Raw genomic sequence first — 95376 nt, forward strand, 5'->3', positions numbered from 1 at the left:
CCAGAAGCGAACCATCGACGACACCTGGCGACACATCGGACACCTCGTCGCCACCATAGAACCCGACGAATGCTCAAACTACTTCAACAACGCCGGATACGCTTCCGTCAAAACCTGAAGCGCTCTAAGGTCTGCTGATATTCAGGTCCGGCGCAGGCCGGTGCTCACCCACTTCAAGGACGCTCCGCCCCACCGTTCCCGGCTCGGCCCGACCTGACTCTCAACAGGCCTTCGAGCGGTCGAGCCTTTCCGGAACCCGCCCCACACTTTCCGAGAGCGTTTCAGCGATTCATAGAATCGCCGAACCGCTCTAAGCATTTGTTTTTACGCAACTCCGGACGGAAACCGTTCCACGCTTTTCCTGGAATTGCTCTAGCAATTTGCCGCAGTCGCTCAGACCGGAGCAGGGATGCGGTTCGCGTGCCTTTCATCGTCGATCGGGAGGTGAGCCGTCCGCCGCCGTCGCGCCACCGGCATCGGGCTCAGCTTGAACAGGCCGTAATAGACGATGAAGGACGCCATGAAGTAGGGGCCGAGAATCTCGACCTCGAAGAAGGAGCGGATCAGCATCAGCCCGACAGCGCCGGCGAGCACCACCGAATCGGCGTTCCATGCCCCGAACACCACCTTCGATATATGCCCGTAGAAGGCGCGCAGGATGATCAATGCCAGCATGGTGACGCCGATGAAGCCGATCTCGACCAGGGTCTCGACATAGGTGTTGTGGAAGTGGAAGCCGGTGCGGGTCGAGATGTAGAACTCCGCCCACAAGCGTTCCGGATCGGCGAAGCCCTGCACCCAGTAGGCGGCATAGCCGTAGCCGAGCAGCGGATGCAATTGCGCCGCCTCCCAGCCCTGCTGCCACAGATAGGTGCGGCCGGTCAGCGTCGAATCCTTGCCGAAGACGCCGAGCACGACATCCAGCAGACCAAGGTTGAGCGCCGCCACCACCCCTCCCACCAGCGCGCCGCCGCCGACCACGAACAGCACCCGGCGGTAGCGGCGCGACAGGACCCTGCTCATGGTGAGCAGGATGACGACGCCGAACACCGCCGGCAGCGAGGCGACGGATGTCGCCGAATGGGCGATCGCCAGCATGTATGCCGACATCAGGATGATCGGCGCTGTCCAGAAGAAGCTCAGCCAGTTACGCCGGTAGAACATCAGGAAGACGAGGGACAAAAAGATGCCGAAGGAGGAGAAGAAACCGACCTGGTTCTTGGAAGCGAAAGCGCCGACGAAATTGAAGGTGCCGTCGACCGTGTCGAGCGCGTAAGCGTTGACCTTCAGGGAATAGAGCAGGACGAAGAAGATGCCGATCAACGAGCCCAGCACCAGCGTCCGGACGCTGATGGTGCGGGCCGCGACATAGGCACAGACAATGTGCGAGGAGTATTGCACCGCCGCACGCGCGCTGATGCCGGCGGCCTGCGACCAGAAGACCGACAGGCAGACATAGGCCGCGAAGAGTAGCGGCAGCCAGGCGCTCGAGAGCTTCCAAGTGAAGCGCCTGTAGTCGACGAAGAGCAGCGGCAGCCAGACCGCGTAGTAGGCAAGGATCAGGATCTGGCCGAAATTGCTCGAATAGGCGAAGGCAAAGACGGAAACCACAACGGCAAAGGCGCCATAGGCCTTGTTTGCCTCCGGATCGAGCAGAATGGATTTCGGGATCTTCATGCCGGATTTTTGTCCGTTAGCCTTGGAGCGTTCAGCGCGCGGTAGCCGGCGCAAAGCCAATGTTCGGCCTGGCCGGGATGCATTGTGCACTGCAGCATAACCTATCGCCCAACGGCCGGCGGCTCAACCGCAAATGTTGTCACGGGCAAAAGGGGCGACCGTCGGAGGCTTGTTGCATAGCGAAAAGGCCGGAATGGGGCGGCGGCGCAGCCTGGACGCATCACCCGAGCAGCGAATTGTTCCTGCATTTCGGCAGCGGATGGAAATCTGGAGCATTCCAGGAAAAGTGTGTAAACGGTTCTCCGCCCGGAATTGCATAGAAACAAATAGTTAGAGCAGCCCGCCGTTTCCGTGAGACGGTGAACTGCTCCAGACTTCGGACCATCTATGGATGGCGGCGTGCGGCCGGGCGACCAGTTTGCTGGAGGGGATCAGATAGGCTTGCAACGAACACTGATAGTCTGCCACGAACCGCCCTTTCCGCCGACATCCGGCGGTGATCTGAGGAATTTCGGCAATGCCACGGCGGCCGCCGCGTTCGGCCCGGTTTGCCTTGCCTCGGTCGTGCCACAGACCGGCGAAGCGCAACCTGTCGGCCTGGACATCCGCCTGGTTCAGCTGACCAATGAGACCGAACGGCGCGCGCCGTCGCTTGGCTGGCGAAGGATCCGGGGCGAGAGCCGGATACCGCTTCCGGCGCTGGCGCGCCTCAAGGGGCTGGTGCGGGACTTCCGCCCGGACACGATCGTCGTCGAAGGCATTGCGCTGTTCAAACTTCTCGCTCCGTTGCGACCGGCGGTCCGGCAACTGATTCTCGACATGCACAATGTCGAATCGGACCTCGCCGATCAGTTGCCGCGCAAGAAGTTCTGGCCACTGTTTTCCTCCGGCGTCAGACCACTCGAAAGAAGGGCGGCCGCCATCGTCGACCGGATCTGGGTCTGCTCGCAGTTGGATCGCGAGCGGCTGGAGACATTTGTCCAGCCCGCAATACCCATAGACATCGTGCCGAACGGCATCCCGCGCGCCGATCGGATGCCGCAGACGCTGCCTCTGCAACCAGCCGCCTCCGATCGCTTTCCGCTTATCTTTTTTGTTGGCCATCTGGGCTACGAGCCGAACATCGACGCCGCCGAGCGGTTGGCCCGCATTATCTTGCCCCGCATCCACCGGACGCTGCCGGCCGCGACGCTCGTTCTCGCGGGCCGTTCGCCGGGGCCGCCCGTTCGCGCCCTTGCAGGGCTGGATGGGGTCAGTCTGGTCGAGGACCCGGAGGACACCGGGCCGCTGTTGTCCGCTGCCCATCTCACCATCGTGCCGCTTGCCATCGGCGGCGGCACGCGCATCAAGATCCTCGAGGCGACAGCCGCGGGTGTTCCGGTGATCGCGACGCCGCTGGCGGCGGAAGGCCTGGATCTTGTCGAAAACGAAGACATCCTGCTGTCCGACAGCGACGAGGGCTTGGCCGACCTGGCGGTCGGGCTCTGTTCCGACCAGGCGGGCATGACCCGCTTGCGGGCGCGAGCCCATGACTCCGCCTGGTCCCGTTTCGGGCCGCAAGCGATCCGTGACGCGGTTCGCCAGGGATTGGGGCTGGACGCCACGCCCCGCTGACTCCCGTCGTGGCCGCCTTCAAATCATGATCGGACCACCCGGGCCGGATCGAATGCGAGCCGGGTGAGCGCCTGCCTCAGAACGGCCGGCCGCGACGGGCTGCCTTCCAGCGCCGCAAGCGGGTCCGCAGGAATGCTTCAGCGCCAAACGGCAGGGATGGCCTTGCCCGTCACCCGGCCCGTGCCGCGCTGCAGGCGTTGATTGACGAGTTGAGCGAGCCAGCAGCGCGGATGCATGCCGAGTTCACCAATTCGCCCAGCCAGGCGCTCGGGCAGAGGCTTTGATCGCCAGGCAAGAAATGCGCCGGTCAGTCATGCAAGTGCCTGGAAATCGGCGGACCGACTATGAAATCGGAGAAAGTGGCCTCGAAGCCCTCGCGCTGCGGCGAGCAGCACATCATGCCTACATCGACGCTTCGCGAGACCGGGAAATGGGCCAGCCGTACCGGCTTCCAACGGCCGTCCGCAGCATCCCGATACTGGATGCGGATTGCCTCGGCATGTCGGGTCAGGCGTATCCGGACACCGTTCGGGTCCGCGGGAATGGCGACCAGCGACCAGTCGGATCTGTCGTTGGTGACGACGACGGAAAAGTAGGCAAGGCCGTCGGTGTATTCGATGCCCGCCTTGATCCAGTGCGTTTCGCTCAAGCGCAGCATCAGCCCGGCCTGGTCGTAAAGCGCGCTATAGTCGCCGTTCACGGTGACCTCGGCGCTGAAGTCGCCGGCTATCGGCCGGTAGAAGAAATGGCCATTGTCGCGCCGGAAGCCATAGAAGGTCTCACGCCAGAAATCGGTCTCCATGCCGGTGCGAACACGGAGCGTCCCGTCGCCGAACGCGTGGTGCGGCGGCGGGTTGAGCCAGGTCATTCCGGCAAAGCCCGACATTTTTGGGCCTTCCGCCTAGCCGGCAAATGTATAGGCCGTCTTCACGGTGGTGTAGAACTCCATGGCGTAGCGGCCTTGCTCGCGCGGGCCGTAGCTCGAGCCCTTGCGGCCGCCGAAAGGCACATGGAAGTCGACGCCCGCGGTCGGCAGGTTGACCATCACCATCCCCGCTTCGGAATTGCGCTTGAAATGCGTCGCGTGCTTGAGGCTCGTCGTGCAGATGCCGGACGTCAGGCCGAACGGGGTGTCGTTGGCGACGGCCAGCGCCTCGTCATAGTCCTTGACGCGGATGACGTTGGCGACAGGGCCAAAAATCTCCTCGCGCGAGATGCGCATGGCATTGGTGGCGCCGGTGAACAGCGCCGGCCGCAGATAGAAACCGGGCGTCTCGCGCTCCAGCCGCTCGCCGCCGAAGGCGAGCTCGGCGCCTTCCTGGCGGCCGATCGCTATATAGTCCTCGTCCTGCTTCAGCTGGGTCTGGTCGACCACCGGACCGATCTGCGTCTTGGCATCCAGCGCGTCGCCGATGACAAGCTTGTCCAGGCGCTCCCTCATCGCGTCGACGAAGCGGTCGTGGATGCCTTCGGTGACGATCAGGCGCGAGGACGCCGTGCAGCGCTGGCCGGTCGAGAAATAGGCGCCGTTGATCGCGCAGTCGACAGCGACCGCCAGGTCTGCGTCATCGAGCACGACGAGCGGGTTCTTGCCGCCCATCTCGAGCTGGAACTTGCGCATATGCTCCACACCTGCCGCGGCGACGCGCTTTCCCGTGCCGACCGAGCCGGTGAAGGAGATGGCGTTGACGTCGGGGCTGTCGAGCATGGCCTGGCCGACCACCGAGCCCTTGCCCATGACGAGGTTGAGCACGCCCTTGGGCAGGCCGGCGCGATGCAGGATGTCGACGATGGTCCAGGCGCTTTCGGGGACCAGTTCCGCCGGTTTGAAGACGATCGTGTTGCCGTAGGCGAGCGCAGGCGCAATTTTCCAGGCGGGAATGGCGATCGGGAAATTCCACGGCGTGATGATGCCGACGACGCCAACGCCTTCGCGTGTCATCTCGACGCCGACGCCCGGCCGCACACTGGGCACCATCTCGCCCGACAGGCGCAGCGTCTCGCCGGCGAAGAAGTCGAAGATCTGCGCCGCCCGGATGGTTTCGCCGATGCCTTCGGCCAGCGTCTTGCCCTCCTCGCGCGCCAGCGACCGCCCGATCTCGTCCTTGCGCGCCATGATCTCGTCGGACGTCTTCTTCAGCACGGCATGGCGTGCCAGCGGCCCAGAGCGCGACCAGGCCGGAAAGGCGGCCTTGGCTGCGGCGATGGCCTGTTTGGCCTCTTCCGGCCCGGCCGAGGCGTATTCGCCAACGACATCGTTGGTGTTCGAGGGGTTGATGTTGCGCGAGCCGGCCTCGCCCAGCCACTCGCCGTCGATCAGGTTCTTGCGGAGCACGGTCATCTTCATTCCTTCGAGATTGGCTTATTTCTTCGAGATTGCTGGGGCGGCAAGGCGCCGGTCATTTGTCAGACAAATGATATACGCATTGTCCGCTGAAAGGTCTACCCGAGCGCTTTCGATAAAGGTAGGCGCGCGACGGTGGAAGTCCATCGCGCTGCCCGCGACGACCTGTCACGACGTGGAGCTTGAGGCCTCAGACGGAAAACGACCAGAACAGGCAGGCAAGCGTAGCGGCCGCGAAGATGACGAAGAACAGGCTTCTGAGCAGGATGTTGCGACGAAGCTCGTTCATGGTGAGATGCGCCGCCACGATCGCCACTGCGAACAGGAAGCGCCAGTTCAGGAGCGCCGAAAGCACGCCACTTTGGCCGAAGGCCCATCTGGCGAGAAGCGAGCCGACAATGGTGGCGAACAGCACGATCGTCGCCCAGAAGATGGCGTCGGCGGCATGGGTGAGCACGACGCCGGCGGCACGGATAGGCAGGATCATCATCAACAGCGCGCTGAAGAAATAGATGGCGGCGATGGGGAGGAACGAACCCGCTTCGGCAATGCCGTCCAGCCGCTTCATGCCGAAAGCGCCGTAAGGGTAGCCATGCCTTGCGACCGCCAGCGAAAGCGCCATCAGCAAGGCGCTCAGGAGCGTGACCAATGCGAATGTGCCGAGAGCCTTGCTCATGCCGTTCCTTGCCCGAGACGAATCAACGGGAACGATTCTAGCTCAGGGGCACCACACCCGCACCGATTGGCTGACCTAACCTATGCGATTACCGGTTGCCGGATCGAACAGATGCAGCGAGGCCGGATCGGCTGACAGCCGAACCGTGTCGCCCGGCTTCACATCGCTGCGGCCCATGACGAAGACGCAGATCTGCTGGTTGGCGAGCCTGACATAGAATTGCGTCGACAGGCCGAGCGGCTCGACGACCTCGACCTCACCTTTCAGCGCGCCGTCGTCGACCAGCCTGATGTGCTCGGGCCGCAGCCCGACGGTGAGCGCGTCGCCGTCCTTCAGCGGCAGGCCGTCCGGCAGCCTCAGCTTCTGGCCATCGGCGAGCACGGCGTCCACCTTGCCGCCCTTGGTGACCTTCGCCGGCAGGAAATTCATGCCGGGGGAGCCGATGAAGCCGGCGACGAAGGTGTTGACCGGCCGGTCGTAAAGCTCCAGCGGATGGCCGACCTGCTGGACATAGCCGTCATGCATGACGACGATGCGGTCGGCCATGGTCATGGCTTCCACCTGATCATGCGTGACATAGACCGAGGTGGTCTTGAGCTGCTGGTGCAGCGCCTTGATCTCGGCGCGCATATGGACGCGCAGCTTGGCGTCGAGGTTCGACAGCGGCTCGTCGAACAGGAACACCTTCGGGTCGCGCACGATGGCGCGGCCCATGGCGACGCGCTGGCGCTGACCGCCGGAGAGCTGGCGCGGCAAGCGGCCGAGGAAAGTTTCCAGGCCGAGCCGTTTGGCGGCGGCGCCGACCCTGCCGTCGATCGTCGTCTTCTCGGCCTTCTTCAGCATCAGGCTGAAGCCCATGTTGGAGGAGACGTCCATATGCGGGTAGAGCGCATAGGACTGGAACACCATGGCGATGTCGCGGTCCTTCGGCGCCACGTCGTTGACCAGGCGCTCGCCGATGCGTATCTCGCCGCCGGAGACCTCCTCCAGTCCGGCGATCATGCGCAGCAGCGTGGACTTGCCGCAGCCCGACGGACCGACCAGCACGACGAACTCACCGTCGACGATCTCGAGGTCGACGCCGTGCAGGATGCGCAGCGAGCCGTAGTCCTTCTCGACATGTTGCAGGGTGACGGAAGCCATCTTTTATCCTTTGACCGCGCCGGCGGTGAGGCCGGTGACGAGATAGCGTTGCAGGAAGGCGAAGAAGATGCAGACCGGGATCAGCGCCAGGATGGACGCCGCCATCATCTGCCCCCAGTCGACCGCGAACTTGCCGATGAAGGTGAGCAGGCCGACCGCGAACGTCTTCTGCTCGTCGCTGGAGATCAGCATCAGCGCGAACAGCAGTTCGCTCCAGGCGGCGGTGAAGACGAAGCCGAGCGTGGCGCCCATGCCCGGCAGGGTGAGCGGCACGATCACCCGGCGCATCGCCTGAGCGCGCGTGCAGCCGTCGATCATCGCCGCCTCCTCCAGGTCCTTCGGAATGCCGTCGAAGAAGGACTGCATCAGGAAGGTGGCGAAGGCGGTGTTGAAGGCGGTGTAGATGATGATCAGCCCGGTCAGGCTGTTGGTCAGGCCGATGTCGCCCATGATGCGGTAGATCGGCGGGATGACCATGACCAGCGGGAAGGTCTGGGTGAGCAGCAGCAGGATGGCCAAAGTCGCCTTGCCGCGGAAAGTGAAGCGCGACATGGCGTAGCCGGCCAGCGTTGCGATGACGGTGACAAACCCCGCCGTCGACACCGAGACGATGACGCTGTTCAGGAAATAGCGCGGGAAGTCGGAGGCCTCCAGCACGGTGGCGAAATTCTTGAGCGTCATCTCGGACGGCCAGAAGGTGATGCCTTCGGAATAGAGCAGCCGCTCGGGCGTCACCGAGATCTTCAGCGTCCAGAAGATCGGGAACAGCGCGAAGATCACATAGGCTGCGATTGCCGCGTAAAGGCCGACGCCGCCGGCGATGCGCGAGGAGGTGGAGCGACCGGCGATCATCAGACGTGCCTCACCAAAGTGCGGCGGATGGCGATCAGCCCGACCGCATAGGCAATGAGCAGCACCAGAAGCAGCACCGCGACCGCCGAGGCATAGCCCTTGTCCAGCGACTTGAAGGCGCTGACATAGATGTAGACCGGGACGGTGCTGGTCGAGCCTGCCGGCCCGCCCTCCGTCATGACGAAGATCAGGTCGGCGAAGGTGGCGATCCAGATGGTGCGCAGCATGACGGTGATGACGATGGTCGGCGCCAGGAACGGCAGCGTCACCTTGGTGAAGCGCTGCCAGGGCGAGGCGCCATCGATTGCCGCGGCCTCATGCAGCTCGGACGGGATCGACTTCAGCGCGGCGAGCAACGTGATGGCGAAGAAAGGGATGCCGAACCAGATGTTGGCGACGATCGGCCCCCACATGGCGGTGGCCGGATCGGACAGCACATTGGTCGGTTCCGCCTTCAGGCCGAGAGCATAGAGCCAGTGCGGCAGCGGCCCGATGATCGGGTTGAACAGCCAGGCCCAGGTGAGGCCCGAGAGGAAGGACGGCACCGCCCAGGGCAGGAACACCACCGCCTGAACCACCTTGCGGCCATAGAACGGCTTGTCGAGCAGCAGTGCCAGGCCCAGCCCAAGGAAGAACTGGAAGAACAGGCTGGCGACGGTCCACCACAGCGTGTTGACCAGAGCTTGCCCAAGCACGGCGTCGGAGAGCATCGCCTGATACTGGCCGAGGCCGACATACTCCGACTTGAAGGCCGAGAATTTGCGGAAGGAATAGCTGATGCCGATGATCAACGGCACCAGCAGCACCACGACCAGCAGGACGATAGCCGGCGAAAGATAGAGCCATGGCTCGATCGCGGCCCTGCTCAGCCCTTTCTTTCGCGGCCGGGCGGCGGATCGGATTTCGGACACTGCGTAGGTCATACGGTGCTCGCGGTGGTGGGTGGGTGGCGTTGGCGACAGCGTCCTTCTCCCCGTTCACGGGGAGTTGAGGAGCGGTCCGCGCAGCGGACGAAAAGCCAATTGCTTGGCTTTTCGATCCGAAAGCCGGCAGGCAGACAAGGGGCGGCGCCAGCCTGGCAGAACTCGACGCTGCCCCTCATCCGGTCCTTCGGACCACCTTCTCCCCGTGAAACGGGGCGAAGGAAAAGCCTGCGCCTACTTCTTGTTCTTGGCCAGCCAGGCCTGCTGCTCCTTCGTCAGGAACGCCGCCCATTCGTCGGCAACCTGCTTGGCCGGCTTCTGGCCGAGCAGCACTTCCTGGAAGTTCTTGATCGCCACCTGGTCGACGAAGTTGCCGAGGTTCTCCAGATGGGTCGGCGGCGTCACCATTTCATATTTGGAGCTGTCGCTGAGCTCAGTGAACCAGCCCTTGAACTGCTCGGTCTTGAAATGGGCGTCCTGGTCGGCGCCGTTGTGGATCGGGACGACACCGACTTCCTTGGCCCATTCCAGATTGTCCTTGGGCGACAGCAGCGTCGCCATCAGCTTCCAGGCTTCGTCCTTGTGCTGGGAGTTGGCGAACATCGCCCAGCCGGCATAGCCCAGCGTCGGGTAGGACTTGCCGCTCGGGCCGACCGGCAACGGCGCCACGGCGAAGTCGTCGGCGCTCATCTTGTCGGCGATGCCGAGCAACGCATCCGGATCCTGGTTGAGCATGGCGCAGGTGCCGGAATAGAAGCCGGTCACCGTTTCGTTGAAGCCCCAGCTCACGGCGTCCTTCGGCGCCAGACCTTTCTTGTACATGTCGGCCAGCATCTGCAGGCCCTTGACCGAGCCCTCGTCGTTGATGGTCGAGGTGCCGTCCTCGGTGAAGTAGCCGCCCTTGCCGTCGGCGATGTTCATGAACATGTGCATGCCGTTGAAGGCACCGGGGCCGCCGCGAAGGCAGTAGCCGTATTTGCCGGGAATGGCCGAGATCTTCTTGGAGAATTCCACGAACTCGTCGAGGGTTGCCGGCGGACGGTCGAGGCCGGCTTCCTTGAACAGCTTCTTGTTCCAGAACAGCGCGTTCACATAGTAGCCGTAGGGGATCATGAACTGAGTGTTGTTGACGGTCGAGCCGAACTGCTTGGCGCGGTCGCCAAGCGTCTTGGCGTCGTCCCACTTGGCCATGTACGGCCCGAGATCCTCGAGCTGGCCGTTGTTGGCATAGAGGCCCATCCAGCGCTCCGGCATCTCGACGACGTCGGGCGTGTCGCCAGCCTGGACCATGGTGAGGAATTTCTCGAATGCCTGGCCCCAGGGCAGCGAGACGAGCTCGACCTTGATGCCGGGATTGGCCTGCTCGAACTCGGCGATCTGCTTCTTCAGGAATTCGGTGCGCGGCGGGCTGGTGATGACCTCGACCATCTTGACGGTGGTGTCGGCCAGCGCGGCCCCGGCGGAGATCGCCAGACCGGCAACGGCGGCGAGCATGAATGTCAGTCTCTTCATGTTCAGGACTCCCATTTTTTGAACGTTATTTTTTTGACTTGTCGAAGGCCTGGACGACGTCCGCCCAGAGATCCTCGACGTTTTCCAACCCGACATTGAAGCGGATGGTTCGGGGGCTGACGCCGAAGCGCGCCATCGAATTGAGACCCGGCGTCTGCTCGAGCGAGGCCTTTGCCGGCACGACCAGGCTTTCGTGGCCGCCCCAGCTGACGCCGATGCGGAACAGCTTCAGCGCATCGACGAATGCCGGGATGTCGACATCCTCCGTGACCTCGAAGGAGAACAGCCCGGCATAGCCGGCAAGCGTCTTCTTGCCGGGATGGTTGGAATAGGCGGGGTGGTTGACCCGCTCGACCTTGCCGTGCGCCTTGAGGCGCTCGGCAAGGGTGAGACCGCTTTTCATGTGGTGCGGCAGCCTGAGCGGCAGCGTGCGCAGCCCGCGCAGGAGCAACCAGCCCTCGAAAGGCGACAGCTTGCCGCCGAGCGAGGAATAGGTCTGCTCGTTGATGTGCTTGATGTGCGCGGCCGAGCCCGCCACCACGCCGGCGACCGTGTCGCTGTGGCCGCCGAGATATTTCGAGGCCGAATGCAGCACCAGGTCGACGCCGTGCGAGATCGGCTTCTGGAACACAGGCGTCGCCCAGGAATTGTCGATGGTGGTGACGATGCCCTGCTCCTTCGCCAGCCGCGTCAGGTGGGCGATGTCCTGCAGCTCGAACATCATCGATGTCGGGCTTTCGAGGTAAAGCAGCCTGGCGCCGGGAAGGGCCGCGGCAACCGCGTCCGGGTCGGAGCCGTCGACATAGTCGACCTTGATTTGCAAGCGCGGGAACAGCCGCTCGAACAGGCGGTAGGCGTCGCCATAGCAGTTGCGCACGGCAACGATGCGCTCGCCGGCGCCGACGAAGGCAAGCACCGTGGCGCTGATCGCCGCCATGCCGCTGGAGAAGCCGCGTGCGGCCTCGGCACCCTCCAAAGCCGCGACGCGCGCCTCGAACTCCATCACCGTCGGATTGTCGCCGCGTGAATAGATCGGCTGGCGGCGGCGGCCGGCAAAAGTGTCGGCCATGTCGGCATAGCTGTCGAAGGTGAACAGCGATGTCTGGTAGATCGGCGGCACCACGGCGCCGCCCGGGAACGGATCGTCATGGGCGAGAAGCGTCGCCGCCTCGCCGAGATAGTCGCTCGCCAAGGGAGCCGGGTCGAAGTTTGCGGGATGCTCGTTCATTTGCGGTCCGAAAGTTTGAGGTTGGCGGCGCCGCGCTTCAAATCGTCCTCGACGGTGGCGATGAGCTTGAGCGCCTCGGCGCGGGCTCCTTCGGGGTCGCGCGCGACGATGCGGTCGAAGATGGTGCGGTGGTAGGGGAAGCTGGCATGGCCGAAATCGCGTACGCCCAGAGGATGCTCCCAGAAGCGGTGGAACAACTCGTACATGGCGGCGATGATCTGCTCGAACAGCGGATTGCCGGAGGCGCGGAAGATCGCCTGGTGGAATTCCCAGTCCTCGTCCGACGACATGCCGTCACGGGTGCGGAAGGCCTCTTCCATCACGTTGAGCTTATGTTCGATCTCGGCGAGTTCGGCCTTCCCGGCACGAACAGCGCACAGGGCGGCCGCCTCGGCCTCCAGCGCACGACGGATTTCCAGCGTGCACATCAGGCCGGCGAAATCGTTGCCGCCTGCCAATGTCAGCGGCATGTGCAGCATGTCGGGAGAGACGGCCGCCTTGAGATAGGTGCCTGAGCCCTGCCGACGCTCGACGAGGCCAAGCCCCTCCCAGCGCGTCAGCGCCTCGCGCACCGTGTTGCGGCTGACCTTGAGGCGTTCGGCCAGTATGCGCTCGGTCGGCAGCTTCTGGCCGGGGCCCAGCGCCTCCTGCCTGACGAAGCCCGCCAACGCCTTCAGCACCGCGTCATCGCGGGCCGTCGTCTGAATGGGCGGGAGGCTGTCTGTCACGCCGGCGGAGCCTAAAGTGGTTCAATGGTCCAACCAATTTCTGCACAGACCGGATGGGGAGTCAACAGCCGAAATCGAGGCAGGACCGGATGGCGCTTAAGATGCGCCATCCCGGTCGGATCGGGCTCAGCCGCGGATCCGTACCGGCGTGGCGGCCGCGCGAGCCTCGCGCCAGCGAGCGAACATTTCCTCGCGAACCCGCCTCGAGGCCGAGAGCCGCTCTTTTGCCTCCGCAAGGACAGCCGGCGAAGCCTCGGCCGGTGTGCCGGAGCGGAAGGGAGGAGCCGGCGCATATTCGAGCGAGAGCTGCACGATCTCCGCTTCGGCCTGTCCGAGGAGCCTTGCGACCAGCGCAAGACCGAAATCGATGCCCGAGGTGACGCCACCGGCAGTGATCAGTTTGCCGTCCTCGACGATACGCGCATCGACAGGGATTGCGCCGAACTCTTCAAGGAAATCATGTGCATACCAGTGCGTGGTCGCCCGCTTGCCCTTGAGCAGCCCGGCCGCGCCGAGCACCAGGGCGCCGCTGCACACCGAGGTGATGTAGCGCGCCTGCGCCGCGCGCTCCCACACGAAATCGAGAACTGCCTGTCCTCGAGCAGGGCGTTGACGCCGCCTCCGCCCGGAATGCACAGCACGTCGAGAGGCGGGCAGTCGTCGAAGGTCGCCGTCGGTGTGAGGGAAAGACGCGTCGACGACATCACCGGATTGCGATCCTTCCAGATCAATTCCACCTCGGCGCCCTTCGCCGATGACAGGACTTCGTAAGGTCCGGTGAGGTCGAGCTGCTGGACATTGGGGAACACGAGGATGCCGAAACGAAGGGTCATGGAAATCTCCGCAGGTTGACTCCCGGCAATCTAAGGCATCATGCTTTGGCGCGATCGCCAATCACCCCTCGTTTCAGGCCAAATCGAAATGCGCCGCATCGAAGTCCTTGCCTATCCCGACGTCCAGCTCCTCGATGTCAGCGGACCGCTCCAGGTTTTCGCCAGCGCCAACGACTTCAAGACGCAGGCCGGCGAGCCGGCGGCCTATCAAGCCGTGGTTGTTGCCGCTTCCCCCAGGATCAGGACGTCGGCCGGTCTCGCGCTGGAAACCGTGGCGCTGCCGACGCGCGGGCTTGAGATCGACACGCTGATCGTGCCTGGCGGATGGGGCGTCAACGCGGCCTGCGAGACCCCCAACTGATCCAGTGGATCATCGGCCGCTCGCGCGAAGCCAGGCGAACAGCTTCCGTCTGCAGCGGCGCCATGCTGCTGGCGACGGCTGGCCTGCTCGACGGCCGTCGCGCGGTCACCCATTGGGGGCGCTGCGCGGAATTCGCCCGGCGCTTTCCGGCGGTCCGCCTCGAGCCCGACCCGATCTTCATACGCGACGGCAATGTCTGGACGTCTGCCGGCGTAACGGCGGGCATCGATCTCGCCCTTTCCTTCGTCGAGGCCGACCTTGGCCGGCGCATGGCGCTCGCCGTGGCGCGCGAGTTGGTCGTCTTCCTGAAACGCCCTGGCGGCCAGGCGCAGTTCAGCCAGACCCTCAAGCTGCAGGGTGGCGACGGGCGCTTCGACAAGCTGCATGGCTGGATCCTCGAAAATCTGGCCGCCGACCTGTCGCTGGCGCAGTTGGCTGACCACGCCAATATGAGCCGCCGCAGTTTCTCGCGGCGCTATCGCGAGGCCACGGTCGCACACCCGCCCGCGCGATCGAAGAAATCCGCATCGAGGCGGCGCGGCGGATGCTGGAGCGGGGCCAGCCCGTCAACCAGACGGCCCGGCGCTGCGGCTTCGGCTCGGAAGAAACGATGCGGCGTGGATTTCTACGCGTCCTCGGCACCAACCCGCGCGACTATCGCGAGCGTTTCTGACGAGCCTTCTCGCGCCAGCCGGCAGGACTGAACACGCTAACGCGCTGGGACTGCGAGGCCAGCAGCAGCCCTCACGCGCCGAGCTGGTCGGCCTGATACGCAACGACCTGCATCGTGTCCTCCGCAGGCTCATGTGGCTGGACAGCGGCGTAGCCGGCTTCGGTGAGCGCGTAGATGCCGCGCTCGGCCCGGGCGAACCAGCCATAGTAATTGTGCAGCAGGATGCTGGCCGCGCGCGGTGCGACGGCTTTCAAATCGCGCGGCCGCTTCGGGCCATCGGCCATGGCGGCGGCGCAGGCGATCGCTTCCTGCCGGTAGGCGGTCATGATCGGCTTTCGTCGCGTGCTGCCGCCGATCGACGGATCGCCCCTGCGACGGTGATGCTCCTCGACCAGGCGCGAACGCCGCCTCGGATCGCGCCGCGGCGGCACGGCGGCCGGGCTGAGCAGCAGCTCGACCTTGCCCTTTCCGTCGACCGCCAGCAGGCCGAAGCCAAGCCTGCGGCAGAGCGCGCGAAACCGGCGGTCGTGCTCGCGACCCTTGCCGCGTGCCGACATCCTGGCGGCGAGCCAGACTTCGTCGCAGACCGCCGCGCGATCGACGCCCTGCAGGACGAGCTCGAGATTGAACTGCAGCTTCAGCTCGCAGATGACGACCACGGGCGGCTCGCCGTCGCGCAGCCCGACGATGTCGCAGCCGCTGACTTCGCCCTTGACGGTGAAATCCAGGCTCTCGAGGAACCGCTTCACCGGTGCATAGAGGGACGTTTCCTGCATGGGAGAGGCATAGCCGATTCGTGGCCGACCGGCATGTCTTCAGGAGGCGATCCTGCCGTGGCCGCCCTCGTCTTCGACAACCGCAATTCCAGCAGCGGATGGAGCCGCTGCGCCGGATCGTTCTGCGGACTATTGCCTGGCGAACTGGCCCTTATAGGTCTGGCCGGCAAGCGTATAGGTGGCGGCCAGCGTTCCGTCGGGGAGCATCGCAAAGGTGATGTCGGCGCCATTCGGGAGACGCCCGAGCTTCAAGGTGTTGCCGACGATCCTGCCGGAGCCGTCGGCCACTCCCGGCTTGTTGTCGGCCACGTCTCCCCACGCATAGCTGACCGTCACCTGCCCGCCGGAAGATACCGTCAGCACGGCCAGCTTGCCTTCATACATGCCGTCCAGCTGGCCGGCCCATATGCCTGAAAATGCGGCATACCTGGCCGGAACGCCCTTGCCGGGCGGAACGATCGCCACGGATCGGTCCAACACCGCAGAGCCCGGGAGCGCAGGCGCCGCAACAGCAGCAGCCAAGGCGGGTTGGGGCGGAGGCGGAGGAGGAGGCGGCGCGTCGGAAGCCGACTGGCAGGCGACAAGAGCGAATGCCGCGCAACCGAGGATCAGAGAAAGACGAATTTTCGGCATTTTCAGCGATCAGCCCCGATTCTTTGCGAGAAGTCCTAGCACGAATTCAGAAGCTTAGCAGGGACTTCCCCGGGCGCCGGATTCAGGCGCCTTGAATCTCTCGTCCCAGGCTTCGCGGAAAGCAAATGGGAAAAGGCGCAGCTATTTCTCGCGCTTATAGCGTCGTTGTCGGAGAAGGACTGTTTGGTGGAGCCAATCGGAATCGAACCGACGACCTCTTGAATGCCATTCAAGCGCTCTCCCAACTGAGCTATGGCCCCACTCCCGGCAGTCAGCCGGCGCCGTTTCCGGCGAAGAGATCCGGCGCGGTGGGAACCTGCGCCGTTGTTTAGTGCTGGCGGCTTCTAGCGCCGCATTCGGTCAAGATCAAGCCTTCAACGCCGCTTTTTCGTCACAGGCCAAAATGGCCGGCAAACGATCGCGAAAAGGCGAAATCAGACCTCGTCCTCGTCGTCGCCGACGCCGATCATGTCGGAGACGTCGTCGTCCTCTTCCTCCTCGTCGGCAAGGAAGGTGTCGTCGTCATCTTCGCCGAGATCGACATCATCCTCGTCGTCGCCCAGATCGGGCAGATCGTCGCCGCCGCCCTTGGTCTCCTCGTCCGCATCCTCGAGCGAGACGATTTCGGCGCCTTCTTCTTCCTCGGCGTCGATTTCCTTGTCGGCGACGTCCTCGTCGTCCTCGATCGCGGAAATCTTGCCTTCCTCGAAATAGGAACGCGGATAGCTCTTGCCGGTATAGGGCGAGACGATCGGATCCTTGTTTAGGTCGTAGAATTTCCGACCCGTTTCGGGGTCGACACGCTTTGTGCCAAGTTCAGCTTTTGCCACGTCAGGCCTCGTCAAAAAAAGAATGGTCCCCATAACCGCAGTTTTCCGCGCTGTCAAAGCCAAAAGACATGTCCTGAGAACGTGCTTTTCAAAGGCCCGCGCGAGGGGATGACCGTTGCCGCGCGCCGTGATACGAGACCGCCGCAACGTGACGAACCGAGCCGGCCCGGCCGGCGTTTCATTTGGACGACAAGATGTCTCATTCCGCCGCCGCCAAGCCGGCCACAGCCCGCAAATCCCCAGCGCTAGCCGGCACGGCGCGGGTGCCGGGCGACAAGTCGATCTCGCACCGCTCCTTCATGTTCGGCGGCCTTGCCTCCGGCGAGACGCGCATCACCGGCCTGCTCGAAGGCGAAGACGTGATGCGCACGGGCGCGGCCATGAAAGCGATGGGCGCTCATATCGAGAAGAAAGGCGCCGAGTGGGTGATCCGCGGCACCGGCAACGGTGCGCTGCTCGAGCCCGAAGGCCCGCTCGATTTCGGCAATGCCGGCACCGGCTCGCGGCTGACCATGGGCCTCGTCGGCACCTACGACATGGAAACGACCTTCATCGGCGACGCCTCGCTTTCCGGCCGGCCGATGGGTCGCGTGCTGGAGCCGCTGCGGCAAATGGGCGTGCAGGTGCTGAAGGCGGCGTCCGGCGACCGCATGCCGATCACGCTGCGCGGCCCGAAACACGCCGCGCCCATTACCTATCGGGTGCCGATGGCTTCGGCGCAAGTGAAGTCGGCGGTGCTGCTTGCCGGCTTGAACACGCCGGGCATCACCACGGTGATCGAGCCGGTGATGACGCGCGACCACACCGAAAAGATGCTCAAAGGCTTTGGCGCGAACCTGACCGTCGAGACCGACGAGCGCGGCGTGCGCCACATCTTCATCGAAGGCCAGGGCAAGCTGACCGGCCAGACGATCGCGGTGCCGGGCGACCCTTCCTCGGCAGGCTTCCCGCTGGTGGCGGCGCTCATCGTGCCGGGTTCGGACATCGTGATCGAGAACGTTCTGATGAACCCGACCCGCACCGGCCTGCTTCTGACGCTGCAGGAGATGGGCGGCCGGATCGACATCCTCAATCCGCGCAATGCCGGCGGAGAGGATGTAGCGGACCTGCGCGTGCGCTCCTCCGAACTGAAAGGCGTCGTGGTGCCGCCGGAACGCGCGCCGTCGATGATCGACGAATATCCGGTGCTGGCGGTGGCGGCGAGCTTCGCCGAAGGCGAGACGCTGATGCAGGGCCTGGAGGAATTGCGCGTCAAGGAGTCCGACCGGCTGTCGGCGGTCGCCAACGGGCTGAAGCTCAACGGCGTCGACTGCTCCGAGGGCGAGGCGTCGCTCGCGGTGCGCGGCAAGCCGGGCGGCAAGGGGCTGGGCGCGCATCCCAACGGCCAGGACACGGCGGTGAAGACCCATCTCGACCACCGCATCGCCATGAGCTTCCTGATCATGGGACTGGCGACGGAAAAGCCGGTGACGATCGACGACGCCAACATGATCGCGACGAGTTTTCCGGAGTTCATGGGGTTGATGAAGGGACTGGGCGCGGAGATCGAGTGACGGGCGATGGCAACCGCAGACCTTCGAGATCGGCCGCTGACGTCCTTCCCGTTGTCATCCTGGGGCGAAGCAAGGAGCGAAGCGATGCGGCGCAGACCCCAGAATCCATGCCGTGACGCCAAAGCGCTGGGACGGTGCAGAATTCTGGCTCGCAGCATTCTACGGCTGATGTCACGGCGTGGGTCCCAGGGTCTGCGCTTCGCTACGCAGTGGGATGACGAAGGCGCGAGGATTTGTCGCCAAGCAGATCGTGCGGTGGCCCGCCAATGACCCACACCTTCACCATCGCCATCGACGGTCCCGCGGGCGCCGGAAAGGGCACGCTGGCCCGCCGGCTTGCCGACCATTACAGGCTGAACCTGCTCGACACCGGCCTCACCTACCGCGCTGTGGCGCATAAGCTGCTGGAGCTCGGCCTGCCGCTCGAGAATGTCTCGGCGGCTGAGACTGCGGCCCGGCAGGTCGACCTCTCGAAACTCGACCGGACAGTGCTTTCCGCGCACGCGGTGGGCGAAGCGGCTTCCAAGGTCGCGGTCATTCCCACTGTCCGGCGCATCCTGGTCGAGAAGCAGCGCGAGTTCGCCAAGGCGCCGCCGGGCGCGGTGCTCGATGGGCGCGACATCGGCACCGTCGTGTGCCCGGACGCCGACATCAAGCTCTATGTGACGGCGAGCGCTGCGGTGCGGGCGAGGCGCCGTCTGGCCGAGATCGAGAGCATGGGCGGCAGCGCCGATTTCGCCACGATCCTCGCCGACATCGAGCGCCGCGACGAGCGCGATATGGGCCGCGCCGACTCGCCGCTCAAGCCAGCCGCCGACGCGCACTTGCTTGATACCAGCGAAATGGCTATAGAAGCCGCGTTTCTGGCGGCGATGGCGATCGTTGACGACGTCCTCACCAAAAGAGACAAAGCCTGATCCGGGTTTTCGATTGCCGTCGGCGCCGAAAATACCCATATCGGGCACGAACCAGCCTGCCAGCATTCTTCATGCGCCGGACTTGCCGCTAAAAGCGGCCGAGGGCTTTTCAGCCCGGAACGCCGGCAGGCTCACGCAACGCTAACCCACGGCGCCCGCTCCGCTTGTCATGCGGAGCACTCCAGGAGAAACAATGTCAGCTGCAAATCCCACTCGCGATGATTTCGCGAGCATGCTCGAAGAATCATTCACCGCCGGCCATTCCGGCGAGGGCCAGGTTGTCCGGGGCACGATCACCGCGATCGAAAAGGACATGGCCATCATTGACGTCGGCCTCAAGGTCGAAGGCCGCGTGCCGCTGAAGGAATTCGGCGCCAAGGGCAAGGACTCCTCCCTCAAGGTCGGCGACACCGTCGAAGTCTATGTCGAGCGCATCGAGAACGCGCTTGGCGAGGCCATGCTGTCGCGCGAGAAGGCTCGCCGCGAGGAGAGCTGGGTGCGCCTCGAAGAGAAGTTCACCAAGGGTGAGCGCGTCGAAGGCGTCATCTTCAACCAGGTCAAGGGCGGCTTCACCGTCGACCTCGACGGCGCCGTGGCGTTCCTGCCGCGCAGCCAGGTCGACATCCGTCCGATCCGCGACGTCTCGCCGCTGATGCACAACCCGCAGCCCTTCGAGATCCTCAAGATGGATCGCCGCCGCGGCAACATCGTGGTGTCGCGCCGCACCGTGCTCGAGGAGAGCCGCGCCGAACAGCGTTCGGAGATCGTGCAGAACCTCGAGGAAGGCCAGGTGGTCGAAGGCGTGGTCAAGAACATCACCGACTACGGTGCGTTCGTCGACCTCGGCGGCATCGACGGCCTGCTGCATGTCACCGACATGGCATGGCGCCGCGTCAACCATCCGACCGAAATCCTCAACATCGGCCAGACGGTCAAGGTGCAGATCATCCGCATCAACCAGGAAACCCACCGCATCTCGCTCGGCATGAAGCAGCTCGAGTCGGATCCGTGGTCGGATATCGGCACCAAGTTCCCGATCGGCAAGAAGATCAAGGGCACCGTCACCAACATCACCGACTACGGCGCGTTCGTTGAGCTGGAGCCGGGCATCGAGGGCCTCATCCACGTTTCGGAAATGTCGTGGACGAAGAAGAACGTGCATCCCGGCAAGATCCTGTCGACGACGCAGGAAGTCGATGTGGTCGTGCTCGAGGTCGATCCGGCCAAGCGCCGCATCTCGCTCGGTCTCAAGCAGACGCTGGAGAACCCGTGGGAAGCCTTCGCGCGCAACCATCCGGTTGGCAGCCAGGTCGAGGGCGAGGTCAAGAACAAGACCGAGTTCGGCCTGTTCATCGGCCTGGAAGGCGACGTGGACGGCATGGTCCACCTCTCCGACCTCGACTGGACCCGTCCGGGCGAGCAGGTGATCGAGGAGTACAATCGCGGCGACATGGTCAAGGCGCAGGTGCTCGACGTCGACATCGAGAAGGAGCGCATCTCGCTCGGCATCAAGCAACTGGCCCGCGACACGGTCGGCGAGGCAGCGAGCAGCGGCGAGCTGCGCAAGAACGCCGTCGTCACCTGCGAGGTCATCGCGGTCAAGGATGGCGGTCTGGAAGTGCGGCTGGTCGACAGCGGACTTGAGACCTTCATCAAGCGTTCGGACCTGTCCCGCGATCGCGACGAGCAGCGCCCCGAGCGCTTCACCGTCGGCCAGAAGGTCGACGCCCGCGTCATCGCCTTCGACAAGAAGACCCGCAAGCTGCAGGTCTCGATCAAGGCGCTGGAAATCGCCGAAGAGAAGGAAGCGGTTGCCCAGTACGGGTCGACCGACTCCGGCGCCTCGCTGGGCGACATCCTGGGCGCGGCGCTGAAGAAGCAGGGCAACTAAGCCCCCTCGCCTCGACTGAAACAAAAAACCCCGCCGGAGCGATCCGGCGGGGTTCTTCTTTGTCCGAACCTTTGTCGTGTCAGGCCCTGCCGTAAAGCGGCACGAGCGTGCCGCTCATCGCCTGGTTGGCGGGCGAGACAAGGTAAGCGATCGCCTCGGCGGCGGCTTCGAGGCTGACCCACTTGGTGAAATCGGCGTCCGGCATGTCGGCGCGGTTGGCGGGCGTGTCGAGCGTCGAGGGCGCCACGGCGTTGACCAGGATGCCCTTGTGCTTGAGCTCCTCGGCCATGGCCTGGGTCATCGCGGCAACCGCCGCCTTGCTGGCGGCATAGGCGACCATGCCGGCGCCGCGCCTGGGATCGAGCCCGGCGCGCGCGGTGACGTTGACGATGCGCCCCGCCGTGCCGGACGCCAGCATCGAGCGCACCGCGGCGCGGCTGCAAAGGAAGGCGGTGCGCGCATTGGTGTCCATCATCTCGGCAAAGGACGCCGACTCGATCTTTTCCACCGGCGCCATGGTGAAACCGCCGGCGAGATGGATCGAGCCCCAAAGCCCAGGCACCTGATGGTAGAAAGCCTCGACCTTGGCGGAGTCCGACAGGTCGACATTATGCGCCAGATGAACGCTGGCATGGGCCGCGTATGGAAAATGCGGCGGAGCCGCGGCATGGGCATTGGGCACATGGCAGATCGCGCCCTGCTCCAGCAACCTGCCGACAACCGCGCCGCCGAGCGCCCCAGTGCCGCCCGTCACCACGACATGCCTGCCGTTAAGCGTTTCCGTCATATTTCGACCGCTCCTGTCACTTTTTTATGGTTATGCCGCCCCAGTCTCGAACGTCGCGCCTTTCGTGCTGTCACTCAATTGAAATATCGACATGGCTGGCGCAGCGTCTTTGCATGCGTCAGCCCAGCGGAGAATTGCGCCGCCGCTGCTGAGCCGGCGTGGCGAATTCGAGCGCCGGCAAACACACGCGACCCCGGGGACTTCAATCGACCGTGATTTCGATAACGCGCGGCTTGCCGGCCGCTCGCGCGCGCTTCAGCGCCTCGGCCAGGCCGCCGACACTGGCGAGCCGCTCGGCCTCGATGCCATAGGCCTCGGCGAGCTTGCAGAAATCCGGCGGCGCCGGCGACACGCCGACCGGCTCGACGCCGACATCGAGCATCGAGGTCTCGATCTCGCGATAGCCGCGGTTGTTCCAGACGACGAAGATCACCGGTGCCCCGGCATCGAGCGCCGCGCCGAGTTCCGGCAGCGTGAACTGGAAGCCGCCGTCGCCGGTGAGACACACGACCGGTGCCTCGGGCACGGCAAGGGCGGCGCCGATCGCCGCCGGCGGACCGTAGCCCAGCGCGCCGAAGCCGGTCGCGGCATTGAACCAGCCGCCCGGACGATCATGGTCGTAATAGAGATTGGCGGCATAGATCGGCTGGGTCGAGTCGCCGACGATGACGGCGCCGGGCAGCGCGTCGCGGATCACCTCCACAGCCCTCACCTGCGCCAGATAGTCGGGCTTCAGCTCGGCCAGCGCTGCCTCCCGCCCCGCTGCCGCGCGGGCTTCGCCGTCTTTCGCGGCGACATGAGCCGGGCCGAGCTCGGCCAGCAGAGCGCCAAGCGCCTCGGCGCAATCGGCCTGGATTCCAACCGTCACCGGACGACGGGCGAGCTGGTCAGCGCCGATGTCGATGCGGATGAGGCTCGGCGGCAGGACGAAGCCGCCGTCGCCATAGCCGTCATAGTCGGTCGGGCCGAATTCGGTGCCGGCGGCGATCACCAGATCGGCGTCCGCCATCAATGCGCGCACCGCCTTCAGGCTGGGGCTCGCCGGCACGCAGAGCGGATGACGGTGCAGCAGGCCGCGCGCATTGGCGGTCTCGACGACCGGCGCGCCCAAAGCTTCGGCAAAGCGCGTCAGCGCCGCATCGGCCTTCTTGGCGCCGCCACCGGCCAGGATCAATGGGCGGCGAGCCGCCTTGATCAGCCGCGCGGCGTCGGTGATCGCCGCAGCGGCCGGAGCGGGTGGCGCGGCGTTGCTGAGGACCGCCGCAATCCCGTCGGCAGGCTTCACCATGACGTCGGTCGGAATCTCGATATGAACCGGACCCGGCCGAGACGAGGTGAAAACGGCGAAGGCGCGGGCAAGCGCGCCGGGCAGTTCACCGGCCTCGGTGACGCGCTCGGAGAACAGCGCCACCTTCTCCATCATGCCGCGCTGGTCGGGCAGTTCGTGCAGGAATCCGAGCCCCTTGCCCAGCGTATCGGTGGCGTTGACGCCGGAGATCACCAGCATCGGCACCGAATCGGCGCGAGCCTGGCCCATGGCGGTGATGGTGTTGGTGAGCCCCGGCCCGGTGATGACGAAGGCGACGCCCGGCCGGCCGCCGGCGCGTGCATAGCCGTCGGCCATGAAGCCGGCGCCCTGCTCGTGGCGCGGCGTGATATGGCGGATCCTCGAGCGCGCCAGGCCGCGATAGAGCTCGACCGTGTGCACGCCCGGAATGCCGAAGACGGTGTCGACGCCATGCGCCTCGAGCAAGGTGATGAGCGCTTCGCCGAGCGTGGTCATTGGTCTCTCCCTTTGGAGCGGATCACCGTTCAACGGAAACGGTGATCCGCTCTATCTCTTTGTTTCCTATGCAATTCCGGACGGAAACCGCTTCTCACTTTTCCTGAAATTGGTCTAGCGGCGCCAGGCCGAGCTCGGCCTCGACAGCATTGATGCCAATCGCCGCCAATTCGCCGGGCGAGAACATCTCGCCGGCCAGGCAGCCTTCGATCCAGAGCCCGTCGATGATCGCATTGATCGCGATGGCATGGTGGCGCAGCTGGCTGGCGTCCGGCTTTCGCTGTTCGGCGGCGAGCACTTCGGCCACAACCGCTTCCACCTCGTTGCGAAAGCCGAGATAGCCTTCGCGGTGGGCACGGGCGAGCGTCGGATCCGCACTGGCGCGGCCGAGGAAGGTTGCCCAGAGCGAAAACACCCGCGCGTCGACGATCGGCGCGTTGAGATTGGCAGTGACGAAAGCCGCAAGGCGCTGGCGCGGCGAGGCGCCGTCCATGGCCAATGCTGCTTTCGCCTGCTCGGTCATGCGGCCAACCAGCGCTGTATAGGCTTCCTGCAGCAGTTCTTCCTTGCCGGGAAAATAGTGCCGGATCAGCCCGGCGGTGACGCCGGCGCGCAATGCGATCGTGCGCAAGGTGGCGCCCTGCAGGCCATATTCCGCCACGCTGTCCAGCGTCGCTTCGATCAGATCCTGTCGCCGCCGCTCCTCGCCCTCGCGACGGAACTTACGGCGCGCATTCATTGGCGCAGGATCGGCCGCGTCAGGCATGTCGGCCCGCCTTCGCAGGCGATACAGAGCGCATCCGCGTCGAAGATTTCAACCGTGCAGCCGACGGCTTCCATCGCGGCTTTGGTCCTGGGAAAGCCTGCAACGGCAATGACGTTGAGCGGGCTGGTCGGCAGCACGTTCAGGCTGAGGCCGTTGGAAGCGGCGAACTCTCCGGCGTCGCCTTCGACCAGCCGGATGCCTCGCGCCTTCAGCATCTGATAGAACGGGGCCGGCAAAAGCGGCGGATAGACCAGCGCGAGGTCGTCGGCCAGCGGGCTGATCACCGACATGAGATGCAGGCACGCCTCTTCGCCCTGCCAAAGCGGCAGGTCGAAGCCGTAGACGGAAATGCCCAGTGGCGTCAGCAGGTTGGAAACCTGCTGGATGCCTTCCTGGTTGGAGCGGATACCGCGCCCGATCGCCAGCGTGCGGGCATCAACCCATACGCAATCACCGCCTTCGACCTGGCCGGGAGCCTCGATGCGGCCGAGGATCGGAATGCCCAGTCTTGTGTAGGTTTCCTCATGCAGCGACGGCTCCCTGGCGCGCAATGGCTTGCCCATGGACAGGATCAGCGCGCCGCGGTCGGTCATCAGCGACGGGTCGTGCGTGAACACCGAATCCGAAAGGCCGTCGGCCTTGTCCTCGATCCATTCGATCTCGGCGCCGGAAGCCGCCACCAGTTCAGCAAGGACCGCGTGCTCCGACGCAGCTTTCGCCGGGTTGAACCCCGGGCCATAGTGCCAGGCAGCCCTGTCGGCGTCGCGCATGGCGTTGGCCGCCGACCGCATCAGGACGCGCCGCAGCGGCGCCGCCATGGACTGGGATCCGAAAGCGCTCATCGATGTCCTTTTAAGCTGAAAAAAATCGGAAAAATTTCATGAAGGGCTACTTATACACTTGCACAACAAGGCCGCAAGTGCCGTAATGGGCGGGATTGACGGGCTCGCGCGGTTGGGTCCATGCTGAAGTCTGGAGCGCAGTGCAGCGTATGTTGATTAGCCGGATGGACGTTCGACGAACTGCCCATTTTGAGGTCACCCGGTGAGCGTGGCGGAGGCTGCCGCAGTCCCATCCGGCGAGGCGCAAAGCGGCGCCGCCGAAGCCATCCACGTCGAAAACCTGCACAAGAAGTTCGGCCAGCTGCATGTGCTGAAGGGCGTGTCGCTGTCGGCGCGCGACGGCGAGGTCATCGCCATTATCGGCGGTTCGGGCTCCGGCAAGTCGACGCTGCTGCGCTGCATCAACTGCCTGGAGAACCCGACCAGCGGCGTCATCCGCGTCAACGGCGAGGAGATCAAGCTGAAGGCCGACAGCCACGGCCACACGGTTCCGGCCGACCGCAAGCAGATCGAGCGCATCCGCTCGCGGCTCGGCATGGTGTTCCAGAACTTCAACCTGTGGAGCCACATGACGCTGATCGAGAACGTCATCGAGGTTCCGGTGCATGTGCTGGGCGTAAAGCGCGAGCAGGCGATCGCCCAGGCAGAGAAGCTGCTTGCCCGCGTCGGACTGGCGGAAAAGCGCGACGTCTACCCGGCGTTTCTCTCGGGCGGCCAGCAGCAGCGCGCCGCAATAGCCCGGGCGCTGGCGATCAATCCGCGCGTCATGCTGTTCGACGAGCCGACCTCGGCGCTCGACCCGGAACTGGTCGGCGAGGTTCTGAAGGTGATCGGCGACCTGGCGCGCGAGGGGCGCACCATGGTGCTGGTGACGCATGAAATGAAGTTTGCCCGCGAGGTCGCGACGCATGTCGTCTATCTCTACAACGGGCTGGTCGAGGAAGAAGGACCGCCGGAACAGCTGTTCGGCGCGCCCAAATCCGAAAGGCTCAAGCAATTCCTCCGCAACGTCGGCTAGGGCCGGCGTCAAGCAGGGTGAAAAACCGGGAACAACAACAAACTGGGAGTCCTGAAATGAAGACTGTTCTCAAGACCTTCGCAGCGGCGCTGCTGTTCGGCGTCGCCGCGATGGGCGTGGCCAAGGCCGATCAGGTCAAGATCGGCGTCGCCGCCGAGCCCTATCCGCCCTTCACCTCGCCGGATGCCACCGGCAAGTGGGTCGGCTGGGAGATCGATTTCATCGACGCCGTCTGCGCCGAGGAGAAGCTCGACTGCGTCATCACGCCGGTCGCCTGGGACGGCATCATTCCGGCGCTGACCACCAAGAAGATCGACCTCATCGTCTCCTCGATGTCGATCACCGACGAACGCAAGAAGACGATCGACTTCTCGGACAAGTACTACAACACGCTTCCGGCGATCATCGGGCCGAAGGACCAGAAGTTCGGTGCGACGCCGGACGACCTCAAGGGCAAGGTTTTGGGCGTCCAGGTATCGACCACACACGCGGTGTACGCCAAGAAGCACTTCAGCGGAGCGCAGGAAATCAAGGAATACCAGACCCAGGACGAAGCCAACCAGGATCTCGCCGCCGGTCGCATCGATGCTGTGCAGGCCGATTCCATCGCGCTCGTCGAATACCTCAAGAGCGACCAGGGCAAGGCCTGCTGCGACCTCAAGGGCATGGTGGCTCCGGACGACGAAGTGCTCGGGCCGGGCATCGGCGCCGGTGTGCGCAAGGAAGACACCGCGCTCAAGGAAAAAATCAACGCCGGCATCAAGGCGATCCGCGCCAGCGGCAAGTATGACGAGATCACGAAGAAGTACTTCGATTTCGACATTTACGGCGGCTGACGAGGTTTCGCCCATGACTTGGGGGCATGGCGCCTGGCGCTGCGCCCCTGAGTCCAACCTTCCACTCATGTTTGCCGCCGGCCGCCACCGCCGGCGAACAGAGCCAGCAATCCGGGGGCGAACCTGATCGACACCTTTCTTCCGGCCTCGGCGGCCGGGATCATCGAACTCCTGTCGCCCGTGCCGCCCGGCTGGGGCGGCACCCTGCTGGTCGGCTTGCTGCATTCGATCGAGATCGCCATCGGCGCCACCTGCCTTGGGCTGCTGATCGGCACCGGCGGCGCCTTTGGCAAGCTCTATGGCGGCCCGGTGACGCGCGACCTGCTTGCCGTCTACACCACGGTGGTGCGCGCCGTCCCGGAGCTGGTGCTGATCCTTTTGCTCTATTATGCCGGTACCGACCTCATCAACCAGTTGCTGAGCGCGATGGGCTACCAGCGCATCGACATCAGCGGGCTGGCGGCCGGCATCTTCGTGCTCGGCGTGGTCCAGGGCGCCTATTCGACGGAAGTCATCCGCGGCGCCATCCTGTCCATCCCGCAAGGCCAGATCGAGGCTGCGCGCGCTTATGGCATGCCGCCGCTGCTGATGCTGAGGCGCATAACAGTGCCGGCAATGCTGCCTTTCGCCATTCCGGGCCTTGCCAATCTCTGGCTGATCGCCACCAAGGACACCGCGCTGCTTGCCGTCGTCGGCTTCTTCGAACTGACGCTTGCGACGCGGCAGGCGGCAGGCGTCACCAAGGCCTATCTGCTCTTTTTCGTTGCTGCCGGCGCGCTCTATCTGGCGCTGACGCTCTTCTCCAACCTGATCATCGGTCGCGTCGAGGCCCGGTCGCGGCGCGGCATGCCTTCCGTCAAGGAGGCACGCTGATGCCGGCCGAAGCGACCGCGATCAACATGGCAGCGCGTGCCTCGCTCTGGCTCAAGCCGCATCGCATCGTTCTGATCCTGATCGCCCTGGCCCTGGTCCTTTGCGCGGCCTTCTTCATGCGCTGGGACTGGCTGCCGCAATATTGGGAAATGGGGCTGCTCGGCATCTGGCGGGCGCTGTGGATCCTCGTCGTCACCTGTGCGCTGGGCTTCACGCTCGCCGTGCCGCTCGGCCTGGCGCAGGCCGGCGGGCCGTTCTGGTTCGCCGTGCCGGCAAAGGTCTTCTGCACCATCATCCGCGGAACGCCGCTGCTCCTACAGCTCTGGCTGCTCTACTACGGGCTGGGCTCGCTGTTCCCGCAATATCCGTGGATCCGCGAGTCTTGGATGTGGACATATCTCAGACAAGCCTGGCCCTATGCCGTGGTGGCGCTGACATTGTCCTTCGCCGGCTATGAGGGCGAGGTGATGCGCGGCGCCTTCGCCGGCGTGCCGAAAGGGCAGCTCGAGGCGGCACGCGCCTTCGGCATGAGCCGCTTCAAGATCTTCCGCCGCATCTGGCTGCCGCAGGCCTTCTACCGCGCGCTGCCGACGCTGACCGGCGAGACCGTGCTGCAATTGAAGTCGACGCCGCTGGTGGCGACGATCAGCGTCATCGACATCTTCGCCGTCTCGTCCAAGGTGCGGCAGGATACCTACCTGACCTATGAACCGCTGCTGCTGCTGGCGTTGATCTACATGACGATCACCGGCATCCTCGTCCTGATCTTCAGCCGGATCGAGGCTCGGATTCCCGTGAAGATCGGTTAGCAGGCAGCGAATAGTGAGTAGCGAATAGCAAGCGCTTCGCCTATTCCCCTATTCGCTATTCGCTTAGGAACTCAGTGCCATGCAACTCACTCTCGACCAGGCAACAGGGCTGTGCCGGATGGCGGCACTCGGCGCCGGCGCGAACGAGGAAGCGACGCAGTCGCTGGTCGCCTCGATCATCGCGGCGGAGGCCGAGGGCTTGTCGGCGGTCGGCCTGGCGCATTTCATCGACTATCTGGAGGCAATCCAGGACGGCCGCATCGACGGCAATGCCGATCCGGTCGTCACCCGGCCGGCGCTGGCCGTCTATCTCTCCGACGCGCGCGGCGGGCTTGCGCATACCGGCTTCGATCGCACGATCGAGGATCTCGCCAAGGCGGCAAGGCTGTTCGGCGTCGCCATCTTCTCGCAGAAGAACGCCTATACCTGCGGCGCGCTCGGCTATTTCACCGGACGGCTGGCCCAGCAGGGGCTGGTCTCCTTCGCCGCCACCAACGGGCCGGCGGTGCTCGCCGGCTCCGGTTCGGTCAAACCCGTCTACTGCACCAATCCGATGTCCTTTGCGGCACCTGCCGCCGACGGGCCGCCGCTGGTGATCGACCAGTCGTCGAGCGCCACGGCCTTCGTCAACATCCGCAAGGCGGCGGAAGACGGCAGGAAAATCCCCGAGGGCTGGGCGCTGGACGCCAGCGGCAATCCGACGACCGATCCAGCGGCGGCCATGAAGGGCGCGATGCTCGCCTTCGGCGGCCAGCGCGGCGCCAACATCGCGCTTATGGTCGAGGTGCTCGCGGCAGGCATTTCCGGCGCCAACTGGTCGCTCGACGCGCCGTGGTTTTCCGGCGGGCCGGACAGTCCCGGAACCGGGCTCTTCGTTTTAGCCATCGAGCCGAAGCTGCTCGATCCGGATTTCGAGCAGCGCATGAAGGACCAGCTCGACCGACTGCGGCGGCGCTACGGCGTGCACATCCCCGGCCGCGCCCGAGCTGAGGCCACCGAGAAAGCGAGCGCGCGCGGCATCGACGTTCCGACGGCGATCGTCCAGCGTATTTCCGAATTCGCCGAACGCTACTCGGCCTGATCGGGACCGACCACGCCTGAGCGTTTCAGCGATTCAAAGAACTACCGAACCGCTCTAAATATTTGTTTTTGCGCAATTCCGGACGGAAAACCGATACACACCTTTTCTGGAGTTGCTCTGGCAGGCCGCGCTTTTCACGCGGCCCTTGAACCTTTTTTCGTCCGGCGGCGACCCATCACCGGCACCCCACATCGCAGGCCGCAGAGGGTGGCTTGGGTAGCGGCTTGCGGTTGGCGGCGCTGCGCCGGGCGTCCAGGGCCGGGGCGGGCGTGCTTGCTCACGCCGCCTTGATACCGTCTCAGGTCAGGCCGCCTCGTTGGGCCCTGTTTCGGTGCGAGCACTGCCCGGAAAACCCCGCTTCGGCGGGGTTTTCTGCGTTCGGCTGAAGTGCGGCGATCCCCTGCCTTTAGTCATCCGCGGCTGGCATCGCGATCCGGTCGACGCGCCTCTAGGCAAAGTGTTCCAGACGGGGTGAAAAACAAGGCGGCGGCGACCTCCGGTCGCTCTTTGCCTTTGACGCGAAACGGATTAAGAAGCGGCTTCAGCCAAGCTTTTGCGCGCGGAGCCAACCATGACCGAAGTCCTGCAGACCCCCAAGCTCGTCGTCGTGTTCGGCGGCTCGGGATTCGTCGGCCGTCATGTCGTTCGCGCGCTCGCCAAGCGCGGCTACCGCATCCGGGTCGCCTGCCGGCGACCTGACCTTGCCGGCCATGTGCAGCCGCTCGGCAATGTCGGCCAGATCCAGCCGGTGCAGGCCAACGTGCGCGTGCGCTGGTCGGTCGACCGCGCCGTTCAAGGCGCCGACCACGTTGTCAACCTGGTCGCCATCCTGCACCAGACCGGGCGGCAGAAATTCGGCTCCGTGCATGAGTTCGGCTCGCGCGCCGTCGCCGAGGCCGCGCGCTCGGTCGGCGCAGGCCTCACCCACATCTCGGCGCTCGGCGCCGATTTGAACTCGCCTTCCGACTACGCCCGCACCAAGGCGCTCGGCGAGAAGGCGGTGTTCGAGACGATCGAGGATGCCGTCATCTTCCGCCCGTCGATCAATTTCGGGCCGGAGGACAGCTTCTTCAACCGCTTCGCCGGCATGGCGCGCTTCTCGCCCGTGCTGCCGCTGATCGGCGGCGGCCAGACAAAATTCCAGCCGGTCTATGTCGGCGACGTCGCCGAGGCGATCGCGCGCTCGGTCGACGGCAAGGTCAAGGGCGGCCAGGTCTACGAGCTCGGCGGCCCGCAGGTGCTGACCTTCAAGGAATGCATGGAAGAGCTGCTCGCTATCATCGAGCGCCGACGGCTCCTGGTGCCGGTGCCGTGGTGGGTGGCGAACCTGCAAGCCTCGATCCTTCAGCTCTTGCCCAATCCGCTGCTGACCAAGGACCAGGTGCTGCAGCTGCGCGAGCACAATGTCGTCTCGGAAGCCGCCGCCAAGGCGAACAGGACGATCACCGGCCTCGGCATCCAGCCGCAGGCGATCGCCACGATCCTGCCGAGCTATCTCTGGCGCTTCCGCGCCGCCGGCCAGTTCCAGCAGCGCCGGCCGATAGCCGACCGATAGAGCAATTCCAGGAAAAGCGCGCAGCGTCTTTCCGTCCGGAATTGCGCTGCCTGGAGGGCGCGATCAGGCGCGGCGGGAAATCTGCATCGGCAGCCCGCCCTGCGGCTGCGTGGTCAGCTTCTGCACCGGCCATGGCCGGGTTTCGGACGTCACATCGAAGCGGAAGCGCGACAACAGGATGGCCAAAGCGATGATCGCCTCCTGCATGGCGAAGCTGGCGCCGATGCAGACGCGCGGCCCGGCGCCGAAGGGCAGATACTGGAAGCGGTCGATGCGGTCACGGTTTTCCGGATGGAAGCGTTCCGGCATGAAGGCGTCCGGCTTGTCCCAGAGCTTGCGGTGACGGTGTACGACCCAGGGCATCACCAGCACGGCGGCGTATTTCGGAATGTAGAGACCGTTCCAGGTTTCCGGCTCGATCGGTTCGCGGTTGATCGAAGGCGCCGGCGGATAGAGCCGGAGCGCCTCCTCGAAGGCGGCGCGGGTGAACGGCATGGCGTCCAGCCACTTCGTCGGATCGGGCTCTCTTGCCAGCACCGCGTCGATCTCGCGCTCGACCCGGTCGCGCTCCCAGGGTGCTTCGGCCAGACAGTAGATCGTCCAGCCCAGCGCCCGCGCGGTGGTCTCGTGGCCGGCGCCGATGAAGGTGATGATGTTGTCCTCGACTTCCGCGCGCGTCAGCCCGTCCGGCCCTTCGGCCCGCAACAGAAGCGTCAGGAAATCCTGCGGCACGCCGTCGGGATCGCGCTTCAGCCGCTCCTCGCGCAGCCTCACCGTGTTGGCGACGATGTTGCGGAAATAGGCCATGGTCTTGCGGCCACGGATGCGGGTCAGCCTGGGCAGCCATTCCGGCGCGCGCAAAAGGTCGAGCGGATCGACGCGGCCCATTGTCTCGAACAGGCGGTCGACCTCCTTGGCGAAGCTGCCCGGCTCGCCCGCGATCTCGCCGGAAAACAGCGTCTCGGCGAGGATGTCATAGGTGAGCATCGTCATGTCACGGGCGACGTCGAACGTGCCGCCAGCCTCGTAGCAGGTGACGAATTCCAGCGTGCGCTTCAGCATCGGCTCGGCGAAGCCGAAGATATGGCGCGGCGTGAACATCGGCGCCATCGCCTTGCGCGAGCGCTTCCACACCTCGCCCTCAGCCGTGAGCAGGCCGTCGCGCAGGATGGGGCGCAGGATCAGCTGGCGCACCGTCGCCATCTTGTAGTTCCTGGCGTTGTCGATCAGCACGTGGCGGATGAGGCCGGGATCGTTGGCAATGACCAGCGGCCCGCCGATGCCGGTCACCGATATCCACGGCTCGTTATAGGTATGCTCGCCCCACAGCTCGAGCGGGTTGCGGTAGACGATGCGCATCATCTCCAGCGTCGAGGGAGGCTGGGTGCGCGGCTTCGGCGCGGGCGGCACGAAGGGGGCGGGCTTGGTGTCCATGGGCATGCTCCGCAGGCAATGCTGAATGTAGTGCCCGGCAAAGCGCGCGTCCATGTGACTGAACGGCAGTCGGCGAGCAGACCGCCTCGCCTGAATGTGAACGGCGTCCCCCGGTGGCTGCTTGTTGACGGTGACCGTATATTTAGTCACCAACGGATACCGAGAATCGAGGAGCCACCCGTGAAGCATCAGTTGAGCATCATCATCGGCAGCACGCGGCCGGGACGCGCCGGCCCGATCTTTGCCGAATGCCTGGAAGCTATCGCGCGCGAGCACGGCAGCTTCGAGCCGGTGCTGACCGACATCGCCGCCTTCAGGCTGCCGCTGCTCGACGAGCCGCATCATCCGCGCCTGGGCAAATACGAGAACGACCACACCAAGGCCTGGTCGAAGGCGATCGATGCCGCCGACGCCTTCGTCTTCGTGGCGCCGGAGTATAATTACTTCGCGGCACCGGCGATTGTTAATGCCGTCGACTATCTGCTCAAGGAGTGGCGCTACAAGCCGGCCGCGATCTTCAGCTACGGCGGGGTTTCAGGAGGCCTGCGCGCGGCGCAGGCGCTGAAGCCGCTGCTGACCGCGGTCGGCGTCATGCCGATCCCGGAAGGCGTGGCGCTGCCCTCCTACCGGGCCCTGCTCGACAAGGACGGCGCGTACCGTCCGAGCGAACAGGTGCTGGGCGGCGCCAGGACCATGCTGGACGAGCTGTTCCGCTGGAGCGAGGCGCTGAAGGCGCTGCGCGCCGGCCTCCCTTCGGGATAGGAGCGACCCTGATATGACTGCCGCGGGCCGTGCTCTGGCGCGGCTTTCGCGGCGCTGTCCGCGCCCGCCTTACGGTGCATCGCCCCAGGGCCTGCGAAAGGTCGCCCGCCAAGCCTGCAAAATGCCGGCAAACCTTGGAAAACCGGCCGTTTGCGCCTATATCTACGACATCAAAACGGCGCGATTCGGGGCCATTTTCTCGCGCCGGATCAGCGACATCAATCAGACAGGTTTTCATGAGCGACCAGACCGAGAGCGCCAATGGCGCGGAAGCCGAGTACGGCGCCGATTCCATCAAGGTTTTGAAGGGGTTGGATGCTGTCCGCAAGCGGCCGGGCATGTATATCGGCGATACCGACGACGGCTCGGGCCTGCACCACATGGTCTATGAGGTGGTGGACAACGCCATCGACGAGGCCCTGGCCGGACATGCCGATCTCGTCTCTGTGACGCTCAACCCCGACGGTTCGGTGACCGTCATCGACAATGGCCGCGGCATTCCGACCGATATCCACCCCTCGGAGGGCGTTTCGGCGGCCGAAGTGATCATGACGCAGCTTCATGCCGGCGGCAAATTCGACCAGAACTCCTACAAGGTCTCCGGCGGCCTGCACGGTGTCGGCGTGTCGGTGGTCAACGCGCTTTCGGCATGGCTGAAGCTCAAGATCCGCCGCAACGGCGAAATCTTCGAGATGAGCTTCACCCACGGCAATGCCGACGCGCCTTTGAAGGTGACGGGCAGCTACGAGCAGGACAAGCGCCCGGGCACTTACGAGGGCCGCAGCGGCAGCGCGATCACCTTCTTCCCGTCGGCCGAGACCTTCACCATGGTCGAGTTCGACTACAACACGCTGGAGCACCGGCTGCGCGAGCTTGCCTTCCTCAATTCCGGCGTGCGCATCGTGCTGACCGACGCCCGCCATGCCGACCTGGTGCGGCACGAGCTGCACTATGACGGCGGCCTCGAGGAGTTCGTCAAATATCTCGACCGGGTCAAGAAGCCGCTGATCGAGAAGCCGATCGCGATCCGCGCCGAGCGCGACGGCATCACCGTCGAAGTGGCGATGTGGTGGAACGACAGCTACCACGAGAATGTGCTGGCATTCACCAACAACATCCCGCAGCGCGACGGCGGCACGCATCTGGCCGGCTTCCGCGCCGCGCTGACGCGGCAGATCACCGGCTATGGCGAGTCCTCCGGCCAGACCAAGAAGGAAAAGGTTTCACTGACCGGCGACGACTGCCGCGAAGGCCTGACCGCGGTTCTGTCGGTCAAGGTCCCGGATCCGAAATTCTCCTCGCAGACCAAGGACAAGCTGGTCTCGTCGGAAGTGCGGCCGGTGGTGGAAAGCCTGGTCAACGAGGCGCTGGGCACCTGGCTGGAAGAGCATCCGAGCGAAGGCAAGGTGGTGGTCGAGAAGGTGATCCAGGCGGCGGCGGCGCGCGAAGCCGCGCGCAAGGCGCGCGACATCACCCGCAAGAGCACGCTCGGCGTCACCTCGCTGCCCGGCAAGCTTGCCGATTGCCAGGAGCGCGATCCGGCAAAGTCGGAAATCTTCATCGTCGAGGGTGACTCGGCCGGCGGCTCGGCCAAGGGCGGGCGCTCGCGCCAGAACCAGGCCATCCTGCCGCTGCGCGGCAAGATCCTGAACGTCGAGCGGGCGCGCTTCGACCGCATGCTTTCTTCCGACATGATCGGCACGCTGATCACCGCGCTCGGCACCTCGATCGGCAAGGACGAGTTCAACGCCGACAAGCTGCGCTACCACAAGATCATCCTGATGACGGACGCCGACGTCGACGGCGCCCATATCCGCACGCTGCTGCTCACTTTCTTCTTCCGGCAGATGCCGGAGCTGATCGAGCGCGGCCATCTCTACATCGCCCAGCCGCCGCTCTACAAAGTGACGCGGGGCAAGAGTTCGCAATACCTCAAGGACGAAAGCGCCTATGAGGAATATCTGATCGAGTCGGGGCTGGAAGAGACGTCGCTGACGCTCGGCTCGGGCGAGGTGCGCACCGGTCAGGACCTGCGCAGCGCCGTCGACGACGCGCTGGCGGTGCGGCACCTGATCAACGGGCTGCACACGCGCTACAACCGCAGCGTCGTCGAGCAGGCGGCAATCGCCGGCGCGCTCAACGCCGACGTGCTTGCCGACCTCGGCCGCGCCACGGCGATGGCCGAGCGGGTCGCCAGGCGCCTCGACATGATCGCCGAGGAGACGGAGCGCGGCTGGACCGGGCGGCTGTCGACCTCCAATGACGGTTCCGGCGGCTATGTGTTCGAGCGCACGGTGCGCGGCGTCAAGGACGCGGTTCAGCTCGATGCCGGGCTGATCAACTCGGCCGATGCGCGCCAGCTCGACCGCTACGCGCCGCGCCTGGCGGAAGTCTATGGCGAGCAGCCGACGCTGCGCCGCAAGGAGACTTCGGAGCTTCTTTCGGGACCGCTGGCGCTGCTCAACGCGGTGTTCGCCGCCGGTCGCAAGGGGCTTACCATGCAGCGCTACAAGGGCCTTGGCGAAATGAACGCCGAGCAGCTCTGGGAAACCACGCTGGACCCGAATGTGCGCTCGCTGCTGCAGGTCAAGGTGAATGATGCCACCGACGCCGACTCGCTATTCTCGCGGCTGATGGGCGACGAGGTGGAGCCGCGGCGCGAGTTCATCCAGGACAACGCGCTGTCGGTGGCCAATCTGGACATTTGAGCAGGCCGACAGCCTTCTGCAACGAAAAAGCCCGGCGGACGCCGGGCTTTTTTTGCGGAAGGCTGCGGCCAATCAGTGATCCATGGCCTTGACGATTTCCTCGGTCATCTTCTTGGCGTCGCCGAGCAGCATCATGGTGCCGTCCTTGTAGAACAGCGTGTTGTCGATGCCGGCATAGCCGGAGCCGAGCGAGCGCTTGACGAACAGGCAGGTGCGGGCCTTGTCGACGTCGAGGATAGGCATGCCGTAGATCGGCGAGGACTTGTCGTCGCGCGCGGACGGGTTGGTGACGTCGTTGGCGCCGATGACATAGGCGACGTCGGCCTGCGCGAACTCGGAGTTAATGTCCTCCAGCTCGAACACCTCGTCATAGGGCACGTTGGCTTCGGCGAGCAGCACGTTCATGTGGCCGGGCATGCGGCCGGCGACCGGGTGAATGGCGTACTTCACCTCGACGCCGTTGGCCTTGAGCTTGTCGGCCATTTCGCGCAGCGCGTGCTGGGCCTGGGCGACCGCCATGCCGTAGCCCGGCACGATGATAACCTTCTGGGCGTTCATCATCAGATAGGCCGCGTCGTCAGCCGAGCCCTGCTTGACGGTGCGCTCGATGCCGTCGTCGGCAGCCGCCGCCGTCTCGCCGCCGAAGCCGCCAAGGATGACCGAGATGAAGCTCCGGTTCATGCCCTTGCACATGATGTAGGACAGGATCGCACCGGACGAGCCGACCAGCGCGCCGGTGATGATCAGCGCCAGGTTGCCGAGCGTGAAGCCAAGCGCCGCGGCAGCCCAACCCGAGTAGGAATTCAGCATCGACACCACGACCGGCATGTCGGCGCCGCCGATCGGAATGATGAGCAGCACGCCGAGCACCAGCGAGGCGGCGACGATCAGCCAGAAGACCAGCTTGGACTCGGTGTTGACCAGAAGCACAATCAGCACGAACAGCGCCACACCGAGCGCGATGTTGATGACGTGGCGGCCGCCGATCATGATCGGCTTGCCGGACATGCGGCCATCGAGCTTCAGGAAGGCAATGACCGAGCCGGTGAAGGTGATGGCGCCGATGGCGACGCCAAGGCTCATCTCGACAAGCGCCTGGGCGTGGATGTCGCCGGCCGTGCCGATGCCAAAACTTTCCGGCGCGTAGATGGCGGCGGCCGCCACCATGACGGCGGCAAAGCCCACCAGTGAGTGGAAGGCGGCGACCAGCTGCGGCATCGAGGTCATGGCGATGCGGCGCGCCACGTAGGCGCCGACGCCGCCGCCAATGGCGAGGCCAACCACGATCAGGCCGAAGCGGCCGGCCGAGGGCAGAGCCAGCGCCAGCGTGGTGGCGATGGCAATGCCCATGCCGATCATGCCGTAGAGATTGCCCCGGCGGCTGGTTGTCGGGTGCGACAGGCCGCGCAGCGCCAGGATGAACAGGATGCCGGATACCAGATAGAGGAAGGAAGCGAGATTGACGGTCACGTCACTTGTCCTTCTTCTTGTACATGGCGAGCATGCGCTGGGTAACGAGGAAGCCGCCGAAGATGTTGACCGAGACCAGCACCAGGGCGACGAAGCCGAAACCCGCGGCAAGGCCGGAGGCCGCGATACCGACGGCAAGCAGCGCGCCGACGACGATGACCGAGGAGATGGCGTTGGTGACGGCCATCAGCGGCGTGTGCAGCGCCGGCGTCACCGACCAGACGACATAATAGCCGACGAAGATCGCCAGCACGAAAATGGCGAAGCGGAAGACGAAGGGATCGATGGCGCCGCCCGACAGCGCATGCGCCGCGTTGCCGGCAGCCTCGACGCCGGCGGGCGCATTGGCCAGGTCCTGCACCGCCAAGCGGACGGCGGCGGTCGCCTGATCGAGCTGGTCGAGGGCTTTCTGCAGCTGTTCCATCACGCGGTCCCTTTCGACTTAGACGAGGGCGACTTGGCTGCGACAGGTTTCTTCGCCGCGGTCTTCTTCACAGCGGGCTTGGCCGAGGCGTCGGCGACCATGGTCGTGGCCGGTATCGCGGCGGGTTCGGTGCGCGGCGCCTCGACGGCCTTGGCGAAGGCCGGATGCACCACCTTGCCGCCATCGGTCAGCATCGTCGCCTTGACCAGCTCGTCGTCGCGTTTGATCGCAAGCTCCTTCGCCGCCTTGTCGACCATCGTCTCGAGGAAGGCGTAAAGGTTCTTGGCATAGAGCAGAGAGGCGGATGCGGCGACGCGGCCCGACACGTTGAGATGGCCGACGATCTTGACGCCGTTTTCCGTCGTCACGACCTTGCCGGGTACCGCTCCCTCGACATTGCCGCCACGCTCGACCGCGAGGTCGACAATCACCGAGCCCGGCTTCATCGAGGCGACCATGGCGGCAGAGACCAGCTTCGGCGCCGGACGTCCAGGGATCAGCGCCGTGGTGATGACGATGTCCTGCTTGGCGATGTGCTCGGCGGTCAGCGCCGCCTGCTTGGCCTGGTATTCCTTCGACATCTCCTTGGCATAGCCGCCGGCGGTCTCGGCCGCCTTGAACTCCTCGTCCTCGACGGCAAGGAATTTGGCGCCGAGCGACTGCACCTGCTCCTTCACGGCAGGGCGCACGTCGGTGGCGGTGACGACGGCGCCGAGACGGCGCGCGGTGGCGATGGCCTGCAGGCCGGCGACGCCGACGCCCATGATGAAGGTCTTGGCCGCCGGCACCGTGCCCGCCGCCGTCATCATCATCGGCAGCGCGCGGTCATACTCGGCGGCCGCATCGATCACCGCCTGGTAGCCAGCAAGATTGGCCTGCGAGGACAGCACGTCCATCACCTGCGCGCGGGTGATGCGCGGCATGAATTCCATGGAGAAAGCGGTAATCCCGGCCTTGGCCATCGCGGAGAGTGCCGCATCGTTGCCGTAGGGATCCATGATTGCGATCACAGCCGCGCCCGACTTGTAGCCCTTGAGCTCCGCATCGGTCGGTCGGCGCACCTTCAGCACCACGTCGGCCTTCGACGCGTCGGCTGCCTTGCCGATCGCGGCACCCGCCTTGGCGAACTCCTCGTCGGGGATGCGCGAGCCGAGGCCGGCGCCCTTCTCGACGATCACCTCGAAGCCCAGGCCCGCAAGCCGTTTCACCGTCTCAGGCGAAGCCGCGACGCGCGGCTCGTTCGCATCAAGCTCACGAGGGATGAATACCGTCTGCCCCACCGGATGATCCTTTCGACTGGAACCTTGCTGCGCAAGGCGTCAGCCGGGATACCCGGCGGGACGTCGAACGCAATGGCTTGGAAAGTCTACCGCAGAATGAAATAGCCGACGGCCATGATCACGATGAACAGGATGGTCGCCGAGAAGAAGCCGCCAGCGAAGAAACCGAAGGCCATGGCCAGGAGGATGGCGGCGCAGAAGAGGGAGCCATATTTGGCGAGCGAGAGGAAGGCCGCATAGGTGCGGTCATGCTCGGCATAGTCCATCTTCGCGCCCAGCTCGACAGGACCGGTCGGCGTGTGATCAGCCATTAGGAGTACCCCTTCGAAGATATCTTCGAGGCACATAGCGAAAAGCCGGACGGAGAGCAATGGCGCTATTGCCGCACGGCGCGCGACAACAGCCTCAAATGAAAGTTGAAGGCCGGCGGCCGTTGCAAACCATGGTGGGCGCCGCCGATCCCTTCAGGATGTCTGAACGTGCGACGATAATTTCGCGCTTTCCGGCGAAACGTGACGTGACTAGGCTTACCGGAACCAATGACTGGGCAATCACGCGCATGATGTCGCCGACAGAAACGTTTGACTGGGACGGCACCGGCATCGCCTGGGGCTCGACCGGCTCCGGTCCTCCGATGGTGCTCGTCCATGGAACGCCATTTTCCTCGCATGTCTGGCATCGCGTTGCCCCCGAACTGGCGCGCGAGCACACGCTCTATTTTTACGATCTTCCGGGGTATGGCCAGTCCGAGAAACGCGAGGGCCAGGATGTCTCGCTGGGCATCCAGAACAACGCATTGGCGGCGATGCTGGCGTTCTGGAAGCTCGATCGACCAAACATCATCGCCCACGACTTCGGCGGGGCCACCGCCTTGCGAGCGCATCTGATCGACGGCTGCGACTACGAAAGACTACTGTTGATCGATCCGGTGGCGGTGCGGCCGTGGGGCTCACCCTTTGTCCAGCATGTCAGACGGCATGAATTCGCCTTCGCCGGCGTGCCGGACTACATCCAGGTAGCGATCCTGAGGGCCTATATTGCGGGCGCGGCAGCCAGATCCTTGTCGGACAACGAACTGCAGCCGTACATCGCACCATGGACCGGATCGAATGGCCAGCCAGCTTTCTATCGGCAGATCGCGCAAATGGATCAGCGTTTCACCGACGAGGTCGAACCGCACTATCGCGAATTCCGTTGCCCGGTAGCGTTGCTGTGGGGAGAAGAAGACCGCTGGATCTCGCCGCAGAGCGGCGAGAAGCTTGCGGCCATGCTGCCGGATTGCAGCCTGAGGCTGGTTCCGGGCTCCGGTCACCTCATGCAGGAGGATGCGCCCGAGGCGATTGTCGCTGCCGCGCTGCGCTTCTTCGCCAGTTGAGGGTTCTTTCAGCCGGCGAGGTTCGGAAACAGGCCGATCAGGCCAACCACGATCAGGTAGAGCGCCACGATGTAGTTGAGCAGGCGCGGTATCACCAGGATCAGTATGCCGGCGATCAGCGAGATCAGGGGCGTGAGCGCAAGCGCGTGAATGGTCATCATCGTATCCCTTCCCACGAACAACCCGACGTCAGCCGGCGAAAGGTTTGCTGGGCAGCACCGCAGCGTCGCTCGGCCCGCGACGCCGCTACTTACAACGGTGGAACCGCAGAAAAGGTCCATGTTGCGCGGAAGGGCCCCTTTCAGGCAGCGTCGCGCAAGTATTTCGCCGTCGGCACGATGGAGAGCGGCGTCAGCCGGTTGATGGCCGGATTGGCGAACATCATCCGTTGTTCCACCGGCGTCGACTTGAAGAACGGAAACCGTTCGAGTGTCTGGCGCAAGTTTTCGCCGCAGGGGATTTCAAACAAAGCGATCGGCGCCAGGACGCCCGGGAACACCTTGCCCTCCGTCCTCTGGATGGCACGGAAGATGCGGGCGTAATAAGCGGAATGCTCGACCTTGACCGGCGTGAGAACCGCGGTCTGGCCAAAGTAGCAGGAGGCCACCATGCCGAGCCGCAGCGTCAGGAAGGGCAGGACACCGGGGGCTGGCGCGCTGTCGGGATCGGTCGCGAAGCGGGTCCCGTCGATGAAGCTCTCTCCGCGGGCCAGCCGCTCGGCCAAGATTTCGGGATAGGCGTCGACGGAGGGCGAATAAGGGTGCTCGCGGGAAATGTAGTGGAGCCGCAGCGTGCTGACCAAGTGGCCATCGAAATAGACGCCGAAGCGGTAGGAATTCGGCAAATTGTCCCAGCGATCCTCGAACATCCCGCTGGCGATCGGACCGCACATGCCGGAGCGCAGATAGGATTGATAGCGAAGACGGTAGATCGCCTCCAGATCCTCGCCCCCGGTTATGAGACGATAATCGACATGCTCCAGCAATTGCATGATCGAACGGTTCAGCGCCGACCCAGCGTTTGCGCCGGCGCCAGCCTGCGCATCGTTTCTCGCAGCATCCATCCTCAAGTCCTCGTATCCGCCTGTAAATAGGCTATTCGAGTTGAAATGGGACACAAGGCGAAAATTCGATAACGCTGATTTACCGTTCGTTAACCTTAACGGTCAGGGAGATTCCTGCCGGCGAAGTTGCGCCTAAAGAACAGACCAAACATCCGGATCCAAGCATGCGGCTAATACGGGGAGAGCACTTAATACAGAAGCAATAAGCACTGCCGCGAACCTCTGCTACAAATTCCGCCCGTCTGTAAATATTCAGATTTGTTCAGTTTCCGATGAAAAATGCCTGCGCACTTTTCCTGGAATAATCCCAGACGGTATCAGGAAATTTGTTTTGAAGCTTCTGCTTGCTTCCAAACCGCCGCGCAACCAAAGCAACGCGCATTGTCGATCCCGGTCGGCGAAATTTGCCAAAATGCGGCTACCTGGCCGTCCGTTTGGCAGCGAGGCGCAGGTCGGCGGCGAATGGCCAGGTGACGTTCGACATCGTCTCGATGCCGGACGCGCTGAGCGCGGCGCCGAAGAGGAACCCTTGCACGAGGTCCGGCTTGACCGAACGCACCAGTATCTTCAGCTGTTCGAAGGTCTCGACCCCCTCGATGGTAACGACCAAGCCCAGCGTCCGGGTCAGGCCGACGATGCCCTTCAGAAGGTCGAGCGACTGGGGACTCTGGGTCACGTCGATCAGGAAGGAGCGGTCGATCTTGATCTTGTCGAGCGGCAGCTTATGCAGGTAGCTAAGGCTGGAATAGCCGGTGCCGAAGTCGTCGAGCGCGATGCGGACGCCTAGGGTCTTGAGCTCTTCGATCAACTCGCGCGTCTGCGATTTGTCGTCGAGCAGGGCAGTCTCCGTGACCTCGATTTCGAGCCGGTGCGGCGCAAGGCCTGCGGCCGCCAGGGCGTCGCGCACCTTCTGCACGACGTCGCGGTTGCGGAAATCCTTGGCCGAGAGGTTGATCGAAACGCTGGTCTGGGCCGGCCATTTGGCGCATTCGGCGCAGGCCGCCTGCAGCACGAAGGCGCTGATCTCGGAGATGATGCCCATCTCCTCGGCCAGCGGGATGAAGATGCTCGGCGAGATCGGACCGAGATCGGGGTGGTCCCAGCGGCAGAGCGCCTCGCAGCTGGCTATGCGCATGGTGCTCATCGACACGATCGGCTGATAGACGACGCGCAGTTCCTTGGCTTGCACGGCGCTGCGCAGATCGGCCTTCATCAGCTGGCGGTTGCGGAAGGCGGCGTCCATCGATGCCTCGAACAGCCGCCAGCTGTTCTTGCCGAGCTCCTTGGCCTTGTAGAGCGCAAGGTCCGCCTTGACGATCATGGCGTCGACGTCGGTGTCATTGACCCTGGACAATACCGCGCCGCCGCTGGTCTGGATGCGCAGGCCGTGGCCGGCGACATCGACCTCGCCCTGCAGGTCGGCGAAGATCTCGTCGAGCAGGCTGGTGAGGTGGCTCTCGTCCTCGATGCGGTCGAAATAGATCATGAACTCGTCGCCGCCGAAGCGGCTGACATTGATGCCGGGCCCGGCAACCGCAGCCAGTCGCTCGGCGACGGCATAGATCAGCCCGTCGCCGACCGGATGGCCGAGCGTGTCGTTGACGCTCTTGAAATCGTCAAGGTCGAGCACCGCCAGGCCGCAGAGCCGGTCGCGGTCGCCGGACGCCATGGCCTCGCCGGCCAGCTCGTGGAAGTAGGCACGGTTCGGCAGGCCGGTGAGGTTGTCGTAGCGCGCCATGAAACGGATCTTCTCCTCCGCCTCGACGCGGGCCGTGACGTCCTCGAAGGTGACGACGCCGAGTTCCTGGCTGCCTTCGCGCGCGGAGAATTCGTAGTGCTGGCCGTTGGCAAGCGAGACCAGCACCTTGCGGTCCCGGCCCTCGCGCAGGGCGCGCGTCAGCTGCGCCTCGATGTAGCGGCAGTCCTTCGGCGCCAGCATGCCCCCGGCGACGCCGCGCATCAACAGGCCGTGGATAGAGCGCCCGAGCAGCGCGTCGGCCGATTTCAGCGACATCAGATGGGCGGCCTCGGCATTGGCGACCGCGACGCGTCCGTCGGGGCCGAGCATGACCAGCCCGTGGGACATGGTGTTGAGCGCGCGGTCGAACCTGCGCGTCAGGTTCCTCGCCTGCTTGTGGCCGATGACCGCCGAGAACAGCACGTTGCGGACATGGTCGGCGCCGGTGATGGTGATGAACGTCATAGGGATGATCATCAGGCCGAGGACGACCGAGGGCGCGTCCATGCGCAGCAGGAGCGCAAGCGCCGCCGGACCGATGAAGGTCACCGAAAAAATCCGCACCATGCGAGGAGAGCCGTAGTTGCGGGCGACAACCGTGACCAGGGTCGCCAGGGTCAGCGACATCGCTGCCAGTTCGGCAAAGGGATCGGGAAATACATAGATCGACACGAAACACAGCGCGCCCAATCCGAGACCCTGGAGGCAGCCCTTGAGGATGTAGCTGTGCTCCAATCGCCGCGCTTCCTCGACGTCGGCTATCACGCCGCCGGTCCTCAGAAAACCGCGAATGCCGAAGTAACGGATAAGGCTGACCGAAAGCAGAGCAAAAGAAAACGCCAGAAACAAGGAATTGCGGGTGCGCAGATAGATCATGAATCCGAGGATCCAGTAGCACGCACCACCGATCAACAACATGTGCGCGTTGTCGAACAACGAGCGCACAAATTGGATATAGACATCCGCGGGGATGCTCTCGGTCTTTGTTTTGCCCATGTGGTCGGCCCAACGCTAAGCCCTGTCATGCCACAACCGCCTTAAGAAAGGCTTAGAACAGGGGGCTTAGGCAGCGGCTTGAGCCGCCCGCAAAGGCGCGAAGACCTGGGCAGGCCGGAAAGGCTTCGGCCAAGCCACTAAAGCGCGTCGCGTTGGATACAGGCGATGCGCCTTAGTTCTTTTTGATGCATGTCAGCGCGATCACTCAGCCGCGCTGAGAACCGGCACCGGTGCGGCCTCACGCAGCCTCTGCAGCAGCCTGGAGCGCTCCTGCGCCGCCTTTGCGGCGCTGGCCTGCCGGACATAGCCATAGCCGCGGATGAGCGCCGGCACGGAGGCCAGAGCGGCGGCGGCATCGATCCTGCCGGGTGCAAGCGCTGCGGCGATCAGGTCGAGATCCGCCTCGTATTGCGCAAGCAGCTGCCGCTCGGCGCGGCGTTCGGCGGTACGGCCGAAGAGATCGAAGGCCGTGCCGCGCAGGCCCTTCATCGCAGCCAGCAGGCGAAAGGCCTTCATCATCCAGGGGCCGAAGCTCGATTTCTTCGGCTTGCCGTCGTTGCCGTGCCGGCCGAGGATCGGCGGCGCGAGATGGAATTCCAGCCTGTCGTAGCTCTGGAACTGCCTGGCGAGATCGGCGGCGAAGTTGCCGTCGGTGTAGAGCCTCGCCACCTCGTACTCGTCCTTGATCGCCATCAGCTTGAAGAGGTTCCTGGCGGCGGCCTCGGTGACCGCGGTCGAGCCCGGAACCGCCCGCGCCTCGGCGGCCCGCAGCACGGCCACCCTGTCGGCATAGCGCTTGCCATAGGCCGCGTTCTGGTAGGCGGTGAGGAAAGCGACGCGCCGGGCGATGATGTCGTCGAGCGTCTCGGCGGGCGCGGATGCCGGCTTGCCTGTACGGCCGACCAGGTTGCGCACGAAGTCCGGCTGGTGCGCGGCGCGACGGCCCCAGCGAAAGGCGGCGAGGTTCATCGCCACGGCTTCGCCGTTCAATTCTATCGCCTTTTCAACGGCTTCGGCCGACAGCGGCAGCCCGCCATGCTGGAAGGCGAAGCCGAGCATGAACATGTTGGCGCCGAGCGAATTGCCGAACAGCGCGGTCGCCGTGCGGGTGGCATCGAAGAAGTGGGCCTTGTCGTCGCCAGCGGCGGCGCGAATCGCCTTCTTCAGCCGCTCGACCGGCAGCGAGAAATCGGCCGAACGCGTGAATTCGCCAGGCATGAATTCGGCGGTGTTGGCCAGAAACATCGTGTGGCCCTCGCGCACCGCGGCGAGCACCTTCTTGGCGCCGGAGACGACGAGGTCGCAGCCGAGCACGAGATCGGCCTTGCCGGCCGAGACGCGGATGGCGTGGATGTCCTCGGGCGTCGAGGCAATGCGGACATGGGTGAAGACCGAGCCGCCCTTCTGGGCAAGGCCCGCCATGTCGATCATGCCGCAGCCCTTGCCTTCGAGATGGGCGGCCATGCCGAGCACCGCGCCGATGGTGACGACGCCGGTGCCGCCGACGCCGTCGATGATCGCCGCCCAGCCCTGGCCACCGAGCGGGAATTCAGCCGGTGACGGCACGCCGTCGAGCGGATCGCTCCTGCCGGCAATGCCCTCGGCCTTTCGGATCGTGCCGCCATGCACGGTGACGAAGGACGGGCAGAAGCCGTTGAGGCAGGAGAAATCCTTGTTGCAGCTCGACTGGTCGATCCGGCGCTTGCGGCCGAACTCGGTCTCGACCGGCTGGATCGAGACGCAGTTCGACTGCACGCCGCAATCGCCGCAGCCTTCGCAGACCAGCTCGTTGATGAAGACGCGCCTGTCCGGGTCGGGGAAGGTGCCGCGCTTGCGGCGGCGGCGCTTCTCGGCGGCGCAGGTCTGGTCGTAGAGAAGCACCGAGACGCCCTTTACGTCGCGCAGCTCGCGCTGGACGAGGTCGAGATCATCGCGGTGATGGATGGTGGCGCCGGCCGGGAAATCGGCCTTGCCGGCATATTTGTCCGGCTCGTCGGTGACGACGGCGATGCGGTTGACGCCTTCGGCGCGCACCTGCCTGGCGATCATGTCGACGGTGAGGCCGCCTTCATGCGGCTGGCCGCCGGTCATGGCGACCGCGTCGTTGTAGAGGATCTTGTAGGTGATGTTGGCGTCGCTCGACAGCGCGAAGCGGATCGCCAGCAAGCCGGAATGGTTGTAGGTGCCGTCGCCGAGATTCTGGAAGATGTGGTCGCGCTTGGAGAATGGCGCTTGGCCGACCCATTGCGCGCCCTCGCCGCCCATCGCCGTGAAACCGACAGTATTCCTGTCCATCCACAGCGCCATGAAGTGGCAGCCGATACCGGCGGCCGCGAGCGAGCCCTCCGGCACCTTGGTCGAGGAATTGTGCGGACAGCCCGAGCAGAAGAAGGGCGTGCGCGAGCCGATGTCGACGGTGTCGGCAAGCATCGCCTGGAACTGGCGCAGCTTCGCCACCCGCGCCGCGATCTCCTCCGAGTAGCCAATGGTGCGCAGGATCCGCTCGCCCAAGGCGATCGCGATCTCGTTCGGGTCGAGCGCGCCCTTGGCCGGAAACAGCCAGTCGCCGCGCTCGTCCTTCTTGCCGACGATGGCCGGCTGGATGGCGGAGCCGTAGAGGTTCTCGCGCAATTGCACTTCGATCAGCGAGCGCTTCTCCTCGACGACGACGATGGTGTCGAGGCCGCGGGCGAAGTCGGCGATATGCTGATAGTCGAGCGGCCAGGGGCAGCCGACCTTGAACAGACGGATGCCGATGCGGTTGGCGGCCTTCTCGTCGATGCCGATGTCCTCCAGCGCCTGACGCACGTCGAGATAGCTCTTGCCGATGGTGATGACGCCGAGCTTCGGCTTGCGGCCCCCGGAATAGACGATCCGGTTCAGCCCGTTGGCCTGGATGAAGGCGGAAGCGGCGGCGCGCTTATGCTCATGCAGCCGCTCCTCCTGCCCGAGCATGTCGATCTCGTGGCGGATATTGAGGCCGCCGGGCGGCATGTCGAAGTCGGGAATGACGATGTTCAGCCGGTCGATCGAGGCGTCGACCGAGGCCGTCGATTCGATATTGTCCTTGACGCATTTGATCGCCGACCAGGTACCGGCGAAGCGCGACATGGCAAAGCCGTAGAGACCGTAGTCGATGATCTCCTGGACGCCGGCCGGGTTGAGGATCGGCACCATGGTGTCGACAAACAGGAATTCGGTCGCGTGCGCATTGGTCGAGGATTCGGCCATGTGGTCGTCGCCCATCAGGGCGAGCACGCCGCCATTTCTCGACGAGCCGGCAAGGTTGGCGTGACGGAAGACGTCGCCGGAGCGGTCGACGCCCGGCCCCTTGCCGTACCAGACCGCAAAGACGCCGTCATGGGTGCCCTCGCCGAGCAACTCGGTCTGCTGCGAGCCCCAGCAGGCGGTGGCGGCGAGTTCCTCGTTGAGGCCCGGCTGAAAGACGATGTCGGCCTGGGCAAGCTGCTTCTTGGCCCTCCAGAGCTGCATGTCGAGGCCGCCGAGCGGCGAGCCGCGATAGCCGGAAACGAAGCCCGCGGTGTTGAGACCGGCGCGACGGTCGCGCTCGCGCTGCATCAGAAGCATGCGCACGACGGCCTGCGCCCCGGACAGGAAGACGCGCTCCTTGCCAAGGTCGAACTTGTCGTCGAGCGCGACGTCGTGCAGCGTCATCAGGCATTCCTCTTCGGAGGCGCGCCTCAGATCGAGCGGCCAACGTCGGAGTGGGACGCCGCAGTCTTTCTTCCCTTGCCGGGGAGGTCAAACAAAATCGCAGGGGCCAGAGCGCACGCAACAAATGGTCCGGATGAAGCCGCCCAGCGTATTTAAGATGAAGCTAAACGCTTCATCGAGCACGAAAATTTCGGCGGATGCCGCACTGTTTGCCTGGCCATGATCTTTCCCGGACCGGAGGTCGACGCAAGCAACAGCCGCTAACGCTTTTGCCCTAGACCGCCTTCGAGCAATCCGGCTTGGGCTCATCGGGCAGCTTGCCGTCGGGGTGACCGGCGAGGTCCGGGTTGAGCTCGTATTTCGGCCCGATCACCAGCGGCCGGTCCGGCAGCATCGTCTGGTCCTCCGTCGAGGTCATCGTCGTCTCGAGGCTCTGCAGCAATGTGCCACTGGAATCCTCGATGCGGATCGTGACCGAATAGGGCTTGTCCTTGACCACACAGCTGAGCGGCGGGCTGGTGAGCGTAATGTGGGGAAGCTTCGGCCAGATCTTCTGGTTGACGATGAGCGGGTCGCCGCCGGCCGGATTCTGGAAATTGACGACCGCAACCTGCCCCTCGCCCATCGGGCGAAGCGGCCGCAGCGTGATGACGTAGGTGGCGATGCCGAGCCGGTAGTTGAACTCGAACAGCTTGCCGGAAATGGCGAAGAGCTGCTCCTTGCCGGTGTCGCGGCAGGCGCCGAGCACTGTGGCGGCAATCAGGGCCGCGCCGAGGGCGATCAAACGGAATTTGCTAGGCATTGGTGGTCTCCCTGACCGCCGTGCGGCGGCGATAATAGCGGTTCGCCTTCTGGCGGTTGCCGCAGACGGCCATATCGCACCAGAGGCGGCTCGAGTTGCGGCTGCGATCGACGAACAGCCAGCTGCAGTTCGGACAGATCCTCAGCCTGGCAACGGTCTCGTCCCGCAACAGCGAAAGCGCCGAGACGGCCAACGCCGCCTCGAAGGCGATCGGCGTCGCCGGATCGCCGAAAGGCTGCCCCGGCGCGCCGATCTCGGCGCTGCTGCCGGAGAGCCCGCCGGCACAGGCCGTCAGGAAATCCGGCAGATGGCCGGCGGCGATCGCGCCTTTCGCTATGGCATGGCGGAACAGGCGATCGGTCGCCTCACGGATCGACAGCACGACCGGGGCGATGCCGCCCGGCTCGGGCGCCTCCAGCCGCCGGCCGCCGAGCTCGGCGGCGCGAAAGCCGCTTGCCGCCTCGGCGAAACGGGCGATCTCGGCCGGATCGTCGAAACGGTCGAAGGTTTTTTCCGGGTCGTTGCGCAGCACGACGGTGTTCGCCGTGTCGAGCGCCAGAATGCCGCCGGTGAAGCGGTGCGGGGTCCAGGATACTGTCATACCGGAAATCTAACCTATAAAACGTGTTTGACAAGTTAGATTCCGAGTGTAACGGTCCCAATCGGGCGCGTCGCGCGACCCAAAGGATGCCGCATGCTCTATTTCTTCCAGCAAGTGCTCAACGGGCTGCATTCGGGCGCGCTCTATGCGCTGCTCGCCTTTGGCTATGTACTGACCAACGGCATCCTGCACCGCACCAATCTTGCCTATGGCGCGCTGTTTGCCTTTTGCGGCCACACCATGATCCTGACCGCCGCCTTCGGCTACCAGGCGCTGTGGCTGACGCTCGCCGCCTCGGTCGCGCTCGGCATCGTCGCCGCCCTGCTCTACGCCGTGCTCATCAGCCAGCTGTTGTCGCGAAGCGTTTTCGAGAGGCTGGCGGACCGGTCGCCCAACGCCATCGTGGTGACGACGCTCGGCATCCTGCTGTTTCTGTCGGAAGCGAGCCGCATCGCCGCCGACACTCATGATCTGTGGCTGCCGCCGATGCTCGCCCAACCTGTCATCTTCACCCAGGATGCCGGTTTCAAGGTCACCCTTACCGTCATCCAGTTGCTCGACTGCGCGGCGGTGATATCCGTGGTGGCGCTGGCCGCCTGGCTGTTTTCGCATTCGCGCTTCGGCCGCGCCTGGCGAGCGGTATCCGATGATCCGAAAGCGGCTGCGATGTGCGGTATCGATGTGCGCGCCATCTTCCGCCGCGCGGTGCTCTACGGCGGCTTCTGCGCGGCTTTTGCCGGTGTGCTGGCCGGCCTCTATTACGGCAACATCAGCTTCGGCACCGGCCTCGTCTACGGCCTCAAGATCCTGTTCGTGACGGCGGTCGGCGGCTATCTGTCTCCGCTCAAGGCGGCGCTTGGAGCCGCCGCCTTCGGCATGGCCGAATCGCTATGGGCCGGCTATTTCCCGATCGAATGGCGCGATGGCTGGATATACCTCTTCCTCGTCGCCATGCTGGTGCTGATCGGCGCCGGCCGCGACCAGTCCAAGGTCGCCTGAATCCTGTAGACTTTGGTTGCATGACCTGCGGTGAGCTGGCGGGTTTCCACCGCCGGCGCCGTTTGTCGTGCCTTGCCATGTTGACCTACCGGACCACGCACTGCATACCCTTGGGCCAGCGGCGTGACACCGGATGGGGGAATCGGGCGCGCCGAATGATCAGGGAGGACATGCATGGCAGGGCTGCTCGCTCTATCCAGGACGATCGACCGCATCAATGAGTTCATCGGCCGCTGGGTCTCGTGGCTGATCCTGCTGGCAATCCTGGTGAGTGCCGGCAACGCCGTCATCCGCAAGGCATTCGACATCTCCTCCAATGCCTGGCTCGAACTGCAGTGGTACCTGTTCGGCGCCGCTTTCATGCTGGCGGCCGCCTACACGCTGAAGCAGAACGACCATATCCGCATCGACATCGTCTACGGCATGTTTTCCCGCCGGCTGCAGCACTGGATCGACCTCTTCGGCCACGTGTTCTTCCTGATGCCGTTCGTAGTGCTGATGGTGATCTATTTCGTGCCTTACGTGTCGCTGTCCTTCCACAGCGGCGAGATGTCGACCAATGCCGGCGGCCTGATCGTCTGGCCGGCCAAGGCAATCCTGCTTGCAGGCTTCTTCCTGCTGGCTCTGCAGGGCGTTTCCGAAATCATCAAGAAGATCGCCATCATGCGCGGCGCCATGGATGATCCCAATCCCTTCGTGTCGGCGCATGACCAGGCCAAGCTCGAGGCCGAGGCACTTGCCGAGGAAGCCAAGGCGCTGTCCGGCGAGGTGCGCTCATGATCGAGCTTATCGCGCAGAACATGGCGCCGATCATGTTCGCCTCGCTGATCATCTTCCTTTTGATCGGCTACCCGGTCGCCTTCTCGCTCGCCGCGAACGGACTGCTGTTCTTCTTCATCGGCGTGCTGTTGTCGCCCTATTCCGGCGGATCGATCAATCTCGCCTGGCCGCTGCTGCATGCGCTGCCGGACAATTTCTACGGCACCAGGGTGATGTCGAACGACACGCTGCTGGCCATTCCGTTCTTCACCTTCATGGGCATCGTGCTCGAACGATCCGGCATGGCCGAGGATCTGCTCGACACCATCGGCCAGTTGTTCGGCCCCGTCCGCGGCGGTCTTGCCTATGCGGTGATCTTTGTCGGCGCGCTGCTTGCCGCCACCACCGGCGTGGTAGCGGCTTCCGTCATCGCCATGGGCCTGATCTCGCTGCCGATCATGCTGCGCTACGGCTATGACCGCCGGCTCGCCTCGGGCGTCATCGCGGCTTCCGGCACGCTGGCCCAGATCATCCCGCCCTCGCTGGTGCTGATCGTGCTGGCCGACCAGCTCGGCCGCTCGGTGGGCGACATGTATGCCGGCGCGCTGATCCCGGGGCTCGTGCTCACCGGCATCTACATGCTCTACATCCTGATCATGTCGATCATCCGGCCGAATTCGATGCCGGCATTGCCGTTCGAAGCCCGCACGCTCGGCCGCGGCGTGATCTCGCTGATCGTGGCGCTGCTGGTTACCGGCGCGATCTCCTATGCCGCCTACCGCTATCTCGAACCTGCCCATGGCGACAATGCCGACATCCTCGGCGCCAGCGTCGGCGTCATTGTCATCTACGTCGTGGCGATCGCCGACCAGCGGCTGCACATCAACATGATGTCGAAGCTGGCGCAGCAGGTGGTGATCGTGCTGATCCCGCCGCTGGCGCTGATCTTCCTGGTGCTCGGCACCATCTTCCTCGGCATCGCCACCCCGACCGAGGGCGGCGCGATGGGATCGGTCGGCGCGTTGATCATGGCCGCGGCAAAGGGCCGGCTGTCGTTCGACGTCATCAAGCAGGCGCTGGCCTCGACGACCAGGCTCTCCTCCTTCGTGCTGTTCATCCTGATCGGCGCGCGCGTCTTTTCGCTGACCTTCTACGGCGTCAACGGCCATATCTGGGTCGAGCATCTCCTGGTCTCGTTGCCGGGCGGCGAGACTGGCTTCCTGATCGGGGTCAACATCCTGGTCTTCTTGCTTGCCTTCTTTCTCGATTTCTTCGAGCTCGCCTTCATCATCGTGCCGCTGCTGGCGCCCGCCGCCGACAAGCTCGGCATCGACCTGATCTGGTTCGGCGTGCTGCTCGGCGTCAACATGCAGACCAGCTTCATGCATCCGCCCTTCGGCTTCGCGCTGTTCTACCTGCGCTCGGTCGCGGCGCGCGTGCCCTATCTCGACCGCATCACCGGCAAGCAGATCGCGCCCGTCACCACCGGTCAGATCTACTGGGGCGCGGTGCCCTTCGTCTGCATCCAGGTGATCATGATCGCGCTCACCATCGCCTTCCCGCAAATGGTGATGCGCTACAAGGGCGCTGCCGTCGAACCGAGCACGATAGACCTGAAGCTGCCGGATATGCCCGGACTGGCGCCGCTCGGCACGCCGCCGGCCGACAACGGCGCGGCGCCCGCCAATGGCGGCACGCCGCCGGCAGCCCCGGGCACGCCGGATCTGTCGCAGCCGCCGAATTTCGGCGACACCGCGCCGGCCAAGCCGGCCGCACCCGCGCCCGACCTTTCGAAGCCGCCAAGCTTCAATTGAGGTGACCGCGTCATGAGAGCCGTAAGGCTGGAAGCAATCGGCGCCATCGCGCTTCGCGAGGTCGACAAGCCCTCGCCGGGGCCGGAGGATGTTCTGGTGCGGGTCGAGGCCTGCGGCGTCTGCGGCACCGACCGGCACCTGTTCCATGGCGAGTTTCCGTCAAAGCCGCCGGTGACGCTCGGCCACGAATTCTGCGGCATCGTCGAGGCGGTCGGTGAGGCCGTCGCCGATATCGCCGTCGGCGACCGCGTCACCGGCGATCCCAACATTTCCTGCGGGCGCTGCAGCCATTGCCGCGCCGGCCGCGTCAACCTGTGCAGCAACCTCAGGGCCATCGGCATCCATCGGGACGGCGGTTTCGCCGGCTATGTCGTGATGCCGCAAAGCCAGGCCTTCCTGCTGCCCGCCGGCCTCAAGCCGACGCATGGCGCCTTCTGCGAGCCGCTGGCATGCTGCCTGCATGGCGTCGATCTTGCCGGCATCAAACCGGGCGCGTCGGTTGTGGTGCTGGGCGGCGGCGTCATCGGCCTGCTCACGGTGCAGCTGGCGAAGCTCGCAGGTGCAGCGACCATCATCCTGTCGACCAGGCAGGCCTCGCGCCGGGCGCTAGCCGAAGAGCTCGGCGCTACGGCCACGGTCGATCCCAGCGCCGTCGATCCCATCGAGGCCATCGCCGGAAAGGCCGGCCTGGTGCCGGGCGGCGTCGACGTGGTGCTCGAATGCGCGGGCGTCCCGGACACCGTCGAGCAATCGATGCGGCTGGCCAAGTCCGGCGGTACGGTGGTGATCGTCGGCGTGATGCCGCAAGGGCAGAAGGTGGCCTTCGAGCCGTTCGACGTCCTGTTCCGCGAGCTGAAGGTTCTCGGTTCCTTCATCAACCCCTTCACGCATCGCCGCGCCGCCGACCTTGTCGCGTCGGGCGCGATCGAAATCGACAAGCTGATTTCGAGGCAAGTGCCCCTAGAAGAGGCGCCGCGCGTGATCTCGAATCCGGCGGCTCCCGGCGAGGTCAAGGTGCTGGTCGTGCCGAACGGCTGAAGCAGCGTCCGCTACCGGCGCGAACGAAGAGACCCCGGACAAGCCGGGGTCTCCCAGATCGAAATTCGATCAAACCGCCTACAGCTTGCCGTTGCGCTGCTGCACCATCATGAAGGTGTCGTAGTTGTATTCGGCGACCTGGGCCCAGAGATAATGCTCCTTGCGGAAGCCCTTGATCGACTCCCAGATCTTCTTGAACGGCGCGTTGTTGGCTTCCATTTCGGCATAGACTTCGTTGGCCTTCTCGAAGCAGGCGGCCATGATTTCCTGGCTGAAAGGCGCCAGCTTGGCGCCGCCCGCCACCAGCCGCTTCACCGCCGCCGGATTGAGGAAGTCGTATTTCTGCAGCATGTTTGCGTCGGCTGCCTGGGCGGCGGTGCGCACCAGCGACTTGTAGGCCGGCGAAAGCTCCTCGTACTTGGCCTTGTTGAACATCAGATGCACGGTCGGGCCGCCTTCCCACCAGCCGGGATAGTAGTAGTAGGGCGCGACCTTGTAGAAGCCGAGCTTCTCGTCGTCATAGGGGCCAACCCATTCGGCGGCGTCGATGGTGCCCTTTTCCAGCGCCGGGTAGATGTCGCCGCCGGCGATCTGCTGCGGCACGACGCCGAGCTTCTGCACCACCTTGCCGGCGAAGCCGCCGATGCGCATCTTGAGACCGGAAAGATCGGCCACGGTGTTGATCTGCTTGCGGAACCAGCCGCCCATCTGCACGCCGGTGTTGCCGCCAGGCAGGCCGAACAGTCCTTGCGTGGCCAGGAACTCGTTGAACAGGTCGATGCCGCCGCCATGGTAGTGCCAGGCATTTATGCCGCGCGCGTTGAGCGAGAACGGCACCGCCGCGCCCAGCGCCCAGGTCGGGTCCTTGCCCCAGTAGTAATATGCGACCGTGTGGCAGGCCTCGACGGTGCCGGCGGCGGTGGCGTCGGCCGCCTGCAGGCCGGGCACCAGCTCGCCTGAAGCAAAGACCTGGACCTGGAAGTTGCCGTCGGTCGCTTCCGACAGCATCTTGGAGAAAACCTCGGCACCGCCATAGATTGTGTCGAGCGATTTCGGGAAGGACGACGCCAACCGCCAGGTCACTTTCGGATTGGATTGGGCAATCGCTGGCGTGGCAAGCACAGCGGCCGCCGCCGCGACGCCGACGCCGGACGCACCGGCCTTGCGGATGAATGAACGACGATCCATTAAGTTTCCTCCCTTGCGGATCAACTGACCGACGTTCGGACATCCAGGGCGCCCGGATCGGCTGGGGAAGAAACATACACAGGCAACAGGTCGAGTCCAGCATTGCGACCAAAGTTCCAGCCATTCAGGGGACGCCTGCAACTATAGTCTAACGCGGCTTGTTTCCTGGCCCATGCGAGGCAGCGAAACTTGCCATGGCAAAGCGCCATCGGATCGCCTATTTTGTGGGCAGGAATAACCCGTTAGCCCTCGATGGAAACCGAATCCAAAATGCAGCAGCCGCTCGTTGCCGTCTCGACCGATGTCCGCCAGTTCGACAACTACACATGGCATGCTGCCCCACAGCAATATATCGAAGCGGCGATCAGCGGCGCCGGCGTGTTCCCGCTGCTGGTGCCGTCCTTCGGCGACCGGCTTGATTTCGACGAGTTGCTGTCCTCGGTCGACGGCGTCATGGTCACGGGTTCGAAGTCCAATGTGCATCCTGCGCTCTACGGCGGCGATCCCAGCGAGGCCAACGGCCCTTACGATCCGGCGCGCGACGCCACCACGCTGCCGCTCATCCGCAAGGCGATCGAGCGCGGCGTGCCACTGCTTGCCATCTGCCGCGGCATCCAGGAACTGAACGTGGCGCTGGGCGGCACGCTGGGCACCGAGATCCAGGAGCGCGAGGGTTCGCACGATCACCGCGCCCCGGTGAGCGACAATCAGGACGAGCGCTTCGCCATCCACCAGACGATTTCGATCAAGCCCGGAAGCTGCCTTGCCGGCGTGTTCGGCGCTGGTGAGATCAAGGTCAATTCATTGCATCGCCAGGCGATCGACCGGCTTGGCTCCAAGCTGCAGGTGGAAGCTTTGGCCACCGACGGCACGGTCGAGGCGGTCTCTGTCAAGGATGCCCGCGCCTTTGCCGTCGGCGTTCAGTGGCACCCGGAATATTGGGTGAAGTCGGACAGCAACTCCGCCAAGATCTTCCGCGCCTTCGGCGATGCCGTGCGCCTGCACGCAGCGGCGAAGGCCGGGGCACGCGCGGCGGCGGAATAAGCTCGCCTCAGGAATCCCGCTCGTTATTCGCCGTTGTTCATCGACAGCAACGGCGCGGCCGGCGCGTAGGATTCGTAGCCGTCGCCGTCGGCGACGCTGAAGGTGACGACCGGATCCGTGCCGTTCACGCTGAAGGCGACCGAGCCATCGGCCTGCTCACGCCAGAATTTCACGCGTTCGATGCCGGGCATCAGCCTGCGGCAGTTCGGGGCGACAGTCAGCAGCGACAGGCCGTCCGACACCTCGGCGCCGCGCCGGATAGCGCAGGCCGCTTCATCGCCATTGGCCGTCAGACGATAGGTTCCGGATGTGCCGGCTTCTTCGGCCGCGCTCTGGACCGCGCCGCCATGCAGGACCTGGAAGCCCCCGTACAAGGCCACCGACGCAACCAACCCGGCCAACAGCTTCACTCTGGCTCTCCGCATCCAAGCGCTTCGCGCTCTTGCCCCGGTCCATGGATGCCGTCGGCCCCGAAGCGTCCGCACGCTTCTGAGCGACATGCATAACCAAGTATGCACAGTGATTCCAAATGGTTAATCGGGCGTTAACAAATGTGGCCGATCAGGCGCGCGGCTTGACGTTGATCGTCTCCGGCACCGGGGTCAGCGGCCGGCGCCCGCCGAACCAGGAGACGAGATTGTCGACGCAGAGGTCCGCCATGGCCCGGCGGGTATGGTCCGACGCGGAGCCGACATGCGGCAGGAGCGAGGTGTTGGGGGCGTCGAGCAGGGCCTGCGGCACATTCGGTTCGTCGGCAAAGACATCGAGCCCGGCGGCGGCGATGGTGCCATTCTCGAGGGCTGCGGCAAGGGCTGCCTCATCCACCGTGCTGCCGCGGCCGATATTGACGAAGACGCCGTTCGCACCAAGCGCCGACAGAATCTCGGCATTGATCGCCTTTTCCGTCGCGGCGCCGCCAGGCGCTATGCAGATCAGCGTGTCGACCGCCTCGGCCAAGCCCTTCAGCGTCGCATGGTATTCGTAGGACAGGCCCTCGACCTTGCGGCGGTTGTGATAGGCGATCGGCAGGCCAAAGGCCTCGAGGCGATGGGCGACGGCAAGGCCGATGCGACCCATGCCGAAGATGCCGATGCGGCGGCCACGCAAGGTGAGCCGGCTCAAGGGATAGTTGCCCTTGTTCACCCAGTCGCCGTCGCGCAGCCATTTCTCGGCGGCGTACATTTCCCGCACGGTGTTGATCAGCAGACCGATCGTGGTGTCCGCGACCTCCTCGGTCAGCACGTCCGGCGTGTTGGTGACCATCACGCCGCGCCTGGCAGCATGATTGGCGTCGACCGAATCGTAGCCGACGCCGAAATTGGCGATGATTTCGAGATTGGGCAGCGCATCGATCATGGCCGCGCTGATGCCGCCGAAGGAGGCGATGCCGCGCACGCTCCGGCGCATTTCTTCAGTGACAAGAGACGGGTCGGCGCGCTCGATCCGCAGGCGCTGGAACGCCTTGTCGATGCGTCCGATCGCATGGTCGTTGAAATGTCCCGGCACCAGGATGGCGACCGAAACCTTTGCTTCGGCTTTTGTCATTGGCGCTCCACCGGCTTGCCGGTGGACTGGCGCACGTGCAGCTCCGGTTTGATCAGTTCCTGTGAGGGCCGAACGGCCTGTCCGTTCAGCTTGTCGAGCAGCGCGCTGGCGGCGCGGCGGCCGACTTCGCGCTGGCCGTTCCAGACCGTTGTCAATGCCGGAGTTGCGATTGCGGCCTCCTCGAGATCGTCATAGCCGGTGACCGAGATGTCGACGCCCGGCACCAGCCCCGCCCGCGCAATGCCGTTCATCAGGCCGATGGCGACGAGATCATTCCAGCAGCAGGCGGCGGTCGGCTTGTCCTTCAGCGCCAAGAACTGTCCCGCGGCCTCGAAACCGGCCTGCTTGGTGCGCGGGCCGGCAATGCGCCAGGACGGCCTCACCTCCAGCCCGGCGGCCTCCATGGCGTGGACATAGCCCTGGTAGCGATCGCGGCCGGTCGAGGTCTGGTCGGTGCCGCCGATCATGGCGATGCGCTTGTGGCCAAGCGAGATCAGGTGGTTGGTGGCAAGCCCGGTGCCATACGCGTCGTCGCCGCGGAACACCGGCACGCCGGCGCCTTCGACCGTGCGCGCGATCAGCACCGCCGGCAGTCCGTTCTCCTCGGCCATGATGATGTCCTCGGCCGGCGTGCCGATGGCCGGGGACATGATGACGCCGTCGGCGCCGAGTTGCAGCAGCGTGTCGATGAAGGTGCGCTGCTTCTCCAGCTGATCGTAGTGGTTGGACAGGATGAAGGTCTGGCGGCTGCGGTCGAGCTCGCTTTCGATCGAGCGCAGGATCTCGGCGAAGAACGGGTTCATGATGTCGTGCACCACGACGCCGACAATGCCGGAGCGCGAGGTGCGCAGCGATGCCGCGCGGCGGTTGTAGATATAGCCGATGGCGCGGGCGTGCTCCTTGATGCGCTCGCGGGTGGTGCCGGCGACCAGCGGGCTGTCGCGCAGCGCCAGCGATACCGTTGCCGTGGACACACCCAGCGCATCCGCGATCGTCGAAAGCTTGATCTTCTGTGCCAGTGCCCTTCGCTCCCAGGGTCCTTGGATTCGCGTCTTTAAATTGTTTAAATTCGGCCTTATGCCATCGTTCGGGAGCAATTCAAAGTTTTTTCGCCAATGTCTCGGCTTCAGTGTCCAGCGAGGCGGAATTGCGCAGCCGCAGCCGGTGCTCGCGGTGGATGATGTAGAGGCCGCTGGCGACGATGATGGCTGCCCCAAGCAGCGTCCATCGATCGGGAAGCTGTTGGAAGATCAGCCAGCCGGAAATGATCATCCACACCATCTGCGAATAGGGGTATGGCGCCAGCGCCGTCGTCGTCGCCAGGCGATAGGCCTGGACCAGCAGCCAATGGCCCCCTGCGCCGAACACGCCCAGCATCAGCAGGACGAACCAGTGCCAGCCGTCCTGCGGCAGCGCATGCGAGAAGGGCAGCATCGGCACAAGCAGCACCGACGGCGCCAAAGCGGAAAACAGGATCAGGCTCTCGGACGTTTCGCTGGCCGACATGCGCCGGGTCATGATGACGTAGAAGGAGTTCGACAGCATCGAGCCGAGCGCGAAGAGATGGCCGATACCGAACACACCGACACCGGGCCGGGTGATGATGAGAACGCCGACGAAGCCGGTGAGGATCGCCAGCCAGCGCCGCCAGCCCGCCCATTCGCCGAGTAACGGGCCGGCAAGCGCGGTGATCACCATCGGGCCGAAGAAATAGATCGAGGTGGTTTCGGCAAGCTGCAGCGTCCTGAGCGCCAGGATGTTGAACATGGTCGAGCCGAACAGGAGGCATCCGCGCAGTATGTGCGCCGGCAGGTTGTTGGCGCGGAAGCGCGACGGCTCGCGCCAGCCACGCAGGAAGACGCCGACCAGCAGGACATGGACGGTAAAGCGGGTCCAGGCGACGATCAGCGCCGAAACGCCGGCGAGCACCAGATATTTGCTCGAGGTGTCGAGAAAGGTGAAGCAGACATAGACGCAAAGCATCAGGAGCATCGCCGCAGGCGGCGTTGCGCTGTCGTCTAGGGTTCGGGAAACAGACAAATTCAGGCCGAAGAAAAGGTAGGGGCCACCTTTTTGCGGCAACCGCCGCCGGCCGGCAAGCCAAAAGCGACTGGCCCAACAAGCGCTCCGCACAGGCTTAGAGCGTACCGCTGTCGCCGGAAGGCGACAGCCGGTCCTGAGCGTTTGCGATGTCCCCTCGGGGCGAATGGTCGATCCGCCGGCAGGAGCGCGGCAAACCATCCTTTCCAGAGGATCAGGCGTGCATGCGGGCGCCCTTGGTGATCTTGTCGACCAGCTTCTTTTCGGCGCGCAGCGCGATGCCGACCACCCTGGCGCCGTCGGGCTCGAATTCGGCAAAGACGGCGCGGTTGGCCACGTCATGGCCGGTCGCGAACATTTCCTCGACATAAGCCGATGTCGTGACGCCACGCTCCAAGGCCCGGCGGTGGATCGCGGCAAGCGCCGGCCCGTCCGCCGAAAGCACGATGACGGGCTGGATCGAGAGCGGATTGAAAAGATTGCCGGCGCGGTCGCGATAGGGCTCGCCGATGATCTCGGGAAATTGCGCGACGATGCCGCTGGTCAGGAAAGCGGTGACGTTGAGCTTCTGCCAGACGGCGAGGTCTTCCCTCAGCACGATTGCAAATTTCGTGTCGAACACCAAATTGAGACTCCGGATGAGGTCCAAGAAGGGCATGTGATGGCGCATGGTCTAGGCGATGAGGCGCTGGAGGGTCTTGAACGTTCGTGCGCGGACGACGACCGGATCGTTTCAGCGCCCGGCGTTACCGGCCTCGAACGCATCGAGGCGCGCTTCCACGGCAATGCGTTCGAGCTGCACCGCCACGACACCTATGCCATCGGGGTCACGCTCGATGGCGTGCAACGCTTCCACTATCGCGGTGCGCTTCAACACAGCCTGCCCGGCCAGGCGATCGTGCTGCATCCCGACGAGTTGCATGACGGCGGCGCCGGCACCGAGGACGGATTGCGCTACCGGATCCTCTATCTGGAGCCGTCGCTGTTGCTCGACTGCCTCAACGGCGCGCCGCTACCTTTCGTGCGGGATGCCGTGGTGAGCGACCCGGCCTTACGCGACACGCTGCTGTCGGCCCTGGCGCCGCTGGACGAGGAGCTCGACGACCTGTTCGTCGCCGATTTCATCGCGCAACTGGCGCAGCAATTGAAGCGCCATGCCGGACAGCCGGCAAAATCGATGGGAAAGACGGCGTGGCGGGCCGCGGCCCTTGCACGCGACTATCTCGAAGACAATGCTGAGCGGCCGGTACGCTCCGCCGAGCTGGAGGCCGTCACCGGCCTCGACCGCTATGCGCTGTCACGCCATTTCCGCGCGACCTATTCGACCAGCCCGCATCGCTTCCTTGTGATGCGCCGGCTGCAGCGGGCACGGCGCATGATCGAAGCGGGAGAGCCGCTCGCCGAAACGGCTGTTGCGGCCGGCTTCAGCGACCAGAGCCACTTCAACCGGCATTTCAAGAAGGCGTTCGGGCTGACGCCGGGACGCTGGGCGGCGCTGGTGCGCGGCGTAACCGCGACGCGCAGCGTCGCGCTTTAATCATCCAGTTCGGCGTCGTCGTCGATGAGGACCAGTTCCTCGTTCGAGAGATTGGCCTCTACGCGGGCAAGCAGCTTGAACAGCGCTTTCTGGTCTTTCTTGTCCAGGCCTTTCAGCGCCTGCTTCTCGGTCTTCTTGACCGACTTTTCGATGGCGCGGATGGTTTCGCGGCCGGCATCGGTGAGGAAGATGTGGGCCTGGCGGGCATCGGCATTGGAGGCGCGCTTTTCGAGAAAACCCTGGGCCTGCAGCCGGTTGATGGTCTTGGTGATGGTCGGCGGACGCACGCCGAGCTTGCCGGCGAGATTGCCCGGCGTCTGGCCGTCCTCGCGATCCAACGCCAGCATGATCTGGTCCTGGCCGGCATAGAAGCCGTGCGCCAGAAGCCGCGACGCAAGTGCCGTTCGCGCCAGCCGCGCCGCCGAATGCAGCCGGCTCATTGTCGCTGTCTTGTCCGCCTTGGCCATGGTCGTTCCCTCTTCGGCCGAACCGGAGAGGACAGCATAGAGGCTGTCCGACGGCTGGCAAATGACGATTTCAAGAGTCCGGCTTGCAAAACGCTTTGCCGGCAAGCATTGCGGTGCCCGCGCAGGTGATGCCAGATGTTTATTTCAGTTAGATGACAAACGACTTTTGACCCGGCGAGATTCACAGCGGGAAGCCGGCCAGCGGTGAGGCGACGCACAGGCAAGCCCTCGGCGCGGCCGCTTCGAGCATCCCTGCTCCAGCCTCGCCGCGTGCCCCGACCAGGGACCGCTGGCCCATCGGTTTGGCGCGTGCAAAAGCGCAACTCACACCCTATATGAGGCCGACAAATCCTTTAGGCACAGATTTTCGAGGCAAGCCATGAGCGATGCACAGACGCAGATCCCCGTAACCGTTCTCACCGGCTATCTCGGCGCCGGCAAGACGACGCTGCTCAACCGCATCCTGTCGGAGAACCACGGCAAGCGTTACGCCGTCATCGTCAACGAGTTCGGCGAGATAGGCATCGATAACGACCTGATCGTCGAATCCGACGAGGAAATCTACGAGATGAACAATGGCTGCGTGTGCTGCACGGTGCGCGGCGACCTGATCCGCGTCGTCGAGGGCCTGATGCGGCGGCCCGGCCGCTTCGACGCCATCGTGGTGGAAACCACGGGCCTCGCGGACCCGGTACCGGTGGCGCAGACCTTCTTCATGGACGACGATGTGCGCTCCAAGACCAAGCTCGACGCGGTGGTGGCGCTGGTCGACGCCAAGCACCTGCCGCTCAGGCTGAAGGATTCCAAGGAGGCCGAGGACCAGATCGCCTTCGCCGACGTCGTGGTGCTGAACAAGACCGACCTCGTCACGCCCGAAGAGCTCGAGAAGGTCGAGGCGACGATCCGCGCCATCAACCCGGCGGCGAGGATCCATCGCACCGAGCGCGCCGGCGTGGCGCTCGGCGAGGTGCTCGACCGCGGCGCCTTCGATCTGTCGCGCGCGCTGGAGAACGACCCGCATTTCCTCGAGGCGCACGACCACGATCATGACCACCACGATCATGATCACGACCACCATCACCACGATCACGATGGGCACCATCACCACGACCACCCGTCCGACATCCATGACGTGTCGGTGAAGTCGGTATCTTTGCGCGGCGGCGAGATGGACCCGAAGAAATTCTTCCCCTGGATCGAGAAGGTGACCCAGATGGAAGGGCCCAACATCCTCAGGCTGAAGGGCATCATCGCGCTCAAGGGCGACGACGAGCGCTATGTCCTGCAAGGCGTGCACATGATCCTCGAGGGCGACCACCAGCGCGCCTGGAAGGATGGCGAGAAGCACGAGAGCCGGCTGGTGTTCATCGGCCGCGATCTCGACGAAGAGCGGCTCCGCAAGAGTTTTGAAGCCTGCCAGGCGGCTTGATTTCCTGACCTTCAGGCGTTAGCGCTGCCCCCTCTTTCCTTCTCCATTTGTGGGAGAAGGTGGCCGAGCGAAGCTCGGTCGGATGAGGGGCGCTCCGGCTTGGCGATGATGGCACTTTGGCCAACACCCTCATCCGTCTTGGCGCTGCGCGCCAATCCACCTTCTCCCACAAAGGGAGGAGGTGGAGCCACACCTAGCTGCGTCGGCTTCGTGATCACGAATGGACTATCCATATGCCCACAGTCGCCCCGCTTGATCTCGAAGGCCATTGCGTCGCCGCCGTCTTCCTCGCCGACGTGCCGCATTTCGCGCTTGCCGATGGCACGGTCCATCGGCTCGACAATGGTCAGAAGACGGCGCAGGCCAATGACGGGTTGCTTGCCGCCTTCCATGACGCGGCAAACGACCGGCTGATCACCGGCGGCGAGGACGGCAAGGTGTTTGCGGTCAAGGCCGCAGGCGAGGTGAGCGAACTCGCCAGCGCGGGTAGGAAGTGGATCACCAGCGTCGCCGCCGGTCCGCAGGGCGCGGTCGCGTATGCCTCCGGCAAGACCGCCTTCGTGCGCTTCGCCGACGGCAAGACCAAGGAATTTGCCCATCCGCGCTCGGTGGAAGGGCTGGCCTTCTCCCCCAAGGGCATGCGCTTCGGCGTCGCCCGCTACAATGGCGCGACACTGCATTTCCCGGCCGCCGAGGGCAAGCCGGTGGAGCTTGAATGGGCCGGCGCCCACACCGGCATCACTTTTTCTCCCGACGGCGCCTTCCTGATCACCACCATGCAGGAAAACGCGCTGCATGGCTGGAAACTCGCCGACGGCAAGCACATGCGCATGAGCGGCTATCCCAGCAAGGTCAAGAGCCTGTCCTGGAGCATGAAGGGCAAATGGCTGGCAAGCTCGGGCGCGCCAGCGGCGATCGTCTGGCCGTTTTCAGCCAAGGACGGCCCGATGGGCAAGGCGCCGCTGGAACTCGGCACGCGCGGCAACACCATGGTGACCTGCGTCGCCTGCCATCCGAGCCAAGAGGTGACGGCAATCGGCTATGAGGACGGCATGGTGATCGCGGCGCGCTTCGCCGACGCCAAGGAAGTGCTGCTGCGCCGCCCCGGCAAAGGCGCGATCACCGCGATGATGTGGGACAAGGAAGAGCGCCGCATCGTCTTCGGCAGCGCCGCCGGCGATTGCGGCGTCATCGACATCACCGCCTGATCATTCGGCGCCGCAGGAAACATCGCCTTTGAACTCGACGGGTTCGCTGCCCGCGCCGCTGCCGTCATAGACCGAGAGCGTGTAGCGCCCGTCATAGGTACTTTCGTCTCTGGCCTTGGTCAGGATCGTCAGTTCGACGGATCGGTAGCTGTCCGCGGCCTCGTGCTCGCGATAGACGAGCAGCCGCAACTCCTCGCCGTCGAGCCAGTATTGCGCAAGGTTCTGATCCTCAAAGACCGTCTTGCGCAGGCTGTCACCCGCCTTCCGCGCCTTGATTTCCAAATCGCCCCGGAAATTGAACGTCGGACCGCCCAGTCCGCGGGTGACGCCGGCATCAAGTTGGAAGGCGACCTGATGGTCGTCGACCGAGCACCAGAGGGCACCGGAGGCAAAGGCCCCGTTCGCCGATGCAAGAAGCGCTGCCGCGCAAAGACCTGTCCGCATTTCCCTTCCTCCCACCTGACCGCATTGAGGCCCTGACCGCTGCGTCGGGTCAAGAGCGCTGATCCAATGCGTGGCCCCGGCGCGGCCAATTGCGATTTTGCCAAACGGTTGGCAGAGTGCCGCGCCAACAGAGGGGTTTTCATGCGGGCATCGGATAGTCCAACCAGTTCCATCGGCGGCATCGCTGCCGCCCGCGTCGCGGAACTGCGCGAGACGGAAGCGGCCACCTTCCGCAAGGCACGGCCGAAATCCGAGGCGAAGGTCGGCAACGGCATGGCGGGCTTCCTCGGCGGCGTGCCGATGCACTGGATGACCGACTGGCCGACGCCGTTTCCGATCCTGGTCGACGGCGCCAGGGGCGCCACCATCACCGACATCGACGGCAACAAGCTCGATGATTTCTGCCTCGGCGACACGGGCTCGATGCTCGGCCACTCTCCGCCTGCGGTTGCCCGCGCCATCCGCCGGCAGGCCGGGCGCGGCCTGACCTACATGCTGCCCAGCGAGGACGCGCTGGCCATCGGCCCGCTCCTGCAGCAGCGCTTCGGCCTCCCCTACTGGCAGATCGCCACCACCGCCACCGACGCCAACCGCTTTGCATTGCGCGTCGCCCGGGCGGTGACCGGGCGCGAGAAGATCCTGGTCTTCAACGGCTGCTACCACGGCTCGGTCGACGAGACGATGGTGCGGCTGATCGACGGCAAGCCGGTCAACCGGCCGGGATTGGCCGGCGAATTCCGCGATCTGACGCGCGCGACCAAGATCGTCGAGTTCAACGATGTCGAGGCTTTGGAGGCAGCGCTTGGCGATCGGGACGTCGCCTGCGTCATCACCGAACCGGTGCTGACCAATTCCTGCATGGTTTTGCCGGAGCCCGGCTTCCACGACGCGCTGCGGCGCCTCACGCGCGCCGCCGGCACGCTGCTTTTGATCGACGAAACGCACACCATTTCGACCGGCCCGGGCGGCTATACGCGCAAATACGGGCTGGAGCCGGACCTGTTCGTGCTCGGCAAGCCGGTGGCTGGCGGTGTGCCGGCGAGCATCTGGGGCATGAGCGAGGACGTCGCCACCCGCTACGGCGCCTATAACCGGACCAAGGAACCCGGCTATTCTGGCATGGGCACGACGCTGTCGGCAAACCCGCTGCAATTCGCGGCGATGCGCGCGACGCTGGAAGAGGTGATGACCGAGGAGGCCTATGCGCATATGGACCGGCTGGCGCGCCGCCTCGACGCCGGGCTGACCGCCGTCATCGAGCGTTATCGCCTGCCATGGCACGTCGCGCGGGTCGGCGCCCGCGTCGAGTTCATCTGCGCCCCCCGCCCGCTGAAGGACGGCGGCGAAGCCGAAAAGGCGCATGCGCCCGAGCTCGAAGCCGCCATCCATGTCGCGCTGGTCAATCGCGGCGTGCTGATCGCGCCGTTCCACAATATGATGCTTGTCTCGCCGGCGACGACGGCGGCGCAGGTCAGGCGGCTGATCACCGCTTTCAGCGCGGTTGCGGCCAGGCTTGCGGCGTAAGACAAGCAGTTGGAAGATTGGCGGCCATGGACAATCCGAACACAGTAGCGATCTCCCCTTCCGGCTCGACGCCGGCCGAGGCGAAAGCCTTTCTCGACGCCCATCCCGATATCGAGGCCTTCGACATCGTGCTCACCGACGCCAACGGCATCGGCCGCGGCAAGATCGTGCGCCGGCATGAGCTGATGAGCATCTTCGAGGGCGGAAGGCATATGCCGATCTCGATCCTCGGCCTCGACATTACCGGCGAGGACGTCCACGACACCGGCCTGATCTGGGATACCGGCGATGGCGATCTCAGGGCATGGCCGATCCCGGGAACGCTGGTGCCGCTGCACGGCACCAAACCGCCGCGCGGCCAGGTGCTGATGTCGATGTATCACCTGGACGGCCAGCCGATGACCTCCGATCCGCGGCTGGTGCTGGCAAGGCAGGTGGAATTGCTGGCGGCCCGCGGCTTGCATCCGGCAGGCGCCTTCGAGCTGGAGTTCTTTCTCCTCGCCAATGAGCGCGACGCGGACGGTAAGGTGCAAGCCGCCCGCGCGGTGCTCGACGGTCGTCGCTCCGGCAAGACCGAGGTCTATTCGGTCGATCACCTGCACGGCATGGAGCCGCTGTTTTCCGACATCTACGCCGCCGCGAAGGCGCAAGGGATACCGGCCGAGACGATCATTTCCGAATATGCGCCCGGCCAGTACGAGCTGACGCTCAACTACCGCAAGGACGTGATGCGGGCGGCCGACGACCTGGTCATGCTGAAGCGGCTGGTCAGGGCGCAGGCGCGCCGGCACGGTGTCACCGCCTGCTTCATGGCCAAGCCGATCGAGACCTATGCCGGCTCCGGCATGCATTTCCATGTCTCGCTGCAGGACGATGCCGGCCGGAACGTGTTCACCGAGGCGCAAGGCGAGAAATGGTCACTGAGCCTGCTCAACGCGCTTGGCGGCCTGGTCCACACCATGGCGGAATCGATGCTGGTGTTCGCGCCGCACGCCAATTCATGGCGTCGCTTCGTTTCGCAGTCCTACGCGCCGGTGGCGCCGACCTGGGGCGTCAACAACCGGTCGGTGGCGCTGCGCGTGCCGGCGGGCGACGCCAGGAATCGCCGCATCGAGCACCGGCCGTCCGGCGTCGACGCCAATCCCTATCTGGTGGCGGCGACGGTGCTGGCCGGCATCGTCAAGGGCCTCGACGAGGGGCTGGACCCCGGCCCGGAAACAACCGGCAACGGCTATGAGCAGGCGTCGGAAACCTCGACCATGCCGGCCGACTGGCGCGCGGCGATCGAAGCGGCAAAAGTTTCGGATTTCCTGAAAGCGGCGCTCGGCCCCGACCTGCACCGGACCTTCGTGGCGATCAAGCAGGCGGAATATCTGCGTGTCGCGCGCACTGTCAGCGAGCTGGATTACCACCTCTATCTACACGAGGTGTGAGGAACCATCGCCAGGCTCGCCCATTTCAAGTTCAAAAGCGGGCGAGACAGAACGATGGCAACAACACCGTCAACGACGGCCTTGCGGCGTGAAGCGAAACGTCCAGCCAGACGCGCCCCTGCGCCGGTACCAGAGCTGACCGCAGGGGAAGATGCCACCTCCATCGGCGCGGCGCGCGAGGCGGCAAAGGGCTGCCACCGCTGCCAGCTCTGGCGCAATGCCACGCAAACCGTGTTCGGCGAAGGACCGGAGAATGCCGATGTGATCTTTGTCGGCGAACAGCCCGGCGACCAGGAGGACCTTGCTGGCAAACCCTTCGTCGGCCCGGCGGGCAGAATATTCGACAGCATCCTGGACGATGCCGAGATCGATCGCCGCAAGGTCTATGTGACCAATGCGGTAAAGCACTTCAAATTCGAGCCGCGCGGCAAGCGGCGCATCCATTCGAAGCCCAATGCCGGCGAGATCCAGGCCTGCCGCTGGTGGCTGGACAAGGAACTCAGCCTGATCAAGCCGAACCTCGTGGTGGCGCTGGGCGCGACGGCGGCGCAATCGCTGCTCGGCAAGGCCGTGCCGATCACCAGGATGCGCGGCGACGTCATCGAGCGCGAGGACGGCTTGCGGGTGTTCGTCACCGTCCATCCTTCCTTCATCCTGCGCATCCGCGAGCAGGAGGAGAAAGAGGCTGAGCGCGAGCGGTTCCTCAAGGATATGAGGAAGGTGAAGCAACTGATGGGCGCTTAGGCGGTATTGAGACACCGCCTGACCCGGCCAAGTCTAGCGGATCAGGATTGCCCTGAGATCGTTGACGTTCGTCCCGGTCGGGCCAGGGACAAACAGATCACCCACCGCATTGAAGGCCGTCCAGGCGTTGTTGCCGGCCAGCATCGCCTTGGCGTCCACGCCGGCCGCACGCATGCGTGCAACCGTCGACCCATCGGCGAAGGCGCCGGCGTTGTTCTCCGAGCCGTCGATGCCGTCCGTATCGGCGGCTAAGGCATGGATGCCGCCGACACCATCAATACCGATGGCGAAGGCGATCAGGAATTCGGAATTGCGGCCGCCCTTGCCTTTTGCGCGGAGCGTCACCGTCGTCTCGCCGCCCGACAGGATCAGCACCGGCTTGGCGAACGGACGACTACGGGTCGCCACCTGGCGGGCGATCGCGGCATGGACGCCGCCAACCTCGCGCGCCTCGCCCTCGATCGAATCCGACAGGATGACAGCCTCGATGCCTTGCCGCTTCGCTTCGGCGGCTGCCGCTTCCAGCGAAACGCCGGCCGAGGCGATCAGGTGCACTTCATTGCCGGCGAAGCGCGGATCATCGGGACGCGGCGCATCTGCAGCCGGCGAATTGATATGCGCCATCACTGCAGCCGGCAGCTTCATGTTGTAGGCGGCGATCGAAGCCAGCGCGTCCGTGCGGCTGCCGGTGTCGGGGACGGTCGGACCGGACGCCACCAGCGCCGGATTGTCACCGGGGATGTCGGAAACGACCAGCGACACCACTCTTGCCGGATGGGCGGCGGCGGCGAGGCGTCCGCCCTTGATGGTCGAGACGTGCTTGCGAATGGTGTTCATCGCCGCGATCGGCGCGCCGGAGGCGAGCAGCGCCTCGTTGACGGCGATCTCGTCGGCCAAGGTCAGGCCGGCGGCCGGAGACGGCAGCAGCGCCGAGCCGCCGCCGGAGATCAGCGCCACGACCAGATCGTCCGCGGTGAGCCCCCGCACCTTCTCCAGCAGCCGGCGCGAAGCCTCGAGGCCGGCCGCATCCGGCACCGGGTGCGCCGCCTCGGTGATCTCGATGCGTTCGCATCTGGCGCCATAGCCGTAGCGGGTGACGACCAGGCCATCGATCGGGCCATCCCAGACCCTCTCGAAAGCCGCCGCCATCTGCGCCGAGCCTTTTCCCGCGCCGATGACGATGGTGCGGCCCTTCGGCTTTGCCGGCAAATGGTTGCGGATCGTCTTTTCCGGATCGGCGGCAGCGACGGCGGCGTTGAAGATCGACGTGAGGAAGGCTTTTGGATCGGTCATTTTTCTTCCGGCGGCAGCGCAAGCTCTTTTGCATCGATGCCGAGATGAGCGCAGAGCGCATCGACCACGACGCCATGGTCCTGGCGCTCCGGCAGGCCGGAGACGGCGATGACTCCGATGACGCCGGCGCCCTTCAGCGTGACGGGAAAGCCGCCGCCGGCGAGCACATAGTCGGCAATGTCCAGGCCCTCGCCGACCTTGAAGGTGCGGTCGGGCCGCTGCTGCTCAAGCACCATGCGATAGGTGCTTCTCAAAAAGCGCTTCACGACATTGATCTTGCGCCGCGCCCAGTCCGGATTGGAAGCGTCGGAGCCCGGCATCGCGGCGTAGAACAGCGGACGGTCGAAGGTCCTGATGTCGACGATGATCGGAAGGTCTTCCTTGAGCGCCCGGTCCCTGATCGCCGAGCCGATCTCGAAGGCCACGGCCTCGTCGAAGGCCGGGAGGACCAGCGTGGCTTCCTGTTTCTTGATCAGAGCGATGTCGGCGGCGGCAGCCATGGCGTTCCCCTGTCAATATGTCGACGCACGCTTTGGCCGATGGCTGACGCGGGGTCAAGCGAAGAGCGCGCTTAGTCTATGCGACAATCGCGCTCTTGGCCGGCCGGCCCACCACATAGACCTCGCGCACGGCGCGGTCGTCGCCCAGCGTCTGCAGCAGGAAAAGTTCCTCGGCCAGCGTTTCCACCGTCTCCATCCTCAGCCGCATCGCCGGCGTGGCATGGGCGTCGAGCACGACGATATCGGCGTCGGTGCCTTCATCGAGCGTGCCGACCTTGCCCGCCACCGACAGCGCCTCGGCATTGCCGCGCGTCAGCTGCCAGAAGGACTGGAACGGGTTCAGCTTCTCGCCATTCAGCGCGATCACCTTGTAGCCCTCGTCCATGGTGCGCAGCATCGAATAGTTGGTGCCGCCGCCGACATCGGTGGCCGACGCGATCCGGAGCGGCTTTTCGCGCCGGCGATAGCGCTGGTAATCGAACAGGCCGGAGCCGAGGAAAAGGTTGGAGGTCGGGCAGAACACGGCGACCGAGCCCGACTGCGACAGCGCATCCGCCTCGCGCTCGGACAGATGGATGCAGTGGCCGAACAGGCTCTTTTTGCCCAGCAGGCCGTAATGTTCATAGACGTCGGTGTAGTCGCGCGACCAGGGATAGAGCTCCTGGGTAAAGGCGATCTCGGCATGGTTCTCCGACAGATGCGTCTGCATGTGGAGATCGGGATGCTCGCGGCAGAGCGCGCCCGCCATTTCCATCTGCTCGGGCGAGGAGGTGATAGCGAAGCGCGGCGTGATGGCATAGAGCTGCCGGCCCTTGCCGTGCCATTCGGCGATCAGCGCCTTGCTGTCGTCATAGCCGGCCTGCGGCGTGTCGAGCACGCCGTCCGGCGCGTTGCGGTCCATCATCACCTTACCAGCGATGTTGAGCATGTTGCGGTCATGCGACTCGGCAAAGAAGGCTTCGGCGGAAGCCTTGTGCACCGAACAGTAGGCTGCGACCGTCGTCGTGCCTTGGCGCAGCATCTCGTCGAGGAACAGCCTGGCGATGCGGCGGCCGTGCTGCGCGTCCTGGAATTTCGACTCCTCGGGAAAAGTGTATTTGTTCAGCCAGTCGAGCAGCTCGGCGCCGTAGGAGGCGATGATCTGCATCTGCGGGACATGCACATGCGCGTCGATAAAACCCGGCAGGATGAGATGCGGACGATGGTCGATCGTCTCGGCGCCGGCGCCCGCGCGCTTCGCCACCTCGGCATAGGGACCGGCGGCAACGATTTTGCCGTTGTCGATCAGCAGCCCGCCGTCCTCCTCGTAACGCCAGGCGGCATGGTCGTCTATCGCTTCGGGCCAGCGCAGGAAGGAGAGCGTGCGGCCGCGCAGGAGTTTTGATGTCATGCTTACTTTCCGGCGCCTTCGAACCAGGCCACCAAAAGGGCCCGTTCCTGGTCGGTTATCTGGGTGACGTTGGCGGGCGGCATGGCATGCGCCCGGCCGGCCTGGAGGTAGATTTCGCGGGCATGCTCGGCGATGCGCGCGTCGGTGTCGAGCATCACGCCCTTGGGCGCGTGGTAGATGCCTTCATAGACCGGCTCCTCGGTGTGGCACATCGAGCAGCGGCCGAGCACGGTGTCGCGCACGGCCGGGAAATGCGCCGAGGCGATGTAGACCTGAGCGGCGGCGGATGCGGCGGAGGTCTTCGGCTCGCCGGTCAGCACCTTGGGCACGGTCGACAGCCAGATGATGATCATGAACAGCACGGCGGCGCCGAGCCAGGTCCAGGTCGGGTTGCCCTTGCGGGCGTGCACGGTGTTGAAATAGTGCCGGATCAGCACGCCAATGATAAAGACCAGCGAGGCGATGACCCAGTTGAACTCGGTGCCGAAGGCCAGCGGGTAGTGGTTCGACAGCATCAGGAACAGGACCGGCAGGGTCAGGTAGTTGTTGTGCAGCGAGCGCTGCTTGGCGATCTTGCCGTATTTCGGGTCCGGCTTGCGGCCGGCGATCAGGTCGGCGACGACGATCTTCTGGTTGGGGATGATGACTATGAAGACGTTGGCCGACATGATCGTGGCGGTGATTGCACCGAGATGCAGGAAGGCGGCGCGGCCGGTGAAGAGGTGGGTGAGCCCCCAGGCGATGAACACCAGCACGCAGTAGAGCACCAGCATCAGGCCGGTGTCGCTTTTTCCCAACGGCGAGCGGCACAGAAGATCGTAGACGATCCAGCCGACGCCGATGGTGGCGAGCGACAGCAGGATGCCGACCGGCACCGAGATGTTGAGCACGTTAGGATCGATCAGGAACAGATCGGCGCCGGCATAATAGACCACGCACAGCATGGCGAAGCCCGACAGCCAGGTGGCGTAGGATTCCCATTTGAACCAGGTGAGATGCTCCGGCATTTCGGCCGGCGCCACGAGGTATTTCTGGATGTGGTAGAAGCCGCCACCATGCACCTGCCATTCCTCGCCGAAGGCGCCGGCAGGCAGGCCGGGACGTTGACGCAGGCCGAGGTCGAGGGCGACGAAATAGAAGGACGAGCCGATCCAGGCGATGCCGGTGATGACATGCAGCCAGCGGACGGCAAAACTCAGCCAGTCCCAGAAAATCGCAAAATCCAGCATCATGTTGCCCTTGGGAAGTCGTCCCTGCCGATTGCACGACTTTACGGACTGGCGCCGAAACGAAAAGAGGCGAGGTGCGCGATGACTTTCAAAAAAAAATGGAAAATACTAGGCTCACTGCACATCGCCGTTTGAGAGCCACGAAAGCCGCATGGCCTATCTCGACAACATCGCCGTCTTCGTCCGCGTCGTCGAGCTCGGCAATCTGTCGGCCGCGGGGCGCGACATGCGGATTTCGCCGGCGGTGGCCTCCAACCGTATCAAGGAGCTGGAGAAACATCTCGGTGTGCGGCTGTTCAACCGCACGACCAGGCAGTTGATGCCGACCGAACACGGCACGGTGTTTTATACCGGCGCCAAGCAGGTGCTGGATGCGATCACCGAGGCGGAAGCCGCGGTCGCCGCGCTTTCCGGCCAGCCGCGCGGCACAATCAGGGTGACGGCGCCGCTTGGCCTCGGCCGGCGGCTGATCGCCTCCGGCATTCCGGACTTCCACGACAAATACCCCGATATCGAGGTGCGGCTGAGGCTCTCCGACCACAATGTCGACATCATGAAGGAAGGCATCGACGTCGCCTTCCGCCTCGGCATCATCGAGGATTCGAGTCTGCGGATGCGCGGGATCATGGAATGCGAGCGCGTGCTGGTGGCGGCGCCGAAATATCTGGAAGCGCGCGGCGAGCCGGCCGAGCCGCAGGAGTTGATCGGCAAGAAGCACGACTGCCTGATGCTGCGCTATTCCGGCACGCGCGAATATGTCTGGACACTGCAGACGCCGAACGGTCCGCAGAAATTCGAGGTGCACGGCCCCTACGACACCGACGACGGCGATGTGCTCACCGGATGGGCGCTGTCTGGACGCGGCATCATCAACAAGCCGCGCTTCGAGGTCGAACCCTTCATCCGCGACCGGCGGCTGAAAGTGATCCTGGCGAAAACACCGCCGACGCCCGTGCAGTTCGCCGCCGTCTACCCGCACAAGAAGTTGCAGGACCCGAAGGTGCGCCTGCTGCTCGACTTCATGGCCGATCGCTGCCAACGCCTGATCAAGGATATCTTGGCCGGCAAGTAGGCTAGGTTTGCGTCGAGATTGGCCGAGGCCTCGGTGACGTCGTCATCCACGGGCGGAGCGATGCGAACCGGAGCGCAGACCCGAGGATCCATTCCGTGACTTTGGCCGGGGCATGCAGCGGAGCAGAATTCTGCACTGCTGCAACGCTCAGAAGTCACGGCATGGATCCTGGGGTCTGCGCCGCGTCGCTTCGCTCCTTGCTCCGCCCCAGGATGACGACGTGATGGGCGTTTCAGCTAGTCGCCAAGGTATGCAGTCCCGTTAACGCAACATTCAGCCCGTTAAAACTTCCGCCTCGCGGTAAGCGATGACTGGCCGGCAAGTGACAGGCTTATGGCCCACTCGATCCCGTTGCCTTGCGCGAAAGCGAGCCTAGGTTGGTAGCCAGAGCGGCTGCCGATTTTCAGGGCAGCCGATGGGGCGCACAATGCATCTCGCCATTTCGCTCAACATCGCCGCCACCGACGGACAAGAAGTCCTGGACTTCGGCCAGATCAGCAGCTTCGTGTGCAAGGCGGAAGCGGCGGGCGTCGACATGGTCACCATTTCCGACTCCGCCGATAAGCCATCGACCAGCCCGTTTGAAGCGACCACGCTGCTGGCCGCTTTGGCGACGGTGACCGACACGATCGGGCTGGTGGCCGGCGCATCGACGCTGACGCATCAGCCCTACAACCTGGCGCGCCGCTTTGCCTCGCTCGACATCATCAGCCATGGCCGCATCGGCTGGAACGCGACGCTGCGGCAGAACTCGCGCGAGGCGGCGAATTTCAGCCGGCCCGAGGGCTTCTCCGATGAAGATTTTCGCCGCCGCGCGCAAGAGTTCATTGGCATCGTGCGTGGTCTGTGGCAGGGCTGGGACGCAGATGCGCTATTGTTCGACAAGGTCGGCGGCCGTTTCCACGATGCGGAAAAGATGCATCTCCTCGACCACAGGGGAGAGTTCTTCTCCGTGCGCGGGCCGCTCAACGTCGCCCGCTCGCCGCAGGATGCGCCGGTGCTGGTGATGTCGGGCCTGGCGGAGGCCGATCGAGGCTTCGCTGCCGGAGCGGCCGACGTCGTCATGCTCGACGAGCCATCGCCGGAGGACGCGAAAGCCGCCTGTGACGATCTGAATCGCCATGCCCAGGCCATCGGACGCGCGGTGAAGGTGCTGGCGACCGTCCCTGCAGGGCTCGCCGCCGACAGGTTGGACGATTGGTTCGCCTCGCAGGGCTGGGACGGTCTCAACTTTGCTTTGCCGGCTGATATCTCGGCACTCGACGACTTCAACGATCGCGTGCTGCCGGACCTTCGCCGCCGCGGCCTGGCCCGATCGACTGACGCCGGGGCGACGCTGCGCTCCGGTCTCGGCACGGGAGGCGAGCGATGAGCGCGCGCCAGATGAAGCTCGGCCTGTTCCTGTGGGCGACCGGCCACCACATCGCCGCCTGGCGCCATCCGGACGCGCATGTGACGGCCGGCATCGACATCGACCACTACATCAAGCTCGTGCGGACAGCCGAGGCGGCGAAATTCGACATGGTCTTCTGCGAGGACGCCGCCGGCCTGCGCGAAGCCAATGTCCAGATCGCCAGCCAGACCTCGCGCTCGATCGGCTTCGAGCCGATCAGCCTGCTCTCAGCCCTTGCCGTCCAGACGGAGCGCATCGGCCTCGTTTCCACGGCGTCGACCAGCTACAACGAACCCTATGGGCTGGCGCGCATGTTTGCCTCGCTCGACAATCTGAGCGGCGGCCGGGCCGGCTGGAACCTCGTCACCTCGGCCAGCCCGATCGAAGCCGCGAATTTCGGCTCGACGGGCCTCAGACCGCATGCGGACCGCTACGAACGCGCTCGCGAATTCGCCACCGTCGTCACCGCTCTGTGGAGCCGCAGGGCGTCCGGCCATGACGGCCTGAGCTTTTCGGTGCGCGACCCGCTCGACATAGTGCCCTCGCCGCAGGGCGCGCCGGTGATGGTGCAGGCCGGCGCCTCCGACGACGGCAAGGATCTTGCCGCGCGGACCGCCGACGTCGTGTTCTCGGCTGCGCAGACGTTTGAGGATGCAAAGGCCTTCTATGACGATCTCAAGGGCCGGCTCGCCGCCTATGGACGCCAGCCGGACGACATCAAGATCATGCCCGGCGTGGCGCCGATCGTCGCGGCGACGAAAGCCGAGGCCCAGGCCAAATACGACGCGCTGCAGGAGCTGATCCCGGACGATGTCGGCGTCGCTTTGCTCTCCAGCTATCTCAGCATCTCCGACCTTTGGCGCTACCCGATCGACGGACCGCTGCCGGAATTGCCCGAGAGCGAAGGCATGAAAAGCCGGCAGGCTTTGGTCATCGAGCAGGCGCGACGGGACGGTCTCTCGATCCGTCAGCTCGCGCGCTATTTTGCCGGCGCGCGCGGCCACTGGCGCGTGGTCGGCACGGCAGCGCAGATCGCCGACGAATTGCAGGCGCGTTTCGAAGGCGGCGCTGCCGACGGCTTCAACGTGATGCCGTCCTGGTTTCCGGGTGAGCTCGACGCCTTCGCGACGCTGGTCGTGCCGGAGCTGCAGCGGCGCGGCCTGTTCCGCACCGACTATGAGGGCCGCACGCTGCGCGAGCATCTCGGCCTCAGGTCAGCGTAGGACGATTCAGTCCATCAGCCGGGCCGTTCCGGAGACCCTGATCGAGCTGCCGGGCGTCGGCGGAATATCAGCATGGAGGCGCGAGCGCATGCCCATGTCTTCGCCCTGGACGATGTCGATCGCGCCGCCATGCGGCCAGCCGAGGTCGCGCAGATAGCCGGCAAAGGCGGCGGTAGAAGCGCCCGTCGCCGGATCCTCGTAGACGCCGCCGGAGGCAAAGGGATTGCGTGTGTGGAAAAGGCGCGGCGTCTCGGCAAAGGCGAGCAGGATGGTGACCAGGCTTTCGCGCCGCATGAAGGCCTGGCCCTGTTTCAGGTCGTAGGCCATGGCGGCGAGCGCCTGGCGTGACTTCAGCGCCAGCAGCAGATGATCAGCGCCGCCATGGACGAGGGCAGGTGGAATAGCAGGATCAAGATCGCCCGGTTGATAGCCGAACAAGGCCAGCGCCTCGCCGACCAGCTCCGACGAGGCGGGCAGGCTGCGCGTCAGCGGCGACTGCAGGGCAGCGGCGACGTGGGCGCCGTCGCAAAAACCTTCGACGGTTATGTTCGCCTGGTTGAGGATCAGCTTGAAGACGCCGTTGCCGAACTTCCTGACCAGCGCCGCACCGAGCGCGATGGTGGCATGGCCGCAAAATGGCACTTCCGATTCGGGCGAAAAATAGCGGATACGCCAGCCTTCGCCGGCGCACGCGGCGAAGACGGTTTCCGAAAAGCCGACCTCTGCCGCGACGCGCTGCATTTCCGCGGCATCGGGCAAAGCGTCGCCAATCACCACGCCGGCTGGATTGCCGCCTTTGTTCCCGTCCGAAAATGCCGCTATCCGCAAGACGTCCATTTTGCTCGCCCGTGTTCACAACTCGTGTTCGTCAGGCGCGCAGAAAACACGTTTCAAACCTGTTTGGGAAACGAAGAAAGCGACGAGCAGCTGTGAGCCGCGGTCATAGCTTCGCGGCCTCGTCGCCGGCGCGCCGGGAAATCATGGCGACCGGCCTCAGCCGACCATCACCTTCTCGGAGGCATTCGAACCGGCGATCAGGGTCGCATGCGAAACCAGCGCCGTCATGATCTCGGCGGCGGCGAGAGCGGCGATCACCGGCGGACGCTTGTCCTTCACCGTATTGCCGCCGATCGGCGAGACGAGGCGGTTGAATTCGGCCACGCTGCCCTCGGCCGACTTCAGGAACCAGCTCTTGAAGGTCGCCTTCTTGGTCTTGGAGCCGATCATGCCGACATAGGCGGTGTCGTCGCGCTTCAGAGCCTCGGCGACGATCAGGAAATCCAGCGCATGGTCGTGGGTGAGGATGGCGAAGGCCGATCCTGTGGGCGCCTCGCGCACCACGCTTTCAGGCATCGGGGTCAGCCGCGTCTCGACCGTTTCCGGCATGCCCTCCAGCGCATCCGCCCGCGTCTCGACGACGACGGCATGGATGGGCAGAAGCGCCAGCGCCGCGGCGAGCGCCTGGCCGACATGGCCACCACCGAAGACATAGACATGCGGCAGACGCGCCTCTTCCGATGCGGCCTTGGCGATCAGTTCCTGTTCGAGGGCCGCATCGACCTGGCATATCAGCACCTCGACGCGACCGCCGCAGCACTGGCCGATCTCCGGTCCGAGCGGGACGTCGAGCGTGGCGCAGACCTCATCGACTTCGATGGGCGCTTCGCTGGTCGCGGATCGAGATGCTGCCCTTCCGGCCAGCATCTGCCGCGCCTTGTCGATCGCCATATATTCGAGCTGGCCGCCGCCGATGGTGCCGAAAATCGCCGATGCCGAGACTAGCATGAAGGCGCCCGTCTCGCGCGGCGTCGAGCCCTTGGTGGCCGCGACCTCGACGAGAGCGACCCGGCCAGCATGGCCGAGAAAATCCTTCAGGCTTTGCGCTTTCGAGTTCATCGACTGCATGTCCCTGCGCGGGAATGTAGGCCTTTCTGGCCGGATTTGCACCTTTTGGCTCGCTCAGGCCGGTTTTGCGGCCTTCAGCCGCTCGATCGCCATCAGCACGCGCTCCGGCGTCGCCGGCGCGTCGAGGCGCGGACAGACCTTATGGTCGGCGACGCTCGCCACCGCATCGGAGAGCGCGTGCAGCACCGACATGCCGAGCGGGAAGGGCGGCTCGCCGACGGCCTTGGAGCGATGCACGGTCGGCTCGTTCGCCTCGGACCAGTCAGCCAGGGTGACGTTGAAGATCTTTGGCCGGTCGGAGGCGAGCGGGATCTTGTAGGTCGAGGGCGCATGGGTGCGCAGACGACCCTTGTCGTCCCACCACAACTCCTCGGTGGTGAGCCAGCCCATGCCCTGGATGAAGCCGCCCTCGATCTGGCCGAGGTCGATGGCGCGGTTCAAGGAGCGGCCTGTCTCATGCAGGATGTCGGTGCGCTCGACGACATATTCGCCGGTCAGCGTGTCGACGGACACCTCCGAGCAGGAGGCGCCATAGGCAAAATAGTAGAAGGGGCGGCCCTCGCCCTTGTCGCGGTTCCAGTGGATCTTCGGCGTCTTGTAGAAGCCGGCCGCCGAAAGCTGGATGCGGGCCATGTAGGCCTGCTTGACGAGGTCGCCGAAGGGGATCTCCTGGTTGCCGATGCGCACCCGATTGGGCAGGAACAATACCTGGTCGCGCGGCACCTGGTATTTCTCCGAGGCGAAATTGGTCAACCGGTCCTTGATCTGGCGGGCGGCGTTCTGCGCCGCCATGCCGTTGAGGTCGGAACCGGACGATGCCGCGGTGGCCGAGGTGTTCGGCACCTTGCCGGTGGTGGTCGCGGTGATCTTCACCTGGTCGAGGTCGATCTGGAATTCCTCCGCCACCACCTGCGCCACCTTCAGGTAGAGGCCTTGTCCCATCTCGGTGCCGCCATGGTTCAGGTGCACCGAGCCATCGGTATAGACATGCACCAGGGCGCCTGCCTGGTTGTAGTGCGTGGCGGTGAAAGAGATGCCGAACTTGACCGGCGTCAGCGCCAACCCGCGCTTGATGAAGCGGCTGTTGTTGTTGAAGGCGCTGATCTCGCGCCGACGCCGCGCATAGTTCGAGCTCGCTTCCAGTTCGGCGATGATGCGATGGATGACGTTGTCTTCCACCGTCTGGTGGTAGGGCGTGATGTTGCGGTCGCCCTCCTTGTCAGCACCGTAGAAATTCTTCTTGCGGATCTCGAGCGGGTCCTTGCCGACGGCAAAGGCCACTTCGTCGATGACGCGCTCGGCGCCGACCATGCCTTGCGGGCCGCCGAAACCGCGGAAGGCGGTGTTCGACACGGTGTTGGTGTAGAGCGGCGCCGACTGCGCATGTACCGTTGGCCAGAAATAGGTGTTGTCGCAATGGAAGAGCGCGCGGTCCGTCACCGGGCCGGAGAGGTCCGAGGAAAAGCCGCAGCGCGCCGCGAACATGAAGTCGACGCCGAGGATGTTGCCGTCGTCGTCGAAGCCGACCTCGTAGTCGATGAGAAAATCGTGCCGCTTGCCGGTGGCGGTCATGTCGTCGTCGCGGTCGGGCCGGATCTTGACCGCGCGATGATGACGCTTGGCGGCGATGGCGGCGAGCGCGGCAAACTGGTTGCCCTGCGTTTCCTTGCCGCCGAAGCCGCCCCCCATGCGGCGGATTTCCACCATGACGGCGTTGCTCGGCACCCCGAGCGCGTGGCTCACCATATGCTGGACTTCGCTCGGATGCTGGGTCGAGGAATAGATGGTGACGTCCTGGTCCTCGCCCGGAACGGCCATGGCGATATGGCCTTCCAGATAGAAATGCTCCTGGCCGCCGACGCGCATCTTGCCCTTGAGCTTGCGGGGTGCTGCCTTGATCGCCGCCGCCGCATCGCCGCGCCTCAACGTCAGCGGCGGCGTGACAAGCTTGTCCTTATTCGGGTCGAGCGCACCGACATCGGTGACGAAGGGCAGTTCCTTGTATTGGATCTTGGCCAGCCTGGTGGCGCGACGGGCCTCCTCGCGCGTTTCGGCGATGACGCAGAAGATCGGCTGGCCGTAGAATTCCACCTTGCCGTCGGCAAGCACGGGCTCATCATGACGGCCGGTGGGCGAAATGTCGTTCTCGCCGGGCACGTCCTTCGCCGTCAGCACATCGACGACGCCCGGAGCAGTACGCACGGCCGAAAGGTCCATCCGGGTGATGGTGGCATGCGTTGCGGTGGACAAACCGAGGCAGCCATGCAGCGTGCCGGCCGGTTCCGGCATGTCGTCGATATAGATCGCGGTGCCGCTGACATGCTTGTGCGCGGAATCATGCCGCTGGTCGCTGGCGACACCGCCAGAGATCTTTTGCGCCTTGAGGTTGGGGGCATGCTTGGTCATCAGGCCGCCTCGTTGCGTGACACCTGGAACGGCGCCCTCGTGCCGGTGGTTTCGACGTAGAAGCGCAGCAAAAGGTTCTTTGCCGCCAGCGCCCGGTATTCGGCGGTCGCCCGCATGTCGGTGATCGGCGTGAAGTCGCTGGCATACTCGGCCATCGCAGCCTCCACGGTTTCCTCCGTCCAGGCCTTGCCGATCAACGCCTTCTCGACCGCTGCCGCCCGCTTCGGCGTCGGCGCCATGCCGCCATAGGCGATGCGGATGTCGGCCACGGTGCCGTCCTTGGCCAAGGTCAGATAGAAGGCGCCGAGAGTTGCGGTGATGTCCTCGTCGCGGCGCTTGGTGACCTTGTAGACGGCAAACTTCGTGCCCTTTGCCGGCACCGGCACATGCACCGCCTCGACAAATTCGCCGGGCTGCCGGTCCTGTTTGCCATAGGCGATGAAGAAGGTTTCGAGCGGGATCGTGCGGCGCGCGGCGCCCTTGCGCAGCGTCAGCCGCGCTCCCAGCGCGATGAACGGCGGCGGTGTGTCGCCGATCGGCGAGCCGTTGGCGACGTTGCCGCCGATCGTGCCCATGTTGCGCACCTGCTCGCCGCCGATGCGGTCGACAAGCGGTCCCAATGCCGGGATGTGCTTCGACAGCGTCTCGAAGGCCTCGGTGTAGGTGACGCCGGCGCCGATGGTGATAACTCCATCGGCCTCCGACGTCGTGCGCAGGCCGTCGAGACCGGCGATGAAGATCGCCGGCGCAATGTCGCGCATGTGCTTGGTGACCCACAGGCCGACATCGGTCGAGCCGGCGACGATCGTGGCGCCCGGCTCTTTCTCGAGCACGGCGGCGAAATCGTCGACATCAGCAGGCACGATCAGCCGCTGCTTGCCCGATCCGACCTCCACCCGCGCGCCATCGCGCAGCGCCTCCAACCGTGTGGTGATGTCATTGCGCTCCACCGCCAGCGGATCTTTAGCCGCCTTCCCGTAGCTCGAAATGGCCCGCGCCGCGCGCATGATCGCCTCGTAGCCGGTGCAGCGGCAGAGATTGCCCTGCAGCGCCTTCTCGATCGCCGCATCGGAGGGGTTGGGCGTCCTCATCCAGAGCGCGTAGAGCGACATGACGAAGCCCGGCGTGCAGAAGCCGCATTGCGAGCCGTGGAAATCGACCATCGCCTGCTGCACCGGATGCAGCTTCTCGCCCTCGCCGCGCAGATGCTCGACGGTGACGACATGGGTGCCGTCGAGCGAGCCCATGAAGCGGATGCAGGCGTTGACGCCTTCATAGACCAGGCCTTCGGCGGAGAGCTTGCCTACCAGCACCGTGCAGGCGCCGCAATCGCCCTCGGCGCAGCCTTCCTTGGTACCGCGCAGCGATCGGTTGAGCCTGAGCCAGTCGAGCAGGGTCGCATCGGGCGCAATGTCGGCCAGCGCGACGTCGGCGCCGTTGAGGATGAAGCGGATCTCGTTGCGGGTCTCAACCATGACTCAGCTCCCGCGATAGGTCGAGTAGCCGTAAGGCGAAATCAAGAGCGGCACATGATAGTGGCGTTCCTCCGCCATGCCGAAGCGGATCGGCACGATGTCGAGGAAAGCAGGCTGCGGCAGGCTGATGCCCTGCCCGCGCAGATAGTCGCCGGCGGCAAAGACCAGCTCGTATTCGCCGGTGCGGAAATCGGCGCCGGCCAGCAGCGGCGCGTCGCAGCGGCCGTCATCATTGGTGGTGACGGTCTTGAGGTGCGTGCGGCCTTGCCGCTCGACGCGGAACAGCTCGATCGACAGGCCCTTTGCCGGCCTGCCGGTCGCGGTGTCGAGCACATGGGTCGTCAGACGCCCGCCATCGGCTTTCGACGTTTCTGCCACTGGCCGCCTCCCATTTCCTGTACGAGCCAACTGGCCGGTACAGTCCAACGTTTTCAGGTCAATTGTGCGCCAATTAAAGGCGATGCATAAGTCCCGGTCGAGCGGAGTGCGGCAAAAAGCACTTTCAAAAATTTTCGGGGGAATGCTGAAGCACTCCTTTCGATATCTTCATCTCAATTATCGGGCAGGAGCGACTATGCGTTACGAACGGGACATGCGCGGTTACGGGGCCAATCCGCCGGACCCGAAATGGCCCGGGGGCGCGCATGTCGCGGTGCAGTTCGTCGTCAACTACGAGGAAGGCGGCGAGAACTGCGTGCTGCACGGCGACAAGGCTTCCGAAGCCTTCCTGTCCGAGATCGTCGGCGCCGCCCCGTGGGTCGGCCAGCGCCACTGGAACATGGAATCGATCTACGAATACGGCGCAAGGGCAGGCTTCTGGCGGCTCTACCGGCTGTTCACCGAAGCTGACGTGCCGGTGACCTGCTACGGCGTTGCTACCGCGCTTGCGCGCTCGCCCGACCAGGTGGCGGCGATGCAGGAGGCCGGCTGGGAGATCGCCTCGCACGGGCTGAAATGGATCGACTATCGCGACCATAGCGCGGAGGACGAACGGCGCGACCTCGAAGAGACGATCCGGTTGCATTACGAAGTGACCGGCGCGCGGCCGACCGGCTGGTACACAGGCCGCACCTCGGTCAACACGGTGCGGCTCGTCGCCGAAGAAGGCGGCTTCGACTACGTCTCCGACACTTATGACGACGAGCTGCCCTACTGGTTCGACCGCGACGGGCTGGAGAAGCCGCAGCTCGTCATCCCCTACACGCTCGACGCCAACGACATGCGTTTCGCCACGCCGCAAGGGTTCAATTCGGGCGACCAGTTCTTCGCCTATCTGAAGGACAGCTTCGACACGCTCTATGCCGAGGGCAAGGCCGGGCGGCCGCGCATGATGAATATCGGCCTGCATTGCCGGTTGGTCGGGCGTCCGGGCCGCGTGGCGGCGCTGAAGCGCTTCGTCGACTATGTGAAGTCGCACGACAAGGTGTGGCTGACCCGGCGTATCGACATCGCCAAGCACTGGCGCGAGACGCACCCCTACAAGGCGCCGGCGCTGCGCCCGTCACGGATGGAATTCGAGGCCTTCGTGCATGCCTTCGGCGGCGTGTTCGAGCATTCGCCGTGGATCGCCGAGCGTGCCTACGAGCTGGAGCTTGGGCCCGCGCATGACAGCGCCGGCGGCCTGCACAACGCGCTCTGCCGCGTCTTCCGCGCCGCGACCGAGGCCGAGCGGCTCTCCGTGCTCAATGCCCATCCCGACCTCGCCGGCAAGCTGGCTGCGGCCAGGCGGCTGACGCCGGAATCGGCCAAGGAACAAGCCTCCGCCGGGCTCGACGCGCTGACCGACAAGGAGCGCGAGCTGTTTTCGAAGCTCAACGCCGCCTACGTCACCACTTTCGGCTTTCCCTTCATCATCGCGGTCAAGGGCAAGACCAAGGACCAGATCCTGGCGGAGTTCGAGGCGCGCATCGGTAACGGCCGCGGCGCCGAGCTCGAAACCGCCTGCAAACAGGTCGAGCGCATCGCGCTGCTTCGGCTGAAAGACATGCTTCCGTTATAGGCGCCAACAGATGGATATGATGAAAATGGCCGAGCGAACCTACTATGCGCCGCATGGCGGCCATCCCGGCCAGAACGAGCTTTTGACTGGCCGCGCCGTCTTCACCGAAGCCTATGCCGTCATTCCCAAGGGCGTGATGCAGGACATCGTCACCAGCCCGCTGCCGTTCTGGGACAAGACAAGGGCCTGGATCATCGCAAGGCCGCTGTCGGGCTTCGCCGAGACGTTTTCCCAGTACATCGTCGAAGTTCTGCCCGGCGGCGGCAGCGACCGGCCGGAGCTCGATGCCGGCGCCGAGGGCGTGCTGTTCGTGGTCGAGGGCGAGCTCGCCGTCTCGCTTGCCGGCAAGAAGCATGTGCTTCGTCCCGGCGGCTTCGCCTTCCTGCCGCCGGCGAGCGGCTGGACGGCGCGCAACGAGAGCGGCGATACGGTCCGCTTCCACTGGATCCGCAAGGCCTATGAGGCCGTCGACGGCCTCGACGTGCCCGAAGCCTTCTTCAGCAGTGATCAACAGGTCGAGCCAAGCCCGATGCCCGGCACCGGGGGCCGCTGGGCGACGACACGCTTCGTCGACCCGGCCGACATGCGCCACGACATGCATGTCACCATCGTGACGCTGGAACCCGGCGCCGTCATTCCCTTCGCCGAAACGCATGTCATGGAGCACGGGCTCTATGTGCTGGAAGGCAAGGCCGTCTACCGCCTCAACAGGGACTGGGTCGAGGTCGAGGCCGGAGACTTCATGTGGCTTCGCGCCTTCTGTCCGCAGGCCTGCTATGCCGGCGGCCCGGGCAAATTCCGCTACCTGCTTTACAAGGACGTCAACCGGCACGCCAAGCTCGGCGGCGCCGGCATCGGGGGGTACGCCCGGTGACCCGCATAGTCGCCAAGCCGCTGACACGCGAGAACTTCGCGCCGTTCGGCGACGTCATCGACATGGGCGGCGACAATCGCTACCCGATCAATGGCGGCAAGGCGATGCGCTACCATGATCTCGCCACCGCCGAGGCGGCCGGGCCGAACGCAAAGGTGCTGATCTCGATGGTGCGCGGCACGCCCTATGAGATGCCGCTGAAGCTCACCATGGTCGAGCGCCATCCGCTCGGCAGCCAGGCCTTCATCCCGCTGTCGCCGCGCCCGTTCCTGGTCGTCGTCTGCCATGACACCGAGGATGGGCCGGGCGAGCCGTATGCCTTCATCACCGCGCCCGGCCAGGGCATCAATTACCGTCGCAACCTCTGGCACGGCGTTTTGACGCCGATCGGCGAAGAACAGGATTTCCTCATCGTCGACCGCGGCGGCGACGGCCCCAACCTCGAGGAGTGCCATTTCTCGCACCCTTACGAGATCCACCTTCCCTGAGAGCCTTCGATTCCCCATGACCGACATTTCGCTGATCGACCGCCTGCTCGACGTGATCGAGCACGACATCGTGCCTAAAACCGCCGAAGGCGTTGCCCATGGCAACAAGCTGTTCGGCGCCGCGATCCTCAGGAAGGATGACCGTTCGCTGGTGCTCGCCGAGACCAACAACGAGATCGAAAATCCGCTCTGGCACGGCGAGGTGCATTGCCTGAAGCGTTTTTACGAGATGCCAAAGGCCGAGCGCATCGACACCAAGGATGCGCTGTTCCTCGCCACGCACGAGCCCTGCTCGCTCTGCCTGTCGGCGATCACCTGGACCGGCTTCGACAATTTCTACTACCTCTTCAGCCACGAGGATTCGCGCGACAGTTTTGCTATCCCGCACGACCTCAAGATCCTGAAGGAGGTCTTCACCCTCGACCCGGGCGGCTACAACGCAGAGAACGCCTACTGGAAGAGCTTTTCCATTCGGCGGATCGTGCGAGCGCTCCCCGAGTCCGAGCGCAACCGGCTGGAGGCGCGCATTGGGAGAATCTCAGCGCTCTTTGACGAGCTGTCAGGCACCTACCAGGAAAGCAAGGCCGAGAACGACATTCCACTGAACTGACGCGGATTGACCAGCCGATTTCGCCGGCTGGCTCATGACGTTTTGTAGATGGCTCCATCATGTGGCGGCGGATATTGGAGCCGCCATGAAAATCGTCACCGAGTTCCCCCGCAAAGTCGTCGAATTTCCGGTCATGGGAATTGTCATGCCCGACGGCTGCCGGCTGTCGGCGCGGGTGTGGATGCCGGAGGATGCCGGCGACGACCCGGTGCCGGCGATCCTCGAGCACCTGCCCTATCGCAAGCGCGACGGCACCATCTTCCGCGATCAGCTGACACATCCCTATTTTGCCGGCCACGGCTACGCCTCGATCCGCGTCGACATGCGCGGCAACGGCGATTCCGAAGGGCTGATGGACGACGAATATTCCGAGCAGGAGTTGCAGGACGCCTGCGACGTCATCGCCTGGGCGGCGTCGCAGCCCTGGTGCAACGGCAATGTCGGCATGATGGGCATTTCCTGGGGCGGCTTCAACTGCCTGCAGGTGGCCGCGAAACAGCCGCCGGCGCTGAAGGCGGTGATCAGCCTGTGCTCGACCGTCGACCGCTATGCCGACGACATCCACTACAAGGGCGGCTGCCTGCTCTTGGAAAATTTCGGCTGGGCCTCGACGATGCTCTCCTACTCGTCGCGGCCACCGGACCCGCTCTTCGCCGGCAACAAGAGGTGGCGCGACCTTTGGCTGACCCGGCTGGAGAACCAGCCTTTTCTCGCGCCGCTGTGGCTCAGCCACCAGCACCGCGACGCCTACTGGAAGCGCGGCTCGATCTGCGAGGACTTTTCCGCTGTTCATGCGGCGGTGCTGTCGATCGGCGGCTGGCATGACGGCTACCGCAACACGATCTCCCACCTCGTCACCAACATCGAGGCGCCCGCGAAAGGCATCGTCGGGCCGTGGATCCACAAATACCCGCACTATGCCTCCCCCCAACCCGCCATCGGCTTCCTGCAGGAGGCGCTACGCTGGTGGGACCGCTGGCTGAAGGGCACTGACACCGGCGTCGAGGCCGATCCGGCCTACCGCGCCTATGTCATGGACAGCGTGCGCCCTGCGCGCTGGCATCCCGAGCGTCCGGGTCGCTGGATCGCGGAACAGGACTGGCCGTCGCCCAACATCGAGATGCAAACGATCGAGTTGATCCCCGAAAGCAATGAACCCGCCATCGTCGCTTCGCCGCAGAGCTGCGGCCTTGCCGGCGGCGAGTATTTTCCCTTCACCTTCGGTCCGGAACTGCCAGGCGACCAACGCCCCGACGACGCCCTGTCGGCATGCTTCGACCAGCCGCCGCTCGGCGAGGCGATCGACATCGTCGGCGCGCCGGAGGTTCTGGTCCTGGTCGCCTCCGATCGACGCCAGGCCAACATCGCGGTCAGGCTCTGCGACGTGCACCCGGACGGCGCCTCGGAACTGATCTCCTATGGCGTGCTCAACCTCACCCATCGCAAATCGCATGAGTTCCCCGAGCCGCTGGTGCCGGGCGAGATGGTCTCGGCGCGCGTCGTGCTCGACCAGTGCGCCTACCGCGTGCCTGCCGGCCATAAGCTGCGCGTCGCCGTCTCGAATGCCTATTGGCCGATGATCTGGCCGTCGCCGGAGCCGGTCCGCCTCTACCTGTCGAACGCGAAGCTGAAGCTGCCGCGGCGCCCCGCGGCAACGGGCGACGAGGTCACCTTCCCTTTGCCGGAGGCAGCCTCGCCCTGGGCGACGAAGTTGATCCGTGCCGCCAACTCCGAGCGTCATGTCGACCGCGACGAGAAGACCGGCGTCGTCACGCTTTCCATAACGGACGATTTCGGCGCGGTGCGCGATCTCGCGCACGGGCTTGTCAACGGCAGCATCGTCCGGGAGATCTGGGCGATCCATCCCGACGACCCGCTGTCTGCCACCGGCAGCACCCATTGGACGCAGACATTGTCGCGAAATGAATGGTCGGTGCGGACCGAAACCTTCGCCGACATGCGCTCAAACGCGCAGAACTTCGTCGTCAGCGCCAGAATCGAGGCTTATGAGGGCGAAAAGCTGGTTTTCGAGCGCGATTTCGAGCAGACGATTCCCCGCGCCCTTGTTTGAGCGCTGGCAAGATTGGTCCAAATGCGACGTGCCATTTACGCCACGGCATGTCGCATTCGGTCTTGCTTACAGCTTTCCGTTGCGGTCATTATCCTCCTCAAGAAACGAGAAACGACCGTAAGGTCGAACCATCAGAGTGAGGAACCCTACAATGTCTAACGAACTCGACTATCTCAGCCGTCGTGTCGCCGCCGGCAAGCTCAGCCGTCGCGATTTTCTCGGCCGTGCCGCCGCGCTCGGCATCTCCGCTCCCTTCGCCAATTCGCTGCTTTCCAGCGCTGCCCGTGCTGCCGGCCCGGTCAAGGGCGGCACGCTGAAGGCCGGCCTCGTCGGCGGCGAATCCACCAACAGCCTCGACCCGGCGCTGATGATGACGCAGGTGCCGTTCGCCTTCGGCAAGTGCTGGGGCGAAATGATCGTCGAGCTCTCACCCGACGGCAAGTTGGAGAACCGTATCGCCGAGGAGATCGGCGCTTCGGATGACGCCAAGACCTGGACGCTGAAGATCCGCGACGGTGTCGAGTTCCACAACGGCAAGACGGTGACCGCCGAGGACGTCGCCGCCACGCTCGAGCGCCATTCGGACGAGAAGTCGAAATCCGGCGCTCTCGGCTACATGAAGGGCATCGACACCATCAAGGCCAGCGGCAAGGAAGTCGTGCTGACCCTGAAGGAGCCGAATGCCGACCTTCCCTACCTGCTCAGCGACTATCACCTGATCGTCCAGCCGAACGGCGGTAAGGACAAGCCCGATGCCGGCATCGGCGCCGGCCCCTACAAGGTCAAAGTCAACGAGCCTGGCGTGCGTCATGTCGGCGAGCGCTTCGCCAATTACTGGCAGGGCGACAAGATGGGCCATGCCGACCAGATCGAGGTTGTCGTGATCAACGACGCGACCGCGCGCACGGCGGCCCTGCAGGGCGGCCAGGTCAACATGATCAACCGCGTCGAACCGAAGATCGTCGACCTGATCAAGCGCGTGCCGGGCGTTACCATCCGCAACCATTCGGGTCCCGGCCACTACGTGTTCATCATGCACTGCAACACGGCGCCGTTCGACAACAACGACCTCAGGATGGCGCTGAAGCTGGCGATCGACCGCGATGAGATGCTGAACAAGGTGCTGCGCGGCTATGGCTCGCTCGGCAACGACTTCCCGATCAACGCTTCCTATCCGCTGTTCACCGAGATCGAGCAGCGCAAGTACGATCCCGACAAGGCCAAGTTCCACTACAAGAAGTCGGGACACGACGGCTCGATCCTGCTCCGGACCTCGGACGTCGCCTTCCCCGGCGCGGTCGATGCCGCGCAGCTCTATCAGCAGAGCGCGGCCAAGGCCGGCATCAAGCTGGAGATCAAGCGCGAGCCGGGCGACGGCTACTGGAACGAGGTCTGGAACAAGCAGCCTTTCTGCGCCTCCTACTGGGGCGGCCGCTCGACCCAGGACCAGATGTACTCGACCGCTTATCTGTCGAGCGCCGACTGGAACGACACGCGGTTCAAGCGCCCGGATTTCGACAAGATGGTGCTGGCGGCGCGCGCCGAGCTCGACGAGGGCAAGCGCAAGGCGATTTACCACGACATGGCTGTGATGGTGCGCGACGAAGGCGGCCTGATCCTGCCGATGTTCAATCAGTTCATTGACGCCACCGGCGCCAAGGTCGGCGGCTGGGTCGACGATCCGCATCAGGAGCTGATGAACGGCTACGCGCTGGCGAAGTGCTGGCTCGAAGCCTGAGCTCGGCCTTGCGGAGATGTCCTCACCCATCGTGAAACTGGTGGCCCAGCGCATTGCGCTGGGCATCCTCCTTCTGTTGGCCGTTTCGGTCCTGATCTTCGCCGGCACCCAGATCCTGCCCGGCGACGTCGCGCAAGCCATCCTCGGACAGTCGGCGACGCCGGAGTCGCTCGCCAACCTGCGCGAGCAGCTCGGGCTCAACCAGCCTGCCTATATCCGCTACTTCCACTGGCTGGGCGGCGTGCTGACCGGCGATCTCGGAACCGCCATGTCGAGCGGGCAGGACATCGCGACATCGATCAAGGATCGGCTGTGGAACACGCTGTTCCTGGCCTTCTGGGCGGCGGTCGTGGCCATTCCGCTGGCGATCACACTGGGCCTCATCGCCGTGCGCTACCGCAACGGCTGGGTCGACAAGCTGATCTCCGGCGTGGCGCTTGCCTCGACCTCCTTCCCGGAGTTCTTCATCGGCTATCTGCTGGTCTTCTACTTCGCGGTGCAGCACCAGTGGTTCCCCGCCATCTCAACCGTCTATGACGGAATGTCTATCGGCGAGCGCCTGCAGGCGATCGCGCTGCCGGCCGCAGCCCTGACACTTGTGGTGCTCGCCCATATGATGCGCATGACGCGCGCAGCGATCCTCAACGTCATGCAGTCGGCCTATGTCGAGACGGCCGAACTCAAAGGGCTCTCGGCCTTCGCGGTCATCCGCAAGCACGCGTTCCCGAACGCTATCGCGCCGATCATCAACGTCGTCATGCTCAATCTCGCCTATCTGGTGGTCGGCGTCGTGGTGGTCGAGGTGATCTTCGTCTATCCCGGCATGGGCCAGTATCTCGTCGACCATGTCACCAAGCGCGACGTTCCCGTGGTGCAGGCGGTCGGGCTGATCTTCGCCGCCGTCTATATCAGCCTCAACATCATCGCGGACATTGCGGCGATCGTCGCCAATCCGCGGCTCAGGCATCCGAAATAAAGGGGCGGCCGATATGCTCGACATCAGGCGCATTCCCCTGCCTTCGCTGATCGGCCTGGTGCTGACGGGGCTATTCGTGCTTGCGGCGATCTTCGCGCCTTTGATCGCGCCGCATGGCAATGGCGAGATCGTCGGCGACGTCTGGGAGCCGATGTCGTCGACGCATTGGCTGGGCACCGACAATCTCGGGCGTGATCTGTTGTCGCGCATGATCTACGGCGCCCGCATCACGCTGTTCATCGCGGTGCTCGCCACGGCGCTCTCCTTCTCGCTGGGCGCCATCCTCGGCTTCTCGGCGGCGGTGTTCGGCGGCTGGTACGACACGATCCTGTCGCGCCTCGTCGACCTCCTGATGTCGATCCCGACCCTAATCATGGGCCTCGTCGTGCTTTCGGTGCTGCCGTCCAACCTGGTGACGCTGATCCTGGTGATGGGCATCCTCGACTCGACCCGCGTCTACCGCCTGTCGCGCGCTGTGGCCGTCGACATCAACGTGATGGACTATGTCGAGGCGGCAAAACTGCGTGGCGAGGGCAGCGGCTGGATCATCTTCCGCGAGATCCTGCCCAACGCGCTCTCGCCACTGGTCTCGGAACTCGGCCTGCGCTTCATCTACGCCGTGCTGTTCCTGTCGACGCTGTCCTTCCTCGGCCTCGGCGTTCAGCCGCCGGACGCCGACTGGGGCGGCATGGTGAAGGAGAACAAGGACGGCATCGTGTTCGGCATTCCGGCGGCGCTCATCCCCGCCGCGGCGATCGCGGCACTGGCGATCTCGGTCAATCTCGTCGCCGACTGGGTGCTCAACCGCACGACAAGCCTGAAGGGAGGACGCGGCTGATGGCTGACGGCAAGGCAAAGTCCACCCCTCTTCTCGATATCCGCAACCTGCGCATCGAAGCCACGGTCTATCCGCCTGGCGAAGCGCCGAAGACCATCACCCTTGTCCACGACGTCTCGCTGACGCTGGAAAAGGGCAAGGTGCTCGGCCTGATCGGCGAATCCGGCGCCGGCAAGTCGACCATCGGCCTGTCGTCGATGGGCTATGGCCGCGGCGGCGTACGCATCACCGGTGGAGAGGTCATCCTCAACGGCCGCGATATCCTCAAGGGCGGCAAGGAGGGCTTTCGCAAACTGCGCGGCCGCGAGGTCTGCTATGTCGCCCAGTCGGCGGCGGCGGCCTTCAATCCAGCGCACCGGCTGATGGACCAGGTGGTGGAAGCCGCCCTTCTGCACGGCACCGCGACCCGGGCCGAGGCCGAGAAGCGCGCCGTGGCGCTGTTCAAGAAGCTCAGCCTGCCCAATCCAGAGACGATCGGCGAGCGCTTCCCGCACCAGGTGTCGGGCGGACAGTTGCAGCGCGTGATGACGGCGATGGCGCTGTGCTCCGAGCCTGACCTGATCGTCTTCGACGAGCCGACCACGGCACTCGACGTGACGACGCAGATCGACGTGCTAGCGGCGATCAAGGACGCCATCCGCGACACGCATGTCGCGGCTTTGTACATCACCCACGACCTCGCCGTCGTCGCCCAGGTGTCGGACGAGATCATGGTGCTGCGCCACGGCCGGCTGGTCGAATGGGGCGGCACGCGCCAGATCATCAAGGAGCCGCGCCAGGAATACACCAACGCGCTGGTCTCGGTGCATGAGATCGAGCATCAGGAGCAGCAGCCAGGCACGGCGCCGATGCTGTCGGTGAAGAACGTGACGGCCGCCTATGGCGGCGGCCACGTCAAGGTGCTGAAGAACGTGTCGGTCGACATCTTCCCAGGTCAGACGCTGGCGGTGGTCGGCGAATCCGGCTCCGGCAAGTCGACGCTGGCCCGCGCCATCACCGGCCTGTTGCCGCCGGAGCAAGGCAGCGTCGTCTTCGATGGCCGCACGCTCGGCAACAGGCTGGCCGACCGGCCGAAGGAGGACCTGCGCCAACTGCAGATGATCTACCAGATGGCGGACGTCGCGATGAACCCGCGCCAGACGGTCGGTACCATCATCGGCCGGCCGCTGGAATTCTACTTCGGCATGAAGGGCCGCGAACGCGACAAGCGCGTCGCCGAGCTGCTCGACGAGATCGAGATGGGCAAGGGCTTCATCGATCGTTATCCGGCCGAGCTTTCGGGCGGCCAGAAACAGCGTGTCTGCATCGCCCGCTCGCTCGCCGCAAAGCCGAAGCTGATCATCTGCGACGAGGTGACGTCGGCGCTCGATCCCTTGGTCGCGCACGGTATCCTCAAGCTGCTGCTCAACCTGCAGCAGGTCGAGAAAGTGGCTTATCTCTTCATCACCCACGACCTCGCCACGGTGAAGTCGATCGCCGATTCGATCGCGGTGATGTATCGTGGCGAGGTGGTGCGCTATGGTTCGAAGAGCAAGGTGCTGACCCCGCCCTTCGACGCCTATACCGACCTTCTGTTGTCGTCCGTTCCCGAAATGGAGATCGGCTGGCTGGAGAAGGCCATCGCGGGCCGGCGCATGGAAAGCGCCGGCAACTGAAGCGCGTCGCGCCGGGCGACATGCATTGAGCTGGCGTCCTCATCTCTGCGCTTCTGGGGCTTGGCCGGACCGGCCTGGCCCTTGATGCTGGTCTCTCCCGGAAGTCCGCATGGAGCCGCGCGTGGCGCTCAAATCCAAACTGCTGCTCATCATCCTCGACGGCGTGCCCTATCGGAACTGGCGCCGGCTGATGGGCAATCTCGAAGGCTGGGGGCTGTCGGGCGAGGCGCAGGTGTGGAGGATGCGCTCGGTGCTGCCCTCGACATCGGCCTGCTGCTACGCCTCGATCCACACCGGGGTCACGCCGCAGGTGCACGGCATCCTCTCCAATGAGAACCGGTTCCGGGTCGAGCAGCCAGATATCTTCTCCGAGGTCAGCAAGGCCGGCGGCAAGACCGGTGCGGTGACCCATTCCTACTGGTCGGAATTCTTCCGCTCCCATCCGTTCGATCTGGTCGAGGACATGGAATTCGACGAGCCCGGCGGGCCGATCACGCATGGCCGCTTCCACACCATGACCGGCTACAATCTCAAGAACCAGATGACGCCGAGCGACGCCGACCTGTTCGCGACGCTGACGATGCTGACGCGGCGCCACGGCATCCATTACGGCATCCTGCACACCTGCACGCTGGACTCGATGGGTCACCGCTTCGGCCATGACTGCCACGAGATGGACCACGCCTGCTACGCCATGGACGGCATGCTGGCGGGGTTCCTGCCCGGCTGGCGCGAAGCCGGCTACGAAGTGATCGTCACCGCCGACCACGGCCAGACGAACCGCGGCCACCACGGCGGGCACGATGACGAGATGCAGGATTTCGCGCTCTATTATTTCGGCCCGGCAAAGGGTCCCGAGCCCGATGCCCTGCTCGACCAGTTGCAACTGGCCCCGACTGTGCTGAGCCGGCTGGGTGTGGAAATCCCGGCGACGATGAAGGCGAAGCCGTTTTTGGTTTAGATTCCCCTTGTCCCCTGTGGGAGAAGGGGGCGCCGAATGCGACGGATGAAGGGTGTTCCAGGGAACACCAACCTCTCACTCCGCTGGAACACCCCTTGTATCTGCACGAACAGAGATTTGTGCGAGAAGAGCGACTGAGCCTCGAACCGGACGGCCATCCGATTCGAGGCTTGGCGAAGTCGCCCGAAACCCCTTCGGTTACAACCGTGGATGAGCCTGGGATCT

Annotated in this window: 82 protein-coding genes, 1 tRNA gene and 3 pseudogenes; 39 read left to right on the forward strand and 47 right to left on the reverse strand. The window is 64.7% G+C overall.

Annotated elements, in window-relative coordinates; all coding sequences use genetic code 11:
• Positions 1 to 118: pseudogene (locus tag EN853_RS24405) on the forward strand (IS630 family transposase); the annotation flags it as partial.
• 275 nt (positions 119 to 393) lie between these two features.
• Here EN853_RS24405 and EN853_RS24410 read toward each other — a convergent pair.
• Positions 394 to 1677: an O-antigen ligase gene (locus EN853_RS24410; protein ID WP_127861813.1), complete on the reverse strand. Its 1284-nt coding sequence runs from the start codon at positions 1675 to 1677 to the stop codon at positions 394 to 396.
• A 387-nt stretch (positions 1678 to 2064) separates the two neighbouring features.
• Between EN853_RS24410 and EN853_RS24415 the strand changes: the two genes are divergently transcribed.
• On the forward strand, positions 2065 to 3291 hold the full coding sequence (locus tag EN853_RS24415) for a glycosyltransferase family 4 protein (protein WP_127861812.1): 1227 nt from the start codon (positions 2065 to 2067) through the stop codon (positions 3289 to 3291).
• Positions 3292 to 3598: 307 nt separating this feature from the next.
• Here EN853_RS24415 and EN853_RS24420 read toward each other — a convergent pair whose 3' ends face one another.
• From EN853_RS24420 to EN853_RS24465, 10 genes and pseudogenes are all read right to left on the reverse strand, one after another.
• Positions 3599 to 4177: a DUF1349 domain-containing protein gene (locus tag EN853_RS24420; protein WP_127861811.1), complete on the reverse strand. Its 579-nt coding sequence runs from the start codon at positions 4175 to 4177 to the stop codon at positions 3599 to 3601.
• Between the two features lie 15 nt (positions 4178 to 4192).
• Positions 4193 to 5632: an aldehyde dehydrogenase family protein gene (locus EN853_RS24425; RefSeq protein WP_127861810.1), complete on the reverse strand. Its 1440-nt coding sequence runs from the start codon at positions 5630 to 5632 to the stop codon at positions 4193 to 4195.
• A 193-nt stretch (positions 5633 to 5825) separates the two neighbouring features.
• The gene (locus EN853_RS24430; RefSeq protein WP_127861809.1) at positions 5826 to 6311 is read right to left on the reverse strand and encodes a hypothetical protein; all 486 of its coding nucleotides are present in this window, start codon (positions 6309 to 6311) and stop codon (positions 5826 to 5828) included.
• A 75-nt stretch (positions 6312 to 6386) separates the two neighbouring features.
• Positions 6387 to 7454, reverse strand: coding sequence for a sn-glycerol-3-phosphate ABC transporter ATP-binding protein UgpC (gene ugpC, locus EN853_RS24435; protein WP_127861808.1), 1068 nt, complete (start codon positions 7452 to 7454; stop codon positions 6387 to 6389).
• Between the two features lie 3 nt (positions 7455 to 7457).
• Entirely contained in the window at positions 7458 to 8306 is an 849-nt protein-coding gene (locus tag EN853_RS24440; RefSeq protein ID WP_127861807.1) for a carbohydrate ABC transporter permease, read from the reverse strand.
• Positions 8306 to 9229: a sugar ABC transporter permease gene (locus tag EN853_RS24445; RefSeq protein WP_127861806.1), complete on the reverse strand. Its 924-nt coding sequence runs from the start codon at positions 9227 to 9229 to the stop codon at positions 8306 to 8308. Before EN853_RS24445 ends, EN853_RS24440 begins: the two co-directional genes overlap by 1 nt.
• Positions 9230 to 9463: 234 nt before the next feature.
• A complete protein-coding gene (locus EN853_RS24450) occupies positions 9464 to 10741 on the reverse strand; it encodes a sugar ABC transporter substrate-binding protein (protein WP_127861805.1) in 1278 nt (425 codons plus the stop codon).
• Positions 10742 to 10766: 25 nt separating this feature from the next.
• Positions 10767 to 11969 (reverse strand): PLP-dependent transferase, encoded by a 1203-nt coding sequence (locus EN853_RS24455; protein WP_127861804.1) that lies wholly within the window; start codon positions 11967 to 11969, stop codon positions 10767 to 10769.
• Positions 11966 to 12697 carry a FadR/GntR family transcriptional regulator gene (locus EN853_RS24460; protein ID WP_127861803.1) on the reverse strand — a complete coding sequence of 244 codons (732 nt, stop codon included), beginning with the start codon at positions 12695 to 12697 and terminating at the stop codon, positions 11966 to 11968. The genes EN853_RS24455 and EN853_RS24460 overlap by 4 nt, the downstream gene beginning before the upstream one ends.
• Positions 12698 to 12823: 126 nt before the next feature.
• Positions 12824 to 13530 (reverse strand): annotated as a pseudogene (locus tag EN853_RS24465) (DJ-1/PfpI family protein).
• 45 nt (positions 13531 to 13575) lie between these two features.
• Between EN853_RS24465 and EN853_RS24470 the strand changes: the two are divergent.
• Positions 13576 to 14564 (forward strand): annotated as a pseudogene (locus EN853_RS24470) (helix-turn-helix domain-containing protein).
• 71 nt (positions 14565 to 14635) lie between these two features.
• Here the strand turns inward: EN853_RS24470 and EN853_RS24475 are convergent.
• The 4 genes from EN853_RS24475 to EN853_RS24490 form a co-directional block, all read right to left on the reverse strand.
• A complete protein-coding gene (locus EN853_RS24475) occupies positions 14636 to 15340 on the reverse strand; it encodes a DUF2161 family putative PD-(D/E)XK-type phosphodiesterase (RefSeq protein ID WP_127861802.1) in 705 nt (234 codons plus the stop codon).
• Between the two features lie 129 nt (positions 15341 to 15469).
• Complete coding sequence (locus EN853_RS24480; protein WP_245517170.1) at positions 15470 to 15805, reverse strand: hypothetical protein; 336 nt, start codon at positions 15803 to 15805, stop codon at positions 15470 to 15472.
• A 352-nt stretch (positions 15806 to 16157) separates the two neighbouring features.
• Positions 16158 to 16233 (reverse strand) — tRNA-Ala (locus EN853_RS24485).
• Between the two features lie 174 nt (positions 16234 to 16407).
• A complete protein-coding gene (locus EN853_RS24490; RefSeq protein ID WP_127861801.1) occupies positions 16408 to 16803 on the reverse strand; it encodes a TIGR02300 family protein in 396 nt (131 codons plus the stop codon).
• Positions 16804 to 16997: 194 nt separating this feature from the next.
• Between EN853_RS24490 and aroA the strand changes: the two genes are divergently transcribed.
• From aroA to rpsA, 3 genes are all read left to right on the forward strand, one after another.
• Positions 16998 to 18356, forward strand: coding sequence for a 3-phosphoshikimate 1-carboxyvinyltransferase (aroA, locus tag EN853_RS24495; protein WP_127861800.1), 1359 nt, complete (start codon positions 16998 to 17000; stop codon positions 18354 to 18356).
• A gap of 266 nt (positions 18357 to 18622) precedes the next feature.
• Positions 18623 to 19273 carry a (d)CMP kinase gene (gene cmk / locus EN853_RS24500; RefSeq protein WP_127861799.1) on the forward strand — a complete coding sequence of 217 codons (651 nt, stop codon included), beginning with the start codon at positions 18623 to 18625 and terminating at the stop codon, positions 19271 to 19273.
• 193 nt (positions 19274 to 19466) lie between these two features.
• A complete protein-coding gene (rpsA, locus tag EN853_RS24505) occupies positions 19467 to 21164 on the forward strand; it encodes a 30S ribosomal protein S1 (protein ID WP_127861798.1) in 1698 nt (565 codons plus the stop codon).
• 79 nt (positions 21165 to 21243) lie between these two features.
• Here rpsA and EN853_RS24510 read toward each other — a convergent pair whose 3' ends face one another.
• The 4 genes from EN853_RS24510 to EN853_RS24525 all read right to left on the reverse strand — a co-directional run bounded on the left by EN853_RS24510 (position 21244) and on the right by EN853_RS24525 (position 25342).
• Positions 21244 to 21951 carry an SDR family NAD(P)-dependent oxidoreductase gene (locus tag EN853_RS24510; RefSeq protein WP_127861797.1) on the reverse strand — a complete coding sequence of 236 codons (708 nt, stop codon included), beginning with the start codon at positions 21949 to 21951 and terminating at the stop codon, positions 21244 to 21246.
• A 202-nt stretch (positions 21952 to 22153) separates the two neighbouring features.
• Positions 22154 to 23734, reverse strand: a complete 1581-nt coding sequence (locus EN853_RS24515; RefSeq protein WP_127861796.1) for a 5-guanidino-2-oxopentanoate decarboxylase — start codon at positions 23732 to 23734, stop codon at positions 22154 to 22156.
• A gap of 94 nt (positions 23735 to 23828) precedes the next feature.
• Complete coding sequence (locus EN853_RS24520) at positions 23829 to 24500, reverse strand: TetR family transcriptional regulator C-terminal domain-containing protein (RefSeq protein ID WP_127861795.1); 672 nt, start codon at positions 24498 to 24500, stop codon at positions 23829 to 23831.
• Positions 24470 to 25342, reverse strand: a complete 873-nt coding sequence (locus EN853_RS24525) for a dimethylarginine dimethylaminohydrolase family protein (protein WP_127861794.1) — start codon at positions 25340 to 25342, stop codon at positions 24470 to 24472. Before EN853_RS24525 ends, EN853_RS24520 begins: the two co-directional genes overlap by 31 nt.
• A 202-nt stretch (positions 25343 to 25544) precedes the next feature.
• On the opposite strand from EN853_RS24525, the gene EN853_RS24530 reads away from it, so the two are divergent.
• The 6 genes from EN853_RS24530 (at position 25545) to EN853_RS24555 (ending at position 31514) form a co-directional block, all read left to right on the forward strand.
• Positions 25545 to 26360: an ABC transporter ATP-binding protein gene (locus tag EN853_RS24530; protein ID WP_127861793.1), complete on the forward strand. Its 816-nt coding sequence runs from the start codon at positions 25545 to 25547 to the stop codon at positions 26358 to 26360.
• A gap of 56 nt (positions 26361 to 26416) precedes the next feature.
• A complete protein-coding gene (locus EN853_RS24535; protein WP_127861792.1) occupies positions 26417 to 27196 on the forward strand; it encodes a transporter substrate-binding domain-containing protein in 780 nt (259 codons plus the stop codon).
• 207 nt (positions 27197 to 27403) lie between these two features.
• Positions 27404 to 28069, forward strand: a complete 666-nt coding sequence (locus tag EN853_RS24540; RefSeq protein ID WP_167524586.1) for an ABC transporter permease subunit — start codon at positions 27404 to 27406, stop codon at positions 28067 to 28069.
• Entirely contained in the window at positions 28069 to 28878 is an 810-nt protein-coding gene (locus EN853_RS24545) for an ABC transporter permease (protein ID WP_127861790.1), read from the forward strand. The genes EN853_RS24540 and EN853_RS24545 overlap by 1 nt, the downstream gene beginning before the upstream one ends.
• 79 nt (positions 28879 to 28957) lie before the next feature.
• Positions 28958 to 29959 (forward strand): Ldh family oxidoreductase, encoded by a 1002-nt coding sequence (locus EN853_RS24550; RefSeq protein ID WP_127861789.1) that lies wholly within the window; start codon positions 28958 to 28960, stop codon positions 29957 to 29959.
• A 571-nt stretch (positions 29960 to 30530) separates the two neighbouring features.
• On the forward strand, positions 30531 to 31514 hold the full coding sequence (locus tag EN853_RS24555; RefSeq protein ID WP_127861788.1) for a complex I NDUFA9 subunit family protein: 984 nt from the start codon (positions 30531 to 30533) through the stop codon (positions 31512 to 31514).
• A 63-nt stretch (positions 31515 to 31577) separates the two neighbouring features.
• Here EN853_RS24555 and EN853_RS24560 read toward each other — a convergent pair whose 3' ends face one another.
• Entirely contained in the window at positions 31578 to 32948 is a 1371-nt protein-coding gene (locus EN853_RS24560; protein WP_127861787.1) for a cytochrome P450, read from the reverse strand.
• A 180-nt stretch (positions 32949 to 33128) separates the two neighbouring features.
• Here EN853_RS24560 and EN853_RS24565 point away from each other — a divergent pair, with 180 nt between their 5' ends.
• Both EN853_RS24565 and gyrB read left to right on the forward strand, forming a co-directional pair.
• Complete coding sequence (locus EN853_RS24565) at positions 33129 to 33710, forward strand: NADPH-dependent FMN reductase (RefSeq protein WP_127861786.1); 582 nt, start codon at positions 33129 to 33131, stop codon at positions 33708 to 33710.
• 236 nt (positions 33711 to 33946) lie between these two features.
• Complete coding sequence (gene gyrB / locus EN853_RS24570) at positions 33947 to 36418, forward strand: DNA topoisomerase (ATP-hydrolyzing) subunit B (RefSeq protein ID WP_127861785.1); 2472 nt, start codon at positions 33947 to 33949, stop codon at positions 36416 to 36418.
• Between the two features lie 72 nt (positions 36419 to 36490).
• Here the strand turns inward: gyrB and EN853_RS24575 are convergent, their stop codons facing one another.
• From EN853_RS24575 to EN853_RS24590, 4 genes are all read right to left on the reverse strand, one after another.
• On the reverse strand, positions 36491 to 37888 hold the full coding sequence (locus EN853_RS24575) for an NAD(P)(+) transhydrogenase (Re/Si-specific) subunit beta (protein ID WP_127861784.1): 1398 nt from the start codon (positions 37886 to 37888) through the stop codon (positions 36491 to 36493).
• 1 nt (position 37889) lies between these two features.
• Positions 37890 to 38312: an NAD(P) transhydrogenase subunit alpha gene (locus tag EN853_RS24580; protein ID WP_127861783.1), complete on the reverse strand. Its 423-nt coding sequence runs from the start codon at positions 38310 to 38312 to the stop codon at positions 37890 to 37892.
• On the reverse strand, positions 38312 to 39592 hold the full coding sequence (locus tag EN853_RS24585) for a Re/Si-specific NAD(P)(+) transhydrogenase subunit alpha (RefSeq protein WP_127861782.1): 1281 nt from the start codon (positions 39590 to 39592) through the stop codon (positions 38312 to 38314). Before EN853_RS24585 ends, EN853_RS24580 begins: the two co-directional genes overlap by 1 nt.
• Positions 39593 to 39678: 86 nt before the next feature.
• The gene (locus EN853_RS24590) at positions 39679 to 39903 is read right to left on the reverse strand and encodes an aa3-type cytochrome c oxidase subunit IV (RefSeq protein ID WP_127861781.1); all 225 of its coding nucleotides are present in this window, start codon (positions 39901 to 39903) and stop codon (positions 39679 to 39681) included.
• Positions 39904 to 39971: 68 nt separating this feature from the next.
• Between EN853_RS24590 and EN853_RS24595 the strand changes: the two genes are divergently transcribed.
• Positions 39972 to 40967 (forward strand): alpha/beta hydrolase, encoded by a 996-nt coding sequence (locus EN853_RS24595; RefSeq protein ID WP_348631853.1) that lies wholly within the window; start codon positions 39972 to 39974, stop codon positions 40965 to 40967.
• 8 nt (positions 40968 to 40975) lie between these two features.
• Here the strand turns inward: EN853_RS24595 and EN853_RS24600 are convergent, their stop codons facing one another.
• From EN853_RS24600 to EN853_RS24625, 6 genes are all read right to left on the reverse strand, one after another.
• Positions 40976 to 41125, reverse strand: coding sequence for a DUF3096 domain-containing protein (locus tag EN853_RS24600; RefSeq protein ID WP_127861818.1), 150 nt, complete (start codon positions 41123 to 41125; stop codon positions 40976 to 40978).
• A 143-nt stretch (positions 41126 to 41268) separates the two neighbouring features.
• A complete protein-coding gene (locus EN853_RS24605) occupies positions 41269 to 42030 on the reverse strand; it encodes a hypothetical protein (protein WP_127861780.1) in 762 nt (253 codons plus the stop codon).
• A 418-nt stretch (positions 42031 to 42448) separates the two neighbouring features.
• Positions 42449 to 44764 (reverse strand): EAL domain-containing protein, encoded by a 2316-nt coding sequence (locus EN853_RS24610; protein ID WP_127861779.1) that lies wholly within the window; start codon positions 44762 to 44764, stop codon positions 42449 to 42451.
• 201 nt (positions 44765 to 44965) lie between these two features.
• A complete protein-coding gene (locus EN853_RS24615; protein ID WP_127861778.1) occupies positions 44966 to 48439 on the reverse strand; it encodes an indolepyruvate ferredoxin oxidoreductase family protein in 3474 nt (1157 codons plus the stop codon).
• A gap of 274 nt (positions 48440 to 48713) precedes the next feature.
• Positions 48714 to 49241: a hypothetical protein gene (locus tag EN853_RS24620; RefSeq protein ID WP_127861777.1), complete on the reverse strand. Its 528-nt coding sequence runs from the start codon at positions 49239 to 49241 to the stop codon at positions 48714 to 48716.
• The gene (locus EN853_RS24625) at positions 49234 to 49842 is read right to left on the reverse strand and encodes a CGNR zinc finger domain-containing protein (RefSeq protein WP_127861776.1); all 609 of its coding nucleotides are present in this window, start codon (positions 49840 to 49842) and stop codon (positions 49234 to 49236) included. The genes EN853_RS24620 and EN853_RS24625 overlap by 8 nt, the downstream gene beginning before the upstream one ends.
• 93 nt (positions 49843 to 49935) lie before the next feature.
• Between EN853_RS24625 and EN853_RS24630 the strand changes: the two genes are divergently transcribed.
• The 4 genes from EN853_RS24630 to EN853_RS24645 all read left to right on the forward strand — a co-directional run bounded on the left by EN853_RS24630 (position 49936) and on the right by EN853_RS24645 (position 54452).
• Positions 49936 to 50841: a branched-chain amino acid ABC transporter permease gene (locus EN853_RS24630; protein ID WP_127861775.1), complete on the forward strand. Its 906-nt coding sequence runs from the start codon at positions 49936 to 49938 to the stop codon at positions 50839 to 50841.
• Between the two features lie 174 nt (positions 50842 to 51015).
• Positions 51016 to 51621, forward strand: coding sequence for a TRAP transporter small permease subunit (locus EN853_RS24635; RefSeq protein WP_127861774.1), 606 nt, complete (start codon positions 51016 to 51018; stop codon positions 51619 to 51621).
• Entirely contained in the window at positions 51618 to 53414 is a 1797-nt protein-coding gene (locus tag EN853_RS24640; protein WP_167524583.1) for a TRAP transporter large permease subunit, read from the forward strand. Before EN853_RS24635 ends, EN853_RS24640 begins: the two co-directional genes overlap by 4 nt.
• Before the next feature lie 12 nt (positions 53415 to 53426).
• A complete protein-coding gene (locus tag EN853_RS24645) occupies positions 53427 to 54452 on the forward strand; it encodes a zinc-dependent alcohol dehydrogenase family protein (RefSeq protein WP_127861773.1) in 1026 nt (341 codons plus the stop codon).
• A gap of 78 nt (positions 54453 to 54530) precedes the next feature.
• Here EN853_RS24645 and EN853_RS24650 read toward each other — a convergent pair whose 3' ends face one another.
• The gene (locus tag EN853_RS24650) at positions 54531 to 55640 is read right to left on the reverse strand and encodes a TRAP transporter substrate-binding protein (protein WP_127861772.1); all 1110 of its coding nucleotides are present in this window, start codon (positions 55638 to 55640) and stop codon (positions 54531 to 54533) included.
• A gap of 270 nt (positions 55641 to 55910) precedes the next feature.
• Here EN853_RS24650 and EN853_RS24655 point away from each other — a divergent pair, with 270 nt between their 5' ends.
• Positions 55911 to 56684, forward strand: a complete 774-nt coding sequence (locus EN853_RS24655) for a gamma-glutamyl-gamma-aminobutyrate hydrolase family protein (RefSeq protein ID WP_127861771.1) — start codon at positions 55911 to 55913, stop codon at positions 56682 to 56684.
• A gap of 23 nt (positions 56685 to 56707) precedes the next feature.
• Here the strand turns inward: EN853_RS24655 and EN853_RS24660 are convergent, their stop codons facing one another.
• The 5 genes from EN853_RS24660 to EN853_RS24680 all read right to left on the reverse strand — a co-directional run bounded on the left by EN853_RS24660 (position 56708) and on the right by EN853_RS24680 (position 60891).
• Complete coding sequence (locus EN853_RS24660; RefSeq protein ID WP_167524584.1) at positions 56708 to 57094, reverse strand: hypothetical protein; 387 nt, start codon at positions 57092 to 57094, stop codon at positions 56708 to 56710.
• 151 nt (positions 57095 to 57245) lie between these two features.
• On the reverse strand, positions 57246 to 58229 hold the full coding sequence (locus EN853_RS24665; RefSeq protein WP_127861769.1) for a 2-hydroxyacid dehydrogenase: 984 nt from the start codon (positions 58227 to 58229) through the stop codon (positions 57246 to 57248).
• Entirely contained in the window at positions 58226 to 59248 is a 1023-nt protein-coding gene (locus EN853_RS24670) for a LacI family DNA-binding transcriptional regulator (RefSeq protein ID WP_127861816.1), read from the reverse strand. The genes EN853_RS24665 and EN853_RS24670 overlap by 4 nt, the downstream gene beginning before the upstream one ends.
• A gap of 79 nt (positions 59249 to 59327) precedes the next feature.
• On the reverse strand, positions 59328 to 60212 hold the full coding sequence (locus tag EN853_RS24675) for a DMT family transporter (RefSeq protein ID WP_127861815.1): 885 nt from the start codon (positions 60210 to 60212) through the stop codon (positions 59328 to 59330).
• A 271-nt stretch (positions 60213 to 60483) separates the two neighbouring features.
• The gene (locus EN853_RS24680; RefSeq protein ID WP_127861768.1) at positions 60484 to 60891 is read right to left on the reverse strand and encodes a DUF2000 family protein; all 408 of its coding nucleotides are present in this window, start codon (positions 60889 to 60891) and stop codon (positions 60484 to 60486) included.
• Between the two features lie 39 nt (positions 60892 to 60930).
• Here EN853_RS24680 and EN853_RS24685 point away from each other — a divergent pair, with 39 nt between their 5' ends.
• Complete coding sequence (locus EN853_RS24685) at positions 60931 to 61806, forward strand: AraC family transcriptional regulator (protein WP_127861767.1); 876 nt, start codon at positions 60931 to 60933, stop codon at positions 61804 to 61806.
• On the opposite strand, the gene EN853_RS24690 is transcribed toward EN853_RS24685, so the two are convergent.
• On the reverse strand, positions 61803 to 62273 hold the full coding sequence (locus EN853_RS24690; protein ID WP_127861766.1) for a MarR family transcriptional regulator: 471 nt from the start codon (positions 62271 to 62273) through the stop codon (positions 61803 to 61805). The two genes, EN853_RS24685 and EN853_RS24690, sit on opposite strands and share 4 nt — an antisense overlap.
• Before the next feature lie 379 nt (positions 62274 to 62652).
• Here EN853_RS24690 and EN853_RS24695 point away from each other — a divergent pair, with 379 nt between their 5' ends.
• Entirely contained in the window at positions 62653 to 63702 is a 1050-nt protein-coding gene (locus tag EN853_RS24695) for a GTP-binding protein (RefSeq protein ID WP_127861765.1), read from the forward strand.
• A 233-nt stretch (positions 63703 to 63935) separates the two neighbouring features.
• Complete coding sequence (locus EN853_RS24700; RefSeq protein ID WP_127861764.1) at positions 63936 to 64910, forward strand: WD40 repeat domain-containing protein; 975 nt, start codon at positions 63936 to 63938, stop codon at positions 64908 to 64910.
• Here EN853_RS24700 and EN853_RS24705 read toward each other — a convergent pair whose 3' ends face one another.
• A complete protein-coding gene (locus tag EN853_RS24705; protein WP_127861763.1) occupies positions 64911 to 65354 on the reverse strand; it encodes a hypothetical protein in 444 nt (147 codons plus the stop codon).
• A gap of 141 nt (positions 65355 to 65495) precedes the next feature.
• Here EN853_RS24705 and EN853_RS24710 point away from each other — a divergent pair, with 141 nt between their 5' ends.
• Genes EN853_RS24710 through EN853_RS24720 form a run of 3 tightly spaced genes read left to right on the forward strand, consistent with a single transcriptional unit; the run spans position 65496 to position 69055 of the window.
• Entirely contained in the window at positions 65496 to 66878 is a 1383-nt protein-coding gene (locus EN853_RS24710) for an aspartate aminotransferase family protein (RefSeq protein ID WP_127861762.1), read from the forward strand.
• 26 nt (positions 66879 to 66904) lie between these two features.
• A complete protein-coding gene (locus EN853_RS24715) occupies positions 66905 to 68311 on the forward strand; it encodes a glutamine synthetase family protein (RefSeq protein WP_127861761.1) in 1407 nt (468 codons plus the stop codon).
• Between the two features lie 54 nt (positions 68312 to 68365).
• Positions 68366 to 69055: a UdgX family uracil-DNA binding protein gene (locus EN853_RS24720; RefSeq protein ID WP_127861760.1), complete on the forward strand. Its 690-nt coding sequence runs from the start codon at positions 68366 to 68368 to the stop codon at positions 69053 to 69055.
• A gap of 33 nt (positions 69056 to 69088) precedes the next feature.
• On the opposite strand, the gene EN853_RS24725 is transcribed toward EN853_RS24720, so the two are convergent.
• The 4 genes from EN853_RS24725 to EN853_RS24740 form a co-directional block, all read right to left on the reverse strand.
• Positions 69089 to 70348 (reverse strand): glycerate kinase, encoded by a 1260-nt coding sequence (locus tag EN853_RS24725; RefSeq protein WP_127861759.1) that lies wholly within the window; start codon positions 70346 to 70348, stop codon positions 69089 to 69091.
• A complete protein-coding gene (locus EN853_RS24730; RefSeq protein WP_127861758.1) occupies positions 70345 to 70848 on the reverse strand; it encodes a heme-degrading domain-containing protein in 504 nt (167 codons plus the stop codon). The genes EN853_RS24725 and EN853_RS24730 overlap by 4 nt, the downstream gene beginning before the upstream one ends.
• A gap of 76 nt (positions 70849 to 70924) precedes the next feature.
• The gene (gene guaD, locus EN853_RS24735) at positions 70925 to 72238 is read right to left on the reverse strand and encodes a guanine deaminase (RefSeq protein WP_127861757.1); all 1314 of its coding nucleotides are present in this window, start codon (positions 72236 to 72238) and stop codon (positions 70925 to 70927) included.
• 2 nt (positions 72239 to 72240) lie between these two features.
• Entirely contained in the window at positions 72241 to 73467 is a 1227-nt protein-coding gene (locus EN853_RS24740; protein WP_127861814.1) for a urate hydroxylase PuuD, read from the reverse strand.
• 151 nt (positions 73468 to 73618) lie between these two features.
• Here EN853_RS24740 and EN853_RS24745 point away from each other — a divergent pair, with 151 nt between their 5' ends.
• The 3 genes from EN853_RS24745 to EN853_RS24755 all read left to right on the forward strand — a co-directional run bounded on the left by EN853_RS24745 (position 73619) and on the right by EN853_RS24755 (position 77155).
• Positions 73619 to 74539, forward strand: coding sequence for a LysR family transcriptional regulator (locus tag EN853_RS24745; RefSeq protein WP_127861756.1), 921 nt, complete (start codon positions 73619 to 73621; stop codon positions 74537 to 74539).
• A 427-nt stretch (positions 74540 to 74966) separates the two neighbouring features.
• On the forward strand, positions 74967 to 75911 hold the full coding sequence (locus tag EN853_RS24750; RefSeq protein ID WP_127861755.1) for an LLM class flavin-dependent oxidoreductase: 945 nt from the start codon (positions 74967 to 74969) through the stop codon (positions 75909 to 75911).
• Positions 75908 to 77155, forward strand: coding sequence for an LLM class flavin-dependent oxidoreductase (locus EN853_RS24755; RefSeq protein WP_127861754.1), 1248 nt, complete (start codon positions 75908 to 75910; stop codon positions 77153 to 77155). The genes EN853_RS24750 and EN853_RS24755 overlap by 4 nt, the downstream gene beginning before the upstream one ends.
• Positions 77156 to 77161: 6 nt before the next feature.
• Here the strand turns inward: EN853_RS24755 and EN853_RS24760 are convergent, their stop codons facing one another.
• From EN853_RS24760 to uraH, 5 genes are all read right to left on the reverse strand, one after another.
• The gene (locus tag EN853_RS24760) at positions 77162 to 77992 is read right to left on the reverse strand and encodes a PhzF family phenazine biosynthesis protein (protein WP_127861753.1); all 831 of its coding nucleotides are present in this window, start codon (positions 77990 to 77992) and stop codon (positions 77162 to 77164) included.
• A 156-nt stretch (positions 77993 to 78148) separates the two neighbouring features.
• Positions 78149 to 79051 (reverse strand): xanthine dehydrogenase accessory protein XdhC, encoded by a 903-nt coding sequence (xdhC, locus tag EN853_RS24765; protein ID WP_127861752.1) that lies wholly within the window; start codon positions 79049 to 79051, stop codon positions 78149 to 78151.
• A gap of 63 nt (positions 79052 to 79114) precedes the next feature.
• Complete coding sequence (gene xdhB / locus EN853_RS24770) at positions 79115 to 81466, reverse strand: xanthine dehydrogenase molybdopterin binding subunit (RefSeq protein WP_127861751.1); 2352 nt, start codon at positions 81464 to 81466, stop codon at positions 79115 to 79117.
• Complete coding sequence (gene xdhA / locus EN853_RS24775; protein ID WP_127861750.1) at positions 81466 to 82941, reverse strand: xanthine dehydrogenase small subunit; 1476 nt, start codon at positions 82939 to 82941, stop codon at positions 81466 to 81468. The genes xdhB and xdhA overlap by 1 nt, the downstream gene beginning before the upstream one ends.
• Before the next feature lie 3 nt (positions 82942 to 82944).
• Positions 82945 to 83319, reverse strand: a complete 375-nt coding sequence (uraH, locus tag EN853_RS24780) for a hydroxyisourate hydrolase (protein ID WP_127861749.1) — start codon at positions 83317 to 83319, stop codon at positions 82945 to 82947.
• A gap of 196 nt (positions 83320 to 83515) precedes the next feature.
• On the opposite strand from uraH, the gene puuE reads away from it, so the two are divergent.
• From puuE to EN853_RS24830, 10 genes are all read left to right on the forward strand, one after another.
• Positions 83516 to 84940 (forward strand): allantoinase PuuE, encoded by a 1425-nt coding sequence (gene puuE / locus EN853_RS24785; RefSeq protein WP_127861748.1) that lies wholly within the window; start codon positions 83516 to 83518, stop codon positions 84938 to 84940.
• A 10-nt stretch (positions 84941 to 84950) separates the two neighbouring features.
• Positions 84951 to 85814 carry a bifunctional allantoicase/(S)-ureidoglycine aminohydrolase gene (locus EN853_RS24790; protein WP_127861747.1) on the forward strand — a complete coding sequence of 288 codons (864 nt, stop codon included), beginning with the start codon at positions 84951 to 84953 and terminating at the stop codon, positions 85812 to 85814.
• Complete coding sequence (locus EN853_RS24795; protein ID WP_127861746.1) at positions 85811 to 86302, forward strand: ureidoglycolate lyase; 492 nt, start codon at positions 85811 to 85813, stop codon at positions 86300 to 86302. The genes EN853_RS24790 and EN853_RS24795 overlap by 4 nt, the downstream gene beginning before the upstream one ends.
• 16 nt (positions 86303 to 86318) lie before the next feature.
• Positions 86319 to 86912 (forward strand): nucleoside deaminase, encoded by a 594-nt coding sequence (locus tag EN853_RS24800; RefSeq protein ID WP_127861745.1) that lies wholly within the window; start codon positions 86319 to 86321, stop codon positions 86910 to 86912.
• An 85-nt stretch (positions 86913 to 86997) separates the two neighbouring features.
• The gene (locus EN853_RS24805; protein ID WP_127861744.1) at positions 86998 to 88983 is read left to right on the forward strand and encodes a CocE/NonD family hydrolase; all 1986 of its coding nucleotides are present in this window, start codon (positions 86998 to 87000) and stop codon (positions 88981 to 88983) included.
• A 151-nt stretch (positions 88984 to 89134) separates the two neighbouring features.
• Positions 89135 to 90721 (forward strand): ABC transporter substrate-binding protein, encoded by a 1587-nt coding sequence (locus EN853_RS24810; protein WP_127861743.1) that lies wholly within the window; start codon positions 89135 to 89137, stop codon positions 90719 to 90721.
• A gap of 16 nt (positions 90722 to 90737) precedes the next feature.
• A complete protein-coding gene (locus EN853_RS24815; protein WP_127861742.1) occupies positions 90738 to 91697 on the forward strand; it encodes an ABC transporter permease in 960 nt (319 codons plus the stop codon).
• 13 nt (positions 91698 to 91710) lie between these two features.
• On the forward strand, positions 91711 to 92535 hold the full coding sequence (locus EN853_RS24820) for an ABC transporter permease (RefSeq protein WP_127861741.1): 825 nt from the start codon (positions 91711 to 91713) through the stop codon (positions 92533 to 92535).
• Positions 92535 to 94190 carry an ABC transporter ATP-binding protein gene (locus EN853_RS24825; protein ID WP_127861740.1) on the forward strand — a complete coding sequence of 552 codons (1656 nt, stop codon included), beginning with the start codon at positions 92535 to 92537 and terminating at the stop codon, positions 94188 to 94190. Before EN853_RS24820 ends, EN853_RS24825 begins: the two co-directional genes overlap by 1 nt.
• A 121-nt stretch (positions 94191 to 94311) precedes the next feature.
• Positions 94312 to 95151 carry an alkaline phosphatase family protein gene (locus EN853_RS24830; protein WP_127861739.1) on the forward strand — a complete coding sequence of 280 codons (840 nt, stop codon included), beginning with the start codon at positions 94312 to 94314 and terminating at the stop codon, positions 95149 to 95151.
• Positions 95152 to 95376 lie beyond the last annotated feature (225 nt).

It is taken from the genome of Mesorhizobium sp. M1C.F.Ca.ET.210.01.1.1 (assembly GCF_004791585.1).
In the GTDB taxonomy this organism is placed as follows: Bacteria; Pseudomonadota; Alphaproteobacteria; order Rhizobiales; family Rhizobiaceae; genus Mesorhizobium.

Coding starts and splice junctions, on each gene's coding strand:
- EN853_RS24760 (WP_127861753.1), bottom strand. CDS start 77,992: ATGGACGTCTTGCGGATAGCGGCATTTTCGGACGGGAACAAAGGCGGC.
- xdhB (WP_127861751.1), bottom strand. CDS start 81,466: ATGACCAAGCATGCCCCCAACCTCAAGGCGCAAAAGATCTCTGGCGGT.
- EN853_RS24455 (WP_127861804.1), bottom strand. CDS start 11,969: ATGAACGAGCATCCCGCAAACTTCGACCCGGCTCCCTTGGCGAGCGAC.
- EN853_RS24625 (WP_127861776.1), bottom strand. CDS start 49,842: ATGACAGTATCCTGGACCCCGCACCGCTTCACCGGCGGCATTCTGGCG.
- guaD (WP_127861757.1), bottom strand. CDS start 72,238: ATGACATCAAAACTCCTGCGCGGCCGCACGCTCTCCTTCCTGCGCTGG.
- cmk (WP_127861799.1), top strand. CDS start 18,623: ATGACCCACACCTTCACCATCGCCATCGACGGTCCCGCGGGCGCCGGA.
- EN853_RS24730 (WP_127861758.1), bottom strand. CDS start 70,848: ATGGCTGCCGCCGCCGACATCGCTCTGATCAAGAAACAGGAAGCCACG.
- EN853_RS24420 (WP_127861811.1), bottom strand. CDS start 4,177: ATGTCGGGCTTTGCCGGAATGACCTGGCTCAACCCGCCGCCGCACCAC.
- EN853_RS24710 (WP_127861762.1), top strand. CDS start 65,496: ATGCGGGCATCGGATAGTCCAACCAGTTCCATCGGCGGCATCGCTGCC.
- EN853_RS24600 (WP_127861818.1), bottom strand. CDS start 41,125: ATGACCATTCACGCGCTTGCGCTCACGCCCCTGATCTCGCTGATCGCC.
- EN853_RS24515 (WP_127861796.1), bottom strand. CDS start 23,734: ATGACCACGCTCGGCGAAGCGCTCATCACCTTGCTCGAGGCGCATGGC.
- EN853_RS24440 (WP_127861807.1), bottom strand. CDS start 8,306: ATGATCGCCGGTCGCTCCACCTCCTCGCGCATCGCCGGCGGCGTCGGC.
- EN853_RS24525 (WP_127861794.1), bottom strand. CDS start 25,342: ATGAGCGCTTTCGGATCCCAGTCCATGGCGGCGCCGCTGCGGCGCGTC.
- gyrB (WP_127861785.1), top strand. CDS start 33,947: ATGAGCGACCAGACCGAGAGCGCCAATGGCGCGGAAGCCGAGTACGGC.
- EN853_RS24700 (WP_127861764.1), top strand. CDS start 63,936: ATGCCCACAGTCGCCCCGCTTGATCTCGAAGGCCATTGCGTCGCCGCC.
- EN853_RS24410 (WP_127861813.1), bottom strand. CDS start 1,677: ATGAAGATCCCGAAATCCATTCTGCTCGATCCGGAGGCAAACAAGGCC.
- EN853_RS24425 (WP_127861810.1), bottom strand. CDS start 5,632: ATGACCGTGCTCCGCAAGAACCTGATCGACGGCGAGTGGCTGGGCGAG.
- EN853_RS24445 (WP_127861806.1), bottom strand. CDS start 9,229: ATGACCTACGCAGTGTCCGAAATCCGATCCGCCGCCCGGCCGCGAAAG.
- EN853_RS24635 (WP_127861774.1), top strand. CDS start 51,016: ATGGCAGGGCTGCTCGCTCTATCCAGGACGATCGACCGCATCAATGAG.
- EN853_RS24560 (WP_127861787.1), bottom strand. CDS start 32,948: ATGGACACCAAGCCCGCCCCCTTCGTGCCGCCCGCGCCGAAGCCGCGC.
- EN853_RS24535 (WP_127861792.1), top strand. CDS start 26,417: ATGAAGACTGTTCTCAAGACCTTCGCAGCGGCGCTGCTGTTCGGCGTC.
- EN853_RS24415 (WP_127861812.1), top strand. CDS start 2,065: ATGGATGGCGGCGTGCGGCCGGGCGACCAGTTTGCTGGAGGGGATCAG.
- EN853_RS24695 (WP_127861765.1), top strand. CDS start 62,653: ATGAGCGATGCACAGACGCAGATCCCCGTAACCGTTCTCACCGGCTAT.
- EN853_RS24790 (WP_127861747.1), top strand. CDS start 84,951: ATGGATATGATGAAAATGGCCGAGCGAACCTACTATGCGCCGCATGGC.
- EN853_RS24590 (WP_127861781.1), bottom strand. CDS start 39,903: ATGGCTGATCACACGCCGACCGGTCCTGTCGAGCTGGGCGCGAAGATG.
- EN853_RS24810 (WP_127861743.1), top strand. CDS start 89,135: ATGTCTAACGAACTCGACTATCTCAGCCGTCGTGTCGCCGCCGGCAAG.
- xdhC (WP_127861752.1), bottom strand. CDS start 79,051: ATGAACTCGAAAGCGCAAAGCCTGAAGGATTTTCTCGGCCATGCTGGC.
- EN853_RS24650 (WP_127861772.1), bottom strand. CDS start 55,640: ATGGATCGTCGTTCATTCATCCGCAAGGCCGGTGCGTCCGGCGTCGGC.
- EN853_RS24745 (WP_127861756.1), top strand. CDS start 73,619: ATGGCCTATCTCGACAACATCGCCGTCTTCGTCCGCGTCGTCGAGCTC.
- EN853_RS24630 (WP_127861775.1), top strand. CDS start 49,936: ATGCTCTATTTCTTCCAGCAAGTGCTCAACGGGCTGCATTCGGGCGCG.
- EN853_RS24740 (WP_127861814.1), bottom strand. CDS start 73,467: ATGCTGGATTTTGCGATTTTCTGGGACTGGCTGAGTTTTGCCGTCCGC.
- EN853_RS24580 (WP_127861783.1), bottom strand. CDS start 38,312: ATGGAACAGCTGCAGAAAGCCCTCGACCAGCTCGATCAGGCGACCGCC.
- EN853_RS24825 (WP_127861740.1), top strand. CDS start 92,535: ATGGCTGACGGCAAGGCAAAGTCCACCCCTCTTCTCGATATCCGCAAC.
- EN853_RS24675 (WP_127861815.1), bottom strand. CDS start 60,212: ATGCTTTGCGTCTATGTCTGCTTCACCTTTCTCGACACCTCGAGCAAA.
- EN853_RS24815 (WP_127861742.1), top strand. CDS start 90,738: ATGTCCTCACCCATCGTGAAACTGGTGGCCCAGCGCATTGCGCTGGGC.
- ugpC (WP_127861808.1), bottom strand. CDS start 7,454: ATGGCTTCCGTCACCCTGCAACATGTCGAGAAGGACTACGGCTCGCTG.
- puuE (WP_127861748.1), top strand. CDS start 83,516: ATGCGTTACGAACGGGACATGCGCGGTTACGGGGCCAATCCGCCGGAC.
- EN853_RS24610 (WP_127861779.1), bottom strand. CDS start 44,764: ATGGGCAAAACAAAGACCGAGAGCATCCCCGCGGATGTCTATATCCAA.
- EN853_RS24605 (WP_127861780.1), bottom strand. CDS start 42,030: ATGGATGCTGCGAGAAACGATGCGCAGGCTGGCGCCGGCGCAAACGCT.
- EN853_RS24690 (WP_127861766.1), bottom strand. CDS start 62,273: ATGGCCAAGGCGGACAAGACAGCGACAATGAGCCGGCTGCATTCGGCG.
- EN853_RS24550 (WP_127861789.1), top strand. CDS start 28,958: ATGCAACTCACTCTCGACCAGGCAACAGGGCTGTGCCGGATGGCGGCA.
- EN853_RS24705 (WP_127861763.1), bottom strand. CDS start 65,354: ATGCGGACAGGTCTTTGCGCGGCAGCGCTTCTTGCATCGGCGAACGGG.
- EN853_RS24720 (WP_127861760.1), top strand. CDS start 68,366: ATGGCAACAACACCGTCAACGACGGCCTTGCGGCGTGAAGCGAAACGT.
- EN853_RS24805 (WP_127861744.1), top strand. CDS start 86,998: ATGAAAATCGTCACCGAGTTCCCCCGCAAAGTCGTCGAATTTCCGGTC.
- EN853_RS24645 (WP_127861773.1), top strand. CDS start 53,427: ATGAGAGCCGTAAGGCTGGAAGCAATCGGCGCCATCGCGCTTCGCGAG.
- EN853_RS24665 (WP_127861769.1), bottom strand. CDS start 58,229: ATGACAAAAGCCGAAGCAAAGGTTTCGGTCGCCATCCTGGTGCCGGGA.
- EN853_RS24520 (WP_127861795.1), bottom strand. CDS start 24,500: ATGCCTGACGCGGCCGATCCTGCGCCAATGAATGCGCGCCGTAAGTTC.
- EN853_RS24820 (WP_127861741.1), top strand. CDS start 91,711: ATGCTCGACATCAGGCGCATTCCCCTGCCTTCGCTGATCGGCCTGGTG.
- EN853_RS24545 (WP_127861790.1), top strand. CDS start 28,069: ATGCCGGCCGAAGCGACCGCGATCAACATGGCAGCGCGTGCCTCGCTC.
- EN853_RS24725 (WP_127861759.1), bottom strand. CDS start 70,348: ATGACCGATCCAAAAGCCTTCCTCACGTCGATCTTCAACGCCGCCGTC.
- aroA (WP_127861800.1), top strand. CDS start 16,998: ATGTCTCATTCCGCCGCCGCCAAGCCGGCCACAGCCCGCAAATCCCCA.
- EN853_RS24430 (WP_127861809.1), bottom strand. CDS start 6,311: ATGAGCAAGGCTCTCGGCACATTCGCATTGGTCACGCTCCTGAGCGCC.
- rpsA (WP_127861798.1), top strand. CDS start 19,467: ATGTCAGCTGCAAATCCCACTCGCGATGATTTCGCGAGCATGCTCGAA.
- EN853_RS24750 (WP_127861755.1), top strand. CDS start 74,967: ATGCATCTCGCCATTTCGCTCAACATCGCCGCCACCGACGGACAAGAA.
- EN853_RS24620 (WP_127861777.1), bottom strand. CDS start 49,241: ATGCCTAGCAAATTCCGTTTGATCGCCCTCGGCGCGGCCCTGATTGCC.
- EN853_RS24510 (WP_127861797.1), bottom strand. CDS start 21,951: ATGACGGAAACGCTTAACGGCAGGCATGTCGTGGTGACGGGCGGCACT.
- EN853_RS24685 (WP_127861767.1), top strand. CDS start 60,931: ATGGCGCATGGTCTAGGCGATGAGGCGCTGGAGGGTCTTGAACGTTCG.
- EN853_RS24475 (WP_127861802.1), bottom strand. CDS start 15,340: ATGCAGGAAACGTCCCTCTATGCACCGGTGAAGCGGTTCCTCGAGAGC.
- EN853_RS24655 (WP_127861771.1), top strand. CDS start 55,911: ATGCAGCAGCCGCTCGTTGCCGTCTCGACCGATGTCCGCCAGTTCGAC.
- EN853_RS24450 (WP_127861805.1), bottom strand. CDS start 10,741: ATGAAGAGACTGACATTCATGCTCGCCGCCGTTGCCGGTCTGGCGATC.
- EN853_RS24555 (WP_127861788.1), top strand. CDS start 30,531: ATGACCGAAGTCCTGCAGACCCCCAAGCTCGTCGTCGTGTTCGGCGGC.
- EN853_RS24800 (WP_127861745.1), top strand. CDS start 86,319: ATGACCGACATTTCGCTGATCGACCGCCTGCTCGACGTGATCGAGCAC.
- EN853_RS24715 (WP_127861761.1), top strand. CDS start 66,905: ATGGACAATCCGAACACAGTAGCGATCTCCCCTTCCGGCTCGACGCCG.
- EN853_RS24615 (WP_127861778.1), bottom strand. CDS start 48,439: ATGACGCTGCACGACGTCGCGCTCGACGACAAGTTCGACCTTGGCAAG.
- xdhA (WP_127861750.1), bottom strand. CDS start 82,941: ATGGTTGAGACCCGCAACGAGATCCGCTTCATCCTCAACGGCGCCGAC.
- EN853_RS24755 (WP_127861754.1), top strand. CDS start 75,908: ATGAGCGCGCGCCAGATGAAGCTCGGCCTGTTCCTGTGGGCGACCGGC.
- EN853_RS24640 (WP_167524583.1), top strand. CDS start 51,618: ATGATCGAGCTTATCGCGCAGAACATGGCGCCGATCATGTTCGCCTCG.